Raw genomic sequence first — 115,343 nt, 5'->3', positions numbered from 1 at the left:
ATCATAATTAAACGCGTCTTTTGCTCTTTCAATCATCTCGGGTCTCCGGTATCGGCAATATTTAAATATTGCCGATACAACATTATTATTTCATGCCCATACGGATCAATCCGATAACTTTTCCGAGTATCTTGCAATCAGGCACAATTATAGGATCCATACTGTCATTCTCGGGCTGAAGTCGTATGTGTCCGTCTTCCTTATAAAAACGTTTTACTGTGGCACTGTCATCTACGAGAGCAACAACGATTTCACCATCGTTGCAGGTTTCCTGCTGTTCCACTATAACGCGGTCACCATTAAGAATGCCGCAATTGATCATGGATTCGCCTTTTATGGTAAGCATAAACACCGATTTGTTTGGAAGCATATCTACAGGTATGGGGAAATAATCGGTGATATTCTCCTGGGCAAGCAAAGGAAGCCCTGCTGCAACAGTACCCACCAAAGGTACCTGAGCCACCTCCCGTTCAGGTGCTGAACGGAACTCTGATGTTGTGATCATAAGCGCTCTTGGATGTGACGGGTCCTTCTTTATCAGCCCCATGGTTTCCAGATCATTGATATATGTAAATACACTTGATGTGGACTTTAAGCCTACAGCAGCACAAATATCCCGGACGGAAGGGGGATAATTTCTCTCAATAACACATTGTTTAATATAATCAAAAACTGCTTTTTGCTTTGGTGTCATATGATTAGCATCAGGTTGTTTTTTGTGTCTGCCCATGTCATACTCCTTTTTTATTATTAAATATAATAAAACTTTATCACAAACATCCGTTCATTGCAACCATTGCATAAACATTTGTACTAAAAAAAGAATCCCTGCGGTAACAGTTCCGTCGGTGAACCAGGGGGACGGGGTTGATTGTCCACCGACTAAACTGTTACTCCCTGCGGATTCTGTTAAACCATTCAAACCAAAGAAAAAATCCCGACTTATAAAGTCGGGATCCGCGATCAAAGCTCATTTATATCAACCATCTTTTTTCCGTCAGACCATATACGTTCAAGGTCATAGAACAATCTCTGTTCCTTATCAAAGATGTGCACAATGATATCATTATAATCAAGAAGTATCCAGCCGCTGTTGGGAACGCCCTCTTTACGACGCATATCGAAATCGAGCTCAGCCATCTTATCTTCTACCGCATCACTGAGTGCATCCACCTGTCTCAGGTTGTCTGCTGTTGCGATCACAAAATAATCAGCAATAACAGATACCTCCGAAATATCAATAACAGTTATATCATATCCCTTTTTATCTGAAAGAGCATTGTAAACTGCCTTGACCATTTCCTTTGAAGTTTCATTTCCCATAAAATAACTCCTTTAAAATAACTGTCATAATGATGATATCTATTTTATCGGCTGTCAGCGCGTTTCAATAAGTTCTTTGTAATACCTGTAGGTATCGTAAGAATCTTTACAGATGAAGCCTCCGGACTCCTCAAGATATGTTATGGTATCATGATTAATCTCGTATACTGCTCTGTCCAGATCCTCAAACGCCAGCCTTCTGATCTCCGTAAGCCTCGAAGCTTTATATCTTCTTGCTTCAATGTAATCGGCAGTGAAAACAATAGCCTCCAGAAGGCTCATATCTGGCTTTCCAAGGGTGTGATAGTATATAGCCGATAAAACATCACCGTCCTCAATTCCGAACTCCTTACGGGCATATACGGCGCCAAAAACAGAATGTATCACCTGAGGTGCTTTCAGCATATCATCCGTAAGCTCTACCTTTTCTTTTTTACAAAGCTTTATCAGCTCCTCATCGGAGAACTGCTTGGCACAGTCATGAACGAGTCCCGCTACCTCTGCCTTATAAAGATCAACTCCGTATCTCATGGCGAGACAGACACAGGTAAAGCTCACACTGAGAGAATGTTCATACCTGTCAGGTTTCAGAAGCTTTTTAAGCTTCTTTCTGTATTCATAAATCTCTGAAATATCCGGCTTGTCACCGTTTCTCTTTGCTTTTTTATCCGATGCCATAAACCGATCCCCCATCCTGGTTTTTAAGGTTCATCCGGATATCAGTCTTTATAAAGACCATGATCCCTGATATATTCCTTAACCTTATCAGGCAGAAGCCCACTGATATCTCTGCCTTCCGCCACCATTTTGCGGATCATAGTGCTAGATAAATCTGTTTCCGGATAATCCAGCACAGCTATATCCGCCTGAAACCTATCCTTTAGGTACTCCACCTGTTCCCGGAAGCTTCTCTGTCCTTCAGGATAATGTCTCCCTGCCACAGCCAGTGTGCAAAGCTGCATGATCCTCTCCGGATGGTACCAGGTGTCAATCTCATACATTGAATCCGCCCCTATAATGAAATAAAAATGGATATCCGGATACTTTTCATGGAGCAGCTCCAGAGTTTCTGCCGTGTAGGTCTCTCCCTCCCTCTCAAGCTCGAAAAGAGAAAGCTTAAAGCCCCCGATTCCCCGGACAGCCAGGGAAGTCATTTCACACCTTTTTTTTGCGGGAGTGACCTTCTTCTTTTTTTTAAAGTAAGGATCCCTTGCCGGCATGAACCAGACTTCATCAAGGGACAACCCTGTAAGGGCACATTGTGCCAATGAAAGGTGTGCATTGTGAATAGGATCAAAGGTACCTCCCATTATGCCAACCTTCTTTATTTTCAAGTTAACATCTTTTTCAATCATGGCGACACCCCAAAAACGTTATCCTTAGAAATCAAACAGAATCGATCGAAAAAAGATTTTGTCTGCAATAAGTGTACTACTGTCTTCTTCAGGCGAATTCCAAAAAAACGCCGCATATCACTCTGTTTCGTTATCAAATTCCTCGTCGGCTTCTTCCACAAAACGAAGACTCATTCCGCTTCTGGAGGCCTTCTTCTTTGCGCCGGCGATCTCAGCATTGTGATTCTTGTTTTTTGAATGCTTTCCAGGGGTTTTTCCGCCCTCTTTAAGCTCGGCCTTTGAAATCTCATATTTACGCTTTTTAAAGTCAGGATCCGGCTTATAAAGCACGATCTTGCGACCGATAACCTGAACAACCTCTGACTGGGTACGTCCTGCAAGAGTATGAGCAATAGCCTTTGGATCATCATCGCAATTTTTCAGAATATTGATCTTGATAAGTTCATTTTTAACGATGTTTTCTCTTACTGCCTCGATAAATTCCGGTGTAAGGCTGTTTTTTCCTATGGAAAGAACCGGTTCTATGTTCATAGCTGCGCCCTTTAATTCAGAACGCATCTTACTGTCTCTTATATATTTCTTCATTCTTCTTCTCCGTTATTCTTTGGCTGGTGACGTTTGGGGAAAGCTGTATCGATAGCCTTCTCAAGCTCCTCATCCTCATAAGCATCTGTATCGTAGTACTCAAAGGTGTGACCATAGATCCTTATGGTATCGCCCTCCTGAATACCCATTTTTCTGAGAGTTTTGATAACTCCCTGTTCAGCCATGAAACGCTGGAAGAACTCAAAGCCTTTTTCTGTACTGATATTAGTGTAACCCAGCATTTTCTCAATCTTTGGTCCTTCAACAGAGTAAGTACTGTCGTCAAGCTTCTTGTACTCGATGGCAAGCTGCTCCTTATGTCCAAGGGTTTCCAGATCGACTTCACTTTCATAAACCTCGACCTCCTTGGCACCGGCTTCCTCAACGTAAGTCCAGGCAGCTTCAAGAACCTCCCGGAGACCGGTATTTGTGGCTGCAGAAATTGCAAAAACCTTCACACCCTGCGGTTCATAAATTTCCTTGATCCTTGTAACCGCACTGTCAGAACCCTGCTCATCAATGATAAGATCGGTTTTGTTGCAGGCTATGATCATAGGCTTCTTAAGGATATCCGGATCGTACTTCCCGATTTCTTCATTGATAGTCTTAATGTCTTCAACCGGATCTCTTCCTTCACAGCCTGATGCATCCACAACATGAACAAGCACCTTGCAGCGCTCTATATGGCGCAGGAACTCATGTCCCAGACCAACACCTTCTGAAGCTCCTTCGATAAGACCGGGAATATCCGCCATAACAAAGGATCTGTCACCCTTTAAACCAACTACTCCGAGATGTGGAGTAAGCGTTGTGAAGTGATAGTTTGCAATCTCAGGTCTTGCATTGGAACACATGGACAGAATGGTGGATTTTCCTACATTCGGAAGTCCGACCAGACCCACATCAGCGATAACTCTCAGTTCAAGCTGTACCCAGAGCTCTCTTGCATCCTGACCCGGCTGTGCAAACTTAGGTGCCTGCATTGACGGTGTGGCAAAGTGCATATTGCCCAGACCGCCTTTTCCGCCTTTAAGAAGTACAAGTCTCTGGTTGTCACCTGACATGTCCGCGATGATCTTTTTGGTCTCAAAATCACGGATGATAGTACCCTCAGGTACCTTTATGATCAGGTCCTTACCGTTTTTTCCATGCATGCGTTTTCCGCCGCCTTCTTCACCGGGGGTTGCGACATATTTCTGGCGGTTTCTGAAGTCTTCAAGAGTATTCATACCCTTATCAACTTCAACGATGATATCACCGCCTTTTCCGCCGTCGCCTCCGTCAGGACCACCGGCCGGTACAAACAATTCACGGCGGAAGGAAACATGTCCGTTACCGCCTTTTCCGCTTTTGATGAAAATTTTTGCAATATCTGCAAACATAGAATCATTTCTCCTTTCCCAAGGGTATCCCCGCGCCGCAGAAAAAAACGTCGCTAACCCTCAGAGAGCAAATCAAAAAGAATAAATGCCCAAGTCCGGAACACCACTTTGCAGGTTTTACGCACGTATGTACAAATACCGACTCAAACATTAGTAAAAGAAAGAATCTTCGAGGATTCTTCTGGAACATTCTGCCCCTGAATAAAAATCTCTTAACAGTTCAGCCGAGTGCTCCACGGGGATCATCGGCTGCAAAATCTCAGGCAGAATCAGAACAAAACCCCTGCACCGATATTACGGCACAGGGGTGATCTTCTGAAAAACCAAGCGAGATTACTCAGCATCTCTTGGCAGTACGGATACCTGCTTTCTGTCTCTTCCAAGGTGGCTGTACTTAACTACACCGTCAACCTTTGCGAAAAGTGTGAAATCATTTCCGAGACCTACATTAAGACCCGGGTGAATTCTTGTTCCGTTCTGCTTGTAAAGGACATTACCAGCCTTTACGAACTGACCATCTGCTCTCTTCTGTCCAAGTCTCTTGGACTCGGAATCTCTACCGTTCTTGGTAGAGCCCATACCTTTATGATGAGCCATGATTATCCTCCATTAAATACTTTGAAAAAAATTAGCCGATAGAATCAATCTTTACTTCTGTAAAGAGCTGTCTGTGACCATTCTTCTTGTGGTATCCAGACTTTCTCTTGTACTTGTAAACGATGACTTTCTTAGCCTTGCCATTCTTAGTAACAGTGGCTGATACCTTAGCACCATCAACGACCGGTGTACCGATCTTCATAGCGCCATCATTAAGAACAAGCACCTGATCGAAAGTAACCTTGTCGCCTTCCTTTACATCAAGTTTCTCAACTCTAATGATATCGCCTTCGCTTACTTTGTACTGCTTTCCACCTGTACGGATTACTGCATACATTACGAGGGACCTCCTTTTTATCATTACTCGCTGACTTTGGTGGTGAAAAAACACTCTTTAACCTCGTCACGCGGCATACTCAAGTACTTTAAATGTAAGTGCCGAAATTGTCAATGGGTTTTGAAGAATTAATTTATTAACTTTCTATAATATGGATAGCTTGCGGTAACTTCATTGACGGAAACATTGTTTGCTCCCGAATTTTCATGTATAGCGACCATTTTTCCGTTTTCAGCCCATCCCAGGAACATCACCACATGGGAATCGGCTCCGGTTCGTATAACAACATCACCGGGCTGAAGATCCGCTCTGTTTATCTTCTCGCCTTCTCCTATAAGACTCGAGGTGCTGTAGGCTCCGTTCAGGTTTTCTCCTATGGAGGACCAGTATACCCATTGTATCCAGCCGGAACAGTCAAGTCCTCTCAAAACTCTGCCTCTGTAATCAGCCTGAACTATGCTTCCGAAAGCATTGCCCTCGTAGTCCCTGCTGTTTGCCTTACCTCCCCAGTAGTACGGAATCTTACCTACTGACTCAAGGGCAAATTTTATAACCCTTTTCCTGTCATTGGAAATATCCTTCGGAAGTCCGTCAAGATACCTGGAGATTTCCTCATCTGTCAACGGATTCTTGGGATCGATGGTGGAGATAGAAAGGCCATAAGTTTTAAACCAGTCCTGAGCAATAAGTCTTTGGGCATATGCCTTCTGTTCATCGGTCCAGCCCTCCCAGACACTTCCTGCAGCCTCTGCTTCAGGTGTCTCCGCAGTCACGGCTGTTTCTTTTACTCCGGTTTCTTCCGAATCAGACTCTTTCCCGGATGTTTCTTCAGACTTTTCCTCAGTTGTATCTTTAGTTTTTTTCTTGGAAGCAGCTTCGGACTCTTTCTTATCGGATCCATCAGTTTCCTCTGCTTCAGCTGTTTCATCCTGAAGCTTTTCCTCAGCTTCAAGCTCAACACTTCTGAGTCCGGCGTCCTCTTCGAAACCGTAAATCGTAACATTCACGTAAAGATCCACATGTCCCGGACAGTATTTCTTACTCTTTACATCAGTTTCTCCGTTACCTTCCTCCGAGGTTTCCTTAGCCTCAAGAGACTCTTCTATAAGACTGTAGAGGGTGGCATCATCCATGTTTCTGAGTTCTTCTCTGGTAAAGGTCCCGAGAATTATCCTCTCCTCTTCACTTTCGCCGGTGCTGCCTTCTTCTGTTTCCGAGGATTCATCCTCTTCTTTATCTTTACCTTCACCTTCTGATGAAGCCTCAGCAGTTTCCACCGCTTCTTCACCTTCTGCTTCAGCAGTTTCGTTTTCCTCAGTTGTACCGTCATTGATAATGTCTATGCCCTGACCTGCTTTATACTGGGAATATCTGCTGGTTGTAGACTCAGGCTCCTTTGTTTCCAATGTTTCTTTCGCAGAGTTATCATACAATGCCGGCACCAGGCTTACCGACTCATACGCTGTTGAACTCTCTTCGGTTGATTCTTCCGAAGTCTCCTGCTCTGTTTCAACCGCTGCCGTTTCAATCGCCTGAAATTCGTTATTCAGCTCTGATGACTCGTCCTGTGAAAGCTCAGCTCCATATGCTGTCAGCAAAGGATTGATGCTTCTTAACCATGAAGTCCTCTTAAATATCTTTGCCGCAGCCAGTACCATCCCGCTATTTACATTTCCGGTATCCGAAAGCGAGCCTTCCTGCTGAAAAGTCTCCTGCTGAATTACTTCCTGTTTCGAGCCCCCGTCATTACTGGTCTGTGCCCCGGAATCTGATTCACCGCTCTCAACCGGGGTTTCGGAAATATCGGATGATGTCTCGCCGGATGTGACAGAAGTCTCCTGCCGGGTTTCTCCCTTAGAAGCTCCGGCATCGTCACCGTCAGCCCCCATTTCAGTTCCGGAAGACTCCGGAGAATTGTCACTCTGACTGCTTTCATCAGAGGAATCCGAAGAAGCATCGGTTTCAGAATTCTCTTCCTCTTCCTCTGCAAGCTGCTTTTTCAGTTTTTCAAGCTCCTCTTCAATCTTCCTGGCTTCTTCCGCTTCCTCCTTAGCCGAGCGATTGATACAACCGCTGTCGTAATAAACCTTACCAATGCTTATGGTATACCTTCTGGACTTATCATACAGCTCTTCGCAGTACTTTTTGAATGTCTCGACATCAAGATAATCATGGGAATAGGTATAAACCGATGCCATTGACATGATCTCTTTAACATTGGAATACTCATTTACCCTTTTACCTTCAGCATCGTAAAATGAAACATTAACATTTTTGAAAGTCGGAATGTACCAGGTGTCCGGATTATCCGGATCCTGCCCGCCGGCAGAAGGATTATACTTACCCATTACTCTTCCGGCGTTTACTCCCAGTCTTTTCGCAAGAGATAAAGGAGTCACTCCCGAGGTGTCATAAATATTGGCAATATAATCATTGTCCTCTTTCATGAGCTCTTTGTATATCTCTCCGGCATAGCTGTTAAGAGGATCGCTCTCATCCACTCCCTCCGGAAAAACATAAGCAAGATTTAACTTGTACGGAGATGGCACGAATACCTCTTCGGTTTCGGGTTCTGTTTCCTCGACAGTAGTCTCAGGTATTTCCGAAGGAGCTGCCGTTGTTTCAACAACTGCCTCTGATTCCACCGTTGTACCGGATCTTTGAGAAACAGCAGCCACTAAAAGTCCCAACCCTACACATAAGGTCAGGACTCCGAGCTTGATCTTTTTCAATTGTTCTTTAGTCAATTGTAATTTAGGTTTACTCATATATCATTTTTTCCGCAGTCTGTCCATAAGCCGCTTTAAATATTCCGGATACTCAGAATCAAACTCCACATATTCTCCCGTTGAAGGATGTATGAATCCAAGAACCTTTGCATGGAGACACTGCCCTTCCAGGGTAAAAGGACATTTCTTCGGACCGTATACATCATCCCCCAGAACCGGATGTCCTATGGACGCCATATGAACACGTATCTGATGTGTGCGGCCAGTTTCCAGAATACATTCTACCAGAGTATAGTCAGAAAAGCGCTCCAAAACCCTGAAATGCGTAACCGCATCCCTTCCGTCCACCATATCGATGGCCTGTTTCTTTCTATCCTTTTTGGAACGTCCCAATGGAGCATCCACTGTACCGGAGTCTTCTTTTATATTTCCGCATACGATCGCCACATATTTTCTTGTTATGGAATGCTCCTTCAGCTGCTCTGCCAGGGATTTGTGAGCCTTATCATTCTTACATACCACAAGAAGACCGGTAGTATTCTTGTCTATTCGATGCACTATACCGGGACGCATAACTCCATTAATCGTGCTGAGTTCTTCTCCGCAATGGTTCATCACAGCATTAACAAGGGTTCCCTGATAATGTCCCTCTGCAGGATGTACCACCATCCCTTTCGGCTTATTTACAATGAGAAAATCTTCATCCTCATATACTATATCAAGGGGAATGTCCTCAGCCACCACATCAAGGGATACGGGTTCCGGCATATCTATCAGAAGCTCATCTCCCTCTTTAACCCTGGAACTTGCCTTACAGCTTTTTCCGTTTAATTGTATGCGGTCATCCTTAATTAGTTTCGAAGCATAGCTTCTGGATATTTCAGGTTCCTCCAGCGTGGAAAGAAACTGATCCAGACGAACCTGATCAACCCCCGCAGGAACATTGACCTTAATCATTTTTCCTCCATAAGTGAATCATCTTTGTCTGATTCTGCGCCGGCTCTTTTTTTACTGCCTCTCAGATAATCAAAGTCTTCATCTTTATAATAAAACAGAAGCAACAGTACCATGATGATGCATCCGCAGGTAACATATATATCGGCTACATTAAAAACCGGGAAATCTATGGGGCTGAAATATATAAAGTCAACCACATATTTTTGGCTTACACGATCTATGAAATTTCCTATGGCTCCGGCAAAAACAAGCTCCGCAATCACCAGAACCGGATAATAACGCTTGTTTTTCAAAGGTGTTTTGTATACCACATAAAGGATGCCGATAAGCACCACTATGGTTATGATATAAAAAGCGTACTGAGCTCCCTGAAACACTCCGAAAGCGGCACCCTGATTTTCAACATAAAGCAGATACAAAACATTCCTGATAATCGGGATTCTCTCATTCCCCTTAAGGGTTTCCACTGCCAGCTGCTTTGTAAGCTGGTCGGGAATGATCAAAACCACCGCCATGAACAAAAACAGAAGTATTCTCTTAATTCTTGAATTCATATTATTCTTTAGTGATATCTCCTAAGTTAATAATGTTTATTGAGCTCCGATATCCGACATACGGCTGTCGATATATCAGACCACTTATTTTGATATATATCCTAATGCATCAAGCATGCTCTCATCGGATACATTGTTATCTATATAGGCATTTCCCAGGCTATGTATCAGAATGAATCTGACACGTCCCTTATCCATTTTCTTATCTTTTCTGGTAGCCGCAAGGATTGCCTGATGATCCATGGGTTTTAAAACGGTTTGAAGCCCGACTGCTTTCATTAGTTCACAAACAGCTTTGTTTTCTTCCACGGTTGTCACATCGGAGATATGCATGGCAGCAAGGCATCCTAAAGCCACGCATTGACCATGACTATAGGAGAAATCAGAACATTTCTCAATTGCATGTCCCAATGTATGACCAAAATTAAGAAGCTGTCTCTCTCCTTTTTCTTTAGGATCCTTCTCAACTACTTCCTTTTTTATGACATTACTCTGATATACCGTCTCAATGAGAACATCCATATCACGATTCCTGAGACCCTCAAGATTATCTGTAAGGAATCTAAAATAGTCCTTGTCCTTAATGAGAGAATGCTTTATCACCTCTCCCATGCCGGAGGCATATTGAATTGCATCCAGGGATTCAAGCGTGCTGACAGCACTGTAAACAAGGGAAGGCATGTGAAAAGCACCTACCATATTCTTGTAGGCACGAAAATCTACTCCTGTCTTTCCGCCTATGGAGCTATCCACCTGAGCAAGCAGGGTGGTCGGAATCTGAATAAATCTGATACCTCTCATATATGTTGCGGCGGCAAATCCTGTCATATCTCCCACAACTCCGCCTCCGAGAGCCACCATGAAATCATTTCTGTCAAAATCATCCTGTATAGCCTTTTCATAGATATGGGCTATGGAATCTGTATTTTTATTTTCTTCCCCCGGTGTCAGGATGATCTCATCCACAAAGCAAAAACACTCCGAAAGGATATCCTTAATCTTATCAAGATATAAAGGTGCCACATTCTTATCTGTAACTATCAGCGCCCTTCTGTCAGAAACCTGCAGCCCGGAAACAGCATTCCTTAACTCCTCAAAGGTCTTTTCTATGTATATATGATAAGAAAAATCACCCTCATAATTGACATCCAGTTTTTTAGACATAGCTTCCTCCTGCTATAAACGAATGTTTTTCGCCGTTTATCTTTGACATACAGTTGAAGATCTGATCGGCTCCCAAAAAGAAAGACATACCCTTTTTCGGATATGTCTCTCGGCTTTTCATTATCAAACTCTTAAATTAAGTCCGTTAAAACCTGCATCTGAAGTGCCGGCGAGAATATTCTGAAAATCTCCCGACAACTCTACGCTCTGCGGTGTCGCGATAAAGATATAATTGGAAATCTTCTGAAGATTACCATTCATAGAATACGCTGCTCCGGAAGTAAAATCTATGATCCTCTGAGCTATCTCCATATGAAGCCCTTCCATATTGAGAACAACTGCCTTTCCATCAAGAAGATAATCACAGATATCTCTGGAATCATCCATAGAGGTTGGCTTGATCATGGTCACCTCCATACTTCTGTGTGTCTGGGGCTGAGCCGGTTTCTTCATGAAAAGAGTAGGCCTCGCAGGTCTCTCATCCTCTACGTCATCATCCTCATCCTGAGATCTTCTTGAAAACAATCCGTTTCTCTGAGGTTCATCATCATAACCGTCCTCAAAATCATAGTCATCCTGAAGATCATACTCATCATCCTGATTGACCCTCATGTTTTTCATTATATTACCGATAAAACTCATTCCTGTCCCCCTATAACCATCGATGAGCAGACCCCATCTAATACGTATTATTTTAAACTAATTTCTATCCTTGTCAACAAATCATCCTGCGATGTAATGGCTTAAATACTATCAAAACGTCAATCGTCAGAAAATTGTAAACTGTTGCTTTTATCAAGCCATCATTGATATATCAGCTGACCCTCATAAACCAGGGATGCATCCATCACTATATGATCATAAACAGAGATGCCATAATCTGTATTTTTTTCAACAATGGCATATTCGTTATTCTGTTCAATAGGAATTATCTGCCTGAAAACGCAAAAACCTCTGTTAATGTTGTAAACCCCCTGGAGAGTCTTAACAGGGCCCACATGATAGGTATTTGAAACCTCGGCATTCTGGGAACCTTCAGCCCCGGGTCTTACTATGAAATCATTTAGTTTAAGAGCATTTGTATCTGTTTTTTCAGGGATGGTTATATAGCAATACTGCTGATCAATACGATAAATATCACTTTCAACAAATTGGATCTCTGTGCCGGTTCCGTCCGCAGAAAACACCTGCCTGTTAAATCCGGTAGTCCCGTCATCATTTGTCACCATGAAATCTCTGGGAATGACAAAAAAGTCTTTACCGGTTATAGAGCTGAGCGGAATCTTCAACCCTCTTCTGTCACTTGTGACTATCTCAAATCTTATGAATCGTTCATCGCAGAACTCTTCCATAAGCTCATTAAGCGAAAGCTGACCGTATTCTTGTCCGTCTGCGGCTGTATATATATCCAATACAGCATTGGTGTAAAGATCCTTATCTATAAAATGTACTTTTACTTTGCGCATATCCCGGTACTTTTCTTTAATCTCCTCATCCACCGGAAAGACGATGGACCAGTTGGAGCTTGTGATCAGTTTATAAACAGGTACACCACCTTCAACCAGGTCTCCGGGCTTTGTGATATTCATCTTGTACCCATTCATAAAAAACATGTCTTCCTTAACCGCATCCGGTGTCAGATTCTCATACCCGTCAATGGAATAAGATACAACGCCTGCCTTTTCAGCAGTAATACGCGAGTAATTTATTCCAAGCTGTGACAATACCGAATCCAGATCCTGAGTGTTCGAGATACTTGAATACTCCAATGTTGCGGCATCCAGGGAAATCTTTGCATTATACAGATCGGAATAATTGATATTTTTAAATGATTGTGAAAAATCCGAAAGCTTATATCTGATATCTGCTACCTGTTCGTTTGACAGCTCCTGGGTAAGTTCAGGATGCTCCTTCAGATATGATTCCAAAGAACCGGTTTCATCCACAGTATATACGGCTGAACCCACAGCCACACGTTTGCCATCCTGGATATAGTAGTGTATATATCCCGAAGAAACCGCATCCACAGCTTCCTCTTCCCTTATGGCAACTCCCGAATACTGTTCCTGCCTTACGATACTGCCTTCCAGCACCTCATAATATCTTATTTGATCTCTCTTGATATATGAATATACACTAAAAACAATGTAGAGACTGATAATCACGAAGATTACCATCCCTACATTGATCTTAGGCAAATTATTATGTTTTATAACGTTAGATGTATCTTTAACTGCCATTGTCTGTAATCTTGATTAAAGTGAAATAGCTACATCCTTCTTAACACTGTCCGGAAGCTCATCAGCATCCATAGAAACACTTATAACAAATGTTATCTTATACTTCTCGCCAAGGTCTTCAAGACGCTTGATGCAATTTGAAATGTCTGCACCCTCTAAAGATGAAAGCTTAAGGAAACTGTCGAGGAACATATACTCGAGATCATGATCCTGAGAAATGATACCACTTACGAAACCCACAAATGCATCCTCAGAATCAACAGGATATTCATTAACATTAATAAGACGGATCTTATTGTTGAGTTCATACATATGCTGCGCAGATTTATCGAGAAAATCTACATTTCCGTTTGCTTCCTTAACAACTGCATTTGCCTTATCAAGAAGCTGTTTTGTCTTTCCTTTGCCCCTCTTGCCTACAATCAACTGTACCATAGTCAAGTACCTCCTAAACTTTGTAGTTTCAGTATAGTACATTAAACGGTCTAATTCAAGCAACAATTACCAATTAAAGCCTTATGTGCCACACCCTTTTTTGTATAAAAATCACCTAAACAGATTTCTGTTTCCTCATCTGTTTAATGTATTTTTTGAAGAAGTGCCGTCATATTATTATAAAGCTCATCCTTTGAAGCTGCCTTCATGACAGTGCCTATATACTCTTCTCCGGTAGACACTTTTTCCGCAGCAGTTGTGAGACAATAGCCTGCTGCATTGGTAGTACCCGTCTTTCCCCCGAGAACCTTTATGCCGTCCGGGGAAGCCGCTTCTCCCAGCAGATACCTGTTGGTGCCGGCCCATTCCTGGGTTTTCGCAACACCGTTTGAATCCTTATACTTCGGACTGTAGCTTATGGTTCCCACAATCTTTCTGAAGACATCATACTTCAGAGCCTCATTCATGGTGAGATAAATATCAAAGGGTGTTGTATAGTGGTTATCATCCGGGAGTCCATGGGGGTTCACAAAGTGAGTTCCTGTGGCACCTATCTGAAGAGCCGTCCTGTTCATCTCCTCAATAAAGGCATCCAGAGATCCGCAGGTAGCTTCAGCAACAGCCACCGCTGCATCATTTCCTGATGGTACCAGCATACCATATAAAAGATCTTCTATCGTCATGGTCTCGCCGGTTCTGAGCCACGCCCTTGATGAACCTGAAACATTGATGGTTGAATTTTGGGTTATGGTAAACTCCTGACTGAGATCATCAATATGTCTTAAACACACAAGAGCTGACATAACCTTGGTGATACTTGCCTGATATGTCCTGGCATAAGGATTCTTATAGGCAATGGCCTTCGGATCATCTTTGCCATACTCCACGAGAAGCGCTGCCTCTGCGGTGATATCCTCGGAGTTATAATTTGTGTTGTCGGGAAGGGCCAATCCCACCGAAAAGCCCTGTGCATGAACACCTTCAGTCAGACTCGTATTGACGGAATTCATACGTAAAAGGCCTTCATCCACATTGTATCTGTTTTCAAGCTTCTGTCCGCAGCCTGTCAGAAACATAAGACATAAAAGAACCGGAAGTGCTGTACGGATACAGCTTCCTCCGGATCTTCTTTTTATTTCACGAGTAATAATGCTATAAGTCATATATTTTCCTTAAATATTTCTCCACTCAAGATCGCCTCTCTCCAAAGCCTTGATTAGAAGCTCCGCAGTGGCAAGATTGGTAGCAATAGGGATATTATAGGTATCGCAAAGCCGTACCACCGAGTTGACCTCCGGCTCCTGTGCCTTAACATGAAGAGGATCCCTCAAAAAAATCACCATATCCAGATTGCCCTGTTCAATCTGGGAAGCAAGCTGTCTGGCTCCTCCGGTTTCTCCCGGAAGGAATTTATGTATACGCAGGTTTGTCACCTCCTCAACAAGCAAACCGGTGGTTCCGGTTGCATAGAGTTCATGCTTACTGAGTATACCACGATATGCTATACAGAAATTCTGCATCAGTTTTTTCTTTGTATCATGTGCTATCAATCCAACATTCATTTCAAAACCTTTCCGGATCGGATCAGATTTAAACTCCGCCCTCTTTTCGCTGCAAAGCAACATTAAGCACCAGGCCCAGGCCTATATAGACCGAAATCAGGGAGCTCGCACCTCTGGAAAAGAAAGGAAGCGTTATCCCGGTATTAGGAAAAATACCCGTGGCTACTGCGATGTTAGTATAGGTCTGAAACCCTATCCATGCCATCATTCCCACACAAATAAGACGTCCGCCCAACTTTTTTGCCTTTGATGCTATTATAAGACATTCAAGAATAATCAACAAGAATATAATAACAATAAATATAGAGCCCCGGAATCCAAACTCTTCTCCGATAACCGCAAAAATAAAGTCATTATCCTCCTCAGCCAGGAAATTACCGTTCTTTACAGAAAAGATGGAATCATTATTAAGTCCTTTTCCTGTAAGCTGTCCTGAGCCTATGGCCATAATGGAATACATCTGCTGATAGAAGGTCTGAGTATTTTCCGACGGGTTAAGGAAGGTACGTATTCTCTCCGCCTGATAACCCTGGAGAAGCGGAATTCTGTCATACAGACCGGATTTAAACAGATATATAAATATCAACGCAAAGGGGACAATGATAAGCACCACTCCAATGATCCACTTAAAGCTGATGTCCGAAGCATAAACCATGGCGGCAATAATGACCGTCATAATGATCGCAGTACTGAGATTAGGCTGCAAAAGCACCAGAAGTATCGGAATCGCGTAAAGCACAAATGCCATGATAATGACATGCAGAGAATTGATCCGCTCCCTGTTTTTATAAAAATATCTGGCAAAAAATATGATAAGTCCTATTTTAACAAACTCTGCAGGCTGAACCTGTCCCAGAACAGGCACCTGTATCCATCTCACCGCTCCATGTCCCGAAGCTGTACCATAGATTTTTACACCAAGGAGCATAAGAACAGAAAAAAGATATATCAGATTTGCCTGTTTCAATATAAATCTGTAGTCGATCAGGGAGATCAGGATACACACGGTGAAGCCCACAAAAGAACCCATAATCTGTCTCACAACCTGGGGGTCCTTGATATCCGGAGCATTAATCGCAGAAGCCATGATCAGCACTCCCAGTACATTGAGGATCACCATATAAATAACTAATCTAAAATCATAATTTTTGTAGTTGTAATCAAATTTCATAATCTCCTCACAGGGAAGACCGGTTCCCGACGATATAAATCTCAAAGAACCGGCAAAGCAATCCCGTCAGTCTACGACATTCAATGCAGAAACCCCTGATGCATCTCTTGAAAGTATTGCATCCAAACTATCCTTGCCATAGCAATAGTTATAAACCGTATTAGCCAGGTTTGCGGCATTTCCGGAAGAATATCCGTAAGGAATGTTTACGGTAACGGTTATCTCGGGATTTCCATAGGGTGCAAAAGAAACGAATACGGCATGATTTCCTCTGTCCTCACGTTCCTGAGCCGTTCCTGTCTTACCCGCTATAGGAATGTCCTGACCAAGGAAAACTCTCTTGGCAACACCCTCTGTGATCATTTCACGGAGTCCCTTATGAACCGCATTCCAGGTAATATCGCTGAAATCCAGGTTCCTCACCACAACAGGCTCGATGTTTTTCACTATAGAACCATCCGAGTTTGTGACCTTATCAATAACCGAAAGATCAAAAACAGTCCCCTTATTTGCAACAGCAGTTATGTACCTTGAAAGCTGAACAACATTGTACGCATGATTTCCCTGACCCATAGCGGAACGCTCGGGGTCATAATCGGAGATACGGGGCATAGCTTCATCTATCTCTACTCCGGAAAGAGAATCAAGACCAAACAATGAAGCATACTTATGTATTCTTTCAAGACCGATGGTCTGATTATAATTTCCCGCATCATCCGTAGAAAGCAGGTGACCTACCGCCGCAAAGAAAAAGTTACAGGAATTCTTGATTCCGTCTACAACATTCTCCCTTCCATGGGACTGCGGATATATCCAGCATCGGATATTGGGAGTAACCTCCTCGTAAACACCGGTACAGTCAATGACGGTATTTAGTGTCATTACCCCTTCCTCAAGAGCCGCAACCGATGTTAACGGCTTAAAGGTAGATCCCGGCGCAAGCTGTGTCTGGGTTGCACCGTTAAGAAGCGGCAATGACAAGTCATTATTGCATCTTTTCAGATAAGCGGGATCAGTTATCCTGTTGTTATCAAAGCTCGGATATGTCACAAGCGCGCGCACCTTTCCCGTATCAACATCCGTAACCACCACAGATCCGTTACACGGATCAAGCGCAAGCTGAGCCGGAGTAATCTCGATTTTTCTTATCTTTGATATCAGGAAAGTATATGCGTAATGTTCATCTCCCGCGGAAAGCTGAGCATAGGCTTCCGGATCCTCCTCCAGTACTCCCTGCTCAAAAAGTGCCATAAGCAGTACGTACCCCGGAATGATCCGGTTTGCTATTGCATATCTATAGAGTACTTTATCAAAATCAGGATTGCTGTTCAGCTGATCTATCAGCATCTGAACAAACAAGGTATAGACATTATCCGAATCATAGTACTCATCGGACAAATCAAGCTTCGAAGTGTCAAGCCATGCTTCATCTATTCCACTTAAGATAAAATCTTTAAGAGTAATTGTATCATCCTTCCATGCCGCATAGGCTTCCGACTCACGATACTTTTGATCGGTGATGTCTATGATTCCATTCTCCTTTTTCCCAAGGTAGTCATAAATATATACGATATAAGCCTGCATATCCTGCGGCAGCTCTTTCAGTCCGCTGGTTGTAGGATGAAGCAGTTCCTCCTGGATAGCCGCAAGTTTAGTCTTCTTGTTCGCCTCAAACGCCTCGGCTATACGACGCTCAGCTGTTCCCTCTTCCGCACTGCTGAAATGTGCCGAATCCAGAATATTGTTATTGATAAGCTGATAATAGGCATCTTTAACCGGAATTGTGATCTCTGACTGCTCGATCACAGCATTATCATCGTTGAGATCCTGTTCTGTGATCTTCGAAGCCAGAAGACCGGCAAGCTCCTGTTCAAGCAGATGATATATGGCGATCTGATCATTTGCGGAAATGGTTGTATAGACATCATTTCCTGCGGCAGCATCAGTCTCGGAAACAACCTCGAGAATGGAACCAACGGAGTTAAGGTACATCTGCCGATGTCCTTTTTTACCCTTAAGCTCTGACTCCATACTCTTTTCTATGCCCCAGACTCCCACAACATCATTAAGCTCATAGGAATCATCCGTTTTCTTCAGCTCCTCGAGCTGTTCTGCATGAACCTGACCTGTATAACCTACGATATGGCTCATATAAGGCGCGAAATTATACTTTCTCACAGAAACATTATCAATGTCTACGCCCTTAAGCTCGCCCTTTGCTTCAAGTATCTCTGCCGTACACTCTTCCGAAACATTTTTTACTATGGTTGTGGTCTGGTACCTCTGGTAGGCAGTCAGACGCATGGTATAAAAGATATTGATCATATCCAGGGCCAGCTTATCCGACAAAACGATGGGATTTTTCTTCTCATCCCACATATTGTCAAATCTGTATCTGCTTTTTGATGTCTCAAAGGCCTGTCTTGCAGTCACATTGAAATCCTTTTCGGAAAGATCCTCAATGTTTCTGCCTCTTATATTTGAAATAAGTCTCTTCCGGTCATCCTCCGAGCTTGTGGTGAAATAAAATTCTCCGGAATCATCCAACTTTATCTTGTACTGCCCGTCAATGTCATACCCGTGTTTTTCAATGATCTGGGCAAGACGCATCAGCATACGGTTTCTGCTGTTGATTCCCTCTGTTGAGGTGTCATAAGCACCGTTATCCGTAATAGTGATGTTGTACTGAAGCTCATTGTAGGCCAGCAGTTTACCATCCCTGTCGTAGATATTGCCTCTTGTTCCGTTGCTTGTTATCTCTGCAAGAGTACGATTCTGATAATCCGACAGGTATTTTTCACCATTTACTATCTGAAGATCAAATAAACGAAACCCCAGAACCATAAACAAAATCGAAAAAATAAGTCCAAGCGCAAAAAGTCTTGAACTTACGAATCGAACAGTAAATTCTTTGATTACTTCAAAAATTTCTTTGAACAATGTATATGCTCCTCATCTGTAAACGCACTTTTTTCGCCGTTTATTTCCGACATACAGATGCACATCCAATTGGCTATCTATCTATCTTTTCCGTTGCCGTAAATACAAACCTGTAAAGGATCAATGTAGCAAGCAATGAAAAAACAACTGCCGGAAGCACTACATGCATCAGATAGTACGGAAGATCCAGTTTAAGGCGGATCAGGAAACGGAAAATATATATATACGCATGGTATATAAACTCATTGATGACACACATGATCATAGGAAGAGTTATGTATTCTTCATAATAAACATTGTTGAACAACCCGTTTATATATCCGATGAAAATAAATATCAGGCTGTAAAAGCCAAAGGCACCGGAATAGAACATATCCATGAGGAGTCCTGCTCCGAGACCATAGATCATGCCCGGCAGACTGCCATGGATGAAACCTATTGAAAATGTAAGGATCAAAAGTAAATTCGGAGACGCAGAAAGAAAAGGAATCAGCGGCATAACACTGGTCTGAATGAGAAATGCCAGTACCAGTGATATCACATACGAAAGGATCCTTAATCTGTTCTTTGTGCTCTTTTTTAACGAAGTCTTTTTGAATATTTTTTTCATTATATTTGGTTAACCCGGATTTTCTTCGATTAATTCTTCTGACGAATCCTCTTCAGCTGCTGTTTCCCTGACAGTTTCCTCTTCGTTGTTTCTTTCCTGAGAAACCTGTTCAGTCCTTCTGTCTGTTTCAGGCGAAGAGGTAGTTTCGGTTTCCCGGTTTTCTTCCTCACTCTCTTCCTGCCTGCCCGGGTTACTGCTCTGTGAAGCACCTTCGTCCCCTGCATCATCTTCATGCGCCGAAGTACGGGAAGCTCTGTTTTCCCGGTTTCCCTCACCATCGTCATCTTCAGATTCAGCGGAACCTATGGTAACACTAGGTACATCGCTTATATCCTTTGCGGTAATGATATAGTCATCCGCTGTGTCGGCAGAATGATTTTCCACCACCTCACTAAGTGGTGTAAGACCTTCCATGCCCGCCCAGGAGGACTTGACATTGGCACCCGGGGCAACATTGGCTGTCTCCGGCAAAGTATCTCCGGAATTTGTTTTGTCTTTGGTTCTGTTCAGGGCCGCTTCTCCATTGTTCTCATCCAGGAAGCTGTCACTCTTAACTTCTTTTATAACCAAAACTTCTGAAAGATCGTTAAAATCCGCAGCCGGGATCAGATAACCGTCTTTCATAAGCCTCTTTTCATCTTCTTTTACATCAACCGCATATCCGATAAGGATCCCAGGCATGAACTTTGCGGAGATTGAAGAGGTGACTATACGGTCACCATCCTGTATGGAAGCATCCTTCTTCATATCCGTAATTTTGAGGCGTCCCTTTTCATACAAGGTCAGGTCTCCGGCTACTATACAGGTATCACTGGCCTTTATACCCATGGCAGAAACTCTTGACTCGTCATCGATTATGGAACGAACCGTAGCATAATTAAGACCCACGTCAGTCACTATACCTATGAGACCTCCGTTAGCCATGACATTCTGGTCAACCCTTATGCCATCCTGAGATCCTTTATCTATACGAAAAATCTGAAACCAGTTTTCCGAGTCCTTTGCTATGACTCTTGCAGCAATCTTTTCATACTGCATATAGTCCCGGTCAAGATCATACAGCTCTCTTAATCTCTGAAGCTCTCCGCTGTCCTGAGTAAGACGATTGTTCTGTTCAACCAGAATACCTATCTTCTCATTCAGCTTTTTGTTTTCTTCAAGCACTTCCTCCAGCGTGCGATGTTCCTTCAGATTCTCATATATTCCGAATCCGAGGGTATTGACTCCCTTCTGAAAAGGAACCAGTACATATCCTATAGTGTTACGTATAGGATTCATGATGCCGTCCTTTACGGAAGAAAGCACTATCATCATTATGCACATCACAGAAAGAACTATGAATATATACTTGCTTTTCTTATTTTCCACTGATTAATCCCTGTTCGCTGAAACTGAAATAGACATTGTCCCCTATCACAACATGATCAATGAGTCCAATGCCGATAACTTTCCCGGCTTCACACAGCTCCTTTGTAAATCGAATGTCATCCCCGGAAGGTTCCGGATTGCCGCTCGGGTGATTGTGTACCACAATAAGACATGACGCGCTAAGCTTAAGGGCCGAAATAAATATCTCTCTTCCCGATATTGCGGAATTGCAGCTTGTACCTGCGGAAAGCAATTCATCCTTGATCAATTGCATCTGATGATCCAGATACAGCACACGAACAACTTCGTGGTCCAGGTATCTGAGATCCTCCATGTAATAATCCGCCACCTGTTTCGAATCCGTAAAACGCATATGTCTTATACGCTTCTTACGATTCCAGATTCGGCGGGCTATTTCGCCGATAACACTCAGCTGGATAGCCTTCACCTTCCCGATGCCATTGATCTTCATGTACTCTTCGGCACCAAAATGCATCATTCCAACGAGACCGTCATATAGAGGGTTCATATCCAGAACCTTTTGGGAAACCTCCAGTACTGAAGATCCCTGTGTTCCGGTACGTAGGAGCACAGCCAGAAGCTCAGCGTCGCTTAAGGCCTCCGGACCGTTTTTGATGCACTTTTCATATGGCATCTCATCCTGTGTAAGCTTTGTTGTTTTTAAATTCATTTTTTCTCCTGTCCCAAAGAGAAGCAGGAGCCCACGGTTGATTATTGTAACATAAAGCGTTTAAAGCGTAAATATTACAAGGAGAAAATGCCATTAGATGGCGCTTCGTTGGGAACGTCAGCCCATTTGAATTCGCTTCGCGAGGGCTGACGCTGCATGCCAGATTCCTTCAGAATCTGGCACAAGTCGCGCCGGGCATTTTCGTTTGATTTCGGCTTTCGCCGAAACCAGCCTCGCCGGCTGGGCGGCATCATCATTTCTTCGAAATGATGATAAGTCCTTTCTCATACATCTTCTGTATTGCCATCATGATGCCGAGCTTTGCATGGTACCAGGTGAGACCGCCCTGGAAATAAACATTAAACGGCGGCTTAATGGGACCATCTGCAGAAAGCTCAATAGAACTGCCCTGAACGAAAGCACCTGCTGCCATGATGACCTTACTGTCATAACCCGGCATATCGTCGGGATACGGTGTTACGAAGCTGTTTACAGGGGCTGCTGCCTGTATTCCCTGACAAAAGGCAACAACAGCCTCCTCGGAACCAAGTGTAATAGCCTGTATGATGTCATATCTCGCGCTGTCAGCAGTGGGGTGACAGACAAAGCCAAGCTTCTCAAATACCTTAGCCGCAAAGATCGCTCCCTTTTCAGCTGCTGCCGTTATTGCAGGCGCCAGGAAAAGTCCCTGATAGAAGCTCTTGTTAACGTCAAGAGACGGTCCTACTTCCTTTCCAAGTCCCGGAGTTGTGAGACGAACCGCGCATCTTTCGATACACTCCTTTGTTCCGGCTATATAGCCTCCGATAGGAGCAAGTCCGCCGCCCGGATTCTTGATAAGTGAACCCACAACCATATCTGCTCCAAAGGTCGAAGGCTCCTCCTTTGTCACAAACTCACCGTAACAATTATCCACCATACAGATAACGTCCGGCTTGATTCCCTTTATAAACCTTATAAGCTCACCGATCTTCTCCGGTGAGAATGTATCTCTTGTGGCATACCCTTTTGATCTCTGTATCTCCACAAGCTTTGTCTTTTCATTTATTGCAGCCTTAATGCCTTCATAATCAAATTCCGAACCCGGAAGAAGATCCACCTGGCGGTAGCTAACGCCGTACTCCTGAAGACTTCCCACTGAAGGTCTGATGCCGATGATCTCCTCCAAAGTGTCATAGGGTTTTCCTGCAGGGCAAAGAATTTCATCTCCCGGTCTTGTATTAGCATAAAGCGCTGTGGAAAGTGCATGTGTACCGCAAACGATCTGTGAACGGACAAGCGCATCCTCCGTGTCGAAAAGATTGGCATAAACCTTTTCCAGGGTATCACGGCCGATGTCATCATAGCCGTAGCCTGTGGTTCCGTAGAGGTGAGCCTCAGAAACCTGGGCATCCTGCATTGCCTTGATAACCTTAAGCTGATTGTACTCGGCAATGTCATCTATCTCCTGAAATCTGTCCTTAAGTGTACGGAGCTCTGTCTCGCAGAAATCATAAATCTCCGCTGCTATCCCAAGAGACTCAAACATTTCTCTGTTATCCATTCTGTAATCCTGTCCTTCTCATAATCAAAATCCTTTATATTTACAAAATTCACATTGCGTTCTCTTTTGAACCATGTGATCTGTCTTTTAGCATAATTCCTTGAATCCTGCTTTATCTTCTCGACAGCCTGAACGATTATAGCACTTTTTTCCGATGCCGCAAGATTTCCTTTATCAATGGCCTCAAAGGCAGCAATAAGCTCACGGTAGCCGATGCCCTTCATGGAGGTCCTTTCCTTGGGAAGATGAAGATCGTAAAGCCACCTGGCTTCATCTATAAGTCCCTGTTCCATCATCAGGTCTACACGTTTGTTAATGCGTTCATACAGAGCCTCTCTGTCATCCGTAAGTACAAAAAATGCCGGATTATATATGGCCTGTTTCTCCCGCTCTTCCTCATTATGGGCTGAAATCGGAGAACCGTGAAGCTCATAGAATTCAAGAGCTCTTATGACACGGCGAAGGTTGTGCTCATGAATCTTTTCAAGAGATTTGGGATCCACTTCCGAAAGCTTCTTATACATAGCTTCAGGGCCGCCAGGCTCCTTTGCCATAGCCTCCAGTCTGTCCCTTACTTCCTTATGGGTAACCTCATCCTCTTCGGTGAAGTCTATACCATAAAGGAGCCCTTGGATATAAAAACCGGTACCCCCTGCAAGGATCGGCACATGTCCTCTCTCATATATGCCTTCTATAGCTTCAGATGCCATCTTCTGAAAGAGGCTTACATCATAATCCTCTGTCACGTCGATAATGTCTATAAGATGATGAGGCACGCCCTCCATCTCCTCTTTTGTAACCTTTGCACTGCCTATATCAAGTTTTCTGTATACCTGAACAGAATCCGCCGAGACTATCTCACCGTCAAGGGCTTTGGCCAGAGCAACTGATGTTGACGTTTTCCCCACAGCTGTAGGCCCCGCGATAATGATAAGAGGCTTCTTTGTTAAATCAATTTTTTTCAAACTTAATACCTTCCGATGTCACGCCCCCTCCGTCTACGGATTAATGTTCCGAAGTCAGATAGTCTTATGACATATATAAAACTGTTAAACGATACGTTTAAATTTCTTTTCCAGCTCATATTTTGACATGGAAATGATGGTAGGGCGTCCGTGGGGACAGGCATAAGGATTTTCCAGCTCCAGAAGCTCTGAAATAAGGGTATCCGCCTCCATCAGACTAAGTTTATTATTGCCCTTAACTGCCGCCTTGCAGGACATGGAGGCAATCTTATAATATATGGAATCCGGTGTTGTCATGCCGGTTTCGTCACTTAAACCATCAAGCATCTCAAGAAGAAGCTCCTTCTTTCCTATTTCCGGAAGGTCCGTCGGAACTGCGGAAATGCTGAAATCCCTGCCTCCAAGGTCACTGATCTCGAATCCCAGATTCCGGAAGTATTCCTCATATTCATTGAGAAGCACTGCCTCTTCCGGGGTAAGTGTCACTAGAATCGGCGGATTTAGATACTGGCTTGCCGGTTTACGCTCCTTCAGGCGCTTCATCATTCTCTCAAAATTCACCTTTTCGTGAGCTGCGTGCTGATCAATGATATAAAGCTTGTCGCCATACTCTATCAGCCAGTAGGTCTCAAACACCTGTCCTATGATCCTGTGCTGAAGCTTTGCTTTTTCACTCAGGAACTTTTCCGAGAATAATGTTTCCTGCTGAGGTTTCGTCATCAGCACCTTTTCGGATCCATTACCGGTTTCTGATGCTTCACCTGCCGGTTCGGAGTTATCCGGTGCATCGGAAAGAGTTTTACTTTCTGATTTCTCAATGCTGTAAGCATCAGGCTCTTCAGAACTTCCGTTTAGAATGTTCTCCCGGTTATAGTTCTTCTCTGCCTCATCTGCCGCCTTCTTAAAATCCGAAAGTCCGAATCCGGATTTAGGTTCTGCCACTTTCGCATCTACTGATGAACTCCCGATACCTTCGCTGCTGTGCTTTGCTGCATAGTCCCTGCGATACTGACTGTATCCAACCGCATTAACGGACCAGCTGTTTTTTTCACTCACACCTGTGCCGGCAGCATTTTTCCCGTTCAGATATATATCCGACTTCGGTACCGCCTCCGGATGTATCTCCGGTCTCAGGGCTTCCTCATACTGCCGGTTTGTTTCTTCCTTACGGTTTTTCTCGAAGGGTTCCACATGAGGCAGGGTCTTTTCCTTTTCTTCTATCTCCACATGAGGGTCAAGGTCCGCTTTCTTTGAGGTATTCTCATCTCTTCCGAAGTTCTCCAGATCCGTATTAAGTATAAGCTCTGTTTCCCTGAGGGCATTCTGTACAGAATCCACGATGGAATTGTATATGAGCATGCCATCCGAAAATCTCACCTCCAGCTTCTGGGGATGAACATTAACATCCACTATTTCCGGATTCACATCTACCATGAGAACGGTAAACGGAAACTTATGCTGCATAAGGAAAGCATGATATCCATCCTCGATGGCCTTCGTAACCATAGGATTCTTCACGAATCTCGAGTTTACAAAATATATTTCAAAATTGCGGTTTGCTCTTGTGATCACAGGCTTTCCTATGAAACCCCTGACCGTTACCGCAGGAAGTCCCGTAAGCTGTGATCTTTGATATTGGCGATTTACAGTGATAAGCTGATTCGTCACATCACGGCCGTAAATGGAATAAATCACATCCAGAAGTGAACCGTTGCCAAGAGTCGCCAGCCTCTGACGGCCATCCTGAATATATCGGAACGCCACTTCGGGGTGTGCCAATGCCTCCTTCTCCAGGATATCCTGAATACGGGCAGCTTCCGTCTGCGGACTCTTCAGAAACTTTCTTCTGGCGGGAACATTTTTGAAAATGTCCCGGACTATAAAAGTTGTGCCGTTAGGAGCTCCTATCTCGGAAAAGTCCTTCTCCACTCCGCCTTCTATCTCATAGTGTGAGGCCATGAGTGCCCCGGGAGTCTTACTTATGAGTTCAACTCTCGAAACACTTGCTATGGATGCCAGGGCCTCGCCTCTGAAACCAAGGGTCTGAATATTCTCAAGATCCCTGGCCTCCCTTATCTTTGAGGTTGCATGTCTCAGAAACGCATTCCTTACATCATCCTTGTCGATACCGCCGCCATTATCGGTTATTCGTATCATGGCGATGCCTCCGTCCCGGACTTCCACGGTAACCGAGGTGGAACCCGCATCGATGGCATTTTCCAAAAGCTCCTTAACAACGCTTAAAGGCCGCTCTATAACTTCACCTGCTGCAATCTGGTTGATAGTTTCGTCACTTAAAACCTTAATCTTCATATCTATAGTCCTGCCTGTATCTTCAGTCTAAACGAAATAATATCTCAACTGATATATGAGGAAACCCGTTCCGATTCCTCACCTCTGACCAATTAATAATTCAATCATATCCTCTATATCAAATGCAAGTTTTATTTTCGTTCAATCGAGTAGGAAAAATACACCCTGCCCCACCGACTGAACTGTTACACACCCTACTCGATTACACGCTGGCCATCACATGTGCTTGTACAAAAGCACATGTGATGGCCAGCGTGACGGCCTTATCACGAAAAAAACGCAGTACCACTTCAAAGGTACTGCATTTTATCAGAATCATACACCAAATTTTGATTTCAATTCATATAGAGTGTTCATGGCATCAAGAGGTGTCATGTGATTCACATCCAAAGCCTTAAGGTACTCAAGAGCTTCTCGGATATCGGCGCCGTATCCGGCTTCATTTTCGATGTCCTTCGCCGCCTTTTCCTCATTCCGGTCCGCAAGGAAGCCTTCTTCGTCAAATGCTTCCTGAGTGAAACTCTCACTTGTCTCGATATTCTTCGCCTTCGATGTGATATCCGCATCACTCAGCTCCGCTGCGATAACCTTGGCTCTGTCGATAACCGGCTTCGGAACTCCCGCAAGACTCGCCACATCGATACCATAGGACCTGTCAGCGCCTCCCGGGATTATCTTACGGAGGAACACGATATCCTGATCATGGTTTGTAACAGCGATACAGTAATTGTTCACGCCCTCAAGCTTACCCTCAAGCTCTGTGAGCTCATGATAGTGGGTGGCAAAAAGAGTTTTCGCCTTAACAACCTTTGCGATATATTCAACCACCGCCCAGGCAATGCTGAGACCGTCAAAGGTACTGGTTCCTCTTCCAATCTCATCCAGAATAAGAAGTGACCTGGTTGTGGCATTTCTCAGGATATTGGCAACCTCGTTCATTTCCACCATAAAGGTAGACTGCCCGGAAGCAAGATCGTCACTGGCTCCGACACGGGTAAATATCCTGTCACAGATAGATATCTCAGCGCTCTTAGCCGGTACAAAGGAACCGATGGAGGCCATAAGGACGATAAGTGCCACCTGTCTCATATAGGTGGATTTACCCGCCATATTAGGTCCCGTGATAACAGCGATACGATTGGTGCTGTCATCAAGAACCGTGTCATTGGACACAAACATACCATCCCTTATGAGCTTCTCGATAACCGGGTGTCTTCCATCCTTAATGTTGATTATTCCATTTTCGTTAATCTCCGGACGGCAGTAATTGTTATCCGTAGCCACCTTGGAAAGAGATATTATACAGTCGATAAGCGCCACATAGTGGGAGGTCTTCTGTATACGCTGAATGTTTCCGGCAATGGTGTCTCTCACGTCGCAGAACAGCTCATATTCCAGCTGGTTAAGCTTCTCCTCAGCGCCGAGAATTGTGTTCTGAAGCTCCTCAAGCTTATCGGTAGTATAACGTTCACTTCCTGTAAGTGTCTGTTTTCTGATGAAATAATCCGGCACCATATCCCGGAAGGTATTGGTAACCTCAAAGCAGTACCCGAATATACGGTTGTACTTTATTTTCAGAGACTTGATCCCGGTCTTTTCACGTTCCGAGGCCTCAAGATCCGCGAGCCACTGTTTACCGCTGACACGGGAATCCTTGTAACGATCCACTTCTTCATGGAAGCTCTCCTTTATGACACCGCCGTCTCTTGAGGATAAAGGCGGATTCTCCTCTATAGCCTTGTCTATAAGCTCATAAAGATCTTCCATGGGATCAATGCCGTCATGTATTTCCTTTACAAGTGCGGAGTCAAAGCTTGAAAGCTCCTGAATGATATCCGGAAGCATCTTAAGTGACTGCTTAAAAGCTATAAGATCTCTTGGATTTGCAGACTTATAGCATATCCGTCCGAGAAGTCTCTCATAATCATAAATGGTATTCAGGTACTCGGAAATCTCCTCACGATCGATGTAGTGAGAGCAGAAATCCTCCACCGCATCCTGACGGGCAAGAATAGCCTCCCTGTCTATAAGCGGCTGCTCCAGGAAACGCCTCAGCATCCTGGCACCCATGGCAGTCTTTGTCTTATCCAGAACCCAGAGAAGGGAGCCTCTCTTTTTCTTTTCTCTCATGGTCTCGCAAAGCTCCAGATTACGCTGGGTAGCTGTATCAATTATCATGTACTGGTCACTTGAGTAATACCTTATATTTGCGATATGCTCCACAGCATTCATCTGTGTATCATAAACATATCTGAGAGCTGCTGCTGCGCTTAGTCTTGCAAGATCTCTGTCGGAAAGACCTATACCGCTGATACTTGCATGAAAATGCTCCTCCAGAAGCGTTGTTGCCTTTACGTCATCATAAACCTCATCCGGAAGTTCTGTGATGATAAGTCCGAAACGGTTCTTGATATCATCGGTATCGATGCCGGAGATCATAAATGCCTGGTTGCAGACTATCTCCGCGGGAGAAAATCTGCTGAGCTCATCCATAACATCCTTTTCGTTGCCGCAGGTAGTGGTCATAAACTCACCTGTGGTAATGTCTACACTGGAAACACCAAATCCTGTAGCATCATAAAAGATACTCATGAGGAAGTTGTTCTTTGTTTCATCCAGTGCCTGCTCAGAGGTCAGGGTTCCCGGTGTTATGACACGGATAACTCCCCTTTTCACAAGCCCCTTTGTAAGCTTCGGATCCTCAAGCTGCTCCGCAATGGCTACCTTATAGCCGCTTGCGGCAAGACGTGCCACATATCCGTCTGCTGCATGGAAAGGTATACCGCACATAGGTGCACGTTCTTCCATTCCGCAGTCCTTGCCGGTGAGTACCAGATCAAGCACTGAGGATGCGGTTTTTGCATCTTCAAAGAACATCTCATAAAAATCACCTATACGGTAAAACAGAATACAGTCAGGATACTGTTTTTTCGTTTCCAGATATTCAACCATCATGGGTGACATCTTCTTTTCAGCCATCTGTCTCTCCTTAACTAAATTCAAAGAAAAAATGCCATTTGGTGGCGCTTTAGCAATTAGGCTAACTCACCAAAATAATAGAAACCTTTACTCTCCGTCAGCTTTACCATCTGCATGGTTCCGATGAGGCTCTTAACGCCGGGGAAGTGTACAAGCACGCTGTTTGAAAGTCTGCCTGTTACATAACCCTCCTGGTTCTTGTTCTCATCCTCAACCAGAACCTCCATAACCTTGCCCAGGTCTCTTGTCTCATTCTCCGCCGAGCTGTCCTGAACCACCTTGAGAAGTCTGTCAAAGCGATCCTTAACGATATCCTCCGGGATCTGATCTTCAAACTTTGCAGCAGGTGTGCCAGTACGCTTGCTGTAAATAAATGTATAGGCCGCATCGTACCTGCATTCCTTAACAACATCGATGGTATCAAGGAAATCTTCCTCTGTCTCTCCGGGGAATCCAACAATTATATCTGTTGTAAGAGTTGCTTCGGGAATCGCAGTTCTTATCTTTCTCACAAGCTCAAGATAGCTCTCCTTGGTGTAATGTCTGTTCATTTTCTTAAGAATAGCGCTTGAACCTGACTGAAGAGGCAGATGGATATGTCTCTCTATAATTGGATGAGTTCTCATTACCTCGATAAGCTCATCTGAAAAATCCTTGGGATTTGAAGTCATGTAGCGAAGTCTCTTAAGACCCGGAAGCTCCGCAACAGCCTGTAAAAGCTCGGGGAAGGTTGTTGAACCGGGGATGTCATTACCATAGGAATTGACATTCTGACCGAGAAGCATGATCTCAAGACACCCATCTGCGATGAGCTTTTCACACTCTCTCAGGATATCCGTTGCATTACGTGACTTCTCACGGCCCCTTACATAAGGCACGATGCAATATGTGCAGAAATTGTTACATCCATAGCTGATATTTACAGATCCCTTGAACCTGAACTTTCTGTCAGAAGGAAGGTCCTCAACGATCATCTTTGTATCATCGATAACCTCGACTGTGCGTTTTCCGGTAACCAGTGACTTGTATAAAAGCTCTGCCAGCTTGTAGACATTATGTGTTCCGAACACAAGCTTTACATAAGGATAATGCTTACATATGCCTTCAACCTCATCCTTCTCCTGCATCATACAGCCGGTGATACCGATGATCATTCCGTCACGCTTCTCATACTGATGCTTAAGTCTCCCCACACGGCCGTACAGCTTCTGGTTTGCATTCTCTCTTACCGTACAGGTCGTGAAAAGCACGATGTCCGCATCCCAGTCATCTTCAGTGGTTGTGTAGCCGCACTTCTCAAGGATTCCGAGAAGCTTCTCGCCGTCCTTGGCAGACATCTGGCAGCCCATGACTTCGACCATGCAGTGAGCCTTATAGCCCTCCTGCTTCTTTATCTCAACAAGCTCACGTACCCTGTCCATAAAGTAGTACTGTCTTGCGGGCTCCTCTGTTGGTGCCTGTTCAATTATTTCCTTATAATCGATAATGTATTCCATAAAACCTCATTGTTAATCCCAGGGGACGAAAATCCCCTGGGATTCTGTAAAAAAATTAATTTATTAAAGCACTGAACCTCAATATGTTCGTGCAATATTTCCGGCAATAAATAATGGGAAGCCAACTAAATCTGTATCTGTATGCCAGATATTAAGGCTCCCAAAAGCAGCGTTAATAGAGGAGGAGTATCCGGATCCGCCTATCTCGTCTGTCCGTTTCCGTATACCTTATATTTATAGGTTGTAAGCTCCCTGAGCCCCATGGGGCCTCTTGCATGAAGCTTTGCCGTGGAAATACCTATTTCCGCTCCGAAGCCGAAGCAGCCTCCGTCTGTAAAACGGGTAGAAGCATTCCAGTAAACACAGGCACTGTCGATGCCGTTCAGGAACTTCTCAGCCTTTTCCGCATCCTCTGTAAGGATGGCCTCACTGTGATGTGTACTGTTCAGATTAATATGCTCTATAGCTTCCTCTGAACTGTCAACTGTCCTGACGGAAATCTTGTAATCAAGATACTCTGTGGCAAAGTCCTCGGGAGAAGCCGCCTTTACAAGCTCCATACGTATCCCGGAGCCATCTTCTGATGCCTTCTTCAAAACCTCAAAGGACGCTTCATCCGCATAGGTAATAACATCCTTTTCCTGAAGCTTCTTAATCACAGGAACAAGCTTTTCCAGGGCTTCTCTGTCAACCACCAGGGACTCGCAGGCATTGCAGACACCTATCCTCTGGGTTTTAGCATTATAAACGATAGGAACCGCCTTGTCGATATCTGCGGTCTTTTCAATATAAATATGGCAATTGCCCGCGCCGGTTTCTATAACGGGAACCGAAGCATTCTTTACCACTGCCTGAATGAGACGCTTTGATCCCCGGGGGATCAGCACATCAACGTAATCATTCATCTGCATGAAGCGGTTTGTGGTCTCATGATCCGTAGCTTCGATAAGCATAAGTCCGTCGGGATCTGCTCCGCTTTCCTCCATGGCTTTCCGTATAACCTCTGTTATGGCAATGTTTGAGTTGATAGCATCGGAACCACCCTTCAGAATAACGGCATTTGATGACTTAAAGCAAAGTGACCAGGCATCGCTGGTTACATTCGGACGTGCCTCATAGATTATGCCGATAACCCCGATCGGAGCCGAGGTCTTTAAGAGCTTAAGTCCGTTGGGACGTTCTATGGTCTCCAGCACCTCTCCCACAGGATCCGGAAGCTTTGTAATGTCTCTCAATGCATCAGCCATGTCCCGGAGCCGCTCTTCTGTAAGGCGAAGACGATCCTTAAGCCCGTCACTCATGCCGGATTTTTCGGCATTATCAAGATCCTTTGCATTGGCTTCAAGGATCTTCTGTATGTTTTCCTCTGCCTCAAGTGCATCAGCCGCCCTTAAAAGCACCGCATTTTTCTCATCCGAAGAAAGCCCTGCAAGCTTACTGGATGCCGCTTTTGCTCTTTGTCCGATCATCAAAAGATCCGTCATTGGAACCTCTCTTTCAATATGTCAGCCCACAATCGGGCATGAACGTCCGCCACTGAATAAGTGCAAAATATTATTTCGCCTTGCAATACCCCAGTATCTGAATAGTTAATTTGTAATAGTTCAACCGAATTGTATATAAATCGAAATCAAAAACATTCATACAAATGAGTTGCTGCGAAAAAAACTAAATCAAATCCCGCTAACGAAATCCGCTCTCTGGAAAAATCAGATATGCAGGTGGCTGGAAATCTCAGGATTTCCGGCCTTAGCCTCAATTACGTTTTTTCCCTCACCTGCAAGCTCTGCATCAGTCTTTTCCATGGCCTTCTGAACCTTTTCCTTTACATTTCCCGATGTCGAGGTATCCTCGCCTGCATTCTTTATATCCTTAAGATATACGCCAAGGTTTGCCTTGACTGAATCTATATAGGCTCTTCTGAGCTTTGCCTGCTCATCCTTTTCCTCGGCATTAAGTCCGCCGCCTTCCCTTGATTTATGATAAAGCTCGTTAATCCTTGCTATTTCTTTCTCTGTGATCATTTATTTCCTCGTTCTGTTTTGTATTTTTATGATAGGCACGAAAAAGCCCGATGCCTGAACATTGACATCACGGAGCTTTCCGGTACCCCGTTTTATTCATTCTGTCCCACATATTCCATCAGATCAAAATCCTTGTTATTGTGTGCTGCGAAAAGAGTGCCGACGTTTTTGCCCTCCAGTATATCGCTTATGACCTCAGCTCCCGTAAACCTGGCAATGACCATATCGGCACCTGAGTCTGTGGCGATGCGTGCTGCAGCAAGCTTTGCGGACATGCCACCGGTGCCCACATTGGAGCCGCTCCTGGACTTGCCCATTTCCAGGATCTCATGGTTTATCTCCGGAATAAACGGCATGAACTTCGCCTCCGGGTTTTCATGAGGGTCGTCGGTAAAAAGTCCGTCTATATCCGAAAGCAGTATCACGAGGTCAGCATTGACAACGGAACCCACAATGGCCGCAAGCTGGTCGTTGTCACCGAAGGTCTCCACCTGATGGATCTCAGAGGTTGAGATGGTGTCATTTTCATTAACCACCGGGACCGTTCCCAGATTTAGCAGCTCCTCAAAGGTGTTCCTGGTATTACTGCAGGATTCCGGGATCAGCATAACATTTCTTGTGAGGAGCACCTGAGCTGCGATGACACCATACTCAGAAAAAAGCTTCTGATAGGTCATCATAAGTCTGGCCTGTCCCACTGCAGCAAAGGCCTGCTTTTCTTCCATAGTCCTGGGACGTCTGTGTATGCCGAGGGTCTGTCTGCCGGTTGCGATGGCACCGGAAGAAACCAGGATGACATCTTTACCTTCACCATTCAGATCGGAAATAACTCTTACAAGCTTTTCGATCTTTGAAAGGTAAAGCCCGCCGGTTTTTGCGTGGGTAATGCTTGCAGAACCGACTTTGATAACGATACGTTTTTTATCTTTAAGTAAAGCGCGCATTTCTTCGTTTGTCATATAGACCTCCATCTGATCAGCATGACACAGGCACATAAGTCACACAATGCATTGCTGCGAATAACCGCCTGACACGGACTTATGCAGAAGTTTACAATGAATTATAATGTTTTACAAGCGCCTCCGCGGTTTTCATTCCATCCATGGCGGCGCTCATGATTCCACCGGCATAGCCTGCGCCCTCGCCGCAAGGATAGATTCCGGAGATATTGGACTCAAACTCCTCATTTCTCGGTATCCGTACAGGGCTTGAGGTTCTGGCCTCTATACCTGCCAGAACTGTATCTTCTCTTGAAAATCCCTTAAGCTTATGTCCGAAGCTTTCCATTCCTTCTGTAAAGGTCTCGTTGAAATCATTGAGGGCTGCATATTTTGAGCCCTTTTCAAATCTGAAGATATCGTTCAGCTTCGAAAATCCGTACTGTCCTTTTATCTGCGGCTTCACTTCTCCCAGGCTCTCTTCTGTACTTGCAGTATCCCTTTTGAAATCACCGTAGGTCTGAACCGGAACCTTTCCGTCAAGAAGTCTGTAGGCTCTTTCCTCAAGCTCTCTCTGAAGTTCGATTCCGCCCAGGGGCTCATTCTCTCCGTTATAATCACTCTTACGGACCGAGACGATGATGGCGGCATTGGCATTAACACCGTCTCTTGCGTGGTAGCTCATACCGTTTACACAAAGCTTCCCCGATTCAGATGAGCTGTTTACGACATATCCTCCGGGGCACATGCAGAAGCTGTATACGCCACGGCCATTCTTATCGGATGTGTGGGCAACCTTGTAAGCGCCCGGGCCCAGGGCAGCCAATGTCTTCTCATCCACATCGCCGTAAAGATCTTCATTGATCATTGACTGAAGATGCTGCACACGGAAGCCCATGGCGAAATCCTTGGCCTGCATTTCGAGGCCGGATTCAAAAAGCTCCTTGTAGGTGTCTCTTGCGGAATGACCTATGGCCAGGATTATCTTTTTGTCCTTATCTCTCTCCTTGTCATAGGTGAACCTGGTGTTGAACCTGATTTCTCCACCAAGGGCCACTATTTCCTGCCTGATATTCTTAACGATATTTACAAGCTTATCCGTACCCACATGAGGCTTTGAATCAATGATTATGGAAGAATCGGCACCATAGCCCACAAAGAGGTCAAGTATGAAACGGCTTCTTCCCTCTTTATCCTTTACAAGAGTATTGATCTTGCCGTCAGAAAAGGTACCGGCGCCGCCTTCACCAAACTGAGGATTTGATTCTGTGTGAAGAACGCCCTTCTCCCAAAGGTCCTGAACATTCTTTATTCTTTCATCAACATCCGCACCTCTCTCAAAAACTATGGGATGCATACCTGCTCTTGCAAGAATCAGTGCCGCAAACATACCAGCGGGACCGAAGCCCACCACAACAGGTCTGTTCTTTTCCTCCTTGAAAAATTCACGCCTGTCAACTCCGCAGATTACATCGTTGAGCTTTGGCTCTCTGTACGAAACTGTACTGTCAATGCTTACGTCTCTGTTCTTCAGCTTCTCAACCAGCTTTTTCTCTTTAGCTTCGCCAAAAGAAGTACCTATCATAACCGTATAGCTAAAGAAAAGCTCCGGCTTTTTTCTGGCATCGATGGAGCGTTTTACTACTTCAAGTGTCTCTATATCCTTTGGTTCTATCTTCAACACTTTGGCACTTAAGAGCTTTAGCTTCACGACCGATTCTGTCACACCGAGCTTTAACTGATTTATCTTTATCATTTCTTTTCCTTTATACTTTTTATTTATGTACGATCCGGGCATATCCGGAATTAAAACTCAACTTGCCTTTCCCGACAGGGTCAACCCGCTGCCGCATTACCCGCAATAAACCCTGAGCTCCAGGCCCACTGGAGATTGTAACCTCCGCAGATTCCGTCGATATCCAGGATTTCACCCGCAAAGTAAAGCCCCTTCACAAGCTTCGACTCCATGGTATGGGGATCCACTTCTGCAGTGTTAATGCCTCCTGCTGCGCACTGGGCATTGGCAAAAGGATTCACCTCCATGCACTCAGCCTTGAAACTCACCGTCAGGGCGCCAAGAGCCTTCAATTGTTTATCCGAAAGTTTTGAAACCGAAAGCTTACTGTCAATATTTGCAAGCTTCAAAATGGTGTTTCCAAGCTTCTGATTCAGAAGACCTGTTAAGAAGCTTCCCATTTCTTTATATGCCAGTCTCTCCGCACGTTCTTTGTAAAACTCAATTATTTCTTCCTTCTTTTCCGAAATATGCGGAAGGAAATTTATATATACCGATACCTCTTTACCATCCCTGAGTCCATAAGCAACGTGTCTCGATATCTGAAAAACCGGTATGCCTGAAATGCCGTAATCCGTGAGCTGAAGCTCTCCTTCTTCGGCAGCAACTGTTTCGCCGCCCACCCTGACACAAAGCTTCGCATCGGTTCTTACTCCTGCCATATTCTTATAGTGGCTGCCCTTACATTTTACCGCTGTAAGAGCGGGCACCTGTGGTACCAATGTATGTCCCATGGCCTTTGCCCAGACATATCCGTCTCCGGTGGATCCGGTCTTTGGAACAGCCCTTGAACCAGTGGCAAGAATGAGCTTTTTCGCTCTTATCACCCTGTCACTACCCTCAATATCAAGCAAAAATCCTCCGGATTTTTCTCCATTGTTTTTTTCTGAATTTCCACACGAAAAATCATGTCCATTTTTTGAGGTATTTCCAATCTCTGAGTTCTCTTTCCTTATCTTTCTGATAAGGGTATCAAAAATAACCTGCACCCCTGAATGAACAACCTCATCCCAAAGAGCTGTCACCACGGAGGAAGCCTGATCGGAATTCGGATACACATAGGTTCCTCTGTATTTGGGCTCAATGCCTATACCCCGGAACCATTCCACTGCCTGTTCCGGCCCGAAACTCTCAAGGGCAGTTTCAGAAAACTCAGGATTACATCCCCTGTACTTTCCTCCCACAAGGTTTTCCATATCAAGATTTGTGTAATTGCATCTTCCATTTCCTGTGGTGGCAAGCTTTTTACCGGGTTCCTGATTCCTTTCGATCAAAAGCACCTTCGCACCGGCACGTGATGCTTCAATGGCGGCCATCATCCCTGCCGCACCGGCACCTACCACCGCCACATCCACTGTTCCGTTATCCGTTAAATTGTTTTTTTTACTCAAACTGTTACCTCCACAGAACAGGTCTAAGATTTTGCCGGAACCTGCAGTCATCCCTTTTAACACGTCAAGCTGAGGTACCTCATGTCTTAATAGATGACCAATGACTCAAACAAATGAGACTTACATCAGTGTACAAATCTCTTGAGCCTTCCGCCCATAGGCATGTTATCAAGATCTTCTGCGGTGAATGCATGCAGCTTTATAAGAAGTCCGAAATAAACCACTATTGCTATAACCACTGATGGTGCAACCTCTATAACAGAGCCTATACGTCCGTATCTCAGAGCCTCCGGAAGAACCATACGGATTCCCATGGAGCAGGTGAAAGCTGAGATACCCATTACGGCAGCTGCTATGATCGGAAGTACATAAGTCTCCCTCACACCATAGCTTAGCCTTACATGCTTTTTGATAGCCAGCTGATTAAGAAAACACATCATGAAAGCAAAGACTATATTTGAAATAACCACCGCATAGATACCCATTCCCGTAAACAGCAGGGCGATAAGACAGGCTATATGTATCACAAGAGATATCAAAGCATGCTTTAATGGGACGCTCAGATGACCAAGTCCCTGAAGTATGGCATTGCTGATAGTTGACAGCGAATAGAAAACCACTGCCACAGAACCTATCCTTGTGAGCATTATAAGAAGTCCCACATTTTTTCCCGGGAATAGCATGCGGCATATAGGGTCAGCCAATGCACAAAGTCCCACCGTCGCCGGGATGGCGATCAGCATCGTAAATCTGATACTGTATCGTACTCTTGAAACCGTATCCCTGCGATTATGCTCCGCAACGGCTCTGGTAAGACTAGGGATAAGCGACGATGACAAAGCATTGGACAAAGCTACGGGAATGTTGAAAAGGATATGATATTCTCCGAAAACCCCCCACTGGGTTACGATATCCTCTGCCTTTCCGAGATAAGTCATAATGTTTCCGAATATGGAATCATCAATAACCGATGAGATATTGTAAACCGTTGATGATATAAGGATCGGAAGCATGGTTCCTGCAAGAAGCAAGCCTATGGTGCCGTAGCTGTCCACACGGCTTCTGTCCTCTCGTATATTCCTGTGCATTTCATGCATCTGGGAACTGTAAAGAACCAAAAAGAAGGCAAGAGCCGTAAGTGCTCCTGCACCGGTTCCGATGGCACCACCGGCAGCACCAAATGCCGTACTGTATTTATCGCTCTGATAGATGACATTGGCAGCTGCACCCTTCTTAAACAAAATACCGGCAGCAAGAATAGAAATAATGGCATTCAGGATCTGCTCCAGTATCTGAGAGATTGCCGTGGGCACCATGTTTCCGCTGCCCTGAAAATAACCTCTCAGGATTCCGAGATAAGCCATGATCCACACAGTGGGAGCCAGAGCTCTCAGCGCGAATTTACAGAAAGGCTTCTTAAGGAATGCCTCTGCAATAAAATCAGCTCCGAACCACAGCATGCAGAACATCAGAAAACCAACTATCGTTGCATAATAGCATGCTGTTTTCAGTACTCTGTGGGTATTCCTGTAGTTACCGTTTACCATATTGGCGGAAACGATCTTTGAAACAGCCGTGGGCATGGAAAAGCTGGACAGAATAAGGAGTAAGGTATAAATGCTGTACGCACTTGTATAGTAACCGTTTCCTTCATCTCCTATGATTGCGGTAAGAGGCACACGGTACACCATTCCGATGATCCTGACTACAATACTTGCCACCGCAAGAAGAGATCCCTGAACGATGAAATTGTTTCGTCTGTTTCTGTCAAAGCCCGAATTGACAGTATTTCTTGATCTTATATTCTGTGATCTCGAAAACCTGCCTTTGTTATTTCCGATATTCGAGTTTCTTCTTTGACCACTCATCTGAAATAGCCCTTTCCTTCCAATATTTCTTTCTGGCGTCTTTCCATTTCCACACGCTCGTCATCTTCCATATGATCGTAACCAAAAAGATGAAGCATACTGTGAGCCACTAAAAATGCAAGTTCTCTTCGCTCTGTATGCCCGTATTCTTCTGCCTGGGACTCTATCCGGTTCTGATTGAGAACGATATCCCCGAGAAGCAGTTCTCCGGAATCAGGATTAAAGATATCTGAATCCTCTTCGTCTATAACTTCAAAATCCGCCGGGGTTTCCCAGTCAACCATGGGGAAAGAAAGTACATCCGTAGGTGAATCTATACCCCTTGCTTCTTTATTTAACTGATGGATACCCTCATCATCCGTGATAACAACACTTATCTCACATTCATACGGACATTTTTCGTATGTAATGGCAGCCTCGATGATCTCATTGATTATATCTTCGAACTGCAGATCAAGCCGCTTTTCAACCTCAAAATCTATATTAACAGTCATTCCTGTCCCCTCTTAAATCAATTCTCCGCATCGTATCCCCTTACATTTTCGGACTAATCCTGATCATGCCAAAACACATACTCTATCTTTCAGTCCCTGTGCCTGTTTTCATTTCTCTGCTCACCATAATTTCTCGGTGACATTTCATGCTGTCTTGCTCTTCTGGCGCGTTTTTCTTCATCCTTTTCATAGGCATTGACTATACGCTGTACAAGAGGGTGTCTCACAACATCCGCACTTGTAAGCTCTATAAACTCTATGCCTTCCACATTTTTAAGAACACGCATGGCATCCTCAAGACCGGATTTTTTGCCTTCCTCAAGATCCTTCTGGGTAAGGTCGCCTGTCACCACAACCTTTGATCCAAAGCCGATACGGGTAAGGAACATCTTCATCTGTGCAGGTGTAGTGTTCTGGGCCTCATCAAGAATGATATAGGAATTGTCCAGTGTTCTTCCCCTCATATAAGCAAGCGGGGCAACCTCGATAAGCCCTTTCTCGGAATTTGACTGGTACTGCTCTGCGCCCATGATGGAATAAAGGGCATCATAAACCGGTCTCATATATGGATCTACCTTTGACTGGAGATCTCCCGGAAGAAATCCCAGTTTTTCGCCTGCTTCAATGGCCGGTCTTGTCAGAATGATACGCTGCACCTCCTGCTGACGGAAAGCCGTGATAGCCATAGCCATGGCAAGGTAGGTTTTTCCGGTTCCCGCAGGTCCTATACCAAAAGTGATCATATTTTCACGGATAGCATCAACATAATCCTTTTGTCCGATGGTTTTCGGTTTTACAGGTTTTCCCAATGCTGTCCTTGCCAGTATATCCTTGTCTATCTCAACGATATCATTAACCCTTACTTTTTCAGTGAAACTCAGGGATATGGCATAATCTACATTCTGCTCTGTGATGGTATTGCCACGCTGGCTCAGCTGCAAAAGCTTTTTGATTACATTTTTCGCCTTGTCTGTATCTGCCTCGTCGCCTATGATCTTAAGCACACCGTTCCGGTCTATGATGGTTACATTGAACGATCTCTCTATTTTCTTTATATTCATATCCAACTGGCCCAGAACATTCTGTTCGTGTTCCATAGGAATATCCATAATTGCTTCTACTGTAGCCAAATACTGCTCCTCCGGTCTATGAAATACAATTCAAACCTTCAAATCCAAAGTATGAAGAAAGCCCCAATTCATTTCTGAATCAGGGCTACACTTTTTAAATAATCTATTTACGATTAGTTGAACTTACGCTTTCTAGCCGCCTCAGACTTCTTCTTACGTCTTACAGATGGCTTCTCGTAATGCTCTCTCTTGCGAATCTCCTGCTGAATGCCGGCCTTAGCGCAGTTTCTCTTGAATCTACGTAAAGCGCTGTCAAGAGACTCGTTCTCTTTTACGATAACATTTGACATGCTGAAACCCAAACCTCCCTTCGGGTACAAACTCTGGATAATTATAACACATGATCTCAATTCGTCAAGCAAAACCTTAATGAAATTAAAGTTTTATATCGAAATGATGATCAGCGCCCTGTATTATACCTTAAAATCCTCACGGATTTCAATCTTTATTTAATCTGCTCCCTGATAACTTCACCGGCCTTCTTAACAGCCTCATCGATCCCGGAAGCATCCTTACCACCGGCCTGAGCCATATTGGGACGTCCGCCACCGCCGCCTCCTACTATAGGAGCAACGGCCTTGATAAGGTTTCCTGCGTGAGCACCTGCCTTGACAGCTGCATCTGTAGCCATGGCAACCATGGATACCTTGCCATCCTTATCAGAGATAAGAAGTACTACTCCTTCACCAAGCTTAGCCTTAAGGTCATCTCCAAGGTTACGGAGCTCATTCATATCTACTCCGGCAACATGAGCCGCAAGGAACTTAACGCCGTTAACTTCTGTAACATTGTCCATTACATCGCCGAGCGCATTCTTTGCTTCCCTGCTCTTAAGGGCTTCGTTCTCGCTCTTAAGATCCTTAAGTTCCTTCTGAAGGGACTTGATATGATCCGCAAGAGTTGCAGGTGTAGCCTTAACCAGCTCTGCTGCAGCATTGATCTCCTTCTCAAGGTTCTCGTAATACTTACGTACATTCTCGCCTGTAAGAGCCTCGATACGTCTTACACCGGCAGCAACACCGGCTTCACTTACGATCTTGAACTGACCGATCTGAAGTGTGTTCTCAACGTGAGTACCACCGCAAAGTTCTACAGAGAAGTCGCCCATACGTACAACTCTTACCTCTGCACCGTACTTCTCACCGAAAAGCGCCATAGCTCCTGACTTTTTAGCCTCTTCGAGAGTCATGATATCTGTTCTTACGGAAAGTCCTTCACGGATCTTCTCATTAACGATATCCTCAACCTTCCTGAGCTCTTCTTTGGTCATAGCCTGGAAGTGTGAGAAGTCAAATCTGGTTCTGCCTGCATCCTGGAAAGAACCTGCCTGCTCTACATGAGTTCCGAGAACTTCACGGAGCGCCTTCTGAAGAAGGTGTGTTGCAGAGTGGTTTCTGCAGGTATCCATACGATTTGAAGCATCAACCTTAAGAGTAACTGTATCATTAAGCTTGATCATACCGTTCTTCATCACACCGATATGTGCGATCTTGTTTCCACCGATATGTTCTGTCTTCTTAACTTCAAATACTGCGGCACCCTTACCAAGCTTTGCAGCTTCATCATCGGAAGCTTCTCCGAGAACGATAACACCGGTATCGCCTACCTGACCGCCCATGGTTCCGTAGAAAGGAGTAGTCTCAGTAATGATAGCACCCTCTTCACCATCTGAAAGAGCCTCAACAACAGCCTCCTCTTCACCGAGAGAAACCATTGAAACCACCTTGCTCTCCATCTCAAGCTTGTTATAGCCATCAAAGGAACAGCTGATCTCAGGATCAAGCTCGTCATATACTGTTGCAGCATGTCCGCTGTACTCTGACATCTTACCGGACTCGAGTCTGTCCTTACGTCCCTGCTTTTTCTGCTTCTCCATGGCAGCCTTGAAGCCCTCTTCATCTACTGTGAAGCCCTTCTCCTCAAGGATCTCCTTGGTATTGTCAACAGGGAATCCATATGTATCATAAAGTTTGAATGCGTCCTCACCTGAAAGCACCTTCTCGCCAGATGCAGACAGTGCCGCTTCCATCTCTTCAAGAATCTCCATACCCTGCTCATAGGTCTTCTCGAACTTCTCTTCCTCAGCCTTAACTACGCTGAGAATGAAGTCCTTCTTCTCATCCAGCTCAGGATAACCGTCCTTTGAGGTCTCGATAACCCTCTCAACAAGTGTAGGCAGGAATGAACCTTTGATTCCAAGCTTTCTTCCGTGACGTACTGCACGACGGATGATACGGCGGAGTACATAACCTCTTCCGTTATTTGAAGGCATGATACCGTCTGAGATCATAAAGGTCATGGAACGTGAGTGATCTGTTATGATACGAACAGAAATGTCAGACTCATGTGTCTCGGGCTTGTCGTACTCGATTCCTCCTGCGATCTCGCAGATAAGATCTCTGAGACTCTTAAGTGTATCAACATCAAAGATGGATGCAACATCCTGAACAGCTACTGCAAGTCTCTCAAGACCCATACCTGTATCGATGTTCTTCTGTGCAAGATCTGTATAATGGTTCTCGCCGTCATTGTTGAACTGGCTGAATACGATGTTCCATACTTCCATGAAACGGTCGCCTTCTCCACCCATTACATCCTCAGGACCGTTGCCATACTTCTCTCCACGGTCATAGTAGATCTCTGAGCAGGGACCGCAAGGGCCTGAACCGTGCTCCCAGAAGTTATCTTCCTTTCCGAACTTATAAATGCGCTCGGCAGGAATATGCATATCGTTAAGCCATATATCATAAGCTTCCTGGTCATCCACATAAACTGAAGGATAAAGTCTCTCAGGATCGAGTCCGACTCTCTCCGTAAGGAACTCCCAGGCCCATGGAATAGCTTCTTTCTTAAAGTAATCACCAAACGAGAAGTTTCCGAGCATCTCGAAATATGTGCCATGACGGGCAGTCTTACCAACATTCTCAAGATCACCTGTACGGATACACTTCTGGCAGGTTGTCACTCTGCGTCTCGGCGGAATCTCCTGCCCGGTAAACCATGGCTTCATAGGCGCCATGCCTGAATTTATAATAAGCAATGAATTGTCATTGTGTGGCACCAGTGAGAAACTGTTTAAGCGTAAGCATCCCTTCTCCTCAAAGAAGCTAAGGAACAGTTCACGTAATTCATTTACGCCTCTGTACTGCATTCTTGTTATCTCCTCGTTATTTCTAAACTATATTGCCGATTAGGCTGTTTTTTCCGTATAAGTCCTTGTCTTTGGGCAGACTTACACAGTTCGTTAACCCGTAAAATATACCACAGCACATTTTAAGTTGCAAGATAGGACGTATATTCTTTGATGAGGTCCTTACAGTGTTCCCGTGTCACCGTGATATACCTGTCGAGATAATCTATTCTTTCCTGAATGCTAACCTTATTATGCCCCACAGTTTTCATACACTCATGGTTTCTGGAAACCAGAAAAGTGTTTTCACCGTCAAAGAATGCTTTTTTCTCCCCCTCCGGCATCTTGGCTATTATATCATTCCCAAGAGCCTTCAATTCATGATCCCAGAGATCCGCTATCTTCTGGTAATTATCTTTAAGAGATTCATCCTGTTCCAGAGTGGATATCCTTTCATAAAGAGTATCCAGCTCATCAAAATGGGAATTATATTTTTCCAGGAGCTCTTCTTCAGGTTCACTGATTTCCTCAATAGCCGTAAATATGAGTTGTTCTTCTTTTTCATGCGGAAGTGTCTCCGCTACAGATTCCATCTCGAAAGAATCGAGTCTGTCCTTAAGATATATTCTTAATCCCAAAGTAATAATGGTGCACACCAAAGTGAGCACCATTATCCCCCAAAGTGTTTTTTTCGAAATTCTATTGTGCATGTTTTATCATCTCATCCATTTGTCATAGAGATTCAGTATCTGGTCGGTGAACTTTGCAAGATCCTTGTTGGTTCCGCCGTAATTTGCCCTGACAGCCGTAAGAAGCTTATTGTACGCAGACATAAGTCTGTCATATGCCGCGTCAGATATCTTTCTCCTTCCGGGTATGCCGCTGGAAGAATACTCCGCTTCCTTAACCACACGGACAGGCTGTCCCTCAAATTCCCACTTACCGTTTGCAAGATTGAAAACGGATCCGGAATATGGGCAGTCAACTTTATAACCAAGCTTTTCAAATATAAGTGAAGCCAATGTCTTCATGGCGCCATCATCACCGTGAACAAGGAAAACTCTGTCCGGCCTATTGAGATCATACGCAGATATCCAGTCTATAAGACCATCCTGATCAGCGTGTGAAGACATCGCCGCCATCTGGGCGATCTCTGCCCTGACCACAATCTCCTCTCCAAATATCCTGACAGTCTTTGCACCGTCTACAAGCACGCGCCCCAGGGTTCCCTCAGCCTGATATCCCGCAAAAACTATTGTGGACTCAGGTCTCCAGAGGTTGTACTTGATATGGTGCCTGATACGGCCGGCATCACACATTCCGGATGCGGAGATAATAATCTTTGGTGTCTCGTCATAATTGATGTATCTGGATTCCTCGGAAGTGATCAGGAGATTAAGTCCTTTAAAGGATATAGGATTTATACCCTTCATGACAAGCTCTCTTGTGGCATCATCATAGCAGTCCGAAAGATTCTGAGTAAACACATGAGTTGCTTCAACTGCCAGAGGGCTGTCTACATAAACAGGAAAATCCCCGTGTCCCGTTACAAGCTTATCCTGCTTTATCTGTCTGAACAGGTACAGAAGCTCCTGAGTACGTCCAACCGCAAATGCAGGCATTACCACATTACCGCCCCTGTCCAGGGTTCTCTGGGTTATCTTCACAAGATCATCAATGTGATTAACGCTCTTATCATGGAACCTGTCTCCATAAGTGGATTCCATTACCACATAATCCGCATCATGAATGTATTGCGGATCCCTGATAAGCGGTTTATCAAAATTACCCAGATCTCCTGAGAACACTATCTTCTTCGAAATTCCGTTTTCATTTATCAAAACCTCAATGGACGCAGATCCCAACAGATGTCCGGCATCTATAAACCGAATCTTAACTCCGTCCCCAAGCTCCACAACTTCATTGTAGTCAACACCGCGAAAATGCTCCAGTACTCCATTTACGTCATTGAGATCATAGATAGGAACCACTTTGTCAGCCCCTGCTCTTTGACCCTTACGATTTTTATACTCAGTCTCCTGCATCTGTATATGTGCCGAATCCCTGAGCATTATGCTAACCAGGTCTTCCGTTGCCCTTGTGGTAACTACCGTTCCGTTAAAGCCGTTCTTGTAAGCATATGGAATCATACCGGAATGGTCGATATGGGCATGTGTCAAAAGTATGTAATCAATATCAGAATATTTCACCGGCAGGGGAGCATTCTCATAATGCTTCGTCCCCTGCTGCATGCCGCAGTCAATCATGATCTTTAATCCCACTGCATGAAGATAATGTAATGAACCGGTTACTTCATGATCAGCTCCGATAAAGTAAAGTTTCATAGTCACCTCCGGTCAAATCTGGAACGTCAGCCAATTTAAATCCTCTTTGTAAAGGCTTGACACTGCCGTCATGTTTTCACAAAAACCTGATAGAGCAAATAAAAAAGTCCTGTCAATATAACATTATTATACCAACAGAACTTTTTGAATTCCATGCTTCTATATTTGATTATCGATAATTATTCCGAAAGATAAGCAGCCTTGACCTTGGGGTCATTCGCAAGCTCCTGAGCATTACCCTCGATGGTGATATTTCCGGTCTCAAGCACGTAAGCACGGTTAGCAATGGACAGGGCCTTGTTGGCATTCTGCTCTACCAGAAGCACCGTAACGCCTGAGTCGTGGATCTTCTCAATGATGTTGAAGATCTCATTTACATAGATAGGTGAAAGTCCCATGGAGGGCTCGTCAAGAACCATCATCTCAGGATTACTCATAAGAGCTCTTCCCATGGCAAGCATCTGCTGCTCACCTCCGGAAAGCGTTCCGGCCATCTGATTTTTACGCTCTTCCAGTCTGGGGAAATGTTCATACACCGTTCTGAGAGTGGCTTCAATGCCCTCTTTATCCTTACGGGTGTAGGCTCCGAGCATCAGGTTCTGGTAAACCGAAAGAGTTGCAAAAACTCTTCTCCCCTCAGGAACATGGGCAAGCCCGTCAGCCACCAGCTGGTGTCCCGGTGTATGGATGATCTCTTTTCCGTTATACATAACGCTTCCGGAGCGGGCCGGTATCAGTCCCGTTATAGTCTGAAGTGTGGTGGTTTTTCCGGCTCCGTTTGCACCGATAAGAGTTACTATCTCACCTTTGTCAACATGGAAGGAAATGCCTTTAAGCGCATGGATCACACCGTAATATACGTTCAGATCCTTAACATCTAACATTATACTCATCAGTTTCCCTCCTTAATCACCAAGATATGCTTTTATAACTTCAGGATCATGCAGAACATCCTGAGTCAGTCCCTGCTTAAGTACCTGTCCGAAATTAAGAACTGTTAATCTGTCGCAGATACCGGAAACAAGCTTCATATCATGCTCTATCAGAAGGATCGTCATGTCGAATTTATCTCTTACGAGACGTATGGTATTCATAAGCTCTTCGGTTTCATTGGGGTTCATTCCGGCTGCCGGCTCATCAAGGAGAAGCAGCTTCGGATCTGTTGCAAGGGCTCTGGCGATTTCAAGCTTTCTCTGCTGACCATAAGGAAGATTTGAAGCCTTATAATCGCAATATCCGTCCAGCTCGAAAACCTTCAGAAGCTCCAGAGCTCTCTCATCCATCTGTTTTTCCACCTTGCGGAACTTAGGTGTACGAAAAATTCCGTCAAGGGTTGAATAAGTATGGTTGTTATGAAGTCCCACCTTAACATTATCCAAAACGGATAGCTGAGAAAAAAGACGTATATTCTGGAAGGTTCTGGCTATGCCCTTCTTATTTATAGCCTCACAGTCAAGTCCGGTAATGTTGTCTCCATCCAGGGTTATCTGCCCGTTTGTAGGTTTATATACTCCGGTCAACAGGTTGAATACAGTGGTTTTTCCGGCACCGTTAGGTCCGATCAGTCCGTAAAGCTCGTTTTTTTCGATTTCAACATTAAACTTATCTACAGCTTTTAATCCGCCAAAGGAAATACCAAGACTGTCTACTTTAAGTAATGCAGCCATATCAATCCATCTCCTTTCCGCCCTTATTTTTACCATGTAATGCCGTCATAATACGCTCACGGTACTGCATGAAAGCCGGTGCCGATGTAAACAGCATCATAAAAATAAGAACCACAGCATATATAAGCATTCGATAATCACTGAGGCCTCTCAACAACTCCGGAAGGAGGGTCAGAACAACTGCCGCTATGACAGAACCCCGGATATTTCCGATTCCGCCCATTACCACAAATACAAGGATCATAATGGACTGATTATAACCAAAGTTCTTGGGAAGAGCCTGGAGGGAACTCAAATTATGTGCGTAAAGCACACCGCCAACTCCTGCGATAGCCGCAGAAATTGTAAATGCCAGAAGCTTATACTTTGTGATATTAAGTCCTACTGACTCGGCCGCTATTCTGTTGTCTCTGATGGCCATTATGGCACGTCCCGTCCTTGAGTTTATGAGATTCAGGATAATGAATAAAGCAATAAGCAGTAATATAACACCTATTGTGAAATTTGAATTTTTGGGAGCACCGGTTATACCCTGTGCACCTTTGATGATAATGGTTCCGCCATCCATATTGAGATGCATACTGTCCTCAAGAGAAAAATGAGGTCCCTTTGCATCCACGCCAAAATAAAGGGCATTAACCAGATTCTTTATGATCTCACCGAAAGCAAGTGTAACTATGGCAAGATAATCTCCCTTAAGTCTCAGAACCGGAATACCGATGAGGAATCCAAAAAATGCAGCAGATACAGCACCGATAAGTATAGCGATAAAAAACCTTACCCCATCCGGCATGGATGATGACTTCATAAGCATTGACCAGGTTGCACTGGTAAAGGCTCCTATACACATAAATCCGGCATGACCGAGAGAAAGCTCTCCGGAGATACCTACCACCAGATTGAGACTCACCGCAAGTATGGAATAAATGCAGAGAGGAACCAGAAGTCCCTTCAGAAGGGAGGTGATGTTCCCGGTCTTCATCATTACCTCAACAACGATATACGCAGCGATCACCATACCGAAAGTAATCAGATTGCTGCGAAAGATTTTCTGTTTTTCAACATTAACTTTATCCATACTATCTCACACTTTCTCCATGATTTTCTTACCAAGTATACCTGTAGGCTTCACGAGAAGAACGATGATCAAAACAGAAAACACGATTGCATCCGAAAGCTTTGAAGATATATATGCCTTTGCAAGATTTTCCAAAACACCAAGTATTATTCCGCCGATGAATGCACCGGGGATAGAGCCGATGCCTCCCAGAACCGCAGCTACAAATGCCTTGATACCGGGCATGGCACCTGTGGTCGGAGTAAGTGTAGGGTATGCGGAGCAAAGAAGAATACCGCCTATGGCAGCAAGAGCTGATCCTATGGCGAAGGTCATGGAAATGGTTCCGTTAACATCCACACCCATAAGGGTAGCTGCACCCTTATCCTCCGAAACAGCCAGCATAGCCTGACCGGCTTTTGTTTTATTGATAAAAGTCACGAGACCTGTAACTATGATGATACAGGTTACGATCGTAACGATAGTCTCTCCGGATATGGTAAGCTGTCCTCCTGCAAGCTTCACCGGCTTAAGCGGCACAAAGGAGCTGAAGCTCTTTGGATTTGCGGTAAAGATAAGCTGCGCAAGGTTCTGAAGAAGGTAAGATACACCGATAGCTGTAATAAGCACGGATAATGAATTTGCCTGACGAAGAGGCTTATATGCAACCTTCTCAATGGTGATACCAAGTAATGTACAGACCGCCATGCTGACCAGCACTGCCACAGGTATAGGGAGTCCCATGGAATTAAGTGCTATAAAAGCCGTGTATCCGCCCACCATCAGTATGTCACCATGTGCAAAATTCAGCATCTTGGCGATACCATATACCATGGTATATCCAAGAGCGATAATAGCATACACTGACCCAAGGCTCAGTCCGTTAAGAAGATATGAAATAAAACTCATCATCTTTGCCACCTCATCGTTCAAAATCATCATGTCTATTCATCGACATGTACCCGCGTAATAATAATCTTTCGCAAAAATATCATCACACATTTAAAGGGCTGCTTTTTTTAAAAGCAACCCTTTATGCTTAAAACCTATCAAGTTAGAATACCAGGAAGCTTCCCTGCTCCATATTTATCATTCAGCTGATACGTAAGCGCCGTCCTTGATAACTACTGCCTTAGGCTCCTTATCAACATCGCCCTTCTCATCCCAGGTCATTCCTGAACCTGTTATACCGTCATATTTAAGAGTCTTCATCTGCTCTTCAATACCTGCACCGATGGCGTCAACTGACATATCCGGTGTAAGGTTTCCTGCTTCGATAGCAGCCTTGATGATATATGCAGCATCATAAGCATCTGCAGCAAACTGGATCGGTGTTCCGCCGAATGCTTCTTTATACTTTGTTACGAAGTTAACTGTCGCATCATCTGTTGCATCAGCCGCAAACGGAGTAAGAAGCATAAGTCCCTCTGCAAGTGATGTGTCGAAATTCTCAACATCAAGGATTCCGTCCATACCGTCTACACCGAAGAAAATCGGCTTATAGCCCATTGTGTCGGCCTGTGTAAGTACAAGAGCTGCCTCTGTGTAGTAGAAAGGAAGGAATGCCAGCTCTGCGCCTGATGCCTGCATCTTCTGAAGCTGTGTAGAGAAATCTGTCTTTGAATCTGCTGTAAACTGCTCTGTATCTACGATCTCGATTCCGTAATTCTGTGCCTCTGAAGCAAATGACTCATAGATTCCGCTTGAGTAAACATCTGATGAATCATAAAGGATAGCTACCTTTGTAGCAAGCTTGTTCTCTCCGATGTACTGTGCTGACTTGGCACCCTGTGCAGGATCCGAGAAGCATACTCTGTAAGCATTAGCTGTGTTTGTACAATCAACCGCTGAACCTGAAGGTGTAAGCATGAAGAGATTGTCATTAACTGCCTCAGCACCTACTGCGATGGTCGGAGCCGAAGTTGTAGGTCCGATAAGTGCCTGCATTCCCCAGTCTTTTAATGAGTTGTAAGCATTAACAGCCTTCTCCTGATCATGCTCATCATCAGCTGTCTGAAGTTCTACCTGATAGCCATTGATTCCGCCGTTCTCGTTGATCTCATCAATAGCGATCTTTGCGCCATTGACAACTGCTGTTCCATACACTGCAGCACCGCCTGTAAGAGGTCCCTGTGAACCGAACTTCCATGTAAGGTCAGACGAGGCAGCGGCTCCGCCGTCATTAGAAGCAGCGGCTGCTGTTGTCTCTGCCTTATCTCCTGAAGCTGCGGCTGTTGTTGCTGTTGTTCCTGTTGATGAAGAACCGCAGGCAACAAGTGAAGCTGCCATAGCACCTGCGAGTACAGCACTTAAAACTTTTTTCATTACTATTCTCCTCCTAAGTCTTCTTTTTAGAACCGGCCTCCGGTTCATTCCATACTGATCAGACACGCCCTACGTAACCCCATAAGTCCAAATATCTGATACTGAAAACCTTTATTTGATTATAAAAAACAGGCTATCGAAAGTCAATTGCTTTTATAACAAAAAAGCAAATCAATTTTTCTTTCGATAACCTGCGGTTATGTGCGATATAAGTTGAAGCTTGAACCCGTTACTTGATTTCTCTATATCTGTTTTGACTGCCTCAGAGGATGATTCGTTTGCCAAAATGTGTTGATTTTATGCCTGAATACGACAAAAAATCCGATTGTCTTATTTATTGAAGCAAAGCCCCTGATTTTCCAGCCTTCTGTCCCTCATCATGAGATCCTCAACAGCTTTTTCAGGAGACTTGTTTTCAAACAATACCTGATTTATCTCACTAACTATAGGCATGGTCACATTATACTTTTCGGCAAGCTGCAATGCCGCTCTGGATGCATATACACCCTCGACAACCTGTCCCACTTCCTTCATGGCCTCCTTATAGGATTTTCCCTGACCTATAAGTATTCCGGCTCTTCGGTTTCTGGAATGCATGGAGGCACAGGTAACTATCAGATCACCTATTCCGCTGAGTCCCTGGAAGGTTTCTATGTCACATCCCATTTTTACACCAAGCCTAGTGATCTCAGCGATGCCTCTTGTGATAAGGGCTGCCTTGCTGTTGTCTCCGTAACCGAGACCGTCCGCTATTCCCGCAGCGAGAGCAACCACATTCTTGAGAGCGCCTCCGATTTCGATACCCTTTATGTCCGGATTAATGTAAACCCTGAAGCAGTCACACATGAAAGTATCCTGGATAAATCTGGCAGTTTTTTCGGTTCTTGCTCCTGTAACTATGGTTGTGGGAATAAATCTTGACACCTCTTCCGCATGGCTCGGTCCCGACAGCACCGCCACATCCGCCTGGGGTATTTCTTCCTCTATGACATCAGTCATGGTCTTTAAGGAATCAGCTTCAATGCCTTTTGCAACAGACACTATAACCTGACCCTGACGTATGTAGCCGGACATCTTCTTCGAAGTTTCCCTGATATATATGGAAGGAACAGCAAGAACTATCATGTCTCTGTCCTGTAACGCCTGCTGCATATCCGAGGTAACCTTCAAGCCCTGCGGCAACACCGCATCAGGTAAATTTTTATGTTTTCTGCTCACCTCCATTGTCTCAGCATTCTCCAGAGATCTGGTCCAGAGAACTGTCTCATGGTTGTTGTGAGCCAAAAGAATCGCCAAAGCAGTGCCCCATGTGCCGGCACCTATTACCGCTGTCTTCATAAATATTTCCCCTTTAATTAAATGATGGCGGGAATCGCCATAATATGGTGCAGGTCAATAACCCTTACACATTTATGAGCTCTCCCGCCATTGTGTCACTTTTTAAAATGAAATTTACTTTCTTTACCCTTCATAAGGCGGTCAATGTTGCTTCTATGCTGCCATATAGCAAGTGCAGACATAACAAAAGTAATGCCGCATACCAAAGGATATATCTCTGATGAAAACCTGAGTAAACCCATGCGTCCAAACAATGCTGTTAATATAAAAAACATTGCTGACGCTGTAATTGACCCGACACTTACATATCCGGTAACGGTTACTACCAGGATAAATATCAGAATAAGTACTATTCCCAGCTTCCAGTCAAAAGCCAGGATAAGTCCCCAGGAAGTAGCTATGCCCTTTCCGCCCTTCAGTTTCGGAATAAAAGGAAAGTCATGACCCAGCACAGCTCCGGCTCCGGTAAGCAGCGTTATAAGCGCGCTTTCGTCAAAGGTCGCAGGCTTCCATAACATATTAAGGAAAAGAATTGGTATTATGGCCTTAGCCATATCCATAAGAAGTACAGTTGCTCCGGCTTTTTTTCCAAATGTTCTGGAAATGTTGGTGGTTCCGGGATTTCCGGATCCAACCTTGAATATATTGACTCCATGAGCTTTTGCGTAAAGATATCCGCTGGGAATATTACCAAAGAGATACCCTACAACAATAGCAATCACAATATGTGTAATATCCATCATTCTTCTTCCCCGCCTTTTCTTTCACGGATCAGGAACTTAAGCGGGGTTCCCTTGAACCCGAAGGCATCTCTGATCTGATTCTCGATATATCTTGTGTAGGAAAAATGCATAAGCTGAACATCATTTACAAAAATAACGAATGTAGGCGGTTCTACCGCTGTCTGTGTCATGTAGAACAGCTTAAGTCTCTTGCCCTTGTCACTTGGCGGCTGCTTCATGGCAGTCGCACGGGTCATGATCTCATTGAGAACACCGGTACGGATACGCATGGTCTGGTTCTCTCTCACCTGATCCACCAGGTCGAAGATTTTATTCAACCTCTGACCTGTTTCAGCCGAAATGAACAGATACTCCGCATATGGCATGTAGGCAAACTTTTCCTTCAGCTTTGCGGTAAACTCATTGATGGTCTTATCGGTTTTATCCTGGATCGCATCCCATTTATTGACACAGATAATAACACCCTTACCGGATTCATGAGCAATACCGGCGATGGTGGCATCCCCTTCTGTTATTCCCTGGGTAGCATCAATAAGCACAAGACAGATGTCAGCTCTGTCTACAGCCGACACTGTACGAATGACTGAGTATCTTTCTATATCATCTGTAACCTTTCCTTTACGACGAAGTCCTGCGGTATCGATAAAGGTATACTCTTTTCCGTTATGTACGATCTTTGTATCTATGGCATCTCTCGTGGTTCCGGCAATGTCGGAAACTATAACTCTGTTCTGTCCCAAAAGCTTGTTGACCACAGAGCTCTTTCCTACATTCGGTTTTCCGATCAATGCTACCTTTATGGAATCATCCTCTTCCTCATCTCCGACTTTAGCAGGGAAATTTTTGACAACCTCATCAAGAAGGTCTCCCACTCCCATCTGGTTAGCCGACGAGACACCGAAAGGATCACCGAGTCCCAGATTGTAGAACTCATAGATATCATCGCCATACTTTTTAAAGCTGTCGACCTTGTTGACGCAGAGAACTATGGGCTTACCTGATTTACGGAGCATATCCGCTACCTCATAATCAGCATCCACTAAGCCGGTTCTTACGTCTGTCACAAATATGATGACGTCTGCCGTATCTATGGCAAGCTGCGCCTGGGATCTCATTTGCGACAAAATGATATCTTTACTGTCCGGTTCGATTCCTCCTGTATCAACCAATGTGAATTTATAATTAAGCCATTCCGCATCAGCATAGATTCTGTCTCTTGTAACACCCGGGGTATCTTTTACGATAGAGATCTGCTTTCCTGCGATCAGATTGAACAATGTTGACTTTCCTACATTAGGACGGCCAACCACTGCCACTATTATTTTTCTCATTAAAACCACCTATTCTGAAAAATAGACATAAGTTAACTTATATATCTTATCACGTAAAGGGGTGATTCGGCAAGAAGGTAGCGAAAACCGGAAAGAAAATGGCTGACCGGCCAGAAAATGCAAGGGATGGGTGACGGCCCACGGGATTGAAAAGTACATCCGGCACATTCATGTTCGCCCCGACTGCACTGACGTGCATCCGGTTCGTACATGAATGTACCGTCTGTTCTTTCAACCCGCAAGCCTAGCCACCCATCCCTTGCATTTTCTTACATGTTCTATTTATTTACACGGGTAACAAGTTCAGCTAGGTCCTGGATAAACCAGAACCTTGACCGAACTGTTACCCCCGACTGCCGGAACAGTCCTTATGATTTTACATTGCTGTTAATTGAAGTAGTTCTGAAGTTCCTCTGTTATTCTATTTTCCTCATCAGTGGCTGCAGCAAGGTTTGGAGCGCTGACTGAGATGTAGGCTTTGACCTTGGGTTCTGTGCCTGAAGGGCGTACTACCAGGGAACAGTTGTCCTGAAGCAGGAATTTAAGAACGTCTGACTTTGGAAGCCCATCAAGACCTTCAGAATAATCAAGGAGTTTTTCGATTTTCTTTCCGGCGAAGGATACAAGTTCTTTGCTGTTATAGGCGTCGCGGAAATGCTTCATGATCGCCTGCATTTTGGCAAAGCCTGCAGAACCCTCGAACTCGTAGCTGTGAAGTGTGTTCAGGGCAAAGCCGTATTTTTCGTAGAGTTCGTTAAGTTTATCCAGGAGTCCGATTCCCTTTGATCTGTAGAAGGCAAACATCTCACAGATCATGAAGGCAGCGTCAACCGCGTCCTTATCTCTTACATAGGAGCCGGTAAGATATCCATAGCTCTCTTCAAAACCGAAAATGTATCTGTTCTCTTCGCTCTTTGCCTCCAGCTTTCCTATCTGTTCGCCGATAAATTTGAATCCTGTAAGAACATTGATGGTCTTTACACCGTAATCTTCCGCAATACGCTCAGCCATATCGATGGTAACTATAGTTTTTACCATCAAAGGATTCTCAGGCATGGTTCCTGCCTTTACTCTCTGGCTGCATATAAAGTCAAGCAGCAGCATTCCGGTTTCATTTCCGGAAAGGAGTACATATTCTCCCTTGTCATTTCTAACTGCGATACCGCAGCGGTCGCAGTCGGGATCTGTTGCAAGGAGAAGGTCAGCCTGATTACGGGCGGCATACTCCATACCGAGGGCCATGGCTTCTTTGATCTCGGGATTTGGGTAAGGACAGGTAGGGAAATTACCATCAGGCATTTCCTGTTCCATTACAACTGTGATGTTCGTAAAGCCGGTTTCCGTAAGGGCTCTTGTTACGGGTTTAAGACCTGCACCGTTTAATGGCGAATAAACTATGGCAAGATCTCTGTTTACCTTATCTTCCTCCGTAAGTACCGACTGGCTCTTAACTGCTTCTATGAATTTGGTATAAACTTCATCGCTTATGTAGCTGATCTTTCCTGCTTCCATAGCTTCCCTGAAGTCAGCATTTTTGACATCACGGAAGATATCCAGTTTCTCTATTTCTGTCAGAATCTGTTCGGCAGCTTCTGTAGTGATTTGGCATCCGTCAGCACCATAAACCTTATATCCGTTATATTTTGAAGGATTGTGACTTGCGGTCACCATGATTCCGGCAGCACACTGAAGCTCGCGAACCGCAAAGCTGAGGCACGGTGTCGGCATGATATCTTTATAAATGTATACCCGGATATCATTGGCAGCAAAAACTCCTGCCGCTATTTCGGCAAATATATCTGACTTGATACGGGAATCTCTGCTGATGGCGATCTTGCGATCCTCTGGCTTGAAGTTCTTAATCACATAATCCGCAAGACCCTGTGATGCCTTGGCAACGGTATAAATGTTCATGCGGTTTGTTCCGGCACCTATAACTCCACGAAGTCCTCCTGTACCAAAAGCAAGATCACGGTAAAAGGCATCTTCTATTTTACTATCGTCTCCTGTCATAGCATTAAGTTCAGCCACAACGTCCTTATCGCCAATTGCTTTCTCGCACCAGAGTTTATATTGATCTACATAATTCATAGCTATTCATATACTCCTCTATAAACCATTTTTTAATGTTTATTCCCAACATACATATGCCGTTCAAACCAGCTTTTAAATATATTTATTTGATGGTCAATATCATATGCACTGCTAAATAGTACCACAGAAAAAAGATTACTCCAACCATGTTATCATTTAAGCCAACGGGGACGGTTCTTTCCGGATAGAACCGTCCCCGTTGGCTCACCACGTTGACTGATGCATACGAAAGGAAGCCGGCTTTCGCCGGCTTCCTTTAAACTCACTTTATTCAATTATTAGTTATTGTAAAGATCGTTCAGCTTCTTAAGGTGTGCATATCTAGCCTCTGACTCAGCCTGGTTCTGCTCATCGAGTGCCTTAGCTCTCTCAGGGTTCTTGAGACCAAGTGAAAGGTAACGAACCTCTCCCTTAAGGAAGTCCTGATATCCTGTGAAATCAGGCTCCTTGGAGTCAAGAGTGAACTTCTTGTCACCGCCGTTAGGGTTGAATCTGAAGTTATTCCAGTAACCTGTTGTAAGTGCAAGCTTCTCCTCTTCCATAGCCTTTGCCATGCCCTTCTTGATACCATGGTTGATACATGGAGCATAAGCAATGATAAGTGATGGACCTGGATAAGCCTCAGCCTCAGTAATAGCCTTAACTGTCTGAGCCATATCACCACCCATGTTGATATGTGCAACATATACGTAGCCGTAAGACATTGCGATACCAGGGAGATCCTTCTTACCTGTCTCCTTACCTGCTGCAGCAAACTGTGCTACTGCACCGGTAGGTGTTGACTTAGATGACTGTCCGCCTGTATTTGAGTAAACCTCAGTATCGAATACCATAACGTTGATATCCTTGCCTGAAGCAAGTACGTGATCAAGTCCGCCGAATCCGATATCGTAAGCCCAACCGTCACCACCGAAGATCCACTGGCTCTTCTTTGACAGGAAGTCCTTATTCTTTACAAGATCCTTTGAAAGATCATCAGTCTTGTCTGCAAGAGCTGCAACAAGCTTATCTGTAGCTGCACCGTTTGTTGCACCTACACCGAATGTGTCAAGCCACTCCTGGCATACATCCTTAACAGATGCATCCTTCTCTGCAAGTGCCTCAACTTCCTTCTTAAGTCTGCCACGGATAGCATTCTGAGCAAGAAGCATACCATAACCAAACTCTGCGTTATCCTCGAAGAGTGAGTTATCCCATGCAGGACCCTGGCCCTTAGCATTTACTGTGTAAGGTGTAGAAGGTGATGAGTTACCCCAAATTGATGAACATCCTGTAGCATTTGCAATGTACATTCTGTCACCGAAGAGCTGAGTGATGAGCTTAGCATAAGGTGTCTCACCACATCCGGGACATGCACCTGAGTACTCAAGAAGAGGCTTCTTGAACTGTGATCCCTTAACAGTTGTCTCCTTGAACTTAGCGATAACCTCGTCCTTCTCAGGAAGCTTCTCAGCATAATCGAAGAACTTCTGTCTGTCGAGCTCCTGTGCGATAGGCTTCATCTCGAGAGCCTTGTTGCCCTTCATACCAGGACATACGTTTGCACAAGATCCGCAACCTGTACAGTCAAGAACTGATACCTTGATGCCGAACTTGTAACCAGGCATACCTGTCATATCCTTGCATACATCTCCTGCAGGAGCTGCTGCTGCCTCGTCTGCTGTGTAAGCGAACGGACGGATAGCTGCGTGAGGACATACATATGAACAGAAGTTACACTGGATACAGTTATCAGGATTCCACTGAGGAACGTTAACTGCGATACCTCTCTTCTCGTATGCAGCTGTACCTGAAGGTGTTGTACCATCTACATAATCTTTGAATGCTGATACAGGGAGTCCGTTACCTTCCTGTGCTGAAACAGCGTTCTGGATGTTGTTAACGAAGTCAAGAACTTCCTTCTTACCTTCTGTCTTATCCTTGAACTCAAGTCCCTCGTCCTGAGCATTAGCCCAGTCTGCAGGAATCTCGATCTTCTCGAATGCGTTAGCACCGGCATCAATAGCTGCCCAGTTCTTCTTAACGACATCCTCACCCTTACGGCCGTATGTCTTCTGAGCTGCATCCTTCATAAGCTTGTTAGCCTCTGCAGGAGGAATGATACCTGTCAGTGTGAAGAATGCTGACTGAAGGATTGTATTGATACGAGTAGGACCCATGCCTGTCTCGATACCGATCTTTACACCGTTAATGATGTAGAAGTTGATCTTGTGATCATACATGTACTTCTTAACCTGGCCAGGGATATGATCAGCGATCTCATCCTTGCTCCATACACAGTTAAGGAGGAATGTACCACCATCAACAAGCTCCTGTACCATGTTGAACTTTGTCATGTATGCAGGGTTGTGGCAAGCTACGAAGTTTGCTCTCTTGATGAGGTATGTTGACTTGATAGGTTTCTTACCAAATCTTAAGTGAGACATAGTAACACCGCCGGACTTCTTTGAATCATAATCAAAGTAAGCCTGAGCGTACATATCTGTGTTGTCACCGATGATCTTGATAGAGTTCTTGTTAGCACCTACTGTACCGTCAGCGCCAAGACCCCAGAACTTACAGTTTACTGTTCCTTCCGGTGTTGTATCAAGAGCCGGTCCGATAGGAAGTGAAAGATATGTTACATCATCGTTGATACCGATTGTAAATCTCTTCTTCTCTGTATTCTTATATACTGCAACGATCTGTGCAGGAGTTGTATCCTTTGAGCCAAGACCATAACGTCCTGAGAATACCTTAACGCCCTGGAACTTGCTGCCCTGAAGAGCTGCAACAACATCAAGGTAAAGAGGCTCACCGATAGAACCGGGCTCCTTAGTTCTGTCAAGAACAGTGATCTGCTTAACAGTCTCAGGAATAGCCTTAAGAAGAGCGTCTGTGCAGAACGGTCTGTAAAGTCTAACCTTAACTACACCAACCTTCTCGCCCTTAGCTGCAAGGTAATCGATTGTCTCCTCAATAGTATCATTTACAGAACCCATAGCAACGATTACATGCTCAGCATCTGCTGCACCATAGTAATTGAAAAGCTTATAGTCTGTACCGATCTTAGCATTAACCTTGTCCATGTACTCCTGAACGATTGCAGGAAGTGCATCGTAGTAAGGGTTAGATGCCTCACGTGCCTGGAAGAAGATATCAGGGTTCTGAGCTGAACCTCTCTCTACAGGATGATTAGGGTTAAGTGCGCGAGCTCTGAACTCGTCGATGTACTCCCAGTCAACCATATCCTTAATATCTTCATAATCCCACTCTTCGATCTTCTGGATCTCGTGAGAAGTTCTGAAACCATCAAAGAAATTGATGAAAGGAATGCGTCCCTTAAGTGCAGCAAGGTGTGCTACAGGTGTAAGGTCCATAACTTCCTGTACGGAAGACTCGCAAAGCATAGCAGCACCGGTCTGGCGGCATGCCATAACGTCTGAATGATCACCAAAGATGGAAAGTGCGTGAGATGCAACTGCACGTGCAGATACATCAAATACACCAGGAAGCTGCTCACCGGCAACCTTGTAGATATCAGGGATCATAAGAAGAAGACCCTGAGAAGCTGTGAAGGTAGTTGTAAGAGCACCAGCAGCGAGTGATCCGTGAACTGCACCTGCAGCACCGGCCTCAGACTGCATCTCAGTTACCTGAACGGTCTCACCGAGAATGTTCTTTCTGCCTTCTGTTGCCCACTCATCAACATGCTCCGGCATAACTGATGAAGGGGTGATGGGGAAGATGGCGGCTACTTCTGTAAATGCATATGATGCATGTGCAGCAGCCTGATTACCATCCATGGTTTTCATTTTTCTTGCCATAAGAATTCCTCCTAAAAAATGAATCGTTACATGAATGTGATTTTTATTATATGAACCTTATAAAAAGGATATCATACTGTAGGAAATTATAGCATTTCCGCCGTAAAATGCAAAGAAATAGGGCCTCGTACATGAAAAAATACAAGAAAAATGCATAAAAGAGGCAATTCCCAGTGAATTACTATAGTATATGTTGTACAAAATCAAAAACAATATCCGATGCATTCCGCCAAAAAAATAATTCCACCCCGAAACCATAGCATCCAACTCCCTGAATGCTCCGGACATATGCCGGATCCGTGGCCTCCTCTTTTCCAAAGGTGTTTGAAATATATAGAAAAAACCGCATGTCCGGTAGCAGTTCACCATAGACATGCGGTTTTTGACAGTTATAATTATTGACTTTTCAGCCGCCCACTACAGGGCCTTCCTCGATAAGTCCTTCATTCAAAGAATCTCCCAATACAGGAACCGGACCCTCTATATATTCATGAACGGTTTCGGCATTTGTTTCCGGAGCGGGAGCAGACGGTGCCTCATGCACAGGCTCATTTTCCTCTTCGGGCTCACTGTTATCCTCAGGTCTCTCAACCACTTCATGCTCCGTGGACTCGGTACTGTCTCCGGATTCACCCGCCGGTGTCTCAACTACAGCCTGACCGTTTTCATCGGTAGCAGCTGTCAGACCCGCTGCCGCGGCCTGTTCTGCAGCAATAGACGCTGCAATCTCAGGAGAATATTTCTTAGGTGTATGACCACTGTAATGTGTGTAGTGATCCTTGACCTTTTCTGTAGTTCCGTCTGCCTTGTGAATAACCTTGTATGCCTGCCATTCCGATCCGGCACTACCCTCTGACTCTGTTCCCTCAGTAATGATAACAGGATCAGGTACAGGGAGATCCATGGCTTTCTCCGAAACAAGTTCCCATGATACTCCCTCAGGAAGAACCCTTACTCCGTAAATCTGAGCATTCATGGTCTGATCCGAATACCAGGTACGGATTCCTATGGCGTGATCTGAATCATTAACAAACTTATAATCAGGTCCCGGCCAGGAAACCGTAGCATCTGTCCCCGGGGTAACATATGTAGGCGCAAAGGTGTGTGATCTTCTGTAGGTTGTGGTAAGTCCGGCGCGGAAAACAGCATTGTAAAGTGTGGATGATACCTGGCACACACCTCCGCCGACCTCGGTAACAACCTCACCTTCATTATAAGCCGGTGCTCCGCCGTAGCCCTTCTCCTCTGTACGCTGTCCCACAGTCTGATTGAAAGAGAATTCCTCTCCCGGCTGGAGAACGGTACCGTTTATGGCTGCGGCCGCATGCTTGATGTTCCCGTTACGGATGGAATTGGAAGTAGTCTTGGTAGTGAAGGATCCGATGATCTTGTACTTATCCTTAATCGAATCCAGAGAAGCCGAAACTGTTTTTCCGTCCGCATCAATCTGAGATGAGTAATTGTGATTATTTATGGCCTCCATGACTTTGGCAGCAGTAGTCTCAGCATTAAGCTCATAACCGTCAACAGAACCTCCGAAAACAAACTCTCCTGTGTCACGGTCATAGGAAGTTATGTCACCATTTTTGGGATTCATCTTCCACACAGTGGCAAGCTGTGACATGTAGTCATTTATCTGGGACTTAAAATCCGGAAGTGCCAATGCATAATCCGCAGTTACAACACTTTCCGTCTCCGTGCTGCTCTCTGACTCATTTTCGGAAGAACTTTCCTTGGTTTCCTGAGTCTCCTTTGACTTAATGTCTTCAAAAATCTGTGCGATCATCTCATCAAGGTTTGCCTCAATAAGATCCGGAACAGCAAAGCTTGATGCCTCAGGTCTTATGGTTATGGATGAATACGGATTCTCAACCTCAACCGTCTGCTCAGTCCCATCATTGTCAGCCTGTATCCCTGCCTCAGCTGCGGTCTCCGAGGAAGTTTCACCGGAAGAAAGCTCCGGCATGCTGAACTTACTTAACAGGGGATTTGTATTGTTAACCACCAGATTCCAGGTATACTGAGCCTTTATGGCATCCTTAACCTGCTGCTGATTCATTCCATTGATATTTAAAAGCTGAGCCCCCGCTGCAAAAGAACTGATGTCAAGGTAAACATCCTCATGTATGCTGTTAGGGTCCAATGTTTCTTCTACCGCATAAGTAGTCTCTTCTATCGAAGAATTTGATGAGCCGCCCAAGCCGCCCTTAAGGGCAAAAACCAGTCCTCCCACCAATATCACAGCTGCAACGGCAGATCCTATGATAATACCGTAATTCGGTTCTCTGTCAGGTCTTCTGTTATATCGGTTGTTGGAACTTCTTGTTGTATTATTCTGCGAGTTCACACGGGAAGATGTGCTCCTGCGTTCGCTCTGCTGTGAACCCCGGGCTCTGGATTGCCCGCGAGCCCTGGATGCCGTACGTTTTCCGGCCATATCTTCAAATCTGTCTGCCATAAATCTATCTCCATATATATGATACTTCTCACCCATGCAGGCACCGCCCACTGTCTTATGACATTCTCACAATGTCACAGAAAAAGCGGCAAGAAGTAAATCCTATTTTTACTCACATCATCTTATCAGCAATAATAATTTTTGTATATTGTGATTTTCATTAAATACAAGACAGATTTACGTAAGAAAAATGAACAGTTTTTCAACACACACTCTGCTCTCTGTGGAAAAAGTCATACACCTGTCTCGCAGAATGATCATCCATTGAAGGGCAGCCGATAAGCTCCTCCAGGGACGCGGCTCTTATGTGATCAATGTCTCCGAACCGTTTCATCAGCGCCTTCTTTCGTACCTCTCCCACGCCTTTTATATCATCCAGCAATGACTTTATCTGGCTCTTTTCCCTAAGTGAGCGGTGATAGGTTATGGCAAATCTGTGAACCTCATCCTGAATACGGGTGAGCAGCTTAAAGGCTTCACTGTTTTCAGCAAGAGGCAGTTCCCTGTCATCATACAAAAGTGCTCTTGTTCTGTGATGATCATCCTTAACCATACCGCAGACCTCCACCGAGGTTATGCCAAGCTCCGAAAGCACCTGCCTGCAGACATTAACCTGTCCCTTGCCTCCATCCATACAGATAAGATCCGGGAAATTTGAAAAGGAACCCATGGAATCATCCTTTCCGGCGACTGCATTATCCTTCATCTCACTCAGACCATGTTCAAAGCGGCGGGTAAGCATCTCATACATGGACGCATAGTCATCCGGTCCCTGAACCGTTTTGATACGAAACTTTCTGTAATCATTATTCTTGGGCTTACCGTTCTGATACACCACCATGGAACCGACGTTAAGAGCTCCCATGGTATTGGAAATATCGTAGGACTCGATGCGGATAGGCGGCTTTTCAAGACCGATGATATCCTGAAGCTCCTTAACCGCCCTGGCACATTTTGCATCCTGCTCACGGTACTGCTGTCTGTAACGGTTCATGAGAATTCCGGCATTGGTGATGGCAAGCTCCACAAGCTTTTCCTTTTTGCCTATCTGAGGAGTGATAATGCTTACCTTTCTGCCCTTCTCGCGACTAAGCCACTGTTCAAGTATGGCTTTTTCGGGGAGCTCCGTCTGAACCCAGAGCTCGTGAGGAATAAAAGGCGTTCCGTTATAATACTGCTCTATAAAATCGTTGAGGATCTCTTCATCGCTTTCTTCCTGATCGATGTCTACAAACTGATGGTCTCTTCCTATGATCTTTCCGTCCCGGACGAAGAATATCTGAACGATACAGTCAGAAAATTCTCTTCTCATACCTATGATATCCCGGTCACCGGAATCATAGGCAACAATCTTCTGCCTGTTTTGCACAGCTTCAATGGCCTTAATAAGATCCCTCATTTCCATGGCAGTTTCAAAATCCAGATTATCGGAAGCCCTCATCATTTTGCGATGCAGTTCCTTCACGATATCCTCATACTTTCCGTTAAGAAAATCTATGGCCTTATCTACCTGAATTTTATAATCAGCCTTACTTTGTCTGCCGATGCAGGGCCCGTCACACTGATGGATGTCATAGTACATGCACTTATTGGCAAGGGGTGCATCCTCTGAAAATACCTTATTGCAGTTTCTTATATGGAAAGTCCTTCGTATAAGGTCTATAACCTCATTTACCTGATCGTTTGAGGCATAGGGACCGAAATATTTACCTTTATCCGTAGCTCTTTTCCTGACCTTGAGAACCCTCGGGTACTGTTCAAAGGTAACCTTGATATATGGATAGGTTTTGTCATCTTTAAGCAGTGTATTGTATCTAGGTTTATGCTCCTTGATGAGATTGTTTTCCAGCATCAGGGCTTCAAGCTCGGAGTCTACAACTATATATTCGAATCTCTCCACCAGACTCACCATCTGCTGGATCTTCGCTGATTTTTTATAGGACTTCTGGAAATACTGTTTTACACGGTTTTTAAGGACCTTCGCCTTGCCGACGTAAATGATTTCGTCTTTGGGTCCATGCATAAGATAAACTCCCGGCAAAGCCGGGAGTTTTTTCAGTTCTTCATCAAAATTAAATTTACTGTTGTCTCGCATATATTTTACTTAACTACGAAGTTCAGTATCTTTCCTTTTACAAAGATAACTTTAACGATGTTCTTGCCATCAAGGAACTTGTTGATCTGAGGATCAGCCTTGGCAGCCTCAACTGCTGCATCCTGATCAGCTTCAGCAGGGATGTCAACATTACCACGTACCTTACCGTTAACCTGAACACCCATGTTGATGACTGCATCCTTTGTCTTCTCTTCATCATACTCCGGCCACTGAGCCAGTGTAAGAAGTCCCTCGCCTCCGAGAGTCTCATAAATCTCCTCGGTAAGATGAGGTGCAAACGGATGAAGGAGCTTTATAAACACAATAAGGTCATTCTTTGTGATAGCTCCCGCCTTTGTGAAGTCATTGATGAGAGTCATCAACGCTGCGATGGCAGTATTGAACTTCATACGCTCGATATCATCGGAAACCTTCTTGATGGTCTTGTGAAGCTTTGACTCAAGGCCCGGATCTTCCTTGTCAAGTGTTGCGATATCTGTAAGACCCGCTACTCGGTCAAGGAAACGCTTAACGCCACGCACTCCTTCATCGCTCCATGGAGCAGCTGCTGTATAGTCACTCATAAAGAGAACGTATGCACGAAGTGTATCTGCACCGTAAGTATCAACGATGTTCAGCGGATCGATAACATTACCCTTTGACTTGGACATCTTCTCTCCGTCAGGTCCGAGGATAAGTCCCTGGTAGGATCTCTTTGCATAAGGCTCCGGTGTAGGAACCAGCTTCTGGTCATAAAGGAACTGATGCCAGAATCTTGAGTAAAGAAGGTGTCTGGTAACGTGCTCCATACCGCCGTTGTAATGATCAACCGGAAGCCAGTACTTAAGTTTATCTGCATCGGCAAATGCCTTGTCATTGTTGGCATCGCAGAATCTCAGGAAATACCATGAGGAACCTGCCCACTGAGGCATGGTGTCTGTCTCTCTCTTTGCTGCACCGCCGCACTTAGGGCATGTGCAGTTTACGAAGCTTTCAATCTTTGCAAGCGGTGACTGACCGTCAGTACCCGGCTCGAAATTCTCAACATCCGGAAGTGTAAGTGGCAGCTGATCCTCAGGAACACCGACAGTTCCGCACTGAGGACAGTGGATAAGAGGAATAGGCTCTCCCCAGTAACGCTGACGGTTGAATGCCCAGTCCTTCATCTTGTACTGAACGCCCTTGTGTCCGATGCCCTTTTCCTCAAGAACAGTGAGCATCTTTGCGATAGAATCCTTCTTGTTTGTGAATCCGTTAAGGATGTCAGAGTTAACCATCTCTCCGTCGCCTGTATAGGCTTCCTTTTCAATGTCTCCGCCCTTTATAACTTCAACGATATCTACGCCGAATTTCTTCGCGAAATCATAGTCTCTCTGATCGTGAGCAGGAACAGCCATGATAGCTCCTGTTCCATAGCCCATCATTACATAATCCGCGATAAATACAGGGATCTGCTTTCCTGTAACAGGATTTACAGCCTTAAGACCTGCAATCTTTACGCCGGTCTTATCCTTTACAAGCTGAGTTCGCTGGAACTCTGTCTTCTTGGCAGCGTCCTCTCTATACTTCAGAACCTCATCCCAGTTTGTAATCTTGTCCTTGTACTTATCAAGGGCAGGATGCTCCGGAGCAACAACCATGAAGGTTACTCCGTAAAGGGTATCGCATCTTGTGGTATAGATCTCAAGCTTATCGAGAACAGCTCCATTGCTTTCATCCGCAAGCTCGAAGTTAACGAATGCACCCGTGGAACGTCCGATCCAGCTTATCTGCTGCTGCTTGATGCTTTCAGGATACTCAACGTCATCAAGACCATCCAGAAGTCTGTCTGCATATTTTGTGATCTTCAGGTACCAGACATCCTTTGGAAGCTGAACTACATCACTGTGGCAGATATCACACTTACCACCCTGTGAGTCTTCATTGGAAAGAACCACCTTACAATTTGGGCAATAGTTTACGAGAGTCTTTGCTCTGAATACAAGTCCCTTGTTAAAGAGCTGAAGGAAGATCCACTGTGTCCACTTATAGTAATCCGCATGTGAAGTTGCAATCTCTCTTGACCAGTCAAAAGAAAATCCAACCTGTCTCATCTGTTCCTTGAAATGATCGATATTCTTCTCTGTGATGATGTGCGGATGTGTATTGGTCTTGATAGCATAGTTCTCCGCAGGAAGTCCGAAGGAATCAAATCCCATAGGGAACAGAACATTGTAGCCCTGCATTCTTCTCTTACGTGCAAGAACCTCGATACTTGAATATGCCTTGATATGTCCAACGTGCATTCCCGCTCCTGACGGATATGGGAACTCTACAAGTCCATACCATTTTGGGCGCTTATCAAAGTCCACTGCCTTGAAGGCATCAGCCTCTTTCCACTTTGTCTGCCACTTAGGCTCGATTTTCTTAAAATTATATTGCATAACCAATTTCCCCTTGTGAAATCATGTTGAAGTAACTTTTCTGCCTTCCGGCATCCCGGCTTATCATAAGTCCGGAAAGTCAATATCTGCCTGCTCTTCATAGGACACAGGCACTTATATCAACGAAATCTAATTATAACAGAAAGAATCCTTACGTCAAAGATTTTAGAGCATCCAAAGGAATATCCGGCATAACTGTTATAACCTAATATCAATTCCGTACCTTATCAGCCTCACGCCGGCAAGAACGCATCCCACTGATACTCATTGTTGGCATTCCATATAAGCCACTCATCATAGCCGGCATCGTAGACCGCCTGTATCTCCTGTCTTATTTCTTCAGGTCCGTAATGGATATAACTCGAAAGATATGAAGCCGTAAATCCCTGAAGCCATGGACGAACCTTTGCCTGATGCACGCCCTCAACCTCCTCTAAAGCAAGATCCTTTTTGGAAGCATTGCAGGCGCCAAGTATAGCTTCATAAGGATGCCTGTCCGGGACATCCAGCCCGAAATTTCCGTTTCCGTAATGGGAAGGATAGATCATGGGGCACATATAATCCACAGCGCTTGCCATAACCGGATAATCCTGTCCTACCGAAATAGTATCAACATAGGAGCCAATGATGGTTCCGAAAACATCCGCAGACATAAACACGTTCTTATCCGCCAGTCTGTCCGAAGCAAACTTGATAAATTCAGTGATGATCTCTGTCTTGTCCATGCCCTGGGTTTCTTCATCGGTGTAAGTAACATTGTTCATGCCCTTTTCCGTACAGAATCTCACATAGTCAAACTGTATTTCATCAAAACCCGCGTCAGCACACTGCTCCGCTACCTGCACCTTATACTCCCAGGCTTCACGGTTATAGGGATTGATCCATGTCATACCGGAGGCATCGTGAAATACCGTTCCGTCATTATTGTGGTTCAGCCACTCCGGCTTAACCTGTTCAAGGAAAGGGTCCCTGAAGGTTACTATACGGGCAATGGCGTAAATATTATGCTCCTTCAGCATAGACATGAGTGCATCGATGTCCGGAATGGTCTCCTGCACCGAACCGATGGAATCGATGAGTTCACCACCCATCTTGTACTCGATATGTCCCTTATCTTCCAGGATATCTATGACGACTGCGTTGATCTCGGTGGCATCAATGTGCTCAACGATCGTCTTCATTTTCTCCGCTCCCGCAACCTTCGAACTGATGTAGACGCCCTTTACCTTAACCGGAGGTTTATCCGGCACCTTTTTTGTCCAGATAGCCGCCTGTTCTATGGCCGCACTTTCGGATTCCTCGATTTTTATCTGCTCCTCAAGTGACTCCATAAACCTGGATTCCTCAATGGATTCAGATTCGTATTGTATAAGCTCATCCGACTTATTCACGCTATAGACTATAGGCGAATGCTTCTGACATCCGATCATCATCAGACTCAGCAGCATGATCACCGTTAATAACCTTTTCATAAAAACTCCATTCCGATGCCTTAGTGCACCGGGATAATTTGTAAGAATTTTCTCACACTGATATCCATTCCGGCTTTTTCAGCCGGCGGTACAAATTGTGATGAATAAAATCCTTCACATTAGTATCTCTGCACCCCGGGGAAACAACTTAAGTCATTATACCACGTAGCTCCCATTTAACAACTTCAACGGTTTTTGAATATTTCCATACACAGAAAAAACCCTGAAGCATAGCACTTCAGGGTTAATTATCTCTTATTAAATCGGTAAAGATCAGTCTTCAACCTTAACGATCTCACGCTTGTTGTAAGATCCGCAAGCCTTGCAGACTCTGTGAGGCATAACAAGAGCACCACACTTTGAACACTTTACAAGGTTCATCTTTCCCATCTTCCAGTTAGCTCTTCTTGAATCTCTGCGAGCCTTGGATGAATGATTCTTAGGACAAATTGACATATTTACACCTCCTTCGTCATACCGAGAAATTATATCCAACCGGTTATTTTATGTCAAGCAAAAATCTTATTTGATTTTAGCAATTGCACGCTCGATATACGATACTACGTTACTCAGAGAATTGCAAGCAAAATTTTCAAAGTATTTGAAATGGTGCAGAAAATGGAAGGGACGGGTGACGCACCCATCCCTTCCATTTTCTTCCGTTATCGTCATAATCTACTACTGAAAAAAATAGACCGGAACATGAAAAATGCTCCGGTCGAGATATTGGCAAATTATTAAGCTTCTACAAGGCGAAGTGTGTCACGTGCGATGGCAAGCTCTTCATTTGTAGGGATAAGGAAGATCTTAACCTTTGAATCATCTGAAGAAATAAGTGTATTCTTACCGCGAACATCATTTCTCTCATCATCGATCTTTGCGCCGAGGAATCCGAGATACTGATCAACGATGCGCTTACGTGCATTCTTGTCGTTCTCACCAACACCGGCTGTGAAAGCGATAGCATCAACACCGTTCATTGCAGCAGCGTATGCACCGATGTACTTGGCAACTCTGTACTCAAATGCATCAAGAGCAACCTGAGCCATGTGATTGCCTTCAGCGGCAGCCTTCCCTACATCACGGAAGTCTGAAGAAACGCCCGAAAGACCAAGAACACCTGACTTCTTGTTAAGGATGTTGAGAACCTCGTCAACTGAAAGATGCTCATGATTTGCAAGGAACTGTACTACTGCAGGATCGATATCACCTGAACGTGTTCCCATGATGAGACCCTCAAGCGGAGTAAGACCCATAGAGGTATCTACACCCTTTCCACCGATAGAAGCAGAAACAGAGGCACCGTTTCCAAGGTGGCAAACGATAACCTTTGCCTTCTCAGGATCAAGATTTCCAAACTTGATTGTCTCGTGAGAAACGAATGTATGAGATGTTCCGTGGAAACCGTAGCGACGGATACCATACTTCTCATAGTACTCTGTAGGGATCGCATAGTAGAATGCCTTCTCAGGAAGAGTCATACCGAAGGTTGTGTCAAATACAGCAACGTTTGGCTTACCGGGAACAACCTTCTCACAAGCCTCGATACCAAGAAGGTTTGCAGGGTTGTGAAGAGGTCCAAGGTCGAAGCACTCACGGATGATATCCTTTACCTCCTGATTAACAACGATAGACTCTGTGATCTTCTTTCCGGCATGAAGTACTCTGTGACCGATAGCACCGATCTCATCAACAGACTTAACGACACCGTGTGCTGCGTCTGTAAGAGCATCAAATACAAGCTTAACTGCAACGCCGTGATCAGGCATAGCTGTCTCAAGCTCAAAATCATCCTTACCCGGAGCCTTATGTGTGAGCTTTGAACCGTCGATTCCGATTCTCTCGCAAAGACCCTTGGCAAGAACTGACTCATTCTCCATGTCGATGAGCTGGTACTTAAGTGAAGAAGATCCACAGTTTAAAACAAGAATTTTCATTGGTTTTTTCTCCTAAAATCATATTATGAAGCGTCGTGCTCCGTTTTTTCGTTTTGTAGCTTCAAGTCCCACGAACCGCGGTACTAAAACATAAAAAGAAACAGGGTCAAGTCACCAGGGCCTGACCCTTTAATTCTTAGTTAAGCATTCTGAGCCTGAACAGCTGTCATAGCAACTACTGCTACGATATCGTCTGCATAGCAGCCTCTTGAAAGGTCGTTAACAGGCATTGAAAGACCCTGAAGAACAGGACCGTAAGCGCCGGCATGAGCAAGTCTCTGAACGAGCTTGTAGCCAATGTTTCCTGCCTCAAGTGAAGGGAATACGAGTGTGTTTGCATGACCTGCAACTGCGCTGCCCGGAGCCTTGAGCTCTGCAACTGTAGGATCAAGAGCTGCATCAAGCTGAAGCTCACCGTCAAGCTTGATATCAGGATACTTTTCGTTAGCAATCTTAACAGCCTCTGCAACCTTTGTTACATCATCATGCTTTGCACTTCCCTTTGTTGAATATGAAAGCATGGCTACCTTTGGCTCTGCGCCAACAAAGCTCTTGAAAGACTCAGCAGAAAGTGCTGCGATCTCAGCAAGCTTCTCTGAATCGAAATCTACGTTTACTGCACAATCAGCGAATACGAATGTACCATTCTCGCCGTACTCCTTTGCATCTGTTTCCATAAGGAAGAAACCTGAAACAGACTTGATGCCCGGCTTTGTCTTAAGAAGCTGGAGAGCCGGTCTGATAGTGTTACCTGTTGAGTGACATGCACCGGAAACAACACCGTCAGCATCACCGCACTTACACATAAGACATGCATAGTACATATAATCCTTCTCCATCTGCTCCTTGGCTGACTCAGCAGTAACACCCTTGCTGCCTCTGAGCTCTACGAACTTATCAATGTACTTCTGCTTGTTGGCATCGTTGTATGGATCCACAACTGTAATGCCTGTAAGATCAAATCCCTCACCGTTCCTGGCAATTTCTTCAGGAGTACCGATCAGAACAACGTTAGCGATACCCTCCTTTGTAATCTTTACAGCAGCCTCGAAGGTTCTCTTGTCCATAGACTCAGGAAGTACGATAGTCTTCTTGTCTGCTTTTGCCTTAGCCTTGATCTCATCAATAATAGCCATTGGTGTCATTCTCCTCTCAATATACACATTATAATTTTAATCATCTGCGACATGCCTCTTCTCACCAACCTCCTGTTGAAAGAACCGGCAGATACACAGTGACAGGTTTATGTTTTTAATGCACACAGGTGTAGCTCTGTATACAATTTGACATTCATAATTATTATACTCGATTAGACTTACCGTTCAAGCCACAAACTCCTTGATTTTCTGCACAAAATCAAGGACAAAATGTGTTCCGGTTCAATACTTCTCAAATCTCTCCAGATTGACCACCATCACCGTGGCACCGCCGACCTCCACCGGCATCGGCATGGTGGAATAGGTGTTCATGGAGGTGCCGGAAACATAAGGCATATTGACGGTTATATTCTGCCGGTTTCCGCATTCATTTTTTATGATCTCAACACATTCGTCAACCTTATCATCCTCTGTAGCGATCATAAGAGTGGAATTCCCCTTACGTAAAAATCCTCCAGTACTGGCAAGCTTCGTTACCTGATAATGAGAAGCATTCAGCGCATCCACCACATCATCCTCATTATCATTACGTACAATTGCATAAACAAGCTTCATCATCTGCCTCCGTTATCTTCAGCCGCCCCGGACCCATGCCGCCCGATGAAATTGCCCTGTGCCAATGTTTCCGAACCGACTCTTTTCAATAGATAAATGATACCATAAAACTCTAGTCAACGATTAAAAATTTTTGTGTAAACTCATTCCCGTAACTTATCAATCCGTCTTCACGTTCTCTGGGACTATACACTTTATTATATATATCCGCAGAATACATATCCTGATTAAACAAAGCTTCCGCATGGGAAGCATTGATACTGAGGATAAGCTCCTCCGGTGTCTCGATAGTTTCCTTCCTGCGAACCGAGAAAAGCTGCTTTTCATACTTCGAAGCCGAAGTTACCACCGTAGTTTTCACGCTGCCAAGCATATCTCTGGCTCTTTTACGAATGCCAAGAATCCTCACATACGGCATCATATCCGCTTCCCCGAAAAATCTTCCCCGGAGAACCCGGACATCCTTCTTACGGATTCCCAAAAGAATGTGGAGCAGAGCTCGCGAAATGCGGGTATAAGTGTAATTTTTCGATTTTATGGCTTCTATTCTTTCAGTAAATGTCATACGGTCATGTATCTGTTTTTTCAAAGCATCAGCTATCTCCCTGGACACATCCAGATAGTCCATAAAAGCCGATGGCTGTTCAGGCGACATACGGTCAAGATAATACAGCTGCAGCATTCTGTAGCTCAGCATATCTGACAGCATATCCACGTCCGCATATGATCGGTTAATGCTTACATCCCCATCCTCCGACTGAGGATTCTTAATCGCATCACGAATAGCATGGGCACTTTCAAATTTCTGGTTCCGCCTGATACAGTCAATGCGGAAACACTCTCCCTGCCTTTTTACTGCCTTTATATACTCAACTCCCAGAATGTCATTGGGGAGAAGCCTTGAGGCCATGGCGCCCGATGAAGGATCGTTTTTTTTCAGAAGACCGGCACTATCCCGGGCATCCGCCGGAAGACCCGGCTCACCTATGTTTTCAGACTTTTTCCAGTTATTTAAATCCTCATCAGGGTTTCCTCCGGATACACTGTCAAGTATATTTTCAAAAGCCTTTTCATCATCTCCGGAAAGCACCAGACTTATGGCTTCCGCCCTGGCCTTTGCATAACTCATACCGGCTTCAACATTGTCCCTTATGGCAGCATTTAATTTGGCATTCTCTTTACTTCCGGAATCCAGCTCGAGATCTGCAATCCTCATGAGATGATCCAGATCCCCGGATTCAGAACCAAACAGCAGAATGTCAACAAGTCCAAGAGATCTTAACGTCGCAACTCCCCCCGCAGCAAAATCCTCCGCAGAGGACGTCGAAAACATCTCCGGAATCTGCACCACCATATCAACACCGCCCTGAAGCGCCGCCCAGGTTCTCTCATATTTATCATATATAGCAGGCTCTCCCCTTTGAACAAAATCCCCGGACATGGCCGCAACCACATAGCAGTCGCCATAGCGGAGCCTGATACTGTCTATCAGATATTTATGTCCCTCATGGAAAGGATTAAATTCAGTTACTATTCCGATCACATTTTTTCCGTTGTACATAAGCCCTCTGTTGTTATTTTATTCCAAAAAACTCCTGCATCACGATACATCACACTTGTCTACTTCGGCATAAATATCACAAATAATTAGTCCGGAGAGCATCGGCCCTCCGGACTATTCTCCTTAGTTTTTAAAGCTGTGTATCGGCGCAGGGATCCTGCCCTTTCTGTTAACAAAAGCCGAGCAGTCAAAGGTATTGACCGCCATAACCGGTGCATGGCCGAGAAGGCCTCCAAAGTCAACATGGTCTCCAACCTTCTTGCCGTATGCCGGAATAACTCTGACCGCGGTTGTCTTCTGGTTCACCATGCCAAGGGCCGCCTCATCAGCTATGATGCCCGAAATGGTTGCGGCTGTGGTATCTCCCGGAATAGCGATCATATCAAGACCTACGGAGCATACGCAGGTCATGGCTTCAAGCTTCTCGAGATTAAGGGCACCGGCCTCAACTGCATTGATCATGCCCTGGTCCTCAGATACCGGGATGAATGCACCGCTGAGTCCTCCGACTGAACTGGATGCCATGATACCGCCCTTCTTAACCTGGTCGTTAAGCATAGCAAGAGCAGCTGTGGTTCCCGGAGCCCCAACCTTTTCAAGGCCCATGAGCTCCAGAATATCTGCCACAGAATCTCCGATGGCAGGTGTTGGTGCAAGAGAAAGATCGATGATTCCGAAAGGAACTCCCAGTCTCCTTGAAGCTTCCTTCGCCACCAGCTGTCCTACTCTCGTTATCTTGAAGGCTGTCTTCTTTATAAGCTCTGACAGCTCCTCAAAATCAAGACCCTGAGCATTACGCAAAGCATCACGTACCACACCGGGTCCGGAAACGCCTACATTGAGAATGCAGTCAGTTTCGGAAACTCCGTGAAAGGCTCCGGCCATAAACGGATTATCATCAGGAGCATTACAAAATACAACCAGCTTGGAGCATGCCGAGGAGTCTGTATCTTTAGTGCGCTCAGCGGCTTCCTTTACCATTTCTCCCATAAGTCTTACGGCATCCATATTGATACCGGTCTTGGTAGAACCGAGATTGACCGATGCACAAACTATATCCGTTTCTGCAAGAGCTCTGGGAATGGCCCTCATGAGCATCTCATCCGCCGGTGACATCCCCTTCTGGCAGACAGCCGAAAAACCCCCAAGGAAATTAACCCCTACCGCCTTGGCAGCCTTATCCAGAGTATGGGCTACCTTTACAAAATCCTCTGTCGACTTGCAGGCACTGCCGCCGGCAAGGGCTATGGGAGTTACCGAGATTCTCTTGTTTACGATAGGCACACCGTAGTCCTTTGAAATCTCTTCACCTGTCTTTACAAGGTCTCTTGCATACTTGGTTATCTTTTTATATATATTGTCGCAAAATGTATCAACATCCTGTGCCGCACAGTCAAGAAGACCGATGCCCATGGTTATGGTACGAACATCAAGATTGTTATGCTCTATCATGTTGTTGGTTTCAGATACCTCAACAGCATTTACAACATCATTTAAAATTGCCATATATTCTCCTTTGGTACTACATGATGGAAGAAGTATCACTTCATCACTTCGCAGATATCATAATTCTATGAATATCAGATTCTGTGCATCATGGTGAAAATCTCTTCAAGCTGCATCTTGATATCCACACCGATCCGGTCCTTACCGTACTGTGTAAGCTCTCCCGCAACCTTGTCAAAAGGCTCTTTTATATCGGAGACATCGACGATCATCATCATATTGAAAAATCCGCCTGTGATGGTCTGTGAAATATCAAGGATGTTGATATTTGCCTCTGAAAGAAATGTACACACCTTCGCTATGATACCTACACTGTCCTTACCAACAACGGTAATAATCGCCTTTTTCATAAAACCTCCTTGAATCCATAAAGCCGCTGACACATTTCAGCCTGCAAGTTTCTTCTATAATAAGCATCGATGCAATAAAAAAACAAGTTTAATATTCCATAATTTGCCTTCATTTTTAAATACAATCACCCGGAGTTATGGCACCTATAAGCGCACAAGCCTTTATTATGGAAATCCTTTTCTCAGGGCAGGTCGGAAACCTATATCGTTAAACCACGCCGGATGAAACTTCTTAAATCTCAACGATTTCCGAAATCCGGTTCCTGTGGGCAACGGTAATGTTTATCTCTCCAGATTTGTGCTCGGAATCAGACTTGTCTATCTCCCGCCTGACTGTGTTTAATGCCAAAACCGGAAGGTTGTTCTCCTTACTGAGGTGTCCCAGAAAAACATGCTTCACGCGTCTTGAGAGTATGGAATCCAGAAGAAGTCCGCAATTGTCATTGCTGAGATGTCCATGGTCACTTAATATGCGTCGCTTCAGAGACATTGGATACGGTCCGGTGCTGAGCATTTTAACGTCATGATTGGATTCAATCACCATAGCATCCAGGTCTCTCAGATGCTCAGCGATATAATCGTCATAATGCCCGAGATCCGTAGCAACCGCAACCCTTTTAGCCGCATCCGGTTTATCTTCACCCATAGTCTCCACTCTGTAGCCCACTGGATCCGCAGCATCATGATATATACTGAAGGGACATATCCGGAGGTCGCCTATTTCCATGGTACTGTCGGGAAGGATCGGAAAAAGATTGTCTTTATGAACATCTCCCAATGTCTTATTGAGCATTACCTCCCTGAGAGTTCCCAGGGTTCCGTACATAGGTATGCCGTATTTTCTTGCAATGGTTCCGACTGCCCTGACATGGTCTATATGCTCATGGGTAAGGAATATGGCATTTATATCCTTAAGCTCCAGATCCAATTCATGAAGTCCTGTGTTTATGGCCTTCATGGTCACCCCTGCATCTACGAGGATATGGGTACTCTCTGTGCCTATGTATGTGCTGTTCCCGCCTGAACCGCTGGCAATGCTTGTAAACCTCATTAAAATCAAAACCTTTCAATAACTTCATAATCCGGAACACCGGGGTGCATCCACCCTTCCGGGAAGGATTACAGCATCTGAACAGCCGGATTGTATTCACCAAAAAAATCCCTCATGTGATTCCCGATCATTTTAACCGTCTCTTCCGGGGAGCCCGTATTGTCGATCCTGAATGTGGCGATTTTCTCATATTCATCATCCCCGATTTGCGAAAGAATCATATCACGGGCCTTTTCTTCTGTATAGCCCCTTGTTTCCATAAGGCGCTTAACTCTGACTGACCTTTCCGCATATACTGCCCAGATCTCATCGCATAAATCTGTAAAAGCTTCATTTGGTAATGCTGTCTCTACCGCAAAATCCGCATCCCGGGAGCCGATTTCTTTTCGGACGTATTCCCACACAGCAGGATGTACTATTCCATCGACCTTTTTTCGAATGTGATCCTTCCCGCTTCCATACAGCTTTTTTGCAATTGCCTTAAGATCCGCAGTACCGTCCTCTTTTTGAATGTCTTCACCGAGAAGCTCTTTCAGTTTTTCAAAAACAGAATTTCCGTCAACATAAAAAGACTTGGCTATGTCATCCGTCTTCAGGATCACAAACCCATAGTCTTTTTCCAGGGTGTCAAGTACTGTAGACTTACCTGCACCGACACCTCCTATAACTCCGATTACCATCTGTCTCTTTGCCTCATTCTGCAATGCTTCTTTCCGAAAGCCGGTCTCCGTAAACCATCTTAGACCCTGTCCGTCATGACCGGTCTTTCCATGATATCCTATGCTCAGACCGCTGTGACCGGACTTTTCATGATATCCCAAGCTCTGCCCGCTATGACCGGTCTTTCCATGATATCCTAAGCTCTGCCCAGTCCTGTTCCCTCTTCCGTGCATTCAGCCAGTCAAGTCCTTCCATAACTCCGGCTTCATCAAAAGCAAGCTCTTTATATAGCTTTTTATCCTCCGGCGTCTTATCAAAGGAAAAGGGTTCCGGCCAGGCCCAGACACCCAGACGAAGCCTTTCCTTTGTAGGATTCATGATTTTTTCTCCGGTCTTTTTATCCACGGGATAATCCGCTTCCCCTGCTTCGATTTTTTTCAAAAGTTCAGTATCGGGATCCTTATAAACCACCTTGGACATGCGATAACGCATGCCTTCGGAGGAACCCGTAAAGCTCTCCTTTTTTAAAAAACCCAGGTGCATTATATCTGTTTTTTCTATTAAAGCCATTCCATCTTTTCTTTCTATATATCGTCTATAGATTTAAGTTCCATGAAAGAAACGTCTTATTTGACATTTCTCCCATGGAATGTATATTAACTTCATTGGTCTCAATGAGCTGATCAGCCAAACCTATTCCTCTCACCGAAAATTAATAAATCTTGCGTATTCCCATTATCTACCCATGTGAACCGGAACCGGTTTATCTCACTGTACATATCAATGAGCCTCGTCCCAGTTATATCCTTCGCTTGCATCAGCCACCAGAAGTACTTTAAGCTTTACGGCATTCTGCATCTTTTCAACCAGAAGCTCTCTTACTTTATCCTTCTCTTCTATAGGGGCTTCTATCAAAAGCTCATCATGAACCTGAACAACTATCCTTGACTTGTAACCGCCTTCACGAAGTGCCCTGTCAACCTCGTTCATGGCCTTCTTCATGATATCCGCGGCTGATCCCTGGATAGGACTGTTCATCGCAACTCTTTCGCTGAAGGATCTTCTCATAAAGTTGGAAGCATTGATATCCGGAACAGGTCTCCGTCTTCCGAAAACAGTCTTTATATAACCATGTTTACGGGCAAACTCCACTTCACCGTCCAGATATTTCTTAACATCCGGGTATGTTTCAAAGTATCTTTCTATATATTCCTTTGCTTCCACACGGCTTATGGACAGGCCCTCACTGAGTCCGAATGCAGAAATACCGTAAACTATACCGAAGTTAACGGCCTTGGCATTACGCCTCTGCTGCTCTGTGACTTCCGAAAGCGGTATATGAAATACCTGAGATGCTGTAACCGCATGGATATCCCTGGCATCCTTGTATGCCTCAATAAGCTTCGGATCTCCCGAAAGTGAAGCCAGAATGCGAAGCTCCACCTGTGAATAGTCGGCATCAATGAAAACACATCCCGGCGACGGAACAAATACCTTTCTGAACCTTCTTCCAAGCTCTGTTCTGATGGGAATGTTCTGAAGATTCGGGTTTGTGGAGGAAATACGTCCTGTGGCTGTAACCATCTGGTTAAACTCTCCGTGTATTCTGCCATCCTCACGTATGAATCCGAGGAGGCCCTCGGCATATGTCGAATTCAGCTTACTGAGTGTACGATACTCAAGTATATCTCTGACTATCGGATTTTCCTCCGCAAGCTTTTCAAGCACATCCGCAGCTGTAGAATATCCTGATTTGGTCTTCTTTCCGCCCTTTAGTCCAAGTCTTTCAAACAGGATCTCACCAAGCTGCTTCGGCGAGTTGATATTGAATTCTATTCCGGCATCCTCATAAATACTTTTCTGAAGCTTTTCTATACCGGCCTTAAGCTCCTTTCCATAGTCAAGAAGAGCCGCCTTATCGACCAGGATTCCCGCCACCTGCATATTGTAAAGGGTATATACAAGTGGCATCTCAATGTCTCTGAAAAGCTCCATCTCCTGAAGCTCTTCAAGCTTATCCATAACCGCCTTAAAAGCTCCCTCTGCCACTATGGCAGTATATGCCCCCATTGTTTCCTCAACTGTCGAAAGAAGCTTGTGGTCGTCTGATGTGTCCGATTTCGAAGCCACCTTGAAACGATCCCTGAGTTCCTTTTCCGATGGTAATGTCACCGACATGAAATCTCTGGCCAGATCCTCATAGGTATAGGTATCCTTCAGTGGATTAATGACATAAGCCCCAATTGACAGATCGAGAACATTGCTCTCAGGGGAAAAATCACAATCATAAAGCTGAGACTTAAGGTTCATGGTATAGAGATGCATCCCCTCTTTAAGGGACAGCTCCTTAAGCTCCTTTTTCCAGTCAAAGCCATGGAATCTGAAGTATCTGCCGCCCTCAAGGGCAAAGAAGAGCTCTGTGGTATCGGATGCTTCCTGATCTTTAGCTTCTGCATCCGGTTCTTCATCAAATACCATTTCCATCTGTCCCACAGCATTTTCCTGAACCGATGCTTTATGAACTATACAGAAACCTGCCGCCCCCTGACTTGCAGCATCCTTAAAGGCGATCTTCGCCATAAAAGGATCATCAACAGACTTTATCTCTGAAAGATCAAAATCCTGATGCTGTTCAATGTTAAGAGAGGTTACATCAAAACGCTTGATAAGAGATTTAAGCTCGAGTCTTTTTATCATTTCAAAAGACTCTTCGTTAAACATATTCTCCACCTTCGCATCATCATACTCAAAATCTATGGGCGAATCAATGTTGATGGTGGCGAGGATTTTGGAGAGCTTTGCATTATCCCACTCCTCGATAAGCATTTGGGCAGCCTTCGGCTTACGGGGAACCTTGAATTCAGGATCCCCTGAAACAGCTGCTTCATGTGCGGTTTCGATGTCATGATACTTCTCTATTATCCACTCGGCAGATTTGGGTCCGAGACCTGCCACTCCGGGAATATTGTCCGAGGTGTCACCCATAAGAGCCTTCAGATCTATGAATTCCGCCGGGGTCACTCCCCAGGTTTTCTTCACATCATCGGGATAATAGATTTCCGCGGTAGTCACGCCCTTGGAGGTTTTGGGCAGATAGATTTTGATATGCTCATCACTTAACTGAAGAAGGTCTCTGTCTCCGGAAACTATGGTTACCTCCACTCCCTTTGCCTGGGCTCTTTTTGCAACTGTTCCCAAAAGATCATCCGCCTCAAATCCGCCTTTTTTCAAAAGCGGAATGTGCATAGCCGTGAGGACCTCCTGAATAACGGGAATCTGTTCGTGAAGCTCCTGAGGCATAGGCTTACGTGTTCCCTTATAACCCTCAAACATTTTATGTCTGAAGGTGGGCTCATGAACATCAAATGCCACCGCAAGATGGTCTGCCTGTTCCTCATCCAGAACCTTCAGAAGAATGTTTAAAAACCCATATACCGCGTTTGTATGCAATCCCTGAGAATTGGTAAGCTCCGGGATTCCGTAGAAAGCACGAGACATGATACTATGTCCGTCTATAAGTAAAAGTTTATCTGACAAAATTATCTCCTCTTCACATGATCCACATCCTGATCTGCATTAGAAAAATGATCAGTACAGCCCAAAAAGCTATGGCATCCACAACCATAGCAGCTATCCTTCTGGCAAACAGTCTAAACAGATAGAACTTTGAATCACTTATTGTCCTTTTAAGCGCTTCGTCGATGTTCAGATTGGTGTCCGCATCGGAATCCAGCTCCGCCGCACCTCTGTAAACCATATGGGTGATCCTGAGCTCATCCATACATTCGTCACATCCGTTCACATGATCGATAAAATCCTTAAGCTCTGCATCTGTCAGCTTGTTGTTCAGATAATCATAAATTTTTTTTCGGGCATCCAGGCATGTCATAATGTTATTGATGGGTCAAAATCGGCATCGATTCGACTTGAAAACCTTTCGATAATGTGCTAATTTATATAGGTCTTAAGCCGCCATGGCGGAATTGGCAGACGCACGCGACTCAAAATCGCGCGGTTTATCCATGCCGGTTCAAGTCCGGCTGGCGGCAGACATAAAGTGGATTGGTTCTATACCGGTCCGCTTCTTTTTTTATCATAAAAACCATTACTTTGTTCCGAAAATACGGTCTCCGGCATCTCCGAGTCCCGGACAGATATAAGCATTTTCATTAAGGCATCTGTCTACGTTTCCGACATAAACCTGAACATCTGGATGTGCCTCAACAAGCTTCTTTATACCCTCAGGAGCAGCGATAATGCAGATAAACTTGATCTTCTTTCCGCCGTGTCTCTTGATCTGGGTGATAGCATCAACAGCAGATCCGCCTGTTGCAAGCATAGGATCACATACAACTATCTGTCTCTCTTCGATAGGATGAGGGAGCTTGCAGAAATACTCAACCGGCTGATGTGTAGTCTCATCTCTGTACAAACCGATATGACCGATCTTGGCACTTGGCACAAGAGCTGTGAGTCCTGAAACCATGCCAAGTCCTGCTCTTAAGATCGGGACGATGGCAAGCTTTCTGCCGGCAAGCATAGGAACACTTGCTGTCTCGATAGGCGTATCGATCTCTACAAGCTTTGTGGGCAGATCATGAAGAGCCTCAAACCCCATAAGCATGGCGATCTCTTCCACAAGCTGTCTGAACTCATTTGTTCCCGTTGCCTTATCACGAAGAAGTGAAATCTTGTGAGTAAGCAGAGGGTGGTTGAGAACTGTTACATTTGATCCATAATTGTTGTCCATTTAAAATCTCCTTTATAAAAAGTGTTTAATCTTCTGTTTTTCTTATGATCTCATCCTTTGACTTATAGATGGAATCAGAATCCACACAGCCCCTTACGGAACTAAGGGGGTAAATGTTTGTGTTCCTTCCGATAACCGTGCCGGGATTAAGTACCGAACCGCAGCCTACCTCAACATGGTCACTGAGCATGGCACCGAACTTCTTGAGTCCGGTTTCAATGTCTCCGTCCTCAGCATGCACTTTCACAAGCTTCTTATCGGACTTTACATTTGATGTAAGTGACGCAGCTCCCATGTGTGATTTATATCCAAGAATGGAATCTCCCACATAATTATAGTGTGGTGTCTGCACTCCGTCAAAGATAATAACATTTTTAAGCTCACAGGAATTACCTATGACACAACCTTTACCGGCAATGATATTGCCCCGGAGAAATGCACACTGTCTGACCTCTGTCTCGGGTCCGATAATGATATACTCCGCAAAATAAGCAGAATCAAAGACCTTGGCAGTCTTGTGGATCCAGACATTGGGCTTTACTTCATCATACTCCTCCTTTGAAAGAGTCGGTCCGTAGGCCGCGATAAAATCATGAATTTTCGGAAGTACCTCCCAAGGGTACGTGCATCCTGAAAATGCCTCCCCCGCCTCTGTGTAACTGAGGTCATACATGGCCTCTATTGTCATATCACTCTTTTTCACTTTTTTCTCCTGTTTTCATCTAACTGTGAATGTGCCAGAAACTTAAAATACGTTGTACTGGTTCACCGGCCGAACTGCTGCGTTTTCATCTCAAATGAGAGCATGTTTTTTCATATTACCGAACTACTTTATGTTCACCCGGATGATCACCATTGCAGCAAGCCTTTACATTGACCTGATCTTCTCTGTCTTTTCCCTTACGAACTGCTCCAGCTTATCCATATATTCCCGCTCGCTTATTTTTCCTTCGGCAACGGAGCTTAAACCCATTTCCCAGGAAGCCGTAAGCTTCGGATTGAGAAGATGGGGTATGGATATCTTAACATAATAGGCTATATGTTCACCAAGCTTTGTAGGTGTCAGGATCTGTGTCTTTTTCTGAAGTGACACATACTTATCATCCACAAGCTTTGTGAGTATTCCGGCTCTGGTAGCACTCGTGCCGATTCCGGCACCCTTGATCTGAGCTCTCAGATCCTCATCCTCTATGAGATTTCCGGCATTTTCCATGGCAAGGATCATTGATCCGGAAGTATATCTCTTAGGCGGTGAAGTTTCTCCCTCTTTCACCTGAAGGGTACGAAGGCTTATCTTCTGACCCTTTTTAAGCTTCAAAAGCGCTTCACTCAGGCGTCCGTCTTTGTCTCCGGTTTCTTCAGAGTCCTGTCCGCCCTCCGGCTGTCCGTCACCGGTCGCACTTCCGGTACCGCTGTCTCCCTCTGCGGCTTTCGAAGCATCTTTTTTGACATTGGCAACCTTCAGATAACCCTCTTCCTTCAAAGCTCTCGTTCCGGCCGTGAAGGTCTCATCATTACAGCTTATGGACAATGCAATCTTCTGATAAACTGCCGGCGGATAAAAGATAGCAAGAAACCTCCGGCAAATCAACTCATATACCTTCTTAGCCAGAGGCTTTAAGGACTGATACTCCCTCTGCCCCTGACCGGTAGGAATGATCGCATAGTGATCGGCGATCTTCTTGTCATCCACATACCTGGTTTTTCCTATGTTTTTATAGGACCCGTTTTCAAGTATCTCCTGAGCCGCTGCCGCCACCGGCTCATAGGTGGAAAGTCCCTTTATGTTTTTTGCTATCTCCTTTGATACGGCAGTAGATAAAACCCTCGCATCAGTACGGGGATAGGTGGTTAATTTCTTTTCATAAAGCTCCTGGGCTATGGCCAGGGTCTCATCGGGACTTATCTTAAACATCTTTGAGCAGTCATTCTGAAGCTCTGCAAGATTATATAAAAGGGGCGGATTCTTTGTCTCCTTCTTCTTTTCCAGGCCTGTAACCTCCGCCTCTCTTGGAAAAGGCATGAAACTCTTCATAAACTCTACGGCACGACCCTGCTTGAGGAAGCCCTTTCCGTCATATATCTCTGTTGGTGCGTACTTCTTTGAGCCCGGGTTTTCCTTCCAGTCCGCAGTGATCACGGCACCGTTTCCGATGTCAAAATCTCCCAGGATACGGTAGAAAACCGTCTTCTGAAAGGCTCTGATCTCCTGCTCACGCTTTACTATCATTCCCAGGACACAGGTCATGACACGTCCGACAGCCACCACCATCTTGTCATTACGATCCATGTTGAGCTCCCGTCTTATACGGTTACTGTATTTAAGGGACAGAGCTCTGCTGAAATTTATGCCCATGAGATAATCCTCTTTGGCCCGTGAAAAGGCAGCGGCCGAAAGATTATCATAAGCACTGTCAGGCTTTGCTTCACGAATGCCCCTAAGTATCTCCTCATTGGTCTGTGAATCTATCCAGACTCTCCTTTTCTCTTTGGATTCCGGCACCTTAGCCATCATCTCCACAAGGCGGTAAATATATTCTCCCTCCCGGGCGCTATCGGTGCAGACATATATGGTGTCCACATCCTCACGATTGAGCTGTTTGGAAACTACCTGAAACTGCTTTTTCGTACTCTTTCCGACTTCGTATCTCCACTCGGAATCCCCGGGAATAAAGGGCAGCGTGTCAAAACTCCACTTTTTCAAAGACTCATCATAAGCCTCGGGATAGGACAACTGCACCAGATGTCCTACGCACCAGGTTATGACATAGTTTTCATCCTCGAGAAATCCGTCGCCTCTCCTGACATTCTTCATGCCGAGAGCCTGGGAGAACTGCTGCGCAACGGAGGGCTTCTCCGCTATAAATAACTTTTTCAATAAAACCTCTTTATAATATCAATTATTATTCAGTTTAATCCTTAAATGCTCTGAATAGTAACTATGATCACTTTACTTCCCACTTGAAAACCGTGGTGGTGTCGTATTCTTCACCGACTTTGACTATAGATGTCGGCCAATCTGCCTTATGCAGGCAGTCAGGATAATGCTGTGTTTCGAAACAGTATCCGTGGTGCGGTCCGAAATGAACTCCACCCTTTCCTTCAAAGTCAGTAGCCATGGAATTGGTTGTATAGAACTGCATTCCCTCAAGATCTGTGTATACTGACATTTTGATGCCTGACTTTTCGGAGAAAGCTGTGGCCACAAGTCTTACATTTCCGTCGAAATCATTAAGCACCCAGTTATGATCGAAACCTCCGGCAAAATTAAGCTGGTCAAAATCCGTTTTGAGATCTCTCTTTATAGGCTTCGGTGTGGTGAAATCCATTGGTGTACCCTGAACAGATGCTATATCACCGTAAGGAATAGAATTCTTGTTGGCAGGTGTAAAACGGTCAGCATTGATCCATACTATCTGGTCCATGGCATCTCCGCTGTCGTATCCGTCGAGATTAAAGTAAGCATGATTTGTCATGTTAAATACTGTGTCCTGATCGGCTGTTCCTGTATAGTGGATGCTGAGACTATCGTCTTCTGCCAATGTATATGTCACAGAAACTTTTGCCTCTCCGGGGAATCCCTGGTCACCGTCCGGTGAAATGATCGAGAACATCACATAGCTGCCGAGTCCGGAATTGTCATACTCTGCATCCCATACTCTGTTTCTCCAGTAATCAAGTCCTGAGTGAAGGTTGTTAACACCCTTGTCATTCTTCGTAAGCTCATAGGTCTTTCCGTTGATCTCAAAGGATCCGCCGCCGATACGGTTTGCGTTACGACCCAGAGGCTCTCCCATGTGACCGGGGTTCCTGAGCAGCATCTCAACATTATCAACACCGAGAACCACATCTCTCTTGTTTCCCTCTTTGTCCTTCACCAGCATAGTAAGCCAGATTGCGCCTAAATCTGTGAAGCTGGCCTCTGTACCATTACCGTTTGTCAATGTATATCTCTTAACCTCAGTTCCATCCTGAAGCTTTCCTAAAACCGATTCTTTTACTGACATTTCAGATTCCTCCATTTCCAACGGAGAAGATTTCTCTCCTTCATTTAGAAGGAGTCCGGCTTTTTGTCTGATTCAAAAAAGCCGTCCGTCCCCGAATTTGCTCCGACCATTATACACCAAAATCCCCCCTTGTAGTAGTGGGATTAAGGGAAAAACCGGAGACGGTTCTTCCTTACGAAAACCATCTCCGGTTTTATCAACCACAGGTGTCATTTATGACGATTCTCAACCCTGAGAACCATCTCGTTGGGTATACAGCATTCACATCAGCTCTGCAAAGAGCCTCAGGAACAGCTGCGATAATTTAAGATATGAGCTTTTAACAGTACTGTATTCTTCAGTGACCTCTGTACTTTCCGAAAACATTTTTTCAAAATCGCGACGGATAGCCGGTACCACTTCACTGTGGGCGATGAAACATCCATTCTCAAAATGGTGATACAGGCTTCTGTAATCGAGATTTATGGTACCGCAGGTGGCCATGACATCATCTGCAACACACATCTTCGCATGGCAGAATCCGGGAGTCCATTCATACATCCTGACTCCGTGTCTTGCCAGTGAGTTATAGAAGGACCGTGTCACATTGTAAACCATCTTTTTGTCCGGAATTCCCGGAGTGATAACACGGACATCAACGCCTCTTTCCGCCGCAAGAGCCATGGCATGGGCCATCTCATCGGTGATAATGAGATAGGGAGTCACAAAATAACAGTACTTAACCGCCTTCTCAACGATACTTATATATACATCCTCCCCAACATGTATATCATCCATGGGACTGTCAGCATAGGGCTGAATGAATGCATTTTCGCCTGCTACCGTGGCATCCTCAGGGAAAAACCTTCCAAATTCCACATCGTCCTTATCTTCATCACTTACGGCATTCCACATTTCAAGGAAGGTAACGGTCAGAGACCTTACCGCTTCGCCCTCAAGTCTTATTCCCGTATCCTTCCATAAACCAAAGGGATGTTTCAGCCCGAAATACTCGTCCGCAAGATTATAGCCTCCGGTGAACCCTACATAACCGTCCACAACAGTTATTTTTCTGTGATCTCTGTTGTTAAGAAAAGCATTAAATCCGGGAGCCAGAGGATTGAACACACGGCATTTAATCCCCCTTGCCTCAAGCTTCTTGCAAAAATCCATATTTATAAAACCGATGCTTCCCATATCATCATAGAAAACCCGGACTTCAACACCCTGCTTCACCTTCTCCGCCAGAACCTCTTCAATCCGGTTCCAGGAGACAGAATCATCTATTGCATGATATTCCATGAAAATAAAGGTTTTTGCCTTTGCCAGAGCAGTGAGCTGTGCTTCCAGACCATCTGCTGCACTGTCATAGTACTTGATGAGGGTATTCTGATAAACCGGATACAGAGCATTTGTTGCAATATAATGCGAAATTCCGGCCGCTGCCCGATCAGTCTCCTTTAATTTTTCATAGACCTCGGTATTTTTCGGGAGTATAGGCATAAGAACCTCATCTATCCTGCGATACCGGTCCCTCATCTTCCGGGTATACCCATTCAATCCTATGAGAAGATACAGCGAAACCCCCATGATAGGAAGTACAAGTATCAGAATGATCCAGGGCATCTTCATGGCTGCCGTTTTGTTTTGGGCATAGATTCCCAGTACCAGCACTAACGCCAGTATCCTCATGCCAATGTTTATCCACTCCGCATAATCCCATAATTTTGTAAACAGCAAAAGCACTATCAGGATTTCTATCAGCAGGGCTATCCCCACAAATACCATTCGCTTTATACCGTTATGTGTTTCTTTTCTACCCTCGTAGGTCTGCTGCTCGTCGTTATTATTATTCATCATGTTTTACCTCAAAAAATGCCTCTCATGACCGACTCTCAGTTCTGTTCGGGAATCAGTGTAATGATTTCATCCGGAACATTCCGGGCATCTATTTCAATGGATGACTCCTTAATTCTCTGAACCCCAGGAATCACAGACATTATATGCTGTATATCCTCCTGAACATCATATCCCGTTGCCCCTTCTCTGAAATGCATAAGCACCTTTAAACATGGCGTCTTCAAATGTCTGATGATCTCCAACGCCTGAGCCGAGTCTATGGTATAGACTCCTGCACATGGAAGCAGTACAACATCAGCTTTTTTCAATTCTTCATACTCATCTTCACCCGGCAGTCTGCCAATGTCTCCAAGGTGGGCAATCACAAGGTCTTCCATCTCCACGAAGGATACCTTTGTCATGCCCCTCTTGCTTCCGTTTGCATCATCATGAGGCACAAGAATGTTATGGTATCTGAGACCATGATCTTTTCTGCTCAGAGAAATAAGTGAGGCAGCATTATGGTCATGGTGTTCATGAGAACAGATAACCATATCCGCTGTCAAACCCGACGGCACCTTTAATCCCGGTACACTGCCGTTTTCATAGGGATCAAATACAACTGAACCGTCTTTTGAATCCGCCTTAAAACACGAATGACCATAATACGTTAACCTTATATTTGACATATTTCAGACCTCCACTAATGTATTCCGGTATTTCTTATAATCATATCATAAATGCACAGCATTAATCTCGCTATTTTTCTTTATCAACGCAAAGCCCCCACCGGTCTTAAACCGGCGGGGGCATCATGTTTCATTCCGCTTTTTTATTTCTTTGTAATATATCCCTTGGCTGCAAGATACTCTGCTGCCTCAACTCCACCGCCTGCTGCGCCGCGAAGTGTATTGTGGCTGAGACCTACAAACTTCCAGTCATAGATGGAATCCTCACGGATACGTCCGATGGAGATACCCATACCTCTCTCGTAGTTAACATCGAGAGCAACCTGCGGACGGTTATCATCCTCAAGATACTGGATAAAATGCTCCGGAGCTGAAGGAAGCTTAAGTGCCTGAGGCTCACCTGAATACTCTCTCAGCGCCTGTACAAGCTCTTCCTTTGTCGGGTTCTTGCGGAACTTAACAAATACTGTTGCAGTGTGTCCGTTAAGGATAGGAACACGGATGCACTGTGCGGAAATCTTTATATCCTCCGCAAGATCGATATGATCTCCCTTAAAGGTACCGAGAACTCTTAAAGGCTCCTTTTCTGACTTCTCTTCCTCACCGCCGATGTATGGGATAATGTTGTGCTCCATCTCAGGCCAAGATTCAAAGTTCTTTCCTGCGCCGGAAATAGCCTGATATGTGGAAACGATAACCTCGTATGGCTCGAACTTACGCCATGCGGCAAGAGCCGGTGCATATGACTGAATGGAACAGTTAGGCTTAACAGCGATAAATCCGCGGGTTGTACCGAGTCTCTTCTTCTGAGCTTCGATAAGCTGATAATGATCCGGGTTGATCTCAGGTACTACCATCGGAACATCCGGTGTCCATCTGTGAGCAGAATTGTTGGAGACAACCGGAGTTTCCGTCTTGGCATAAGCCTCCTCAAAAACACGGATCTCATCCTTCTTCATATCTACTGCAGAAAATACAAAATCGACGTCCTTTACAACTTCATCAATCTTGGAAACGTCCTTTACGATCATGCCCTTAACGGACTCGGGCATCGGAACATCAAGCTTCCATCTTCCCTCAACCGCCTTCTCATAGGTTTGTCCTGCAGATCTTGGTGAAGCAGCAAGTGTTGTAAGCTCAAACCATGGGTGATTCTCAAGAAGTGTGATGAATCTCTGTCCAACCATACCTGTTGCACCGAGAACACCAACTTTTAATTTCTCCATAACTGTTTTCTCCTCTTCAATAGACGCATTTTTCACCGGTTGCTTCTGACAAACGGATGCCATGCATCCCGATTCTGTAAATGCCTGTTATTCACCGGTTATTTCCGACATACAGATGCCAATATATTCAGCCCTTCTGATTAATGCAAAAAATATCCCTTTGCTCTTTTATATTACTAAAAGCTATGTAAATCAATAAACTTTTAATTATATCTAGTTTAAGCTATGGCTATAACGTGAATTATATGTCGATTTTTTTACCATAACCCGCGATTATGTTTAATGTTTAGTCCCTTTACCTGCCCTGTTTGCCAGCTTAAGTCTGTTAAGTGACAGCATCTTTCCGTTTACCTTTATATCCACAGGATCAACACCCATAAGGTAGACATCTCTCAGTTCATCACCCTTTCCGAGTTTGATGGCAACAACTCCCTTACTGTTCTTCTTCTGTAAAGGCACATCACTGAGGGAGCATCTCAGGAAATAACCGTCTCTGGTTCTGAAGACGATGTCCGTCTCGTAACCCATCACCTGAATGCTTACCACTTTATCACCATCGTTAAGCTTTGTGGCAGCCACAAGCTTGTTCGCGGTTTCAAACTCGCTTGCCTCAACCAGCTTCACCATAGCGTCCTTTGTAGCGAATACAAGAGTCTTTCCGTTAAGTACCGATTTGACATTTACATAAACGATCTCTTCGTCGTTAGCATTGTACTTACTGATGTTATCAATAGGTATGCCCTTGTCCTTAAATTTACCGAGAGGCACATCCTGGCACTTTATCTGATGCATATTGCCCTTATCGGTAAATATAAGCACTCTGTCTGTCGACTTACACTTGAAGATAAACCTGCTTTCGGACTCAAGAGCTTCCTGATTACGCTGGTAAGTAGCATCATCTATCATCTTGCAGTATCCAAACTTGTCCTGAACATAGTATCCGTCTATTTCCTGGACTTCCTTATCATTGAATACCGCTTCCCTGCCGTCCTCTATAAGAGTTCTTCTGGGCTTTGCATACTGGGACTTTATAAACATAAGGTCTTCGGAAATAACCTCGTTCATACGGTCACGGCTTCCAAGAATACCCCTGTACTCCTTTATCTTCTTGAGAGTCTCTGCATGACGCTTTTTCAGTTCGATAAGCTCGAGACCTATGAGCTTGCTGAGCTTCATGTCAAGGATTGCCTGTGCCTGTCGCTCTGTAAATGTAAACTCCCTGATGGTTTTTTCAAACTCTTTATCTCTGTCACGGAACTTAATGCCTTCAATGTCTCCCGTCATAAGAGCTTTCTTTGCATCAGCCTGGGACTTACAGCTTCTGAGAAGTGCAATGATGGCATCAATAAGGTCAACTGCCTTGATGAGACCGTCCTGAATCTCCTTCTTGTCTATCTCGGCATCAAGTAAATTCTTGTACTTCTTTCCGAGAATCTCATACTGGAACTTAAGGTATGCCTTGATGATTCCGCGAAGAGACATGGTCTCCGGGCGTCCTTCATTGATGGCAAGCATATTTACGCCGAAGGTATCCTCCAGCTTTGTTTTCTTATAAAGGACGTTCTTTATTCTTTCAATGTCAGCGCCGTTCTTAAGGTCAAGTACGATACGTATACCGTTCTTGTCTGACTGGTTGGAAATGTCTGTGATTTCTGGAAGCACTCTGTTCTCCACAAGCTGTGCCGTATCCTGCATGAACTTCATGATACCCTGACCGATCATGGTGTATGGTATCTCAGTCACCACAAGCTTATCTCTGTCGGATCTTCCTTCCTTCTTTTCGAATACAAGCTTTCCTCTGAGCTTCAGCTTTCCCGTTCCGGAACGGTAAATATCCACAAGCTCTGACTTGTTGGCGATGATTCCGCCTGTAGGAAAATCAGGTCCCTTAAGATACTCCATCATATCGGCAGTTCCCATGGCAGGATTTCTGAGATAAGCAAGGATAAGGTCAATGATCTCTCCCAGATTGTGGCTTGGAGTTGATGTAGCCATACCTACCGCGATACCCTCGGAACCATTCAAAAGGAAATAAGGTATTCTGGCAGGGAGTACAACCGGTTCTGTCAGTGTCTCATCATAGTTCGCCTGAAACTCCACCGACTTATCAAGATCTGCCAGCATGCAGTCATCGGTAAACTTTTCAAGCTTCGCCTCTGTATATCGCGGAGCCGCTGCGGAATCTCCCTCTATGGAACCGAAATTACCCTGTCCATGGATAACCGGCTGCATACGCTTGAAATCCTGCGCCATGACAACCAGTGTATCGTATATGGATGCATCTCCGTGAGGGTGATACTTACCCATGGTGTCACCCACTATACGGGCTGACTTATAGGTTGGGTGGTCATGGTTAGCATGAAGCTGATCCATGTCAAAAAGTACTCTTCTCTGTACCGGCTTAAGTCCGTCACGAATATCCGGAACCGCTCTTGAAGTGATAACGCTCATGGAATAATCCAGGTAGCTTTTCTGCATCTCCTCCGAATATTCGGTTGTTAAAATCTGTTCTGCCATAATTAATCCTTAATTATATCTATTCTCTTTACTTTGGGGCTCACAGTCATCATTTGTGTGATGCCTGTGAATTCTGCTTACATAGGACGTTTTTTACAAAACCGCCATATACGAAAAATATATCTAATGAACTGTTTCTTAGGCGTCAATCTCAGCCTCATCGGCGTGATCATGTATGAAATCGCGGCGCGGTCCTACCTCTGAACCCATAAGCATGCTGGTAACCTCAGATGCCAGACGTCCATCCTCTATCTCAACTCTCTTTAAAATTCTGTTTTCCGGATTGAGGGTTGTCTCCCAAAGCTGTTCCGGATTCATCTCACCAAGACCCTTGAATCGCTTCAGCTCATAGCTTCCGACCTTGTGGTTCTTCTGATATTTTACAAGCGCAGATTCATCATAAAGATACTCCGGTTTTTCCTTCTTGTTGTGAGGTATAGCCTGATAAAGCGGCGGCATGGAAACATAAACATGCCCCTCTGTGATAAGGTCAGGCATAAATCTGTAAAGGAAGGTAAGGAGCAATGTATCGATATGTGAACCATCCACATCCGCATCGGTCATAAGTATGATCTTGTCATAGCGGAGTTTTGTGATATCAAAGTCATTGCCGTAGCCCTCTGAGAATCCACATCCAAAGGTATTGATCATGGTCTTGATCTCAGCATTGGCAAGAACCTTATCTATGGAAGCTTTCTCTACGTTCAGTATCTTTCCACGAAGCGGAAGGATAGCCTGGGTACGTCTGTCTCTGTGATTCTTTGCAGAACCGCCCGCAGAATCTCCCTCTACGATGAAAATCTCACACTCCTCCGGATTTTTGGAAATGCAGTTCGCAAGTTTACCGTTTGAGTCAAAACTGTATTTTGACTTGCTGAGCATATTGCTCCTGGCTTTCTGTTCCTGCTTTCTGATCTTCGCTGATTTCTCTGCGCAGGTGATGATGGACTTTACAACCTCTACATTTCTGTCAAAATAATGCTGAAGCTCGGAATCCACTATGGCCGCAACATGCTTTCCTGCCTCCTGGCTTGCAAGCTTGGTTTTGGTCTGTCCTTCAAAAATAGGATCCGGATACTTTACCGCAACTACAGCCATCATACCGTTACGGGTATCGGCACCGGTGAAGTTATCATCCTTTTCCTTGAGAAGTCCAAGCTGTCTTGCATAGCTGTTTATGAGCTGGGCAAACTTGGTCTTAAAGCCTGTAATATGTGTTCCGCCCTCCTGGGTGAAAATGTTGTTACAGAAGCCGTGAACATTCTCCTCAAAGTCATCCGTAAACTGGATACAGCACTCAAGGGTTGTTCCCTCAGACTCACCCTTGAAGTAAATCTCGGGAGTAACCTTTTCCTTCTCTTTATTTACATCCTTGACAAAGGCAATGATTCCTTCAGGCTCATGGAACTCCTTAATAACAGGAACTTCATCTCTGTCATCCCGATAATGGATGGTAAGCTCCGGGTTAAGGTATGCAGTCTCATGAAGTCTTGACTGAAGCCAGTCCTCCTTGAATCTTGTCTTTTCAAATATCTCCGGATCGGGGATAAAGGTTGTCTCTGTTCCTGTCTCCTTTGTCTTTCCCACAACAGGGAGAAGTCCCTTAACAAGCTCTGTTGTTGGTTTTCCGCGCTCATAGGTATCTTCCGAAATCTTTCCGTCCTGATAAACACGGATTCTCAGGTAGGATGACAGAGCATTAACAACTGATGAACCTACACCGTGAAGACCGCCGGAGGTTTTGTATGCCTTGCTGTCGAACTTTCCGCCGGCATGAAGGGTTGTAAGGACTACTCGCTCTGCGGAAACTCCCTTCTGATGCATGCCTACAGGGATTCCTCGACCGTCATCACGAACGGTACAGGAGCCATCCTTTCCCAATGTTATCCATATATTCTTGGCATATCCCGCCAGATGCTCATCCACCGAATTGTCCAGGATTTCGTAGATGAGGTGATTGAGACCTCTGGAACCTACGGAACCGATGTACATACCGGGTCTCACTCTAACCGGTTCAAGTCCCTCCAGAACCGTGATACTCGACGCATCGTATTTCTCTGCCATTTAAAACTCCTTAAAAATCTTGCTGCTATTTACACACAATTTCTTGAACTATATCATAAATATGACATTTTTATCAAGTTGTGGCATTTTATCAAAATCACCTATTTTCTTAATAATACCCCCTCTTCTCCGAATTTTCCACACGTACGTTCTTTTTTATACTTACGTTTTTCTTACATATCCGTCAGTCTCCTTCATCCGAAATCCCGTCCAGGGATATGATGTTCCAAATTTATGTATTCTTGAAAATAATATTTATTTTATTAACCGAGATGATATAATGAATTCATCAGGTTACGTGACACGGATCATAGAATATGATCAAATTATGTTTCATCGGGAAACAGGATAAGGAGTAAAAATGGAAAACAGCTATCAGAAAATCGAAGTTACGGGAATATCATTACCACTGAAGGTCACAAGAGGACATTTCGCCACAAACCACTCTCACACCAACTATTATATAGACCTTACTACAGTCAAGACCAGAGCTTCCGAAGCTCATACTGTAGCTGCTAAGCTTGTGGAGAGATACCTTTTCGGTCTGGTCGTAGATACCATAATTTGCGATGAAGGCACAGAGGTCATAGGCGCATTTATCGCAGAAGAACTTACTAAAAGCGGCGCCATGAATACCAATGCCCACAAGACCATCTATATCATAAAGCCGGAGTTCAACACCAACTCCCAGATCATTTTCAGAGACAACATTAAGCCTATGGTAAGGGGCAAGAATGTTCTCATACTTGAGGGCTCCGTCTCCACCGGAAAATCCATAAACAAGGTTATCGAGGCTGTAAAGTACTATGGCGGCAAGTTAAGCGGTGTTACGGCTGTATTCAGTGCCATCACTGCCTACAACGGTATCCCAGTAGTTTCAGTTTACGGCAAAAACGATCTCCCGGACTATGCTTATGCCGACTACAACGAGTGCCCACTTTGTAAAGCCGGCCAGCCCATCGACGGTCTCGTGAACTCCTTTGGTGTTTCGATGATTTAACATCCGGACGAATAATAAGGCTTCAATTGAGATAAGTGAAAGGCTTTAGCTTCCCTCTTTTTTTCAATTATAGTAAACGACCTTTTCAGGAGAACCATCATGGAGGCATTATCCTATATAAAATATACCATTGAAGAAGTTGCCGCAATGGAATCTCACGCGGAACTGATAAGTCACCATCTCGTAATAACCGACAAAACCACAGTAGAACACAATAGAGCTATACGCATGATCAGTACTGCTTTGGAGAGATATATAGAAGCTCGCAACGGAGATTGTGAAGTGTTTACAGAAAATGTTGCTCTATACTGCAACGAGCTATGTAATGACGATGCCAATTTTTTCCTTCCGGATGTTATGACAGTATGTGACAGCAGTGGAATTCATAGCGATGGAGTACATTCTGTTCCGGTGTTCGTTGCAGAAGTCACATCCGAATCCACAAAGAAACAGGATTATACTGACAAGATGGCTGTGTATGCCAAGATTGGTGTTCAGGAATACTGGGTAGTGGATCTTCAGCGAAAAGTCATTGTACGTTATCTCGCAGATAATGACTACGCCCCTGAAATGATGGCTTATCCTCATTTCTCATCTATAGCGATGCATACATATCCTGATTTAAGCATCGAATTATCACGTATTTTCGAAAATATCTAAAATGAAGCCGTAACACTTTGAAAAGACAAAGTGTTACGGCTTTTTTATGTCACAATATATGAGTTAAGCCGGAGCATAAGCAGAGTGAATCCCCGGGTGAACTGCCACTGTACGTTCCCGTCACAGTGTCTTTATAAACCTGTCAAATGCAGCCTGTCCCTCAGGGGTACGCTTGTAAACTCCTGCATCTTCAAGGACATGCATGAAGACCTTTCCGATCTCATCCCGGAGGATATCGTCGAAGTTCTCGGCATTGACCTCGATGTCACGTCTGTAATACTCCTCCATAAACTCGTCGAACCAGTCGGCATGCTTCTCAAGCTCAGGAATATCCCTTAAGTCCTTACCGGAAATGAACGCTTCCTTGAGCTCTGCCATCTCCTGCTTTAACCGGCTGGGCAGTACCGCAAGACCCATAACCTCGATAAGTCCGATATTTTCCTTCTTTATATGATGGAGCTTCGCATGAGGATGGTAAACTCCCAGCGGATGCTCCTCGGTGGTGATATTGTTTCGAAGCACCAGGTCAAGCTGGTACTCTTCCCCAACCTTTCTCGCTATGGGAGTGATGGTTGAGTGAGGAACACCGTCAGTCTCTGAAAAGATAAATGCAGCTTCATCAGTGTAGCCCCTCCATGCCCCGAGGATATGATCCGCAAGATCAGCTATTTTTGCAATATTCTCACCGGTAAGACGGATAACCGACATCGGCCATTTTACAACTCCGGCCTTAATATCCTCAAAGCCCGGTACAACAAAGCTTCTCTCTACAGGAGCCTTTGCCATGGCGAACTCATAGTTTCCACCCTGGAAATGCTCGTGTGCAAGGATGGAACCACCGACTATGGGAAGGTCAGCATTGGAACCCACAAAATAGTGCGGGAACTGACGGACAAAATCGAAAAGCTTCAAAAATGCGCTCTTATCGATCTTCATCGGGGTATGTTTGGTATTCAGAACGATGCAATGCTCGTTGTAATAAACATATGGTGAATACTGGAATCCCCACTCCTGGCCCTGGATCTCGATAGGGATGATACGGTGATTCTCTCTTGCCGGATAATCAACACGTCCGGCATAACCCTCGCACTCACAGCAAAGCTGACACTTGGGATACCCCGTCTGCTTTGCCTTTCCTGCTGCCGCAATAGCCTTCGGATCCTTCTCCGGCTTACTGAGATTTATGGTAATGTCAAGCTCCCCATACTCTGTTTCAGTCTTCCACTTCAGATCCTTCTTTACTCTGTAGCGTCTTATATAATCAGTATCTCTGCAGAATGTATAGTACCAGTCAGTAGCAACCTTCGGATCCTCCTCATAAAGATCCGAGAAATTTGCCTGAACCTCTGAAGGTCTGGGCGTCAGAGCCCCCATAAGCTTTGTATCAAACAGGTCTCTGTATACAACGGAATCCCCCTCCGTAAGACCATGCTCCACCGCATAATCATTGAGCACCTTCAGAACATTCTCAAGATATGACCCATCATCAACAATCCCGTTTTCCGTAGCAGTCTTAAACTCCTCTGCCTCAACCTCATCAAACGGAATCTTCTCCGCCTCTTCCAAGACCTCATCCTTAGTTGAGGTCACTTCATCCACCTTCAAATTCAGCGCAACCGTATTAAGCGCCCATGTAATATCGCTTTCATCGATAAGAGCAGTTCTATAAGCATAAGCAACAAGCTTCTTTATTTCATTCTGTATATCCATTTTCTGTACCATTTCACTATGAATCAAGAGTTATACCCATTCGGATTCTTCTGCTGCCAGTTCCAGGAATCCCTGCACATATCCTCGAGATCGAACTGCGCCTTCCAGCCGAGCTCCTTCTCTGCCTTAGCAGGACTTGAATAGCAGGTTGCGATATCACCGTCACGTCTAGGCTTAATAACATAAGGAAGCTTCTTGCCGCAGGCCTTCTCAAAAGCATGGATAACATCAAGAACAGAATAACCATGTCCTGTTCCGAGATTGCATACAAATACACCGTCATTCTTTGCAAATCTCTCGATAGCCTTAACATGTCCCTTTGCAAGGTCAACTACATGGATGTAGTCACGAACTCCGGTTCCGTCAGGTGTATCGTAGTCATTTCCGAATACATTGATCTCCGGAAGCTTTCCGATGGCAACCTGTGCAACATAAGGAAGAAGGTTGTTAGGAATGCCCTTAGGATCCTCACCGATGAGACCTGACTCATGAGCTCCGATAGGATTGAAATATCTTAAGAGGATAACATTCCACTCAGGATCTGCTGTATGAACATCTGTAAGGATCTGCTCCTGCATCCACTTGGTCCAGCCGTAAGGATTGGTGCAGGTTCCCTTAGGACAGTTCTCTGTGATAGGGATTTCGGCAGGATCTCCGTAAACAGTAGCGGAGCTTGAGAAAATGATATTCTTTACTCCGTGAGCACGCATCTCTTCAACAAGATTCAAGGTTGAACCGATATTTGTGCGGTAATACTCAACCGGCTTGTGAACTGACTCACCTACAGCCTTGAGTCCTGCAAAATGGATAACTGCATCTATCTCATTCTCATCGAAAATTTTCTTAACGGCTGCTCTGTCCAGAAGATCCTCCTGATAGAACTTTACCTTCTTTCCGCTTATCTCTTCGATGCGTTCAACTGCCTTCTGATTGGAATTATAAAGATTGTCAATGATAACTACTTCATAGCCTTCGTTAAGAAGCTCAACACATGTATGGCTTCCGATATATCCGGCACCGCCTGTTACAAGAATTCTCATATGGTCTCCTCTCATTTACAAACACTTGTCTTTCGCCACTTTTATCTGACATAAAATGTCAACAGAATCGGCTCTATTCAAAGCACATTCGTCATATATGAATCTATCCACAAAACAAATGCACTTTAATCAGCATTAACATCACTAATTTAAATCACCTGTGGACCGTCGCCAATGCTTACAACATAGAATGTGCAGTCATAACCCACACGGTTTCTGTAGGCCTCACCCACAAGCTTTTTGAAGTCTTCAACCGCCTCATCTTTTACGATGGAAACAGTACAGCCGCCGAATCCGCCGCCGGTCATACGTGAGCCCAGAACTCCGGGTACCTTCCAGGCCTCTTCAACAAGAACGTCAAGCTCCTCACAGCTAACCTCGAAATCATCTCTCAGGGAAACATGCGAAGCATTCATAAGCTTTCCGAAGGTCTCAATGTCTCCGGCCTTTAATGCCGCAACAGCTGTCAGAGTGCGGTTATTCTCATATACAGCATGCTTTGCTCTCTTCTGAACAACCGGATCCTTGATAGCATCCTTATGCTTTTCAAAATCCTCGTTGCTGAGGTCGCCAAGTGTCTTTATTCCTGCAACGGAAGCAAGTATCTTTCTTGCCTCCTCGGATTCTCTTCTTCTGTCATTGTACGCTGAGCCCACAAGCTTATGCTTCTTGTTTGTATTGGTAACCACCAGCTTCATTCCGTTTAAAACCACGGGAGCATATTCGTAATTGAGTGTGGCACAGTCCAGGAAGATAGCATTATCCTTTTTACCCATGGAGCTTGCGAACTGATCCATGATCCCGCAGTTCATGCCGCAGTAGTTGTTTTCCGCATCCTGGCCAATGACAGCAAGGTCAACATTTGTCACATCGAAACCATAGAGATCTCTCAAAACAAATCCTGTGAGAACCTCGATGGATGCGCTGGAAGAAAGGCCCGATCCGTTGGGAATGTTTCCATAGATAGCTATATCAAGACCCCGGTCCATCTTAAAGCCTCTCTTTTCAAAGGCCCACATAACTCCCTTTAAGTAGGATGTCCAATTATCATCTTTTAAAGGTTTGAACTCATCAAGCGATGTTTCTATAACACCGGTTTTGTCGAGATTCACACTGTAAAAACGAAGCTTACGGTCATCTCTCTTTTTTGCCGCTGCATAAGTTCCTATAGTAAGTGCACAGGGGAAAACATGACCTCCGTTATAATCGGTATGCTCTCCGATGAGATTTACTCGTCCGGGTGCAAAATAGCACTTTACGCCATCTGATGCGCCGAATTTCTCTTCAAATGCTTTTAAAACGCCTTCTTTAAATGAAAGATCCATTGGTATATCCTCCTGTGTCCGGGAACAAAATGCCCACCGAATATAAACTGATAAAAATCTGTCATTATCTCATGGAACATTATAAAAATGTTGACTTTCGTAGTCAACGCGAAAAAACATCTGAAATTCTTAGATATTCTTTCATTCATGTATCATTAATGTCCCGTTGAAATATCATGATCCACCTGACTAATTTATCATATTTTCATGGATTTCCCACGGTTTATTATATCTTTGATGATTTATGCTTTTGATATAGTCGAAAATGATAGCAGCTATCAAAATCAACCATTTTGTGACAGACTATGGCATCAGAAAATACCCACCGCTGTGAGACTCATTATCCAGAAGAATATGGTGAACAGTGATAAAACAGTACTTATGGCAAGAAGCTGACCCTGAAGCTCCCCGTCTCCGCCCATGTTCTGAGCCATAGGAAAAGAAGCTCCGGCAATAGGGGTGGCATAAAGACTGAAAGCGATGAAGAGTTCAGGTCCCCTGTAGCCGATCATATACATCAGCACAAGTATAAATGCAGGCACTGCTATAAGCTTTAAGAATAAGGTGGTCACGATAACATTGACATTCTTGCCTATATCAGGCAGTGAAAGTGTTGCACCCAGTATGAAGATGGAAATCGGTGTAGTCATGGACGCAAAATCACCGATGGGTTTCATTACAGATGTCGGAATCTGCCAGCCCGCAAATTTAAATATACTTCCGGCAATGGCACCTATTATCAGAGGATTTGTAAGGATATTAATGACGATTTTTCTGACATCAACCTTTGAACCTGCACTTCTGTCAAAAAGTGTAAAAATGATAACCGCACCGATATTATATATAGGTACAATTGTGGCTATAACCAGTGACGCCAGTGCTCCATAATCGTCTCCATACATGCTGACACATAGAGGATAAGCAAACATAAGAGTATTGCTTCGCCAGATTGACTGTATGATAACCGGCTTTCTCGGATTTTCCTTTACAAAAACCGGAACCAGCAGGATACATAAAAGGATAATGGCTATGAGAACGCCTGCGAATATGGCTATGAGGGAAGCATTACCCCCTATGTCCACGTCCGCAGTATAGAGATTGTTGAACATCAGTAAGGGGAAAAATGCCTTGAACACGATCTGGTTGAGCTTATTATAGAAAGCTTCGTCCCCAAATCCCAAATGTCTTATGATGTATCCGTACATCATATAACAAATAAACGGTATTACTGCATTGGCTGCTATAAAAAAGCTTTCCATATTTTGAACCTACCTCTTCTTCGATGCTTTTTTCTTCTTAGGTCTCACGATGTGCGATACCTTAAGATCCGGCTTTTTGATCGTTTTTCCGTCAGAAGTCAAAACTGCAGAGCTGCCCTTGAGACGCCTCTTTTTTCGCCTGGGTTTTGCCTTCATTTTTTCAACACGGAACCGGTTGATCTCATCCAAAACAGTATTATAGTCTCTCTCAAACAGCTCTGTCGATATCTCTTTTCTTAGACAATCATAACTAATTTGGGCAGATATTCTTTTTATCACCTCTTTTTTACTGAGGTAATCATACTTGTGTTCGAGGTTTCGTCCCACTATGCGCTGGAGCTCAGGTCTCCACAGAAGACTCAGCTTTTCTTCATATCTGATATGGGGATTTTCCTTTGGTTTCCTTAATATGTAGAAGTCCGGTTCTCCGTCCACTTCTTCTATGGTTATGATGCCCCAGTAGTCAGGTACATGCTCCTCTATATGCATGGCATGGCTTGTTCCCACGGCAATGTAATTATAGTCAAAGAATCTGTCATAATCCTTCACCTGCCCGGAAAGTCGCACGTAGGTGTCTGCATCCGACTTGATCTCTATTCCGTAAAGGCTGTCTTCCGTAACCATAACCACATCCGCCCGGCTGCTGCCCATAATCTTTTCTTCTATTATCCTGATTTTCCCATAGGTATCTTCAAGAAAGGAAAACAGGGGTTCTCTAATGTCTCTATCGTACAACATAGCTACCATGATACCACATTGCCTGAAAAAGCATTAAAAAAACTAGAAAAAAACCCTATTCCTTTTTATAATTGAGAAAGTATGAAAAAATGAGGGATTTTTAATTATGAGTAAAGACGAAAAGAACAATGTTCCTGAAACAGCAAACGAGTCAGCTGCAGCTTCCCCAAATGAACCCGGCTCCGGTAACAACACCGGTTCCACGCTTACAAAAAAAGGCACAACACTACTTACAGTGCTTATACTGATGATAGTTGCCATAATCGGTGCCTTCGGTTATATGGTACACACCGCCATCACTGAAGATGCCATCGATGAATCTGTTAATGCAGAACGCATCAATGCCGCAAATGAAAGACTTCAGCCGGAGACAGATAAAGACGGAAATATCATCACAAATGGTAATGGCTCAGAGGCAGCTTCTGCTGTTCTTCCGGAGGAAAACAGCTTTCTCCATAAGCTTAATGCCGGTGAGCCGGTTTCCATTCTTGTTATCGGTGATGTGTTCGGCACAGGCGCAGGCGCTAAGGACGGAACAAACTGGACAGATCTTCTGGCTTTAAATATTAAAGAAAAATTCGGATCAGAGGTTTTGGTAAATAATCTTTCTCTTCCTAACGGAAACAACGCCTACTCTGCCTATGTGACTCTCATGAATGAGGCAGCCGGCAATAAGGATTCTGTCTATGATGCGGTTATCGTAGCTTTAGGTTACTATGATGCGCCGTTTACTTTTGACCTTCAGTATGAGGGCCTGCTTCGTTCCATAAAGCTGCAATATCCTTCCGCAGAGATCATTGGCCTGATCGAATCAGCATCGTTAACAGAGCCGGGCGGATATTCAGATGAAACCGCCACCTATGCAAAAAACCTTCTTGAGCACTATGGTGCCATCGTTGCCAACATGGGTGAAGCCTTTATGGTTACAGGTCAGGATGTGAACACTTTCACAGATGACGGTCTTCTTCCCAATGCCGACGGCCAGAAGCTCTATGCAAACTGGATAGTTCGTAAGATTGATGAAAGACTCAGAAATCCCGGGGACAATGTTCCGGAGAAGGATAATGCCGTGGGGGCAACAGTTTCAACAGTGGATGCCGATGGAACCATAGCACCTGTTAACCCTGATGCTACTCTTTACGATCATTACTACTACATCGCATCAGACAGTTTCCAGCGTCTCGATGACTGCAACTTCATCATTGGCGCACAGGAGCTTATGGCTCTCGGTTCGGAAACCGTCGGTATGATCGGCCTTGATTATGACTATCTCACCGGAAACAACACCGCCCAGGTAGTTATCGACAATGACATCTTCGGAGGTCTTTCTTTTGAAAAGGAGGATGCAGCTCCCGAAAGACATATACGTATAGTTGATAATGATGCTTCAATTAATGACAGTATCGCAGTCAGCTTCGCCACAAAGGAACAGGCAGACGGTTTCCATGGACTCATCATATCCGGAAATCTCAATTTCAATCAGCCTCATGACAAGTACGAGAAGCTTCCTCTTCCACCGGAAACTACGGCTCCCGAGACCACCGTTGAGGAAACTACTGCAGAGGAAACTACTGTTGCAGAAACTACTGCGGCGGAAACCAAGGTTCAGGAAACAACTGCAGAAGAAACTAAGGCTGATACTGTAAAGAAAGAGACCGAAAGCGAAGCAGAAAAGGATAAGAAAAAGCAGGAAGAGACCAAAAAGGAAACCAAAGCTTCCGAAACCAAGGCTCCTGCGAAAAAAGCTGCTCCGAAGCAGACTTCAGCTCCTGCCGAAACATCCGCTCAAGCCACTGAAACCGCTGCTCCCGAAACAGCACCTGTTCAGACTACTGCCGCAGAAACATCCGCGCAGATAGAGGCAGAAGTAGTCCCCGAAACCGCAGCAGCAGAAACACCTGAAGCAACCGAACAGGCTGTTATCAGTGATCCTGCCGACTCTGCCACCATCGTAGTGCCTACAGTCCCCTACACTGTTGAAGCCGGTCAGGGAATAGATGTCAGTCAGTGGAATACTGCAGGTCCAACCGTAGGCATAACAGTCACTCCTTAATCATTCAATAACGATCTTTCAGAGCCCCCTGTCAGCTAAGGCTGACCGGAGGCTCTGTTTTTTCGGACAATCCATAAGTAAAGGTATATCTCCCGGCTATGACCACACGTACCAGGAACGGGCTATTACCCTTTGACCGTAACAGTTCAGCCGGTGAACCACTAACTCCGTCCCCATGGTCCACTGGCTGAACTGTTACCTTTGACCTCATTTTGCGAGAATATTCAAATAAAGTTAATTGATTTTTATCGCTAATGAAAGTATTATTAATCACTGTGTTAATCAGCACCTTGCGCACAAATGAAAAACATTGCGCATCAACCGTGGATGGCCAAAGCATTAGCCTTTCACAGCATTGGTATTAAGGAGATAACAATGGATTTCAAAACTTTTTTTGAGAATAACAAAAAAGCCTGTATCGGTGGAGCCGCCGGCTTAGCGGTTATACTGCTTGGCATCGCCGCCGTCAGCAGTCAGAACAACTCTGCCGTGACACCTCAGGAGACAACATTAGCCGAAACCTCTGCCGGTCAGCAGAAAGAGACAAACGAGAGCGCCGAAACCGGAGATTTTTACACGAAGCTCAATAACGGAAAGCCTGTATCAGTTTTAGTCATAGGCGATGGATTTGCTGCGGGAAGCAATCTCGAGGATTCCTCTGCAGCATGGGCTGAGCTTCTTTCCTCAAAGATAACAGAGGCCTTCGGCTCCGAGGTTCTGCTGGACAACTATTCTCTTCCTTCGGACAACACCGTTTACTCAGGCTATGCTGTTGCAAAGCAGCTCCCCGAGGATGTGGAGTATGATGCGGTTATTCTTAGCTTTGGAAACCACGATGAGCCTTCAAGCTTCGGAATTTTCTATGAAGGCCTCATCCGTGCTCTTGCAAAGAGATGCCCGGAAGCAACCCTCATTTCTCTCGTCGAGCCTTCTTCTGTCACTAATCCTGAAGGCTACGCCGATGACAATGCTTCCGCAATTCAGAACATCACAGATCACTACTACGGTTTGACGGTAGATGTAGCAAAGCTTATGGAAGCAAACGGCAGCAATGCGGCAGATACCGTTGCTGATGATAAGATAAATCAGAATGCTGACGGTAATGCAGCAGTTTCGGATGCGATCATTAAGGCAATCCGTGAGCACTCGGAAAACTGTGAGACTCTCGATACTGCGTCAGAAACCCTCGACGCAGCTTCAGATGCTCTTGAAAACTTTACTTACATATCTGCAGGTGACTTTGAGAAGATTGATGACACTACTTATGTGTATCTTGCAGATTACATCCGTGATGATAACGATAATCCTGTTTCAGGTCTACTTGCAATCGACTATGAATATCTTCCGGGCTCCAATGATGTTTACGTTACTGTTGACGGCAATCCTTTCGGACGCTCCACAGTGGATTTTAAGGGCACAGAATCAGAGCAGCATATTGCACTTATTAACGATGATTTTAAGCCGGCAGAAACCATAACCGTATCCTTCGGATCATCTGACGAGGCCAATACCTTTGCAGGTATCATCGTTTCAGGTAATGTTAAGCTCCCTATGTCCTATGATGAGTTCGAAACAAAGGAGATTCATCAGTTAAGTACAGAAGAAATCAGAGCGTTATTCGGTGAAACCGAAGATGAAAACGGATCCGGAGGTCCCGGTTCAGAGGAAACCGAGACTGCTGCTCCCGAAGGAAACCGGGACGGTGATACAAAGTATATCGATGGTTTACTTTATGAGTATTATCAGGGCGAGTGGTACGAAGTTATAAATGATGACTCAGGAAACCTCGAGACAGGAATCAGAACACAGGTTGCTCCTACAAGATCTGCAAATGAGGTAATCACTCACAAGGAAACCGTTACTGCTGCCGCAGGAGCAGAAACTGCCGCTGCTGTGGCAGAAACCACTGCAGCAGAAACCGCTGTAATCGAGACTGCTGCAGAAACTGTTGCTGAGACCGTAGCAGAAACCGCTATGGAAACTCAGGCAGAAACAGCCATAGACAACAGCACAGGCTTTGAGACCGCTGTTGATACACAGGCAGCTGCTGCAGACTTTGCAGCAGGCGGAATCGATGCCAGCGGCAATGCAGCAGAAAGTGTTGCCGGATAAATCTATAAACACCGGAAGGCAGGTCTAAAGACCTGCCTTTTTTGATACCGTCCGTTATTTTCAATTCTCAATTGCATAATCCTGAATTATTCACCGAATAATTACTAACCGCGGCTAAAGCCGCAATAATCCACCGGGGACGGTTCTCGCCAGCGAGAACCGTCCCCGGTGGATTACTCCCAAAATTATTTCAAATCAAAAAAGCAGCCATGTGATGCAACAATCACATGGCTGCTTTTTTATTACGTTTTAACCTGCCTTATCATTTCTGCGGTTCTTCGCATTATAAAGTGAAAATGCGATATTTGTGGCATGGTCTCCTACACGCTCAATTCCGGAAATAATATCTGAGAAGAATACACCTGCCTGAGCGGAACATAAACCTTCGCTGAGTCGCTGTATATGCTTATCCTGAAGCTCACGTTCAAGCTTATCTGTCTGATTCTCAAGATCTGTGACCTTCTCCATGTTTGTCATATCTCCTGTAACAAACATATCCAGAGAATCCTTCATAAGCTCTTTAACAATAGACATCATGCCTGTAAGCTCTTCTTTTGCAGTCTGTGACAGATGAACGTCTTTTTCATTAAAATACTTAACTATGTCAGCTATATCTTCTGCATGGTCTCCGATTCGTTCGATATCCGAGCAAACGTGGAAATATCCTGCGATGAGATCCGCATCACGCAAAGGAATGGCATTCTGGTTGATCTTTGTCATGTAGGTATTGATCTGTTCGCAAAGCCAGTCGATATATTTCTCTGTTTCATAGACCTTCTCAACTCCCGAAACATCTTCGTTGAGAAGACAATCCATGGCCGTAGTAAGATTTGTGAAAGCAGCATTAGCCATTCTCTCCATTTCCTGTTTAGCCATATAAATGGCAACTGCAGGGTTAGGAAGCTTGTTAAGATTGATATATCTGAGCTTGAAAATATCTTCGCTGTCTTCCGTTTTTTCGCCATCCTTAACAAGAACATAAGTCAGCTTTATGATCTGATCCATAAACGGATAGAATACAATTACCTGGAATACCTTGAAGATGAAATGGGCAAACGCGATATTTCGTCCCAGGGATCCAGGATCATCTCCGGTTCCTGAAATAGTTCTGATGATGGTTTCGATCTGCGGTGAAAACAAAAGCAGGAGGACAAACATCAGGATCGTTCCGAAGATATTGAAAAGCAGGTGAATGAGCGCTGCGCGCTTTGCGTTATTATTTCCCTGAAGCGCTGTGAGAACCGCACTTGAGCAGGCTCCGATGTTACATCCAAGGATGATGAACATACATATCCTGAGATCTACGAGTCCCATGGAACCCATAACTACGAGGATTGAAACAGTCACTGATGACGACTGAACGATGGATGTTATAACAAATCCCATAAGCACGCCCAGCACCGGATTCGTGAAGCTTGACAGGAAGGTTATGACAGCCGGGATCTCTCTGAGGGCTGCCATGGAACTTGACATGGTGGATATACCCACAAACAGAAGTCCGAATCCCATCACTATCTCACCGGATTTCTTCACAGTAGGATTGGGAATAAAGTTCATCATTACGGCACCGAAGAAAACAAATATCGGTGCTATAGCCGATAACCTGAAGGCTACGAGCATCGCCGTTACGGTGGTACCTATATTGGCACCAAGTATGATACCGCAGGCATTGGAAAGTGCCATCAAACCGGAATTAACAAAGGTTACAACCATAACCGTCGCTGTACTGGAGGACTGTATAACAGCTGTAAAGAACAGTCCCACCAGCACTCCCGTCAGTCTGGTTCTTGTAAACGTCTCCAGTATCTTTCGCAGCTTGTTACCTGCGACTTTCTCGATACCATGACTCATCATGTACATACCTGCAATAAAGAGGCCAAGTCCTCCTATCAGGCTTACCAAAATCGAAATCATTTGATTCTCCTCTGTTCTGTTTTTGTGAACTTTGCAAAAACGCCATTCGCTTTAAGTATATCTCACTATTCTCTATTAAAACAGTGTGATTTTATAGAAAGCATAAAAAAAATAACATATTTTTTACAGAAATTGTCACAATATAAAATATGTATCTAAAAAAATAATACAGTTTTGAATAACCCCCGCGGTGAAACGCTTTCCTAAGCGCCTCATCCGCAGGGGTTATACCTGATCTTGATTTACAATTTTTCAATTATGCTATTCTCGCATCAGCCATTCTTTTTTCCTTGTCGCCGATAAAAGTCATGACAGCTACCAGTAATAGTACGGCTCCCACTATGAAATAAACCTTTGACAGTGAACCGGTGGTTCCGTAAATATCAAGTATTCCGTGAAAAACCGAACCCACAGTCAGGGTGGCAATGCCGGAACCCCATAAGTTTATGGTGTACATTGGCGGAAAATCCTTTTCCGCTGCTCCCTTTCCCATTCGGTCTGACGCAATAAAAATCCACGGCAATACACCTAAAATCAATGGAATGACAAAGGCATATATCATATAGTAGGAATAAACCCCGAAGCTGAAATACTCATAAATAGCTCCAAATAAGGCAACTGCTATAGTGATGAGAACATAGCCCATTACTTTTCCTGTTGCTTCTCCGTGTTTATCCTGCCTTTTAATGGCAGGCATTTTGTCTTTTATCTTATTATTATCTTTAATACTGTTTTCTTTCATTATCTGTTTTCCTTCCGTCAGGTACTTTCTGTCGCAGAATCAGTCTCCTTCGCCAGGTAAACTATGTCACTGACTGATCTTTCCTTTATATTATTTCCGCCTGTGGTGGGCTTGTTGATGATCTCACCGTTGAAATACAGAGTACTTGAGCCTCCGCCGTCGAGATTGTAGGCCGTTGAGCAGCCAAGACTCTGCATAAACTCTGCAAGCTGGTACAATGTCAGGCCCTCTGACTCATCGGTTCTTCCGTCCGTAACCACAAATACATAGTGTCCGTCCTCCAGAATACCTATAGCTGTTCTCGGATTGGAGGCCATGGCCTTACCTACTTCCTCATCCTTTGTTACGGCTATTTCTCCGCTCTCCACAAGACCAGGTCCGAAGCTGAGAACATCCACCGCTCCGGCAGCCAGAACCTCCTCTGCGGAAAGGTCATTCTCCGAGAAAATCTCGAAGCTTCCGTCTGCGAGTATGGCAAGATCCTCATTTCCTCCTGAGGTGGATCTGTAAAGAACTCCGTTTCTTATAACATATCCGTCATTTTGCGCCCCGTAAAAATCTCCGTTGATGGCAAGAATTGCGTCATTTTCTTCAGCAGTCACAGAGGTGGCTTCCTTTACATTTTTACCGTAAGTATCATCCGCAAAGGCTGTCTGTATCAGATCATCAGCACTGAAGGCTGATTCATCAAGCTCGGTGGCATCTCCCAGGAGCTGTATGTCCGCAACGTAAATGGAGGTATCATTTGACCTGTACTCACTTAAGGTTATGGTCTTAACACTGTCAGTGTAGGTTCCGATAACTTCATCTGAACTAACTGTATCTATAGTTGTTGATACTGCTTCCTCAGCCTTGGAAGTGTTGCTTTCTTTATTTTCGGATGTTCCGGAAGATTTACTGCCCGGCTTACCAGAAGGCTTTTTCCCAGGCATCCCTGATGGTTTCTCTCCCATTCCTGAAGGTGGGAAGCCTGGGAAATCTTCTCCCGCTTTCATTCTTTTTTTGCTTTCTCCTTCAGTGCTTTCTCCGTCACCGCTGCCTTCAGATCTTTCCGGTCTGCTTTTTTTGGAATGCTCCTCTGAAGCAGTATCTGTATTGCTTCCGGATCCACTCTCAGTTTCGGAAGCATCCTCCTCTGATTTACCCAGATTCTCGGCATTGGCACCGGTTCCTTTTGCGGTTTCAAACACGCTTTTATCGACCTCTACCGTTCCTTCGGTATTCAGTGCCACCGACTGCTGCACTGTTCCTTCTGTATAACTTCTTGGGATTACAAATGTGTCCAAAAGCGCATATCCCGTAAATGTTGTGAGAGCCAGAAATGCTGTCAGTCTGTATTTCCAGCTGCTGAAAAATTCCTTCATATCCTGTTCCTTATTTTCTATTCATTTTCTGATATCCGGTTCCTGTATTACTCCGGCTTTGGTTCATGGCAAGCAGATCAGTATCATTACTGTTTTATGCTACCCCGTAATCCTGAAAGGGATTGTGCTTTCCTTTAGCCAGGTCTTTATTCTCCCCGGTCTGTTTTGCCTCAACCCTCATAGGCTGTGCAAAAACTTTAGTTTGTTCAACTCCCTTTCCTGATGATGCAAATACAAATCGTCTCTGAAGTGTGAAATTCACGAAGAACATCAGTATCTCTATGCAGACTTTTGCAATCATTGGGTTCACCGGAATAAATTTTGTTACTGCACAAAGAAGTGTTGTATTTAAAACAAGAATGGTCACTGCAAGGAGAATATACTTTCCTGCAGAATTTGCCACACTCTCTTTATTCTTTTTTTCAGTCTCAATGTATTCATTATCGGTACCTGCGAAAACAAAATTCCGGTTGATGCTGTAATTCGCTGTGGCGCTGATCAAACGGGCGAAAACATTGGCACAAAGCATGACAGAGGCTGTTTTTCCGAAAAGTTCTACGATGCATCCGAAAATGGCAAAATCTATGAGAAAAGCGGCAAAACCGGAAAGGCTGAACCTGAAGAGCTCCCTGTAGATACGTATCGAATCCTTAATGGGATTAAAGTGGCTGCCTGCATTGTTGTCGATATATATAGTCTCGATAGGAAGCTCTTCCATGGGTACCTGCTCCCGGGCAAGATCCATGAGCATATTCATTTCGTATTCATAGCGGTCCCCCGGAACCGAGAGCATCCTGTCCATAAGCTTTTTTGAAAAGGCCCTGAGTCCTGTCTGGGTGTCATAAATGCTGACTCCCGAAAGAAGTCTGAACACATTTCTGGTTATTCCATTGCCTATACGGCTTCTGAGCGGTGAACTCGGTCCCTGCTTGCGGCTTCCCAGTACAAGAGTCCCGGGGTGTACAGCAGCATGCTCCACCAGTCTTGCAGCGTCAACAATCCTGTGCTGTCCGTCAGAGTCGATGACTACTACCGCATAGTTGTCTTCATATTTGTACTCTTCTTTGATGTAGGCAAAAGCCTGCTTCATAGCATACCCCTTTCCTCTGTTTTCAGGGTAACGTATCACATGGGCAAAACTCATGACGTCTCCGAAAATTCTGTCATATTTTTCTACAGGAACTATTCCGCTCTTAACAGAGTTTCCTGACGCAGATCCGTCATCCACCACTACAACTTCAAAGCCAGAAGCTGCTGCCTCAGATGCAACTTCTATAAGCATTTCATCCGGCTCATATGCCGGTATCACCGCTATCTTTATAAGTGCTGTTTCTATATACATAATTACTGCTCCTTTCAGAAGGTCAAACGCTGTTTCATACATATATCAAAATGAAATCGTCATATAGCAGGTCTTCCTTTTCCATCCCATTTTCTGACCTGTATGGCTGTATCTTAATTCACTAAGCTTAAACCATGCTGAAGAAAAATAATTATTTACCCATTTGGTCAGAATATGTACAAGCCGAATCTAAATTATATCTTTGAGTGAACTAAAAAGAGTCCTTTGGAATAACTCATATTCCAAAGGACTCTTTTTTAATTACTTTTTAATAAAACTCAACTTCAACTATCATATCCGTATTTTGAGGATTTAACTGCCTTACAAGACACTGTATGGTGCTTACAGCGGCGTCCTGTGCACTTAAATAAAACCTTTCATTAGATGCAAATTCTTTCTTAATAAGCATATCTGCCGAATTAAGCTGCCTCTGTGCCAGTTCCTCACCAACTTTATAGCTGTCATTAAGAATATCATTTTTAAAAAACATCTTCTTAACATTTGCATAATCAATAGAAATGTTAGTAAGTTCCGGATATGGTGCTCTGACTTTCACATACGCCCTCTCATCATCCGTTATGAACTCTGCCGCTTGAAGATCAACAACATATGTTCCCTGCCCGGGAACCTCCAGCCAGGATGTGATTCCATTACTGTTATCAGAACTATCTTCTACGATATATTCAACATCACTGACTTTAAGTACTTCAAGTTTTGCGATTTCTTTCAAATCACCTATAGAAATTGCCACCCGATTACTGACATGATAATTATTTTCTGCTTTAACAAAATATTTGTCATACTGTTCCTGATATGCAAGACTTTTTTCGGAAGCATAAGCTGCATTATAACTATTTGATAATGTTTCAGCCCCTGCACCAATAATTCCCGATGCAGCATATAAAGTGATTCCACACATCAGCAAAAGAACAGCCAAGATAATATACTTACTCCTTTCACTAGAGGACTTGTTTTTTCTGCGTATCAAAAGACTTAATCAAACAAATGTATAATCCATATTCTCCATATCTGGAGTCACTAAAAACTACAGAGATTTTTATTTACTTAACCTCTAAAATATAGTTACATTATACAGCAATTACCCCTTTCTGTCTCATCTGATGGGACAACATGTTCCATATTATGGAATATACTCCTTGTGTTTATTCAAAGGAGTTACCATGGCAAAATCAACTGATTCTAACGGGAGATTAAATATAACCGGACTTTATATAAAGCAATATAGAGATGACCACAACCTTTCCTTACGTGAGTTTGCTGCATTTTTACAAGTTCATGGGCTTGATTTGGATTACCACATAGTTCACCGAACTGAATCAGGTTTACGTATTGTAAGCGACATAGAAGTTAAACTCCTTTCCGAGATTCTTCAAATTCCTTTGGAAACATTAGTAAAACCATCATAAAAAGAGCCATTCAGAACATTTTTGTTCTGAATGACTCTTCTTTCATTAAAACCTAATTTGGTCTCGAATTCTTATCAACGTACCTATTATTCAGCTTTTTATCTTCACATATTTTAGCCAGTTGTTTATATACCTCAACAGAACCTTCTGCACAATTCTGCATTAAAGATATAAGCTTTTGCAAATGTATTTCTCTGTTAAAATAATCATGTGTTATTTCATTTCGAAGCAGCAATTCCGTGAGAAACTGTTTTTCAATGTCTTGTAATCCATTTATTAACGTATAATAGCTTGTTATGCAGTACCTTAAAGAAGAAGACTTCCCATTATAGCTTCCTTCTTCCTTTCTGAGAAAAATGACAATATCCATAAATGATTGGGCAAAATCATTAAGTCTAACTGAAACAATGTCCAAGCAATCAGCCTGAATATCAGCATCTGATGAATCAAAATAAATTTTACTTTTTGCCACAATCCTGTCGGCACTTTCTTTCATGAAATTGAGTACCTCAGATGCTTTCATCACATTGACCGGTTCGCTAACATGATTAGGTTCCAGATCAAATTGATTAATTATGCTTTCGTCCAACTTCATACCGCCATACCTCTTTTAATTTGTGAAAGCATAGCTTCACATTCCTGTTCAAATCTAATCAATTCTTCCGGATAGTAATCAGTAAACTGTATCTGTGAATGTAATGGTGCAAGATATATAGGAGCCGGATTTCTTACATCGATAAAGAATAAGTCTAGCGGGATTCCCTTTTCCTCAAAAAACTCCTCTATGATTACGGATATTCTCATGTAAATATCTATATCATCTGCATAGACGGCTATATCCACATCACTTATGCCCTTTTCGTAACGCACTGTAGGGTAACTTCCAAATACAAACACATTATATACATCTTCCGGAAAGGCAAAACTCAACTTTTTTTGTAGTGGTATAAGGTCTTTTATTCTCTCTATTGCAGCTAATCTTCTTTCATCTGCCAACATAAAAACACCTCCCTGTGTATTCAAGTGTAACACAAGAAGGTGTTTTTCAAACAGTATATTTTTTCTGTTAGAGTGACATATCTGTTTAAATGTACATTACCAAAGCCCAATTATAAATTATATTGATTATCCGGCTGCCGCGCTGGTCTCAGGCAGAGTCTCTCCGGTTCCGGTCTGGCCGGCTGCACCGTTCATCTCAGGAGGGGTTCCTCCCATGTCAGAAGGCGGGTTTCCCCCCCCCGACCTCTCGATAGGCTCTCGGAATCTTTAGCCTAGATTCCAAGGGCTTTTTCTTTTGTTCCATTTCTCAAATCCCCCCATTTTTTTAAAAAATACCAAATATAGGACTTGACAAATCCTCCCAAATCTGCGGCCGCTTCGCGGCCTATCTGATTAAGAAGTAAATGCGTCCTTCGCGGCGCCGGATAATTCTCGATCGGAGGTGTTTGTTCATGTGCAAGCCTATTAACCTAGGCGGTCATGCCGCCTATCAGGCAAAGATGATATCTTTGCTAAAGCAATACTATCCTGATGCTTTCACTCGTTTTGGTCCTTCCTTGTGGGCAGTCATTGGGAAATTCTACTCAATG

Annotated in this window: 90 protein-coding genes, 1 tRNA gene and 2 pseudogenes (1 of these 93 running past the window's edge); 6 read left to right on the top strand and 87 right to left on the bottom strand. The window is 44.5% G+C overall.

Annotated features, from left to right (window positions below):
- The 66 genes and pseudogenes from G625_RS18415 to G625_RS0104525 form a co-directional block, all read right to left on the bottom strand.
- Positions 1 to 36, bottom strand: partial view of a hypothetical protein gene (locus tag G625_RS18415; protein WP_044931619.1) — the start only. Its footprint begins 393 nt before the window's first position; only the first 36 of its 429 coding nucleotides appear in the window; its start codon is at positions 34 to 36; its stop codon lies off the left edge, out of view.
- A gap of 49 nt (positions 37 to 85) precedes the next feature.
- Complete coding sequence (gene lexA, locus G625_RS0104855) at positions 86 to 730, bottom strand: transcriptional repressor LexA (RefSeq protein ID WP_084152764.1); 645 nt, start codon at positions 728 to 730, stop codon at positions 86 to 88.
- A 233-nt stretch (positions 731 to 963) separates the two neighbouring features.
- Complete coding sequence (rsfS, locus tag G625_RS0104850; RefSeq protein ID WP_029200211.1) at positions 964 to 1,323, bottom strand: ribosome silencing factor; 360 nt, start codon at positions 1,321 to 1,323, stop codon at positions 964 to 966.
- Between the two features lie 54 nt (positions 1,324 to 1,377).
- Positions 1,378 to 2,001: a bis(5'-nucleosyl)-tetraphosphatase (symmetrical) YqeK gene (gene yqeK / locus G625_RS0104845; protein ID WP_044931618.1), complete on the bottom strand. Its 624-nt coding sequence runs from the start codon at positions 1,999 to 2,001 to the stop codon at positions 1,378 to 1,380.
- Positions 2,002 to 2,042: 41 nt separating this feature from the next.
- Positions 2,043 to 2,678 (bottom strand): nicotinate-nucleotide adenylyltransferase, encoded by a 636-nt coding sequence (nadD, locus tag G625_RS0104840; protein WP_242826593.1) that lies wholly within the window; start codon positions 2,676 to 2,678, stop codon positions 2,043 to 2,045.
- Positions 2,679 to 2,969: 291 nt separating this feature from the next.
- Positions 2,970 to 3,263: pseudogene (locus G625_RS23435) on the bottom strand (YhbY family RNA-binding protein); the annotation flags it as partial.
- A complete protein-coding gene (gene obgE, locus G625_RS18405) occupies positions 3,260 to 4,645 on the bottom strand; it encodes a GTPase ObgE (protein WP_084152762.1) in 1,386 nt (461 codons plus the stop codon). The pseudogene G625_RS23435 and the gene obgE, both read right to left, overlap by 4 nt.
- Positions 4,646 to 4,978: 333 nt before the next feature.
- A complete protein-coding gene (rpmA, locus tag G625_RS0104825; protein ID WP_029200208.1) occupies positions 4,979 to 5,242 on the bottom strand; it encodes a 50S ribosomal protein L27 in 264 nt (87 codons plus the stop codon).
- Positions 5,243 to 5,273: 31 nt separating this feature from the next.
- Positions 5,274 to 5,579, bottom strand: a complete 306-nt coding sequence (rplU, locus tag G625_RS0104820) for a 50S ribosomal protein L21 (protein ID WP_029200207.1) — start codon at positions 5,577 to 5,579, stop codon at positions 5,274 to 5,276.
- 128 nt (positions 5,580 to 5,707) lie between these two features.
- Entirely contained in the window at positions 5,708 to 8,347 is a 2,640-nt protein-coding gene (locus G625_RS21015) for a C40 family peptidase (RefSeq protein WP_084152761.1), read from the bottom strand.
- 3 nt (positions 8,348 to 8,350) lie between these two features.
- On the bottom strand, positions 8,351 to 9,265 hold the full coding sequence (locus G625_RS0104810; protein ID WP_029200206.1) for an RluA family pseudouridine synthase: 915 nt from the start codon (positions 9,263 to 9,265) through the stop codon (positions 8,351 to 8,353).
- Positions 9,262 to 9,819, bottom strand: coding sequence for a signal peptidase II (lspA, locus tag G625_RS0104805; protein WP_029200205.1), 558 nt, complete (start codon positions 9,817 to 9,819; stop codon positions 9,262 to 9,264). Before lspA ends, G625_RS0104810 begins: the two co-directional genes overlap by 4 nt.
- Before the next feature lie 84 nt (positions 9,820 to 9,903).
- Positions 9,904 to 10,983: a 3-dehydroquinate synthase gene (gene aroB, locus G625_RS0104800; protein WP_029200204.1), complete on the bottom strand. Its 1,080-nt coding sequence runs from the start codon at positions 10,981 to 10,983 to the stop codon at positions 9,904 to 9,906.
- A 123-nt stretch (positions 10,984 to 11,106) separates the two neighbouring features.
- On the bottom strand, positions 11,107 to 11,625 hold the full coding sequence (locus tag G625_RS0104790; RefSeq protein ID WP_029200203.1) for a cell division protein SepF: 519 nt from the start codon (positions 11,623 to 11,625) through the stop codon (positions 11,107 to 11,109).
- A 161-nt stretch (positions 11,626 to 11,786) separates the two neighbouring features.
- Positions 11,787 to 13,223, bottom strand: coding sequence for an HlyD family efflux transporter periplasmic adaptor subunit (locus G625_RS0104785; RefSeq protein ID WP_029200202.1), 1,437 nt, complete (start codon positions 13,221 to 13,223; stop codon positions 11,787 to 11,789).
- A gap of 15 nt (positions 13,224 to 13,238) precedes the next feature.
- Positions 13,239 to 13,658: a hypothetical protein gene (locus tag G625_RS0104780; RefSeq protein ID WP_029200201.1), complete on the bottom strand. Its 420-nt coding sequence runs from the start codon at positions 13,656 to 13,658 to the stop codon at positions 13,239 to 13,241.
- 143 nt (positions 13,659 to 13,801) lie between these two features.
- Complete coding sequence (locus tag G625_RS0104775; protein WP_049895716.1) at positions 13,802 to 14,821, bottom strand: D-alanyl-D-alanine carboxypeptidase family protein; 1,020 nt, start codon at positions 14,819 to 14,821, stop codon at positions 13,802 to 13,804.
- 9 nt (positions 14,822 to 14,830) lie between these two features.
- Positions 14,831 to 15,220, bottom strand: coding sequence for a methylglyoxal synthase (locus G625_RS0104770; protein WP_029200199.1), 390 nt, complete (start codon positions 15,218 to 15,220; stop codon positions 14,831 to 14,833).
- A gap of 28 nt (positions 15,221 to 15,248) precedes the next feature.
- The gene (locus G625_RS0104765) at positions 15,249 to 16,391 is read right to left on the bottom strand and encodes an FtsW/RodA/SpoVE family cell cycle protein (protein WP_029200198.1); all 1,143 of its coding nucleotides are present in this window, start codon (positions 16,389 to 16,391) and stop codon (positions 15,249 to 15,251) included.
- A gap of 66 nt (positions 16,392 to 16,457) precedes the next feature.
- The gene (locus G625_RS0104760) at positions 16,458 to 19,331 is read right to left on the bottom strand and encodes a penicillin-binding transpeptidase domain-containing protein (protein ID WP_029200197.1); all 2,874 of its coding nucleotides are present in this window, start codon (positions 19,329 to 19,331) and stop codon (positions 16,458 to 16,460) included.
- A gap of 73 nt (positions 19,332 to 19,404) precedes the next feature.
- Complete coding sequence (mreD, locus tag G625_RS0104755) at positions 19,405 to 19,941, bottom strand: rod shape-determining protein MreD (protein WP_044931617.1); 537 nt, start codon at positions 19,939 to 19,941, stop codon at positions 19,405 to 19,407.
- 507 nt (positions 19,942 to 20,448) lie between these two features.
- Positions 20,449 to 21,309 (bottom strand): annotated as a pseudogene (gene mreC / locus G625_RS23430) (rod shape-determining protein MreC); the annotation flags it as partial.
- Positions 21,299 to 22,000, bottom strand: a complete 702-nt coding sequence (radC, locus tag G625_RS0104745; protein ID WP_029200195.1) for a RadC family protein — start codon at positions 21,998 to 22,000, stop codon at positions 21,299 to 21,301. The gene radC and the pseudogene mreC, both read right to left, overlap by 11 nt.
- Before the next feature lie 253 nt (positions 22,001 to 22,253).
- On the bottom strand, positions 22,254 to 23,543 hold the full coding sequence (locus tag G625_RS0104740) for a methionine gamma-lyase family protein (protein ID WP_029200194.1): 1,290 nt from the start codon (positions 23,541 to 23,543) through the stop codon (positions 22,254 to 22,256).
- Complete coding sequence (gene miaA, locus G625_RS0104735; protein ID WP_330364966.1) at positions 23,507 to 24,508, bottom strand: tRNA (adenosine(37)-N6)-dimethylallyltransferase MiaA; 1,002 nt, start codon at positions 24,506 to 24,508, stop codon at positions 23,507 to 23,509. The genes G625_RS0104740 and miaA overlap by 37 nt, the downstream gene beginning before the upstream one ends.
- Before the next feature lie 84 nt (positions 24,509 to 24,592).
- Positions 24,593 to 26,821 carry a DNA mismatch repair endonuclease MutL gene (gene mutL / locus G625_RS0104730; protein WP_044931616.1) on the bottom strand — a complete coding sequence of 743 codons (2,229 nt, stop codon included), beginning with the start codon at positions 26,819 to 26,821 and terminating at the stop codon, positions 24,593 to 24,595.
- 315 nt (positions 26,822 to 27,136) lie between these two features.
- The gene (gene mutS / locus G625_RS0104725; RefSeq protein WP_029200191.1) at positions 27,137 to 29,800 is read right to left on the bottom strand and encodes a DNA mismatch repair protein MutS; all 2,664 of its coding nucleotides are present in this window, start codon (positions 29,798 to 29,800) and stop codon (positions 27,137 to 27,139) included.
- A gap of 56 nt (positions 29,801 to 29,856) precedes the next feature.
- Positions 29,857 to 31,296, bottom strand: a complete 1,440-nt coding sequence (gene miaB / locus G625_RS0104720) for a tRNA (N6-isopentenyl adenosine(37)-C2)-methylthiotransferase MiaB (RefSeq protein ID WP_029200190.1) — start codon at positions 31,294 to 31,296, stop codon at positions 29,857 to 29,859.
- Between the two features lie 200 nt (positions 31,297 to 31,496).
- Positions 31,497 to 32,780 (bottom strand): glutamate-5-semialdehyde dehydrogenase, encoded by a 1,284-nt coding sequence (locus tag G625_RS0104715; protein ID WP_029200189.1) that lies wholly within the window; start codon positions 32,778 to 32,780, stop codon positions 31,497 to 31,499.
- Between the two features lie 225 nt (positions 32,781 to 33,005).
- Positions 33,006 to 33,320: a DUF896 domain-containing protein gene (locus G625_RS23275; protein ID WP_084152759.1), complete on the bottom strand. Its 315-nt coding sequence runs from the start codon at positions 33,318 to 33,320 to the stop codon at positions 33,006 to 33,008.
- Positions 33,321 to 33,412: 92 nt separating this feature from the next.
- Positions 33,413 to 34,279, bottom strand: coding sequence for a glutamate 5-kinase (gene proB, locus G625_RS0104705; RefSeq protein ID WP_029200188.1), 867 nt, complete (start codon positions 34,277 to 34,279; stop codon positions 33,413 to 33,415).
- A 91-nt stretch (positions 34,280 to 34,370) separates the two neighbouring features.
- A complete protein-coding gene (locus G625_RS0104700) occupies positions 34,371 to 36,014 on the bottom strand; it encodes an NAD(P)/FAD-dependent oxidoreductase (RefSeq protein WP_029200187.1) in 1,644 nt (547 codons plus the stop codon).
- A gap of 80 nt (positions 36,015 to 36,094) precedes the next feature.
- On the bottom strand, positions 36,095 to 37,444 hold the full coding sequence (locus G625_RS0104695; protein ID WP_049895713.1) for an NAD(P)/FAD-dependent oxidoreductase: 1,350 nt from the start codon (positions 37,442 to 37,444) through the stop codon (positions 36,095 to 36,097).
- A 125-nt stretch (positions 37,445 to 37,569) separates the two neighbouring features.
- Positions 37,570 to 39,312 carry a putative polysaccharide biosynthesis protein gene (locus G625_RS0104690; protein ID WP_084152757.1) on the bottom strand — a complete coding sequence of 581 codons (1,743 nt, stop codon included), beginning with the start codon at positions 39,310 to 39,312 and terminating at the stop codon, positions 37,570 to 37,572.
- On the bottom strand, positions 39,309 to 39,806 hold the full coding sequence (ybeY, locus tag G625_RS0104685) for an rRNA maturation RNase YbeY (protein WP_029200184.1): 498 nt from the start codon (positions 39,804 to 39,806) through the stop codon (positions 39,309 to 39,311). The genes G625_RS0104690 and ybeY overlap by 4 nt, the downstream gene beginning before the upstream one ends.
- A gap of 89 nt (positions 39,807 to 39,895) precedes the next feature.
- A complete protein-coding gene (locus G625_RS0104680) occupies positions 39,896 to 40,936 on the bottom strand; it encodes a PhoH family protein (protein ID WP_029200183.1) in 1,041 nt (346 codons plus the stop codon).
- 113 nt (positions 40,937 to 41,049) lie between these two features.
- A complete protein-coding gene (gene rpsU, locus G625_RS0104675) occupies positions 41,050 to 41,226 on the bottom strand; it encodes a 30S ribosomal protein S21 (RefSeq protein WP_005539624.1) in 177 nt (58 codons plus the stop codon).
- Positions 41,227 to 41,381: 155 nt separating this feature from the next.
- Positions 41,382 to 44,087, bottom strand: coding sequence for an alanine--tRNA ligase (gene alaS / locus G625_RS0104670; protein WP_029200182.1), 2,706 nt, complete (start codon positions 44,085 to 44,087; stop codon positions 41,382 to 41,384).
- Positions 44,088 to 44,209: 122 nt separating this feature from the next.
- Positions 44,210 to 44,776 (bottom strand): hypothetical protein, encoded by a 567-nt coding sequence (locus G625_RS0104665; protein WP_198014857.1) that lies wholly within the window; start codon positions 44,774 to 44,776, stop codon positions 44,210 to 44,212.
- A 6-nt stretch (positions 44,777 to 44,782) separates the two neighbouring features.
- Entirely contained in the window at positions 44,783 to 46,417 is a 1,635-nt protein-coding gene (locus G625_RS0104660; protein ID WP_029200180.1) for an MBL fold metallo-hydrolase RNA specificity domain-containing protein, read from the bottom strand.
- A gap of 173 nt (positions 46,418 to 46,590) precedes the next feature.
- Positions 46,591 to 47,304 (bottom strand): ABC transporter ATP-binding protein, encoded by a 714-nt coding sequence (locus G625_RS0104655; protein WP_029200179.1) that lies wholly within the window; start codon positions 47,302 to 47,304, stop codon positions 46,591 to 46,593.
- Positions 47,305 to 47,316: 12 nt separating this feature from the next.
- The gene (locus G625_RS0104650) at positions 47,317 to 48,078 is read right to left on the bottom strand and encodes an ABC transporter ATP-binding protein (RefSeq protein WP_029200178.1); all 762 of its coding nucleotides are present in this window, start codon (positions 48,076 to 48,078) and stop codon (positions 47,317 to 47,319) included.
- Position 48,079: 1 nt separating this feature from the next.
- Complete coding sequence (locus tag G625_RS0104645; protein WP_029200177.1) at positions 48,080 to 49,156, bottom strand: branched-chain amino acid ABC transporter permease; 1,077 nt, start codon at positions 49,154 to 49,156, stop codon at positions 48,080 to 48,082.
- 6 nt (positions 49,157 to 49,162) lie between these two features.
- A complete protein-coding gene (locus G625_RS0104640) occupies positions 49,163 to 50,044 on the bottom strand; it encodes a branched-chain amino acid ABC transporter permease (RefSeq protein ID WP_029200176.1) in 882 nt (293 codons plus the stop codon).
- Positions 50,045 to 50,224: 180 nt separating this feature from the next.
- Positions 50,225 to 51,460: an ABC transporter substrate-binding protein gene (locus G625_RS0104635; protein WP_029200175.1), complete on the bottom strand. Its 1,236-nt coding sequence runs from the start codon at positions 51,458 to 51,460 to the stop codon at positions 50,225 to 50,227.
- Positions 51,461 to 51,790: 330 nt separating this feature from the next.
- Positions 51,791 to 52,798 carry an NAD(P)H-dependent glycerol-3-phosphate dehydrogenase gene (locus G625_RS0104630; RefSeq protein ID WP_044931611.1) on the bottom strand — a complete coding sequence of 336 codons (1,008 nt, stop codon included), beginning with the start codon at positions 52,796 to 52,798 and terminating at the stop codon, positions 51,791 to 51,793.
- A 95-nt stretch (positions 52,799 to 52,893) separates the two neighbouring features.
- Positions 52,894 to 53,541, bottom strand: coding sequence for a glycerol-3-phosphate 1-O-acyltransferase PlsY (gene plsY / locus G625_RS0104625; RefSeq protein WP_242826592.1), 648 nt, complete (start codon positions 53,539 to 53,541; stop codon positions 52,894 to 52,896).
- Positions 53,538 to 54,872 carry a ribosome biogenesis GTPase Der gene (gene der, locus G625_RS0104620; protein ID WP_029200172.1) on the bottom strand — a complete coding sequence of 445 codons (1,335 nt, stop codon included), beginning with the start codon at positions 54,870 to 54,872 and terminating at the stop codon, positions 53,538 to 53,540. Before der ends, plsY begins: the two co-directional genes overlap by 4 nt.
- 387 nt (positions 54,873 to 55,259) lie before the next feature.
- On the bottom strand, positions 55,260 to 56,963 hold the full coding sequence (locus tag G625_RS18380; RefSeq protein WP_044931609.1) for a phospho-sugar mutase: 1,704 nt from the start codon (positions 56,961 to 56,963) through the stop codon (positions 55,260 to 55,262).
- Positions 56,964 to 57,244: 281 nt separating this feature from the next.
- Positions 57,245 to 60,772 carry a pyruvate:ferredoxin (flavodoxin) oxidoreductase gene (gene nifJ, locus G625_RS0104610; RefSeq protein WP_029200171.1) on the bottom strand — a complete coding sequence of 1,176 codons (3,528 nt, stop codon included), beginning with the start codon at positions 60,770 to 60,772 and terminating at the stop codon, positions 57,245 to 57,247.
- Positions 60,773 to 61,178: 406 nt separating this feature from the next.
- Complete coding sequence (locus G625_RS18375; RefSeq protein ID WP_049895710.1) at positions 61,179 to 63,230, bottom strand: VanW family protein; 2,052 nt, start codon at positions 63,228 to 63,230, stop codon at positions 61,179 to 61,181.
- 202 nt (positions 63,231 to 63,432) lie between these two features.
- Positions 63,433 to 65,325: an excinuclease ABC subunit UvrC gene (gene uvrC / locus G625_RS0104600; protein WP_029200170.1), complete on the bottom strand. Its 1,893-nt coding sequence runs from the start codon at positions 65,323 to 65,325 to the stop codon at positions 63,433 to 63,435.
- Between the two features lie 5 nt (positions 65,326 to 65,330).
- Complete coding sequence (gene leuS, locus G625_RS0104595) at positions 65,331 to 67,748, bottom strand: leucine--tRNA ligase (protein ID WP_029200169.1); 2,418 nt, start codon at positions 67,746 to 67,748, stop codon at positions 65,331 to 65,333.
- Between the two features lie 233 nt (positions 67,749 to 67,981).
- Positions 67,982 to 69,220, bottom strand: a complete 1,239-nt coding sequence (locus G625_RS18370) for a putative glycoside hydrolase (RefSeq protein ID WP_242826590.1) — start codon at positions 69,218 to 69,220, stop codon at positions 67,982 to 67,984.
- 273 nt (positions 69,221 to 69,493) lie between these two features.
- Positions 69,494 to 69,676 (bottom strand): 50S ribosomal protein L32, encoded by a 183-nt coding sequence (gene rpmF, locus G625_RS0104585; RefSeq protein ID WP_029200168.1) that lies wholly within the window; start codon positions 69,674 to 69,676, stop codon positions 69,494 to 69,496.
- A gap of 281 nt (positions 69,677 to 69,957) precedes the next feature.
- Positions 69,958 to 71,157, bottom strand: a complete 1,200-nt coding sequence (locus G625_RS0104575) for an acetate/propionate family kinase (RefSeq protein WP_029200167.1) — start codon at positions 71,155 to 71,157, stop codon at positions 69,958 to 69,960.
- Positions 71,158 to 71,297: 140 nt separating this feature from the next.
- Entirely contained in the window at positions 71,298 to 72,293 is a 996-nt protein-coding gene (gene pta, locus G625_RS0104570; RefSeq protein WP_029200166.1) for a phosphate acetyltransferase, read from the bottom strand.
- 243 nt (positions 72,294 to 72,536) lie between these two features.
- Positions 72,537 to 72,869 (bottom strand): cyclic-di-AMP receptor, encoded by a 333-nt coding sequence (locus G625_RS0104565; RefSeq protein WP_029200165.1) that lies wholly within the window; start codon positions 72,867 to 72,869, stop codon positions 72,537 to 72,539.
- 112 nt (positions 72,870 to 72,981) lie between these two features.
- Positions 72,982 to 74,430, bottom strand: a complete 1,449-nt coding sequence (locus G625_RS0104560) for a tRNA(Met) cytidine acetate ligase (protein WP_029200164.1) — start codon at positions 74,428 to 74,430, stop codon at positions 72,982 to 72,984.
- Positions 74,431 to 74,553: 123 nt separating this feature from the next.
- On the bottom strand, positions 74,554 to 75,936 hold the full coding sequence (locus G625_RS0104555) for a PFL family protein (RefSeq protein WP_029200163.1): 1,383 nt from the start codon (positions 75,934 to 75,936) through the stop codon (positions 74,554 to 74,556).
- A gap of 74 nt (positions 75,937 to 76,010) precedes the next feature.
- On the bottom strand, positions 76,011 to 76,286 hold the full coding sequence (locus G625_RS0104550; protein ID WP_029200162.1) for an ACT domain-containing protein: 276 nt from the start codon (positions 76,284 to 76,286) through the stop codon (positions 76,011 to 76,013).
- 232 nt (positions 76,287 to 76,518) lie between these two features.
- Entirely contained in the window at positions 76,519 to 77,337 is an 819-nt protein-coding gene (locus G625_RS0104545; RefSeq protein WP_029200161.1) for an MBL fold metallo-hydrolase, read from the bottom strand.
- 68 nt (positions 77,338 to 77,405) lie between these two features.
- The gene (coaE, locus tag G625_RS18365) at positions 77,406 to 78,158 is read right to left on the bottom strand and encodes a dephospho-CoA kinase (RefSeq protein ID WP_049895708.1); all 753 of its coding nucleotides are present in this window, start codon (positions 78,156 to 78,158) and stop codon (positions 77,406 to 77,408) included.
- Between the two features lie 10 nt (positions 78,159 to 78,168).
- Complete coding sequence (locus G625_RS18360) at positions 78,169 to 78,567, bottom strand: hypothetical protein (protein WP_044931605.1); 399 nt, start codon at positions 78,565 to 78,567, stop codon at positions 78,169 to 78,171.
- 210 nt (positions 78,568 to 78,777) lie between these two features.
- Complete coding sequence (polA, locus tag G625_RS0104530) at positions 78,778 to 81,537, bottom strand: DNA polymerase I (RefSeq protein WP_156885028.1); 2,760 nt, start codon at positions 81,535 to 81,537, stop codon at positions 78,778 to 78,780.
- A 10-nt stretch (positions 81,538 to 81,547) separates the two neighbouring features.
- The gene (locus G625_RS0104525) at positions 81,548 to 81,886 is read right to left on the bottom strand and encodes a zf-HC2 domain-containing protein (protein WP_029200159.1); all 339 of its coding nucleotides are present in this window, start codon (positions 81,884 to 81,886) and stop codon (positions 81,548 to 81,550) included.
- Between the two features lie 79 nt (positions 81,887 to 81,965).
- On the opposite strand from G625_RS0104525, the gene G625_RS0104520 reads away from it, so the two are divergent.
- Positions 81,966 to 82,046, top strand: a tRNA-Leu gene (locus G625_RS0104520).
- A gap of 56 nt (positions 82,047 to 82,102) precedes the next feature.
- Here G625_RS0104520 and upp read toward each other — a convergent pair.
- The 9 genes from upp to G625_RS0104475 form a co-directional block, all read right to left on the bottom strand.
- Entirely contained in the window at positions 82,103 to 82,747 is a 645-nt protein-coding gene (upp, locus tag G625_RS0104515) for a uracil phosphoribosyltransferase (protein WP_029200158.1), read from the bottom strand.
- A gap of 25 nt (positions 82,748 to 82,772) precedes the next feature.
- Complete coding sequence (locus G625_RS0104510; RefSeq protein WP_029200157.1) at positions 82,773 to 83,450, bottom strand: acyltransferase; 678 nt, start codon at positions 83,448 to 83,450, stop codon at positions 82,773 to 82,775.
- 165 nt (positions 83,451 to 83,615) lie between these two features.
- On the bottom strand, positions 83,616 to 85,625 hold the full coding sequence (locus G625_RS0104505; protein ID WP_029200156.1) for a DNA topoisomerase: 2,010 nt from the start codon (positions 85,623 to 85,625) through the stop codon (positions 83,616 to 83,618).
- A gap of 67 nt (positions 85,626 to 85,692) precedes the next feature.
- Complete coding sequence (locus G625_RS0104500; RefSeq protein WP_029200155.1) at positions 85,693 to 86,754, bottom strand: aldose epimerase family protein; 1,062 nt, start codon at positions 86,752 to 86,754, stop codon at positions 85,693 to 85,695.
- 261 nt (positions 86,755 to 87,015) lie between these two features.
- Entirely contained in the window at positions 87,016 to 88,590 is a 1,575-nt protein-coding gene (cls, locus tag G625_RS0104495) for a cardiolipin synthase (RefSeq protein ID WP_044931634.1), read from the bottom strand.
- Between the two features lie 38 nt (positions 88,591 to 88,628).
- Complete coding sequence (locus tag G625_RS18355; RefSeq protein WP_049895706.1) at positions 88,629 to 89,261, bottom strand: MBL fold metallo-hydrolase; 633 nt, start codon at positions 89,259 to 89,261, stop codon at positions 88,629 to 88,631.
- A gap of 143 nt (positions 89,262 to 89,404) precedes the next feature.
- Positions 89,405 to 90,487 (bottom strand): aspartate-semialdehyde dehydrogenase, encoded by a 1,083-nt coding sequence (asd, locus tag G625_RS0104485; RefSeq protein ID WP_029200153.1) that lies wholly within the window; start codon positions 90,485 to 90,487, stop codon positions 89,405 to 89,407.
- 279 nt (positions 90,488 to 90,766) lie between these two features.
- On the bottom strand, positions 90,767 to 93,004 hold the full coding sequence (locus tag G625_RS0104480) for a DNA gyrase/topoisomerase IV subunit A (RefSeq protein ID WP_029200152.1): 2,238 nt from the start codon (positions 93,002 to 93,004) through the stop codon (positions 90,767 to 90,769).
- A gap of 138 nt (positions 93,005 to 93,142) precedes the next feature.
- On the bottom strand, positions 93,143 to 95,068 hold the full coding sequence (locus G625_RS0104475) for a DNA gyrase/topoisomerase IV subunit B (protein ID WP_029200151.1): 1,926 nt from the start codon (positions 95,066 to 95,068) through the stop codon (positions 93,143 to 93,145).
- 361 nt (positions 95,069 to 95,429) lie between these two features.
- On the opposite strand from G625_RS0104475, the gene G625_RS0104470 reads away from it, so the two are divergent.
- Positions 95,430 to 96,068 (top strand): orotate phosphoribosyltransferase, encoded by a 639-nt coding sequence (locus tag G625_RS0104470; RefSeq protein WP_029200150.1) that lies wholly within the window; start codon positions 95,430 to 95,432, stop codon positions 96,066 to 96,068.
- 99 nt (positions 96,069 to 96,167) lie between these two features.
- Entirely contained in the window at positions 96,168 to 96,728 is a 561-nt protein-coding gene (locus G625_RS0104465; protein ID WP_029200149.1) for a Uma2 family endonuclease, read from the top strand.
- Between the two features lie 120 nt (positions 96,729 to 96,848).
- Here G625_RS0104465 and G625_RS0104460 read toward each other — a convergent pair whose 3' ends face one another.
- The 5 genes from G625_RS0104460 to G625_RS18350 all read right to left on the bottom strand — a co-directional run bounded on the left by G625_RS0104460 (position 96,849) and on the right by G625_RS18350 (position 102,809).
- The gene (locus tag G625_RS0104460; RefSeq protein ID WP_242826589.1) at positions 96,849 to 98,438 is read right to left on the bottom strand and encodes a UDP-glucose--hexose-1-phosphate uridylyltransferase; all 1,590 of its coding nucleotides are present in this window, start codon (positions 98,436 to 98,438) and stop codon (positions 96,849 to 96,851) included.
- A 23-nt stretch (positions 98,439 to 98,461) separates the two neighbouring features.
- Positions 98,462 to 99,478, bottom strand: coding sequence for a UDP-glucose 4-epimerase GalE (gene galE, locus G625_RS0104455; protein WP_029200147.1), 1,017 nt, complete (start codon positions 99,476 to 99,478; stop codon positions 98,462 to 98,464).
- 149 nt (positions 99,479 to 99,627) lie between these two features.
- Positions 99,628 to 100,803, bottom strand: coding sequence for a galactokinase (locus G625_RS0104450; protein WP_029200146.1), 1,176 nt, complete (start codon positions 100,801 to 100,803; stop codon positions 99,628 to 99,630).
- A gap of 311 nt (positions 100,804 to 101,114) precedes the next feature.
- Entirely contained in the window at positions 101,115 to 102,062 is a 948-nt protein-coding gene (locus tag G625_RS0104445) for an AEC family transporter (protein ID WP_029200145.1), read from the bottom strand.
- 9 nt (positions 102,063 to 102,071) lie between these two features.
- Entirely contained in the window at positions 102,072 to 102,809 is a 738-nt protein-coding gene (locus G625_RS18350; protein ID WP_330364962.1) for a sce7726 family protein, read from the bottom strand.
- Between the two features lie 97 nt (positions 102,810 to 102,906).
- On the opposite strand from G625_RS18350, the gene G625_RS0104435 reads away from it, so the two are divergent.
- Both G625_RS0104435 and G625_RS0104430 read left to right on the top strand, forming a co-directional pair.
- Positions 102,907 to 104,853: an SGNH/GDSL hydrolase family protein gene (locus G625_RS0104435; protein ID WP_029200144.1), complete on the top strand. Its 1,947-nt coding sequence runs from the start codon at positions 102,907 to 102,909 to the stop codon at positions 104,851 to 104,853.
- A 375-nt stretch (positions 104,854 to 105,228) separates the two neighbouring features.
- Positions 105,229 to 106,965: an SGNH/GDSL hydrolase family protein gene (locus G625_RS0104430; protein WP_029200143.1), complete on the top strand. Its 1,737-nt coding sequence runs from the start codon at positions 105,229 to 105,231 to the stop codon at positions 106,963 to 106,965.
- Positions 106,966 to 107,214: 249 nt separating this feature from the next.
- Here G625_RS0104430 and G625_RS0104425 read toward each other — a convergent pair whose 3' ends face one another.
- From G625_RS0104425 to G625_RS0104405, 5 genes are all read right to left on the bottom strand, one after another.
- Positions 107,215 to 108,879, bottom strand: coding sequence for a Na/Pi cotransporter family protein (locus G625_RS0104425; protein WP_044931602.1), 1,665 nt, complete (start codon positions 108,877 to 108,879; stop codon positions 107,215 to 107,217).
- Between the two features lie 256 nt (positions 108,880 to 109,135).
- Positions 109,136 to 109,621, bottom strand: coding sequence for a hypothetical protein (locus G625_RS0104420; RefSeq protein WP_049895703.1), 486 nt, complete (start codon positions 109,619 to 109,621; stop codon positions 109,136 to 109,138).
- Positions 109,622 to 109,638: 17 nt separating this feature from the next.
- Positions 109,639 to 110,985, bottom strand: coding sequence for a phosphodiester glycosidase family protein (locus G625_RS18345; protein ID WP_029200140.1), 1,347 nt, complete (start codon positions 110,983 to 110,985; stop codon positions 109,639 to 109,641).
- 94 nt (positions 110,986 to 111,079) lie between these two features.
- The gene (locus tag G625_RS18340; RefSeq protein ID WP_198014856.1) at positions 111,080 to 112,327 is read right to left on the bottom strand and encodes a bifunctional glycosyltransferase family 2/GtrA family protein; all 1,248 of its coding nucleotides are present in this window, start codon (positions 112,325 to 112,327) and stop codon (positions 111,080 to 111,082) included.
- A 268-nt stretch (positions 112,328 to 112,595) separates the two neighbouring features.
- A complete protein-coding gene (locus tag G625_RS0104405) occupies positions 112,596 to 113,264 on the bottom strand; it encodes a DUF4230 domain-containing protein (RefSeq protein WP_029200139.1) in 669 nt (222 codons plus the stop codon).
- Positions 113,265 to 113,508: 244 nt separating this feature from the next.
- Between G625_RS0104405 and G625_RS0104400 the strand changes: the two genes are divergently transcribed.
- Entirely contained in the window at positions 113,509 to 113,754 is a 246-nt protein-coding gene (locus G625_RS0104400; RefSeq protein ID WP_029200138.1) for a helix-turn-helix domain-containing protein, read from the top strand.
- A 52-nt stretch (positions 113,755 to 113,806) separates the two neighbouring features.
- Here the strand turns inward: G625_RS0104400 and G625_RS0104395 are convergent, their stop codons facing one another.
- Positions 113,807 to 114,349 (bottom strand): hypothetical protein, encoded by a 543-nt coding sequence (locus G625_RS0104395; RefSeq protein WP_029200137.1) that lies wholly within the window; start codon positions 114,347 to 114,349, stop codon positions 113,807 to 113,809.
- On the bottom strand, positions 114,346 to 114,753 hold the full coding sequence (locus G625_RS0104390) for a nucleotidyltransferase domain-containing protein (RefSeq protein WP_029200136.1): 408 nt from the start codon (positions 114,751 to 114,753) through the stop codon (positions 114,346 to 114,348). Before G625_RS0104390 ends, G625_RS0104395 begins: the two co-directional genes overlap by 4 nt.
- Positions 114,754 to 115,343 lie beyond the last annotated feature (590 nt).

Origin of the sequence: Oribacterium sp. NK2B42 (assembly GCF_000424445.1) — a bacterium.
GTDB lineage: Bacteria > Bacillota > Clostridia > Lachnospirales > Lachnospiraceae > Oribacterium.
The sequence above is the reverse complement of the archived record's forward strand: the minus strand, read 5'-3'. Positions and strand labels throughout refer to the sequence as shown.

What these genes read in the sequence shown, in the direction of transcription:
- lexA (WP_084152764.1), bottom strand. Translation starts at nt 730, where the DNA reads ATGGGCAGACACAAAAAACAACCTGATGCTAATCATATGACACCAAAG.
- rsfS (WP_029200211.1), bottom strand. Translation starts at nt 1,323, where the DNA reads ATGGGAAATGAAACTTCAAAGGAAATGGTCAAGGCAGTTTACAATGCT.
- yqeK (WP_044931618.1), bottom strand. Translation starts at nt 2,001, where the DNA reads ATGGCATCGGATAAAAAAGCAAAGAGAAACGGTGACAAGCCGGATATT.
- nadD (WP_242826593.1), bottom strand. Translation starts at nt 2,678, where the DNA reads ATGATTGAAAAAGATGTTAACTTGAAAATAAAGAAGGTTGGCATAATG.
- obgE (WP_084152762.1), bottom strand. Translation starts at nt 4,645, where the DNA reads ATGTTTGCAGATATTGCAAAAATTTTCATCAAAAGCGGAAAAGGCGGT.
- rpmA (WP_029200208.1), bottom strand. Translation starts at nt 5,242, where the DNA reads ATGGCTCATCATAAAGGTATGGGCTCTACCAAGAACGGTAGAGATTCC.
- rplU (WP_029200207.1), bottom strand. Translation starts at nt 5,579, where the DNA reads ATGTATGCAGTAATCCGTACAGGTGGAAAGCAGTACAAAGTAAGCGAA.
- G625_RS21015 (WP_084152761.1), bottom strand. Translation starts at nt 8,347, where the DNA reads ATGAGTAAACCTAAATTACAATTGACTAAAGAACAATTGAAAAAGATC.
- G625_RS0104810 (WP_029200206.1), bottom strand. Translation starts at nt 9,265, where the DNA reads ATGATTAAGGTCAATGTTCCTGCGGGGGTTGATCAGGTTCGTCTGGAT.
- lspA (WP_029200205.1), bottom strand. Translation starts at nt 9,819, where the DNA reads ATGAATTCAAGAATTAAGAGAATACTTCTGTTTTTGTTCATGGCGGTG.
- aroB (WP_029200204.1), bottom strand. Translation starts at nt 10,983, where the DNA reads ATGTCTAAAAAACTGGATGTCAATTATGAGGGTGATTTTTCTTATCAT.
- G625_RS0104790 (WP_029200203.1), bottom strand. Translation starts at nt 11,625, where the DNA reads ATGAGTTTTATCGGTAATATAATGAAAAACATGAGGGTCAATCAGGAT.
- G625_RS0104785 (WP_029200202.1), bottom strand. Translation starts at nt 13,223, where the DNA reads ATGGCAGTTAAAGATACATCTAACGTTATAAAACATAATAATTTGCCT.
- G625_RS0104780 (WP_029200201.1), bottom strand. Translation starts at nt 13,658, where the DNA reads ATGGTACAGTTGATTGTAGGCAAGAGGGGCAAAGGAAAGACAAAACAG.
- G625_RS0104775 (WP_049895716.1), bottom strand. Translation starts at nt 14,821, where the DNA reads ATGACTTATAGCATTATTACTCGTGAAATAAAAAGAAGATCCGGAGGA.
- G625_RS0104770 (WP_029200199.1), bottom strand. Translation starts at nt 15,220, where the DNA reads ATGAATGTTGGATTGATAGCACATGATACAAAGAAAAAACTGATGCAG.
- G625_RS0104765 (WP_029200198.1), bottom strand. Translation starts at nt 16,391, where the DNA reads ATGAAATTTGATTACAACTACAAAAATTATGATTTTAGATTAGTTATT.
- mreD (WP_044931617.1), bottom strand. Translation starts at nt 19,941, where the DNA reads ATGAAAAAAATATTCAAAAAGACTTCGTTAAAAAAGAGCACAAAGAAC.
- radC (WP_029200195.1), bottom strand. Translation starts at nt 22,000, where the DNA reads ATGAATTTAAAAACAACAAAGCTTACACAGGATGAGATGCCATATGAA.
- G625_RS0104740 (WP_029200194.1), bottom strand. Translation starts at nt 23,543, where the DNA reads ATGGATAACAGAGAAATGTTTGAGTCTCTTGGGATAGCAGCGGAGATT.
- mutL (WP_044931616.1), bottom strand. Translation starts at nt 26,821, where the DNA reads ATGAAGATTAAGGTTTTAAGTGACGAAACTATCAACCAGATTGCAGCA.
- mutS (WP_029200191.1), bottom strand. Translation starts at nt 29,800, where the DNA reads ATGGCTGAAAAGAAGATGTCACCCATGATGGTTGAATATCTGGAAACG.
- miaB (WP_029200190.1), bottom strand. Translation starts at nt 31,296, where the DNA reads ATGGAATACATTATCGATTATAAGGAAATAATTGAACAGGCACCAACA.
- G625_RS0104715 (WP_029200189.1), bottom strand. Translation starts at nt 32,780, where the DNA reads ATGACGGATCTTTTGATGATCGGACAAAGAGCAAAAGCGGCATCCAGT.
- G625_RS23275 (WP_084152759.1), bottom strand. Translation starts at nt 33,320, where the DNA reads ATGATCACAGAGAAAGAAATAGCAAGGATTAACGAGCTTTATCATAAA.
- proB (WP_029200188.1), bottom strand. Translation starts at nt 34,279, where the DNA reads ATGACAAACGAAGAAATGCGCGCTTTACTTAAAGATAAAAAACGTATC.
- G625_RS0104700 (WP_029200187.1), bottom strand. Translation starts at nt 36,014, where the DNA reads ATGATAAAGATAAATCAGTTAAAGCTCGGTGTGACAGAATCGGTCGTG.
- G625_RS0104690 (WP_084152757.1), bottom strand. Translation starts at nt 39,312, where the DNA reads ATGAGTGGTCAAAGAAGAAACTCGAATATCGGAAATAACAAAGGCAGG.
- ybeY (WP_029200184.1), bottom strand. Translation starts at nt 39,806, where the DNA reads ATGACTGTTAATATAGATTTTGAGGTTGAAAAGCGGCTTGATCTGCAG.
- rpsU (WP_005539624.1), bottom strand. Translation starts at nt 41,226, where the DNA reads ATGTCAAATGTTATCGTAAAAGAGAACGAGTCTCTTGACAGCGCTTTA.
- alaS (WP_029200182.1), bottom strand. Translation starts at nt 44,087, where the DNA reads ATGCAGTACAGAGGCGTAAATGAATTACGTGAACTGTTCCTTAGCTTC.
- G625_RS0104665 (WP_198014857.1), bottom strand. Translation starts at nt 44,776, where the DNA reads ATGCACAATAGAATTTCGAAAAAAACACTTTGGGGGATAATGGTGCTC.
- G625_RS0104655 (WP_029200179.1), bottom strand. Translation starts at nt 47,304, where the DNA reads ATGAGTATAATGTTAGATGTTAAGGATCTGAACGTATATTACGGTGTG.
- G625_RS0104650 (WP_029200178.1), bottom strand. Translation starts at nt 48,078, where the DNA reads ATGGCTGCATTACTTAAAGTAGACAGTCTTGGTATTTCCTTTGGCGGA.
- G625_RS0104645 (WP_029200177.1), bottom strand. Translation starts at nt 49,156, where the DNA reads ATGGATAAAGTTAATGTTGAAAAACAGAAAATCTTTCGCAGCAATCTG.
- G625_RS0104640 (WP_029200176.1), bottom strand. Translation starts at nt 50,044, where the DNA reads ATGAGTTTTATTTCATATCTTCTTAACGGACTGAGCCTTGGGTCAGTG.
- G625_RS0104635 (WP_029200175.1), bottom strand. Translation starts at nt 51,460, where the DNA reads ATGAAAAAAGTTTTAAGTGCTGTACTCGCAGGTGCTATGGCAGCTTCA.
- G625_RS0104630 (WP_044931611.1), bottom strand. Translation starts at nt 52,798, where the DNA reads ATGAAGACAGCGGTAATAGGTGCCGGCACATGGGGCACTGCTTTGGCG.
- plsY (WP_242826592.1), bottom strand. Translation starts at nt 53,541, where the DNA reads ATGATGGATATTACACATATTGTGATTGCTATTGTTGTAGGGTATCTC.
- der (WP_029200172.1), bottom strand. Translation starts at nt 54,872, where the DNA reads ATGAGAAAAATAATAGTGGCAGTGGTTGGCCGTCCTAATGTAGGAAAG.
- G625_RS18380 (WP_044931609.1), bottom strand. Translation starts at nt 56,963, where the DNA reads ATGAATTATGTAGATCAATATAAACTCTGGTGCGAGAAAGCAATTGGC.
- nifJ (WP_029200171.1), bottom strand. Translation starts at nt 60,772, where the DNA reads ATGGCAAGAAAAATGAAAACCATGGATGGTAATCAGGCTGCTGCACAT.
- G625_RS18375 (WP_049895710.1), bottom strand. Translation starts at nt 63,230, where the DNA reads ATGGCAGACAGATTTGAAGATATGGCCGGAAAACGTACGGCATCCAGG.
- uvrC (WP_029200170.1), bottom strand. Translation starts at nt 65,325, where the DNA reads ATGCGAGACAACAGTAAATTTAATTTTGATGAAGAACTGAAAAAACTC.
- leuS (WP_029200169.1), bottom strand. Translation starts at nt 67,748, where the DNA reads ATGCAATATAATTTTAAGAAAATCGAGCCTAAGTGGCAGACAAAGTGG.
- G625_RS18370 (WP_242826590.1), bottom strand. Translation starts at nt 69,220, where the DNA reads ATGAAAAGGTTATTAACGGTGATCATGCTGCTGAGTCTGATGATGATC.
- rpmF (WP_029200168.1), bottom strand. Translation starts at nt 69,676, where the DNA reads ATGTCAATTTGTCCTAAGAATCATTCATCCAAGGCTCGCAGAGATTCA.
- G625_RS0104575 (WP_029200167.1), bottom strand. Translation starts at nt 71,157, where the DNA reads ATGAAAATTCTTGTTTTAAACTGTGGATCTTCTTCACTTAAGTACCAG.
- pta (WP_029200166.1), bottom strand. Translation starts at nt 72,293, where the DNA reads ATGGCTATTATTGATGAGATCAAGGCTAAGGCAAAAGCAGACAAGAAG.
- G625_RS0104565 (WP_029200165.1), bottom strand. Translation starts at nt 72,869, where the DNA reads ATGAAGCTTGTTTATGCAATTGTACGTAATGATAATGAGGATGATGTG.
- G625_RS0104560 (WP_029200164.1), bottom strand. Translation starts at nt 74,430, where the DNA reads ATGTACAACGGAAAAAATGTGATCGGAATAGTAACTGAATTTAATCCT.
- G625_RS0104555 (WP_029200163.1), bottom strand. Translation starts at nt 75,936, where the DNA reads ATGGCAATTTTAAATGATGTTGTAAATGCTGTTGAGGTATCTGAAACC.
- G625_RS0104550 (WP_029200162.1), bottom strand. Translation starts at nt 76,286, where the DNA reads ATGAAAAAGGCGATTATTACCGTTGTTGGTAAGGACAGTGTAGGTATC.
- G625_RS0104545 (WP_029200161.1), bottom strand. Translation starts at nt 77,337, where the DNA reads ATGAGGTTTACAAGCATTGCCAGCGGTTCAGGCGGGAACAGCACATAC.
- G625_RS18360 (WP_044931605.1), bottom strand. Translation starts at nt 78,567, where the DNA reads ATGGCTTTAATAGAAAAAACAGATATAATGCACCTGGGTTTTTTAAAA.
- G625_RS0104525 (WP_029200159.1), bottom strand. Translation starts at nt 81,886, where the DNA reads ATGACATGCCTGGATGCCCGAAAAAAAATTTATGATTATCTGAACAAC.
- upp (WP_029200158.1), bottom strand. Translation starts at nt 82,747, where the DNA reads ATGGACAACAATTATGGATCAAATGTAACAGTTCTCAACCACCCTCTG.
- G625_RS0104500 (WP_029200155.1), bottom strand. Translation starts at nt 86,754, where the DNA reads ATGTCAGTAAAAGAATCGGTTTTAGGAAAGCTTCAGGATGGAACTGAG.
- cls (WP_044931634.1), bottom strand. Translation starts at nt 88,590, where the DNA reads ATGAATAATAATAACGACGAGCAGCAGACCTACGAGGGTAGAAAAGAA.
- G625_RS18355 (WP_049895706.1), bottom strand. Translation starts at nt 89,261, where the DNA reads ATGTCAAATATAAGGTTAACGTATTATGGTCATTCGTGTTTTAAGGCG.
- asd (WP_029200153.1), bottom strand. Translation starts at nt 90,487, where the DNA reads ATGGAGAAATTAAAAGTTGGTGTTCTCGGTGCAACAGGTATGGTTGGA.
- G625_RS0104480 (WP_029200152.1), bottom strand. Translation starts at nt 93,004, where the DNA reads ATGGCAGAACAGATTTTAACAACCGAATATTCGGAGGAGATGCAGAAA.
- G625_RS0104475 (WP_029200151.1), bottom strand. Translation starts at nt 95,068, where the DNA reads ATGGCAGAGAAATACGATGCGTCGAGTATCACGGTTCTGGAGGGACTT.
- G625_RS0104470 (WP_029200150.1), top strand. Translation starts at nt 95,430, where the DNA reads ATGGAAAACAGCTATCAGAAAATCGAAGTTACGGGAATATCATTACCA.
- G625_RS0104465 (WP_029200149.1), top strand. Translation starts at nt 96,168, where the DNA reads ATGGAGGCATTATCCTATATAAAATATACCATTGAAGAAGTTGCCGCA.
- G625_RS0104460 (WP_242826589.1), bottom strand. Translation starts at nt 98,438, where the DNA reads ATGGATATACAGAATGAAATAAAGAAGCTTGTTGCTTATGCTTATAGA.
- galE (WP_029200147.1), bottom strand. Translation starts at nt 99,478, where the DNA reads ATGAGAATTCTTGTAACAGGCGGTGCCGGATATATCGGAAGCCATACA.
- G625_RS0104450 (WP_029200146.1), bottom strand. Translation starts at nt 100,803, where the DNA reads ATGGATCTTTCATTTAAAGAAGGCGTTTTAAAAGCATTTGAAGAGAAA.
- G625_RS0104445 (WP_029200145.1), bottom strand. Translation starts at nt 102,062, where the DNA reads ATGGAAAGCTTTTTTATAGCAGCCAATGCAGTAATACCGTTTATTTGT.
- G625_RS18350 (WP_330364962.1), bottom strand. Translation starts at nt 102,809, where the DNA reads ATGGTAGCTATGTTGTACGATAGAGACATTAGAGAACCCCTGTTTTCC.
- G625_RS0104435 (WP_029200144.1), top strand. Translation starts at nt 102,907, where the DNA reads ATGAGTAAAGACGAAAAGAACAATGTTCCTGAAACAGCAAACGAGTCA.
- G625_RS0104430 (WP_029200143.1), top strand. Translation starts at nt 105,229, where the DNA reads ATGGATTTCAAAACTTTTTTTGAGAATAACAAAAAAGCCTGTATCGGT.
- G625_RS0104425 (WP_044931602.1), bottom strand. Translation starts at nt 108,879, where the DNA reads ATGATTTCGATTTTGGTAAGCCTGATAGGAGGACTTGGCCTCTTTATT.
- G625_RS0104420 (WP_049895703.1), bottom strand. Translation starts at nt 109,621, where the DNA reads ATGAAAGAAAACAGTATTAAAGATAATAATAAGATAAAAGACAAAATG.
- G625_RS18345 (WP_029200140.1), bottom strand. Translation starts at nt 110,985, where the DNA reads ATGAAGGAATTTTTCAGCAGCTGGAAATACAGACTGACAGCATTTCTG.
- G625_RS18340 (WP_198014856.1), bottom strand. Translation starts at nt 112,327, where the DNA reads ATGTATATAGAAACAGCACTTATAAAGATAGCGGTGATACCGGCATAT.
- G625_RS0104400 (WP_029200138.1), top strand. Translation starts at nt 113,509, where the DNA reads ATGGCAAAATCAACTGATTCTAACGGGAGATTAAATATAACCGGACTT.
- G625_RS0104395 (WP_029200137.1), bottom strand. Translation starts at nt 114,349, where the DNA reads ATGAAGTTGGACGAAAGCATAATTAATCAATTTGATCTGGAACCTAAT.
- G625_RS0104390 (WP_029200136.1), bottom strand. Translation starts at nt 114,753, where the DNA reads ATGTTGGCAGATGAAAGAAGATTAGCTGCAATAGAGAGAATAAAAGAC.